This is a genomic window from Flavobacterium sp. LC2016-12, from assembly GCF_015351595.1.
GTDB lineage: Bacteria > Bacteroidota > Bacteroidia > Flavobacteriales > Flavobacteriaceae > Flavobacterium.
Genome location: NZ_JADKPT010000001.1, coordinates 979926 through 1064498 on the forward strand (window position 1 = coordinate 979926; position 84573 = coordinate 1064498).

General features: G+C 32.7%; 76 protein-coding genes and 1 tRNA gene (1 of these 77 cut by a window edge). 56 read left to right on the plus strand and 21 right to left on the minus strand.

Going from position 1 to position 84573, the window contains the following annotated elements:
* The 10 genes from IRZ99_RS04075 to IRZ99_RS04120 all read left to right on the plus strand — a co-directional run.
* On the plus strand, positions 1-640 hold the 3' portion of the coding sequence (locus IRZ99_RS04075) for a FecR family protein (RefSeq protein ID WP_194656042.1). The gene continues 473 nt to the left of window position 1, outside the view; the window shows 640 of its 1113 coding nt (coding positions 474-1113); the start codon falls outside the window, past its left edge; its stop codon occupies positions 638-640.
* Between the two features lie 237 nt (positions 641-877).
* On the plus strand, positions 878-4603 hold the full coding sequence (locus tag IRZ99_RS04080) for a SusC/RagA family TonB-linked outer membrane protein (protein ID WP_194656043.1): 3726 nt from the start codon (positions 878-880) through the stop codon (positions 4601-4603).
* 11 nt (positions 4604-4614) lie between these two features.
* Complete coding sequence (locus tag IRZ99_RS04085; protein WP_194656044.1) at positions 4615-6093, plus strand: RagB/SusD family nutrient uptake outer membrane protein; 1479 nt, start codon at positions 4615-4617, stop codon at positions 6091-6093.
* 16 nt (positions 6094-6109) lie between these two features.
* Positions 6110-6970: a substrate import-associated zinc metallohydrolase lipoprotein gene (locus tag IRZ99_RS04090; RefSeq protein ID WP_194656045.1), complete on the plus strand. Its 861-nt coding sequence runs from the start codon at positions 6110-6112 to the stop codon at positions 6968-6970.
* Positions 6971-6980: 10 nt separating this feature from the next.
* On the plus strand, positions 6981-8327 hold the full coding sequence (locus IRZ99_RS04095; RefSeq protein WP_194656046.1) for a DUF4302 domain-containing protein: 1347 nt from the start codon (positions 6981-6983) through the stop codon (positions 8325-8327).
* A 477-nt stretch (positions 8328-8804) separates the two neighbouring features.
* Positions 8805-9551 carry a 3-oxoacyl-[acyl-carrier-protein] reductase gene (gene fabG, locus IRZ99_RS04100; RefSeq protein WP_194656047.1) on the plus strand — a complete coding sequence of 249 codons (747 nt, stop codon included), beginning with the start codon at positions 8805-8807 and terminating at the stop codon, positions 9549-9551.
* Positions 9552-9637: 86 nt separating this feature from the next.
* Positions 9638-11665 (plus strand): hypothetical protein, encoded by a 2028-nt coding sequence (locus IRZ99_RS04105; protein ID WP_194656048.1) that lies wholly within the window; start codon positions 9638-9640, stop codon positions 11663-11665.
* A 124-nt stretch (positions 11666-11789) separates the two neighbouring features.
* Complete coding sequence (locus IRZ99_RS04110; protein ID WP_194656049.1) at positions 11790-12689, plus strand: LysR family transcriptional regulator; 900 nt, start codon at positions 11790-11792, stop codon at positions 12687-12689.
* Between the two features lie 75 nt (positions 12690-12764).
* Positions 12765-13742, plus strand: a complete 978-nt coding sequence (locus tag IRZ99_RS04115) for a YeiH family protein (protein WP_194656050.1) — start codon at positions 12765-12767, stop codon at positions 13740-13742.
* Positions 13743-13892: 150 nt separating this feature from the next.
* Complete coding sequence (locus IRZ99_RS04120) at positions 13893-14891, plus strand: zinc dependent phospholipase C family protein (RefSeq protein WP_194656051.1); 999 nt, start codon at positions 13893-13895, stop codon at positions 14889-14891.
* Positions 14892-15109: 218 nt separating this feature from the next.
* On the opposite strand, the gene IRZ99_RS04125 is transcribed toward IRZ99_RS04120, so the two are convergent.
* Positions 15110-17200 carry an LTA synthase family protein gene (locus IRZ99_RS04125; protein ID WP_194656052.1) on the minus strand — a complete coding sequence of 697 codons (2091 nt, stop codon included), beginning with the start codon at positions 17198-17200 and terminating at the stop codon, positions 15110-15112.
* 208 nt (positions 17201-17408) lie between these two features.
* On the opposite strand from IRZ99_RS04125, the gene IRZ99_RS04130 reads away from it, so the two are divergent.
* The 10 genes from IRZ99_RS04130 to hisIE all read left to right on the plus strand — a co-directional run bounded on the left by IRZ99_RS04130 (position 17409) and on the right by hisIE (position 27276).
* Complete coding sequence (locus tag IRZ99_RS04130) at positions 17409-18074, plus strand: response regulator transcription factor (RefSeq protein WP_194656053.1); 666 nt, start codon at positions 17409-17411, stop codon at positions 18072-18074.
* Complete coding sequence (locus IRZ99_RS04135; RefSeq protein ID WP_194656054.1) at positions 18075-19454, plus strand: HAMP domain-containing sensor histidine kinase; 1380 nt, start codon at positions 18075-18077, stop codon at positions 19452-19454.
* A 329-nt stretch (positions 19455-19783) separates the two neighbouring features.
* Positions 19784-20641 (plus strand): ATP phosphoribosyltransferase, encoded by an 858-nt coding sequence (gene hisG, locus IRZ99_RS04140; RefSeq protein ID WP_065450122.1) that lies wholly within the window; start codon positions 19784-19786, stop codon positions 20639-20641.
* A 100-nt stretch (positions 20642-20741) separates the two neighbouring features.
* Positions 20742-22025 (plus strand): histidinol dehydrogenase, encoded by a 1284-nt coding sequence (gene hisD / locus IRZ99_RS04145; protein ID WP_194656055.1) that lies wholly within the window; start codon positions 20742-20744, stop codon positions 22023-22025.
* Positions 22026-22116: 91 nt separating this feature from the next.
* Positions 22117-23163, plus strand: a complete 1047-nt coding sequence (gene hisC, locus IRZ99_RS04150) for a histidinol-phosphate transaminase (RefSeq protein WP_194656056.1) — start codon at positions 22117-22119, stop codon at positions 23161-23163.
* A gap of 57 nt (positions 23164-23220) precedes the next feature.
* Positions 23221-24357 (plus strand): bifunctional histidinol-phosphatase/imidazoleglycerol-phosphate dehydratase HisB, encoded by a 1137-nt coding sequence (gene hisB, locus IRZ99_RS04155; RefSeq protein ID WP_194656057.1) that lies wholly within the window; start codon positions 23221-23223, stop codon positions 24355-24357.
* A 76-nt stretch (positions 24358-24433) separates the two neighbouring features.
* Positions 24434-25015 (plus strand): imidazole glycerol phosphate synthase subunit HisH, encoded by a 582-nt coding sequence (gene hisH / locus IRZ99_RS04160; protein ID WP_194656058.1) that lies wholly within the window; start codon positions 24434-24436, stop codon positions 25013-25015.
* Between the two features lie 56 nt (positions 25016-25071).
* Complete coding sequence (hisA, locus tag IRZ99_RS04165) at positions 25072-25794, plus strand: 1-(5-phosphoribosyl)-5-[(5-phosphoribosylamino)methylideneamino]imidazole-4-carboxamide isomerase (RefSeq protein WP_194656059.1); 723 nt, start codon at positions 25072-25074, stop codon at positions 25792-25794.
* An 85-nt stretch (positions 25795-25879) separates the two neighbouring features.
* Positions 25880-26635: an imidazole glycerol phosphate synthase subunit HisF gene (hisF, locus tag IRZ99_RS04170; RefSeq protein ID WP_194656060.1), complete on the plus strand. Its 756-nt coding sequence runs from the start codon at positions 25880-25882 to the stop codon at positions 26633-26635.
* Between the two features lie 44 nt (positions 26636-26679).
* Positions 26680-27276 (plus strand): bifunctional phosphoribosyl-AMP cyclohydrolase/phosphoribosyl-ATP diphosphatase HisIE, encoded by a 597-nt coding sequence (gene hisIE / locus IRZ99_RS04175; protein WP_194656061.1) that lies wholly within the window; start codon positions 26680-26682, stop codon positions 27274-27276.
* Between the two features lie 73 nt (positions 27277-27349).
* On the opposite strand, the gene IRZ99_RS04180 is transcribed toward hisIE, so the two are convergent.
* Complete coding sequence (locus tag IRZ99_RS04180; protein WP_194656062.1) at positions 27350-28048, minus strand: carbohydrate-binding family 9-like protein; 699 nt, start codon at positions 28046-28048, stop codon at positions 27350-27352.
* 169 nt (positions 28049-28217) lie between these two features.
* Between IRZ99_RS04180 and IRZ99_RS04185 the strand changes: the two genes are divergently transcribed.
* The gene (locus tag IRZ99_RS04185) at positions 28218-29873 is read left to right on the plus strand and encodes a M1 family metallopeptidase (protein ID WP_194656063.1); all 1656 of its coding nucleotides are present in this window, start codon (positions 28218-28220) and stop codon (positions 29871-29873) included.
* 289 nt (positions 29874-30162) lie between these two features.
* Here the strand turns inward: IRZ99_RS04185 and IRZ99_RS04190 are convergent, their stop codons facing one another.
* Positions 30163-31707: a hypothetical protein gene (locus tag IRZ99_RS04190; protein ID WP_194656064.1), complete on the minus strand. Its 1545-nt coding sequence runs from the start codon at positions 31705-31707 to the stop codon at positions 30163-30165.
* A gap of 155 nt (positions 31708-31862) precedes the next feature.
* Here IRZ99_RS04190 and IRZ99_RS04195 point away from each other — a divergent pair, with 155 nt between their 5' ends.
* The 7 genes from IRZ99_RS04195 to acs all read left to right on the plus strand — a co-directional run bounded on the left by IRZ99_RS04195 (position 31863) and on the right by acs (position 42549).
* The gene (locus IRZ99_RS04195; protein ID WP_194656065.1) at positions 31863-33038 is read left to right on the plus strand and encodes a 2-isopropylmalate synthase; all 1176 of its coding nucleotides are present in this window, start codon (positions 31863-31865) and stop codon (positions 33036-33038) included.
* A 66-nt stretch (positions 33039-33104) separates the two neighbouring features.
* Complete coding sequence (leuB, locus tag IRZ99_RS04200) at positions 33105-34223, plus strand: 3-isopropylmalate dehydrogenase (protein ID WP_194656066.1); 1119 nt, start codon at positions 33105-33107, stop codon at positions 34221-34223.
* A gap of 270 nt (positions 34224-34493) precedes the next feature.
* Positions 34494-36167 carry a dihydroxy-acid dehydratase gene (gene ilvD / locus IRZ99_RS04205; protein ID WP_072970766.1) on the plus strand — a complete coding sequence of 558 codons (1674 nt, stop codon included), beginning with the start codon at positions 34494-34496 and terminating at the stop codon, positions 36165-36167.
* A 160-nt stretch (positions 36168-36327) separates the two neighbouring features.
* Complete coding sequence (gene ilvB / locus IRZ99_RS04210; RefSeq protein ID WP_194656067.1) at positions 36328-38016, plus strand: biosynthetic-type acetolactate synthase large subunit; 1689 nt, start codon at positions 36328-36330, stop codon at positions 38014-38016.
* Between the two features lie 89 nt (positions 38017-38105).
* Positions 38106-38627 carry an acetolactate synthase small subunit gene (ilvN, locus tag IRZ99_RS04215; protein WP_026985121.1) on the plus strand — a complete coding sequence of 174 codons (522 nt, stop codon included), beginning with the start codon at positions 38106-38108 and terminating at the stop codon, positions 38625-38627.
* A gap of 42 nt (positions 38628-38669) precedes the next feature.
* The gene (gene ilvC, locus IRZ99_RS04220; RefSeq protein WP_194656068.1) at positions 38670-40139 is read left to right on the plus strand and encodes a ketol-acid reductoisomerase; all 1470 of its coding nucleotides are present in this window, start codon (positions 38670-38672) and stop codon (positions 40137-40139) included.
* 499 nt (positions 40140-40638) lie between these two features.
* Positions 40639-42549, plus strand: a complete 1911-nt coding sequence (gene acs / locus IRZ99_RS04225) for an acetate--CoA ligase (RefSeq protein ID WP_194656069.1) — start codon at positions 40639-40641, stop codon at positions 42547-42549.
* Between the two features lie 57 nt (positions 42550-42606).
* On the opposite strand, the gene IRZ99_RS04230 is transcribed toward acs, so the two are convergent.
* From IRZ99_RS04230 to IRZ99_RS04245, 4 genes are all read right to left on the minus strand, one after another.
* On the minus strand, positions 42607-43203 hold the full coding sequence (locus tag IRZ99_RS04230) for a 3'-5' exonuclease (protein WP_194656070.1): 597 nt from the start codon (positions 43201-43203) through the stop codon (positions 42607-42609).
* Positions 43204-43206: 3 nt separating this feature from the next.
* Positions 43207-45123, minus strand: a complete 1917-nt coding sequence (locus IRZ99_RS04235) for a DUF294 nucleotidyltransferase-like domain-containing protein (RefSeq protein ID WP_194656071.1) — start codon at positions 45121-45123, stop codon at positions 43207-43209.
* A gap of 376 nt (positions 45124-45499) precedes the next feature.
* A complete protein-coding gene (locus IRZ99_RS04240) occupies positions 45500-45883 on the minus strand; it encodes a hypothetical protein (protein ID WP_194656072.1) in 384 nt (127 codons plus the stop codon).
* 94 nt (positions 45884-45977) lie between these two features.
* The gene (locus IRZ99_RS04245; protein WP_194656073.1) at positions 45978-46394 is read right to left on the minus strand and encodes a hypothetical protein; all 417 of its coding nucleotides are present in this window, start codon (positions 46392-46394) and stop codon (positions 45978-45980) included.
* Between the two features lie 142 nt (positions 46395-46536).
* On the opposite strand from IRZ99_RS04245, the gene IRZ99_RS04250 reads away from it, so the two are divergent.
* Both IRZ99_RS04250 and IRZ99_RS04255 read left to right on the plus strand, forming a co-directional pair.
* The gene (locus tag IRZ99_RS04250; protein ID WP_194656074.1) at positions 46537-47766 is read left to right on the plus strand and encodes a multidrug effflux MFS transporter; all 1230 of its coding nucleotides are present in this window, start codon (positions 46537-46539) and stop codon (positions 47764-47766) included.
* 157 nt (positions 47767-47923) lie between these two features.
* Positions 47924-48196 carry a DUF4242 domain-containing protein gene (locus tag IRZ99_RS04255; protein WP_194656075.1) on the plus strand — a complete coding sequence of 91 codons (273 nt, stop codon included), beginning with the start codon at positions 47924-47926 and terminating at the stop codon, positions 48194-48196.
* Between the two features lie 52 nt (positions 48197-48248).
* Here the strand turns inward: IRZ99_RS04255 and IRZ99_RS04260 are convergent, their stop codons facing one another.
* The 5 genes from IRZ99_RS04260 to IRZ99_RS04280 form a co-directional block, all read right to left on the minus strand.
* Entirely contained in the window at positions 48249-49517 is a 1269-nt protein-coding gene (locus tag IRZ99_RS04260) for an NAD(P)/FAD-dependent oxidoreductase (RefSeq protein ID WP_194656076.1), read from the minus strand.
* A 123-nt stretch (positions 49518-49640) separates the two neighbouring features.
* Positions 49641-50165 (minus strand): GNAT family N-acetyltransferase, encoded by a 525-nt coding sequence (locus IRZ99_RS04265; protein WP_194656077.1) that lies wholly within the window; start codon positions 50163-50165, stop codon positions 49641-49643.
* 76 nt (positions 50166-50241) lie between these two features.
* A complete protein-coding gene (locus IRZ99_RS04270) occupies positions 50242-51576 on the minus strand; it encodes a DEAD/DEAH box helicase (RefSeq protein ID WP_194656078.1) in 1335 nt (444 codons plus the stop codon).
* Between the two features lie 100 nt (positions 51577-51676).
* Complete coding sequence (locus tag IRZ99_RS04275; RefSeq protein WP_194656079.1) at positions 51677-53215, minus strand: DEAD/DEAH box helicase; 1539 nt, start codon at positions 53213-53215, stop codon at positions 51677-51679.
* 108 nt (positions 53216-53323) lie between these two features.
* Positions 53324-53857 (minus strand): DUF6155 family protein, encoded by a 534-nt coding sequence (locus IRZ99_RS04280; RefSeq protein WP_194656080.1) that lies wholly within the window; start codon positions 53855-53857, stop codon positions 53324-53326.
* A gap of 102 nt (positions 53858-53959) precedes the next feature.
* Here IRZ99_RS04280 and IRZ99_RS04285 point away from each other — a divergent pair, with 102 nt between their 5' ends.
* On the plus strand, positions 53960-54247 hold the full coding sequence (locus IRZ99_RS04285) for a DUF3817 domain-containing protein (protein WP_194656081.1): 288 nt from the start codon (positions 53960-53962) through the stop codon (positions 54245-54247).
* Entirely contained in the window at positions 54240-55496 is a 1257-nt protein-coding gene (locus tag IRZ99_RS04290; protein WP_194656082.1) for a mechanosensitive ion channel family protein, read from the plus strand. Before IRZ99_RS04285 ends, IRZ99_RS04290 begins: the two co-directional genes overlap by 8 nt.
* Positions 55497-55661: 165 nt before the next feature.
* Here the strand turns inward: IRZ99_RS04290 and IRZ99_RS04295 are convergent, their stop codons facing one another.
* Together IRZ99_RS04295 and IRZ99_RS04300 are read right to left on the minus strand one after the other, a co-directional pair.
* On the minus strand, positions 55662-56090 hold the full coding sequence (locus tag IRZ99_RS04295; protein ID WP_194656083.1) for a hypothetical protein: 429 nt from the start codon (positions 56088-56090) through the stop codon (positions 55662-55664).
* Positions 56091-56146: 56 nt separating this feature from the next.
* On the minus strand, positions 56147-56530 hold the full coding sequence (locus IRZ99_RS04300; RefSeq protein WP_194656084.1) for an acyl-CoA thioesterase: 384 nt from the start codon (positions 56528-56530) through the stop codon (positions 56147-56149).
* A 69-nt stretch (positions 56531-56599) separates the two neighbouring features.
* On the opposite strand from IRZ99_RS04300, the gene IRZ99_RS04305 reads away from it, so the two are divergent.
* The 4 genes from IRZ99_RS04305 (at position 56600) to IRZ99_RS04320 (ending at position 59322) form a co-directional block, all read left to right on the plus strand.
* On the plus strand, positions 56600-57007 hold the full coding sequence (locus IRZ99_RS04305) for a hypothetical protein (RefSeq protein WP_026985104.1): 408 nt from the start codon (positions 56600-56602) through the stop codon (positions 57005-57007).
* A gap of 30 nt (positions 57008-57037) precedes the next feature.
* On the plus strand, positions 57038-57631 hold the full coding sequence (locus tag IRZ99_RS04310) for an RDD family protein (RefSeq protein WP_194656085.1): 594 nt from the start codon (positions 57038-57040) through the stop codon (positions 57629-57631).
* Positions 57624-58199, plus strand: coding sequence for a Crp/Fnr family transcriptional regulator (locus IRZ99_RS04315; protein ID WP_194656086.1), 576 nt, complete (start codon positions 57624-57626; stop codon positions 58197-58199). Before IRZ99_RS04310 ends, IRZ99_RS04315 begins: the two co-directional genes overlap by 8 nt.
* 151 nt (positions 58200-58350) lie before the next feature.
* Positions 58351-59322, plus strand: coding sequence for a zinc-binding alcohol dehydrogenase family protein (locus tag IRZ99_RS04320; RefSeq protein ID WP_194656087.1), 972 nt, complete (start codon positions 58351-58353; stop codon positions 59320-59322).
* A 66-nt stretch (positions 59323-59388) separates the two neighbouring features.
* Here IRZ99_RS04320 and IRZ99_RS04325 read toward each other — a convergent pair whose 3' ends face one another.
* Both IRZ99_RS04325 and IRZ99_RS04330 read right to left on the minus strand, forming a co-directional pair.
* Positions 59389-61131 (minus strand): DUF885 domain-containing protein, encoded by a 1743-nt coding sequence (locus IRZ99_RS04325; protein ID WP_194656088.1) that lies wholly within the window; start codon positions 61129-61131, stop codon positions 59389-59391.
* 68 nt (positions 61132-61199) lie between these two features.
* Entirely contained in the window at positions 61200-63176 is a 1977-nt protein-coding gene (locus tag IRZ99_RS04330) for a thiamine pyrophosphate-dependent enzyme (RefSeq protein WP_194656089.1), read from the minus strand.
* A gap of 174 nt (positions 63177-63350) precedes the next feature.
* On the opposite strand from IRZ99_RS04330, the gene IRZ99_RS04335 reads away from it, so the two are divergent.
* From IRZ99_RS04335 to IRZ99_RS04380, 10 genes are all read left to right on the plus strand, one after another.
* Positions 63351-64301, plus strand: a complete 951-nt coding sequence (locus tag IRZ99_RS04335) for an isopenicillin N synthase family oxygenase (RefSeq protein WP_194656090.1) — start codon at positions 63351-63353, stop codon at positions 64299-64301.
* Positions 64302-64413: 112 nt separating this feature from the next.
* Entirely contained in the window at positions 64414-64746 is a 333-nt protein-coding gene (locus IRZ99_RS04340) for a translation initiation factor (protein WP_194656091.1), read from the plus strand.
* Between the two features lie 98 nt (positions 64747-64844).
* Complete coding sequence (locus IRZ99_RS04345) at positions 64845-65714, plus strand: nucleoside phosphorylase (RefSeq protein ID WP_194656092.1); 870 nt, start codon at positions 64845-64847, stop codon at positions 65712-65714.
* An 11-nt stretch (positions 65715-65725) separates the two neighbouring features.
* Positions 65726-66166 carry a DinB family protein gene (locus IRZ99_RS04350; protein WP_194656093.1) on the plus strand — a complete coding sequence of 147 codons (441 nt, stop codon included), beginning with the start codon at positions 65726-65728 and terminating at the stop codon, positions 66164-66166.
* Between the two features lie 3 nt (positions 66167-66169).
* A complete protein-coding gene (locus IRZ99_RS04355; RefSeq protein WP_194656094.1) occupies positions 66170-66562 on the plus strand; it encodes a VOC family protein in 393 nt (130 codons plus the stop codon).
* 100 nt (positions 66563-66662) lie between these two features.
* Positions 66663-67136 (plus strand): DUF4265 domain-containing protein, encoded by a 474-nt coding sequence (locus IRZ99_RS04360; protein WP_194656095.1) that lies wholly within the window; start codon positions 66663-66665, stop codon positions 67134-67136.
* Positions 67137-67185: 49 nt separating this feature from the next.
* Complete coding sequence (locus tag IRZ99_RS04365; protein ID WP_194656096.1) at positions 67186-68037, plus strand: substrate-binding domain-containing protein; 852 nt, start codon at positions 67186-67188, stop codon at positions 68035-68037.
* Positions 68038-68055: 18 nt separating this feature from the next.
* On the plus strand, positions 68056-68988 hold the full coding sequence (locus tag IRZ99_RS04370) for a transglutaminase (RefSeq protein WP_194656097.1): 933 nt from the start codon (positions 68056-68058) through the stop codon (positions 68986-68988).
* 137 nt (positions 68989-69125) lie between these two features.
* A complete protein-coding gene (locus IRZ99_RS04375) occupies positions 69126-69497 on the plus strand; it encodes a hypothetical protein (protein WP_194656098.1) in 372 nt (123 codons plus the stop codon).
* A gap of 148 nt (positions 69498-69645) precedes the next feature.
* Complete coding sequence (locus IRZ99_RS04380; protein ID WP_194656099.1) at positions 69646-70068, plus strand: GNAT family N-acetyltransferase; 423 nt, start codon at positions 69646-69648, stop codon at positions 70066-70068.
* A 63-nt stretch (positions 70069-70131) separates the two neighbouring features.
* Here the strand turns inward: IRZ99_RS04380 and IRZ99_RS04385 are convergent, their stop codons facing one another.
* Together IRZ99_RS04385 and IRZ99_RS04390 are read right to left on the minus strand one after the other, a co-directional pair.
* Positions 70132-71580 (minus strand): glycosyltransferase, encoded by a 1449-nt coding sequence (locus IRZ99_RS04385; protein WP_194656100.1) that lies wholly within the window; start codon positions 71578-71580, stop codon positions 70132-70134.
* A gap of 287 nt (positions 71581-71867) precedes the next feature.
* Positions 71868-72311 carry a PepSY-like domain-containing protein gene (locus IRZ99_RS04390; protein WP_194656101.1) on the minus strand — a complete coding sequence of 148 codons (444 nt, stop codon included), beginning with the start codon at positions 72309-72311 and terminating at the stop codon, positions 71868-71870.
* A 141-nt stretch (positions 72312-72452) separates the two neighbouring features.
* On the opposite strand from IRZ99_RS04390, the gene IRZ99_RS04395 reads away from it, so the two are divergent.
* The 4 genes from IRZ99_RS04395 (at position 72453) to IRZ99_RS04410 (ending at position 74843) form a co-directional block, all read left to right on the plus strand.
* Entirely contained in the window at positions 72453-72911 is a 459-nt protein-coding gene (locus IRZ99_RS04395; RefSeq protein WP_194656102.1) for a GNAT family N-acetyltransferase, read from the plus strand.
* A gap of 21 nt (positions 72912-72932) precedes the next feature.
* The gene (locus IRZ99_RS04400) at positions 72933-73394 is read left to right on the plus strand and encodes an SRPBCC family protein (protein WP_194656103.1); all 462 of its coding nucleotides are present in this window, start codon (positions 72933-72935) and stop codon (positions 73392-73394) included.
* Between the two features lie 63 nt (positions 73395-73457).
* On the plus strand, positions 73458-74027 hold the full coding sequence (locus tag IRZ99_RS04405) for a Crp/Fnr family transcriptional regulator (RefSeq protein ID WP_194656104.1): 570 nt from the start codon (positions 73458-73460) through the stop codon (positions 74025-74027).
* Between the two features lie 78 nt (positions 74028-74105).
* Complete coding sequence (locus IRZ99_RS04410) at positions 74106-74843, plus strand: SDR family oxidoreductase (RefSeq protein ID WP_194656105.1); 738 nt, start codon at positions 74106-74108, stop codon at positions 74841-74843.
* Positions 74844-74934: 91 nt separating this feature from the next.
* Here the strand turns inward: IRZ99_RS04410 and IRZ99_RS04415 are convergent, their stop codons facing one another.
* Positions 74935-75549: a pyridoxamine 5'-phosphate oxidase family protein gene (locus tag IRZ99_RS04415; protein WP_194656106.1), complete on the minus strand. Its 615-nt coding sequence runs from the start codon at positions 75547-75549 to the stop codon at positions 74935-74937.
* A 48-nt stretch (positions 75550-75597) separates the two neighbouring features.
* A complete protein-coding gene (locus tag IRZ99_RS04420; RefSeq protein WP_194656107.1) occupies positions 75598-76581 on the minus strand; it encodes a type I glyceraldehyde-3-phosphate dehydrogenase in 984 nt (327 codons plus the stop codon).
* A 363-nt stretch (positions 76582-76944) separates the two neighbouring features.
* Between IRZ99_RS04420 and IRZ99_RS04425 the strand changes: the two genes are divergently transcribed.
* From IRZ99_RS04425 to IRZ99_RS04450, 6 genes are all read left to right on the plus strand, one after another.
* A complete protein-coding gene (locus tag IRZ99_RS04425) occupies positions 76945-78681 on the plus strand; it encodes an amidohydrolase family protein (protein WP_194656108.1) in 1737 nt (578 codons plus the stop codon).
* A gap of 207 nt (positions 78682-78888) precedes the next feature.
* On the plus strand, positions 78889-79680 hold the full coding sequence (locus IRZ99_RS04430; RefSeq protein ID WP_194656109.1) for a TlpA disulfide reductase family protein: 792 nt from the start codon (positions 78889-78891) through the stop codon (positions 79678-79680).
* Between the two features lie 231 nt (positions 79681-79911).
* Positions 79912-81117 carry an alginate export family protein gene (locus IRZ99_RS04435; RefSeq protein WP_194656110.1) on the plus strand — a complete coding sequence of 402 codons (1206 nt, stop codon included), beginning with the start codon at positions 79912-79914 and terminating at the stop codon, positions 81115-81117.
* A gap of 569 nt (positions 81118-81686) precedes the next feature.
* Complete coding sequence (locus tag IRZ99_RS04440; RefSeq protein WP_194656111.1) at positions 81687-82568, plus strand: AraC family transcriptional regulator; 882 nt, start codon at positions 81687-81689, stop codon at positions 82566-82568.
* Positions 82569-82672: 104 nt separating this feature from the next.
* A complete protein-coding gene (locus IRZ99_RS04445) occupies positions 82673-83803 on the plus strand; it encodes an aldo/keto reductase (RefSeq protein WP_228519009.1) in 1131 nt (376 codons plus the stop codon).
* Positions 83804-83830: 27 nt separating this feature from the next.
* The gene (locus IRZ99_RS04450) at positions 83831-84436 is read left to right on the plus strand and encodes an NAD(P)H-dependent oxidoreductase (RefSeq protein WP_194656112.1); all 606 of its coding nucleotides are present in this window, start codon (positions 83831-83833) and stop codon (positions 84434-84436) included.
* Between the two features lie 63 nt (positions 84437-84499).
* On the opposite strand, the gene IRZ99_RS04455 is transcribed toward IRZ99_RS04450, so the two are convergent.
* Positions 84500-84562, minus strand: a tRNA-Glu gene (locus tag IRZ99_RS04455).
* Positions 84563-84573 lie beyond the last annotated feature (11 nt).

The following is an 84573-nucleotide window of genomic DNA, read 5'->3' on the forward strand; positions in this document are numbered from 1 at the left end:
TGATGGCAGTTCAGTCTTACTGCAACCTAATAGTAAATTAAGTTACCCTAAAATCTTTACCGGAAACGAAAGAAAGGTTTATTTATCCGGCGAAGGTTTCTTTGAAATTAGTAAAAATCCAAAAAAGCCTTTTTATGTTTATGCAAACGAGATCGTTACAAAGGTAGTTGGAACTAGTTTTCGAGTAAAAGCTTATTCTGATCAGCCAGATGTTGAAGTTCTTGTTCGCACCGGTAAAGTGAAGGTTAGATCAAATGATCTGGTGGCTAAATCAGATCAACAGGAAGTCGTTTTGCTTCCTAATCAGGCACTTCGTTTTTTACGTAGTGATTTAAAATTCAATAAAATAACAAATATTACTGAAGATGAAGCATTAGTGCGTAATGTTGGTAATATTGAGCAATTAAGTTTTGAATTTACTGATATCCCCGTATCTCAAATTTTTGAGACAATCGAGCAGGCCTATTTAGTTGATATCGATTATCCGAAGCATAGGCTAAAGGATTGTCATCTTACGACCTCGCTAAGTGATCAGCCGTTAACGGAGAAATTAAAAATTATTTGTAAAAGTATTGGTACAAATACCAATTTCGAAATGAACGGAAACCAAATAACGATAACATCTGAAGGTTGTAATTAATGTCATCTTTATAGCTGTAACTATTTAAAGAGACTTTTAAAGCCTGTATAAAAAGTAAAAATCAACCAAAAACCAAACTAACATTTAATGCCTATGTAAAAACAGTATGCATAAAAAAAGTGCCGAAATGCTGTAACATTATCGACACTTATAAAATTGAATTCCTCTCTGTAAAGAGTAATTCAGTACGTTTCTTAGAATACACGCGAACAGTATTAATCAAAACAAACCAAAATTATGAAAAAACCAGTTGTTAAACAACGATTACTCCATCGAATCATGAAAATAACGCTATTTCAGTTTGTCTTAGCACTTGTGTTTTCAAGTGTTACTATGGCAAACAGTGTAAATGGGCAAAGAAAACTAGATACAAAAGTCACAATTACAGTTGCAAATTTAACTTTAGACAATGCATTATCTAAAATAGAAAAATCGGCACATGTAAAATTTTCGTATAATTCAAGATTGCCACAATTAAATCAAAAGGTTAGTATTCAGGCAAATGAGGAAACTTTATCAAGTGTTCTTAACCGAATTTTAGTGCCTTTCAATATTACTTACTCAGAAGTTAGTAATCAGATTATTTTGCAAAAAAATGCGAGTTCAGATCCATTTTCAAATGCAGCTAATCATGATTCGCTTTTTGAAATATTAACCGGTCCTATTATTAAGGGAAAAATAACAGATGAAACTGGAAGTCCGTTGCCTGGGGCAACAGTTATGGCAAAAGGAACTAAAATTGCGGTTTTGACCGATTTTGATGGTAATTTTTCTATTGAAATGCCGGCTAATAGTACCGTAATTGTGATTTCTTATGTTGGAATGGAAACTAGAGAAGTTGGAATCTCTAACACAAATCCAACAATAGTTTTAAATGAATTAGGTCAAAATTTGAAGGAAGTTGTCGTGACTACTGGTTACGAAAAAACCTCTAAAAGAACATTTACAGGAGCTATCAGTAAAATCTCAGGAACTGAATTGAAGGTTGATGGGGTTGTTGATGTAAGTAGAATGATTGAAGGTAAAGCAGCGGGGGTTACTGTACAAAATGTCACAGGAACTTTTGGTACGGCACCTAAAATTACAGTTCGTGGATCTTCTTCTATTTTTGGCGACACAAAACCTTTATGGGTAATTGATGGAGTTGTGCAGGAAGATATTATCAATATGTCATTTGCAGATTTAGCATCTGGAAACTCAGAAACATTATTGAGTTCATCTGTTGCAGGTTTAAATGCTAATGATATCCAAAGTATTGAAATTCTTAAAGATGCATCGGCTACCTCAATCTATGGTTCAAGATCATTAAATGGAGTTGTAGTTGTAACAACAAAGCAGGGTCGTAGGGATTCACCTTTAAAAATATCATATGGTTTAGAGCAAACTGTTAGAACCGTTCCAAACTACAGCCAGTATGATATTTTAAATTCTCAGGAATCGATGAGTATTTTTAAGGAAATGGAAGCTAAAGGATACCTTGATTTGCCTTCAACTGTAAATGGAAGATATGGTGGAGCATATAACATTTTGGGAAGAGCAATAAACACATATAACCCTGAAACAGGAGGTTATTTAGTAAATAACGATCCTGTAAGCCGCAATAATTTCCTGAGAAAATATGAAATGGCAAATACAGATTGGTTTAGTGTATTATTTAGACCATCAATTACACAGAATCACTCTTTAAGTTTCTCTGGTGGAGGAAAAAACAATACATTTTATGCTTCATTAGGTTATTATACAGATCCGGGATGGACGATTGCCGATGATGTAAAACAAATTTCAAGTAACATCAAAGGTACATTTTATGTAAATGATAAATTGAATATTACCTTATCTACACTAGCGTCTATTCGAGATCAGGGAGCCCCGGGAAGTTATGAAAGCGAGAAAGATGTTGTTTTTGGTAAAGTAACTCGTGATTTTGATATTAATCCATTTAATTATGTATTAAATACAAGTAGAACCTTGCGTCCATACGACGAAAATGGTAACCTGGAATATTACAGAAATAACTGGGCAAAAATGAATATTGTTAACGAATTGGCCAACAATTATATGGAAATTGAGGTAAAAGATATTCGTTTTCAATTGGATTTAGATTACAAAATATCACCGCAATTAACTTATAATTTAACAGGCTCAGCTCGTTATGCAAACACAAGTCGTGAACATAAAATATTAGAAGGTTCAAACGTTGTTGGAGCTTACAAAGCCGGAACACCAGATGGTGAAGATGGAGTTAATACTCTTGTTAGAAATGATAATATCTTTTTGTACCAGGATCCTAACGATTTAAATGCCCCAAAAGTTTCTGTCTTGCCAAACGGAGGTTTCTTAAGAAAATTCACTAACGACATGACATCTTATAACTTAAGAAATAGTATTAACTACAGAAATACATTCAGCGATAAACATGAAGTAGAAGGCTTGTTTGGAACTGAGATGAGAGTAGTTGACAGGTCAAGCGATAATTTTACGGCTGCAGGTCTACAATACGATAGAGGATTGACAGCATTTACAGACCCAAGAATAATTGAAAAAATAATTAATGGGGGAGATTCATATTATGGTTTTAATGAAGAAAAAGAAAGAACGGTTGGTTTCTTCGGGAAAGTAGGTTATACTTACGATCGTCGTTATACAGCTTCTCTTACAGGGCGTTATGATGGATCAAACAGACAAGGAAATAGTGACTCATCAAGATGGCTTCCAACCTATACTTTTAGTGGAAAATGGAATGTAGCTGAAGAAAAATTCATGAAAAACGTGGAGTCTGTAAATACTTTGGCATTAAGAGCTTCTTATGGTTTGACTGCTACAGCAGGTCCTGCAACAAACTCTTTGGCAATCTACAAAAGTGCTGTCACAGATCGTTTCAATCTTGATGACAGAGAAACTGCGATTAGAATTGAAGAATTACAAAACAGTGACCTAACGTGGGAAAAACAGTTCGAAACTAACATCGGAGTTGATCTTGGAATGTTTAACAATAGAGTTCAATTTACTACAGATGTTTATCGTCGTAAGGCATTTGACCTAGTTGACTATGTAATTACTTCAGGAATTGGTGGTCAAAGAATTAGACAAGGAAATAATGCCGATATGGAAACTAAAGGTTTAGAGGTTGCATTTACCACTAAAAACTTTGATAATAAGGACTTTAAATGGTCTACAACACTTAATTTTTCAGTTTATAACCAAGAAATCACAAGACTTGAAAATACACCAACAGCATTTGATTTAGTTGATTCTAATGGAGGAAATACAGTTGGGCATCCTAGAAATTCATTATACTCATACCAATTTACAGGTTTAAATAATCAAGGTCTTCCAACATTTATTTTGCAGGATGGAGCTGAAAATAATATTACAGAGGCTAATTTTCAGGATAATTTAAATGTTACAAAATATTTAAAATATGAGGGATCAATTGAGCCAAATAAATCTATTGGTTTAGCGAATACATTTACTTATAAAAACTGGTCTTTATATGTATTTTTTGTTGGGTCAGGAGGAAACAAAGTTCGTTTAAATCCAATTTACGACAGTACTTATGATGATTTAACTGTATTTACAAAAGATTTTACAAACCGTTGGATCAATCCAGGAGATGAAAATTATACTAACGTCCCAGTTATCGCAGACAAACGTTTAAATGCGAATTATGATGGAGCACGTAACCTTGCAAAAGCGTATAATACCTATAATTATTCTGATGTCCGTATTGCAGATGGGGATTTTATTCGATTGAAAAATATATCATTAAGTTGGGAGTTCCCTAGTGATTTCAAGAGAAAAATAGGAGTAAGTACATTTACTATAAAAGGATCTGCGGTTAATCCATGGTTACTTTATTCTGATAAAAGATTGAATGGTCAGGATCCTGAGTTTCGTAATTCGGGAGGAGTTGCTTTACCAGTAACATCTCAATATACTTTTACTTTAAACCTTTCATTATAATAGTCAAAATCATGAAAAACTTAAAAATAACATTATCCCTTTTAATACTTATATGTATTACTAGCTGCGATGATTTTCTATCAGAAAAACCAGATAACCGAACTGAAATTGACACACCTGCAAAAATTTCAGAACTGCTAGTTGAAGCTTATCCTCAAATGAGTTACTTCGAGATTGCAGAAACAATGTCAGATAACGTTTTTGATAGCGGAATGCAAGAAACATTAGCAAATAACGAGCAGAACTATAACTGGTTGATTCAGACTGAAACGACAAATATTGACACACAGGCTTACTATTGGGATGCATGCTATAAAGCAATCGCCCACGCAAACAAAGCTTTGCAGGCCATCGATGAATTAGGAAATCCATCAAGTCTTAATCCGCAAAAGGGAGAAGCTCTTATCGCGAGAGCTTACTCTCACTTTATGTTGGTTTCACTTTGGTCAAAACGTTACAATCCTGCTACTGCTACATCAGATTTAGGAGTTCCGTACGTAACAAAACCAGAAACAGAATTGTTGACTAAATACAAAAGAAATACAGTTGCCGAAGTTTTTGATTTTATTGAAAAAGATATCGAAGAAGGTTTAAAATATGTAACAAATGATTACAAAGAACCAAGATTTCATTTTAATGTAAATGCATCAAAAGCTTTTGCCAGTAGATTCTATTTAGTAAAAGGAGACTGGGACAAGGTTATCGAATTATCAGATGATTTGGGTTCAAGACCAGAAGGTAAATTAAGAGATTTTTCTACTTATGAGTCTATAGGTGTTGAAGATCAGCAATTAAAATACGCAAGCAGTAATGTTGAAACTAATTTGTTGATTGTTTCTACAAATTCAATTGTGAGTAGAGTGTATTCTTTAAACCGTTTTAATCTGTCAGGTACAGGCCGACCAGAAATTTTTGGAGGAAATACAAACCTTTTTGGAAAAGCATATTACTATAACTTTTATTCATCTAACGGTAGTATCACCTTATTTCTTCCAAAGTTTTATGAATATTTTAAATACTCAAATGTAACAGCTGGAATTGGAGATCCTTATGTAGCCGAAGTTTTACTTAGTAATGATGAGTTTTTCTTAAACAGGATAGAAGCCCATGTTATGAAAGGTCAAATAGATCTGGCAAACGATGAATTAGAATACTTTTTAGCAACAAGAACTCCAACATACGATAGTACAACAGATAAGTTGTCTGAGGCAAGAGTAGTAGAGAAATTTCCTGTTGTTCAAGATGAATACACTCCGTTTTATACAATGACGCCAGTGCAAACCTCATATGTAAAAGCAATTGCAGAAACAAGAAGAAGAGATTTTATACATGAAGGCTTGAGATGGTTTGATATCAAGCGTTTTAATATTGTGGTAAAACATGAAACGTCAAATAAACCGGCAAATATATTAGTAAAGGATGATAACCGTAGAGCGTTGCAAATTCCATTGCATGCATCAAGTACCGGAGTAGAACTAAATCCTAGATAATCTTAAAATTAAAATTATGAAATTATTAAAATATAATAGAATTGCGGTTTTAGCAATAGTTTCGATAGCTCTAATTTCATGTGCTGGAGATGATCAGCTGGGAGAAAGTCAATTAGACTATACACAGCCAGTAAAAACAAATTTAGACAATTGGATCACAACAACTTATTTAAATCCATATAATATTAATGTACAATATAAATGGAATCAAAATACGGTTGATAATAGTCGTTATTTATTTCCTCCAACAATTAATAAAGTAAAGCCTGCACTTGAAATTGTTCAGACAATATGGCTTAAAAGTTATGCAACAATCGGAGGTGCGGATTTCGTAAAAAAAATAGCACCAAGAGAAATTGTTTTGGTTGGCGGAGTAAACTTAAATAGTGTAGGTACTAGAACTTTAGGTTTGGCCGAAGGCGGACAGCGCGTTACACTTTTTGAAACTGATTATATCGATCAATCAAATCGCGCAAACGTATCGGAGTTTATACATACCATTCAGCATGAGTATATTCATATTTTGAACCAGAATAAACCGTTTGATGAAAAAGCGTGGAAGCTCTTGACACCAGGAGGCTATACAGCAGATTGGTATAATTATAAAATTCCGGTATCAAATGAACTTGGGTTTATTACAAGTTATGCAAGATCAAATATCAATGAAGATTTCGCAGAAACGGCTTCAATGATCTTAATCTATTCAAAAGCAGAATATGCTGCATTTTTAGCTGGTATTAAAAGTCCGACCGCTCTTGCTGCGTTAAAAGCAAAAGAAGCACTTGTAGTCAAATATTTCAAGGAAGCTTTTAATATGGATTTCTATGCTTTAAGAGATGAGGCCGAAAAAAACACAACAGCTGTAATAAATAATTAAAAGAACTATTATGAAAATAAAACACCTATATAAGTACTTATTTGCAGCACTTTTAGTTCTGCATTTAAGCAGCTGTAACGATAATACAGATGCTGAACAAAAGTTTAGCCAAACACCAACAGAGCGTTTAAATGCTCAAAAAACTGAATTAAATGAATTATTGCTTTCTTCAGAATTTGGCTGGAAAGCAGTTTATTTTACTGATAATACGGTTTTAGGCGGATATACTCATTTATTTAGGTTTGCCAAAGACGGAACTGTCCAAATGGCTTCCGACTTTGATAGTGATACTAAGACGTATAAAAGTGAATACGAAATTCAGTTAGGCAGTACTGTTAGTGTCGTTTTTACCACTAAAAACAGAATTCACCTTTTATCAGACTCGAATAGTTATCCCATTCCTTCGCTCGAAGCAAAAGGATATTTGGGAGATTTTCAATTTTTGTATTACGGACAAGAAAACGGTGATATTGTTTTTAAAACCAATAGAAATAATCGTGAATTGCGTTTTGTAAAAGCAACAGCTGAAGATTGGACAGATTTGCCAAAAAATCTTGTAATGGAACAAAATGTTATAGGAGGTGCAGACAGGCCGCTTTTTAGACTGCTTGAAACTAATGATGGTACAACTACGCATAAATTTGATTTCTCATTTACGACGGCAACTCGTTTTGCTGAATCAAATTCTATCGAAAGTGGCTATTCTGTTAGCTATAATATGGGAGTTGGATATACTCCAACCGGAATTTTGGTAAGTCCTGCAGTTGAAGTGGGAGGGCAAAAATTAACCGATTTTACTTATAATGATGCTGATGGAAGTTTTACAGCAACTGGAACAAATGGTGTAAGTGCTGTTATAAAATATACAGACAAACCTTTGGCTCTTACTGATGATTATAAATTATTGCTTCCTGGACAACCATTTGGCTGGTTTGGATTCTTTATAGATGATTATACTGTAGAGGCACCAACAAACTCAGCATTGTTTTATTCAGAATTAGAAAAAATTAATGCCGCCTTACCAGAGGGGCAAAGTATTTCAGCGATTGAAATTTACAGTAATACTGGTATTGGTACCGTCATTTATTACAGTTTCGTAGGGAGAGCACCTTTGCAGCATTTCGTTACTGTTGAAGAAGATGAACCTGGTAAAAAAATGATCCTTAAGCATCAGTCCTGGAACGGAAATACAACTGTAGCAACGCCTGCAATCCTTGCAAGTTTTGATAAATACTTGATGGATCCAGAGGGAATTTATGTAAAAAAAGAAAGTTTCAGATTAGTTTATTCTGAACCAGTTTATACCTTCACTAGTGCGTCAAGTCCTTTTAGAATGACCACTTGGAAGCTTAATTAAAAATTTTTTAGTTTTGATTTTAATTTTGGAGGAAGGGCAGCTCATTTTTTTGAGCTGCTTTTTTTATTTCACTAAAGGCTAAAACGCTTTTATCTGCGAAACTGTGAAAGAAATCAATGGTGAATAAGATTTGAACCTGAAAAAACGCCAACTATTTTTAGAATTATTTTCATTTACTGTACAAAAATTTTACTACTCGGTACTCAGACTTTGTTATATTGAATTTTTCTGCCGGAAAGCTTGATTTTATTGATTTGATGAATAATACTTAATGGTTTTTGTTTCTGTTTTTATTTACTATCATAGCCATTTACATTAGTTTTTAGGATAAATGGATTGATATTTTTTTTAACGCATAAAGTGCATTGTTGATAGGTTATTGCGATTGTTATTTTTTTAAAAAGGGAATTATCATATATTTGACGAGTCATTCATAGCAGGAATAGCTACAAATAAATATTAAAATTAATTTTGAATATGAAATTACTAGAAGGAAAAGTTGCCATTATTACGGGCGCTAGTCGTGGAATTGGAAAAGGAATTGCTGAAGTATTTGCTAAACATGGAGCAAATGTTGCTTTTACATATAGTTCGTCTGCAGCTTCTGCAGAAGCATTAGAAGCTGAATTGAACGCTTTAGGAGTTAAAGCGAAAGGATACCAATCGAATGCGGCCGATTTTAATGAAGCGCAAACTTTTGTTGATGCTGTTTTGGCTGATTTTGGAACAGTTGACATTTTAATTAATAACGCCGGAATTACAAAAGATAATTTATTGATGCGTATGTCAGAAGCTGATTTTGATCAGGTTATTGATGTAAACTTAAAGTCAGTATTTAATATGACTAAAGCAATTCAAAGGACTTTCTTAAAACAACGTGCAGGTTCTATTATTAATATTAGTTCAGTAGTTGGAGTTTCCGGAAATGCTGGTCAAACAAATTATGCAGCGTCTAAAGCTGGTGCAATTGGTTTTACAAAATCAGTTGCTTTAGAGTTGGGTTCTCGTAATATTCGATGTAATGCAATCGCTCCGGGATTTATTGAAACTGAAATGACCGCAAAATTACCTGAAGATGTAGTAAAAGGATGGAGAGAAGGAATTCCATTGAAGCGTGGAGGAACTACTGAAGATGTTGCAAATGCATGTCTTTTCTTAGCTTCAGATATGAGTGCCTATGTTACTGGACAAGTACTTAATGTTTGTGGAGGAATGTTAACCTAAGATACTAAGGTTCTAAGTTGCTAAGATTCTAAGGTTTTGTTCTGAGATCTTCGAATTATTAATCTTCCAATCATTAAATTAAATATATGACTACAAATACGATTCTATTATTATTGCTTTCATTAGTAATAGCGGGTGGTTTGTCATATTTTCAATATTATTTTAAAGCCAAAAACAAATCCAATGTGATTGTGTTTTTGGCTTTTTTACGTTTTCTTGCCATTTTCGGATTATTGGTTTTATTAATAAATCCAATCGTTTCTAAAAATTCACTTGAAATAACAAAAACACCGCTGGCAATTACAGTTGATAATTCGAGTTCAATCGTAGCTTTAAAATCAGACAAAAAAGTTGCTGAATTATATCAAAAAATAATTTCAAATCCTGCGCTTCAGGAAAAATTTGACATTCAGTCTTATCAGTTTGATGCAGATTTTAAGCCTTCTTCTACATTTGATTTCAAAGGAAAACAAACTAATCTTGATGAAGTTGCTAAGAACTTAAAAAGCATCAACAAAAACCTGATTTTCCCAACAGTTATAATTACTGATGGAAATCAGACTACAGGAAACGATTATGTATATCGTTTTGATCCTGTTAATAAAGTTTATCCTTTGGTTGTGGGAGATACAACCACGTTTTTTGATTTAAAAATTAATCAGCTTAACGTAAACAAATACGCTTTTCATAAAAATAAATTTCCCGTTGAAGTTTTTCTACAATATGCCGGAGATAAAGCTACAACGGCAGATTTTACAATTTTGCAAGGAAATTCGGTTGTTGCAAAAGAGAAAGTTTCTTTTTCTCCTTCTAAAAAAACAGCTACAATAAATATACTTCTTCCTGCTGATAAAGTAGGATTGCAAATTTTTAAAGCAAGCATTTCATCTAACGCAAAAGAGAAAAACAGCTACAATAATATTAAGAATTTTGCCGTTGAAATAATTGATCAGAAATCTACAATTGCGATTGTTTCGTCTATAAATCATCCAGATATTGCGTCATTAAAACGTTCTATTGAAGTTAATGCACAACGTAAAGTAATATTGGTTAAGCCAAATGAAATCAATTTATTGCAAGAAGTTTCTGTTTTAGTTTTATACCAGCCAACAACAGCTTTCAAAGCAATATTCGACAATAATAAATTAGCAGGAAGAAACACTTTTATCATCACAGGAAACAACACCGATTTCAACTTTTTAAATCAACAGCAAAACAATTTGGTTTTTAAAATGAGCGGACAAAGAGAAGATTATTTATCCGAATTTCAATCTCAGTTTAATTTGTTTGCCATTGAAGATTTTGGTTTTGGAAATTTTCCACCGTTACAAAATTTATTCGGAACAATTTCAACCAATGGAAATGTATCTGTTTTGCTTTCTTCAAAAATTAGAAACGTTGCTACAAATGCACCTTTATTGGCTTTCGCCGAAAATCAGGGAAAAAGAACCGCTTTTTTATTAGGAGAAAACAGTTGGAAATGGCGTTTGCAAAGTCATATTGACAATCAGTCCTTTGAAAAATATGATGTTTTCATAGATAAGATTATTCAATATTTGGCTTCTTCAACTTCTAAAAAATCTTTGGTTGTAACACATGAAAGCTTTTACAATTCAGGAGAGGCAATTGCAATCAACGCGCAATATTTCAATAAAAATTATGAGTTTGATGAAAAAGCGAGACTTACTATTACCGTTACAAACGCTGAAACAAAACAAAGTAAAAATTACGATTTATTAAAAGGAAATAATTCGTTCTCTGTAAATCTGGACGGTTTAACAGCCGGAAAATATAATTTCTCTGTAAAAGAACTAAACTCAAATACATCTTATTCAAGTCATTTTGAAATTTTAGATTTTGATATTGAAAAACAATTTGTAAATCCCGATGTTTTAAAATTGAAACAATTGGCATTACAAACAAATGGAAAAGCCTTCTTTGAGAATCAGGCAGATGATTTAATTAATGCTCTTTTAGAAAACAAAGAATATAAATCGATCGAGAAAAATATTTCGACAAAAACACCGTTAATTGATTGGGTTTGGTTGTTGATTTTAATTGCTGCTTTATTGACTACTGAATGGTTTGTAAGGAAATATAACGGATTGCTTTAAAAGAGGTACAAAGAAGCAAAGGTTCATAGGTTCATAGGTTTTGTAGTTTGTGCTTAACCTGAAACTTTAAACATGACACGAGGCTTTAGTCGAATTGGCGAAGGAAACAAAAAGAACAAATACTATGGATTTCAGGCTAAAAGTATTCTACACCGTTGCACTCCGCTTAAACTTTACTAAAGCGGCAACTGAATTGTATATCTCACAGCCAGCAGTTTCAAAACACATTCAGGAACTCGAGGAAACCTATAAAATCAAACTTTTTGAGCGAAATGGTTCTAAGATTGCTCTAACTCCGGCAGGTGAAATTCTTTTAAAACACACCAAAAGCATTTTTGAAATTTACAGGGAAATCGATTTTGAAATGAGTTCATTTATCAATGAACGCCAGGGATTGCTGAGATTAGGGTCAAGTACTACCATTTCGCAATATATTATTTCTCCTGTTTTGGCACGATTTCATCAAAAACAGCAAGATATCAAGGTTAATCTGCTGAATGGAAATACAGAACAAATTGAAAATGCCTTAATTAATAAAGAAATTGAAATTGGAATTGTTGAAGGACAGTCAAAAAATCAATCAATAAAATATATCCCATTCTTAAAAGACGAATTAGTTTTAGTCTGTAGAAGCGGAAATCCGTTGGTACAGGAAAGTGAAATTGCTGTAGATGATTTAAAGTCAATGCGCTTTATAACCAGAGAACGTGGTTCAGGAACACTTGAAGTTATAGAATATGCTTTAAAACAAATTGGCGTAAAAATGACAACTGATTTACACGTCGAAATGCAATTAGGAAGTACCGAAAGTATAAAATCATATTTACTAAATTCAGATTGTTTTGCTTTTATGTCAATCCACGCAGTTGGTAATGAACTTAAAAATAATGAATTGATTGTTCTGGATGTTGAAAATTTGTCTATTGAAAGATACTTTTACATCATCACTTTAGTCGGAAAATCTGATTCATTATCAGAACTTTTTATTCAAAATTTATCAGATTACTATAATTTAAAGTTATAGTCAATTGTAATTTACGATTGGTGTTTTCAAAATATATGGCAGACCTTTGTACAATAATTATCAATATAGCATATTTTGAAAACACAGCAACATTCTGAAAGCCATTTATTCGAAGTGAATCTTTATTTCCAGCAAGCCGTTTTCGTATTAATAATCGTGTTATGTCTGTTTTCGATTATTTCTCCTCCAATAGCTTTATTATTGGGAGTTTTGACTGTCAATGTTTTCGGAAATCCATTTGTTGAATTTAATAATAAAGTGATAACTTTTTTATTGCAATTTTCAGTTGTTGGTTTAGGTTTCGGAATGAATGCTTCAGCAGCAATCTCAGCTGGAAAAGAAGGTTTTCTACTAACTATTTTCTCTATTTTTAGCACTTTAATTTTTGGAGCACTCTTAGGGAAATGGCTCAAAACAGAGAAAAAAACCTCACATTTAATCTCTTGCGGAACAGCAATTTGTGGTGGAAGTGCTATTGCAGCAATTTCTCCGATAATTAAATCAAATGAAAATCAGACTTCTATTGCTTTGGGTGTTATTTTTATTCTGAATTCTATTGCGTTATTTGTTTTTCCATTTATCGGCCATCAACTTGATTTGTCTCAAAAAGATTTCGGATTGTGGTGTGCTATTGCTGTTCATGATACCAGTTCTGTAGTTGGTGCAGCAAATAAATACGGTGCAGAAGCTTTACAGGTTGCAACAACAGTAAAATTAGCCAGAGCTTTGTGGATTATTCCAATTTCACTCGGAACAGTCTTACTTTTTAAAAAACAATCCGGAAGTGTCGGGACAAAAATCAGGATTCCGTATTTTATTGGTTTGTTTATTTTAGCCATGCTTTTCAATACCTATGTGCCGGAAACAGCCATTGTTGCTCCGCATATTGTGAGTATCGCGAAGATCGGTTTAACTATAACTTTGTTTTTAATTGGGGCAACTTTAAATGTAAATACTTTAAAATCAGTAGGAGTAAAGCCTTTGCTGCAAGGAGTTTTTCTTTGGATATTTATTGCAACTTTAAGCTTGGTGGCAATTTTGTATTTTAGCTGATTCAACTAATTAATAATAATTGAAAAAATGATTTTATTGCAATTATATCTTCAAAAACCTGAAAAAAATTAAATTAATACATTCTTAGTTGGTTTCCTTTTGAATTTCCTTTAAATGAGATAAATTTGCCCCCTCAAACAAATTTAAAAAATGAAAAACATTAAAATGAAACCAGGACTAATTGCTTTTCTTGCGTTAGGAATTGGATTTTTGACCTTATCATGGGGAATCGTTGGTCACGAGCGTATTAATAAAGCAGCAGTAATGGCTTTGCCTCGCCCAGTACAAATATTTTTTTACAATCATATTGATTTTATTACACAGGAAGCTTCTGTTCCGGACATTCGTAAATATGCACTGAATTATAAAGATGAGAATCCAAGACATTATTTTGATATGGAAAATTTTGGTTCTGCTGACAGTTTGCCGAAAACGATGGAAGAAGCTAAGAAAAAATACAATGCTAAATTCTTGAATGACAACGGAATTTTACCTTGGTATATCGAAGATATGATGGTTAAATTAACGAAGGCTTTTAAAGATAAAAACAGAGCAGAGATTTTATTTCTTGCTGCTGATTTGGGTCATTATATTGGTGATGCTCATATGCCACTACATACTTCTGCAAATCATGACGGACAATTAAGCGATCAAAAAGGAATTCATTCCCTTTGGGAAAGCAGATTACCTGAATTGTTTGCTAAGAATTATAAACTAAATGTTCCACAGGCCCAATATTATGAAGATGTTCATAAAGCAGTCTGGGATATGATTAATGATACACATAGTTTAGCTCAGCCGTTATTGGACATAGATAAAAAACTAAGAACTGCAACTCCTGAAAATCAGGTTTTCAAGATGGATGCTGACGGGAAAGTTTTGAAGACTAAGTATAATACTGCTGTTTTCTCAGAAGATTATGCTAAAAAACTACACAAAGAGTTGAACGGAATGGTTGAAAACCAAATGCGAAAAGCTATTACTGCAACAGCTAGTTTTTGGTACACCGCGTGGGTTAATGCAGGAAAACCTGATTTAAGTGATTTAGATTCATCTGCAGTTACGCAAAGAAATAATCAAGCTTTAAAAGATGATCTTGAAATGTATCAAAACGGAAATCTTTTCGGAATGCAGAATCAAAATGATTAAAAAATTTTGTTTCAAGTTTTTTTGTTTCAGGTTTCAAGTTGAAATGAGAAACAATAACTTAAAAGAAAGCCTCAAATTCAATTAGAATTTGAGGCTTTCTTTTTACCAATCATAGCGAACTTTGCGTAAAACCTTTGCGAGCTTTGCGGTTAAACCTAAAACCTAAAACCTAAAACCTGAAACCTGAAACCTGAAACTTGAAACTTGAAACAAAAAAACTACTTTTGATATTTCTTTTTCTTCAGCATACCTGAAGCTGTCTGATAAAACGAGATAGTTTCATTGATCAAATCAGTCCTTTCTGTTTTTAATGGAATTTCGTCATAATAAATTTGATATTCCTGAGCTACTCCAGGCTTTGGATTCAATTTTAACTTATATTGTTTTACGGTTTGTTTTGGGGATAAAATCGTCAAAACATTATCTTTTATAAATCCTAAATCCTGATAAGTTGCAATGAAAGCTCTTGGTTTATAACCTGGTTTTAAAACATCCTGGCCAAAAAACTTACTTTGATAATCAAAATGTAATAATCCAAAAAGCGTTGGCATTAAATCAATTTGAGACATCAACTGATTGTATTTTGATGGTTTTCCGGTTGGATCATAAATAAAAGCAGGAATTCTGTATTTGTCTAAAGGGAGTTGTGTTTTTCCAGCACTAGAGGCACAGTGATCAGCCACAATTACAAATACAGTGTTTTTAAACCATGGTTGTTTACTGGCCATTTCAAAGAATTTTCTCAATGAATAATCGGTATATTTTACACCACCATCTCGAGATTTAATATCTCCAGGAATGTCAATTTTATTATTAGGGTACGTAAATGGCCGGTGGTTGCTTACCGTCATAATATGATTAAAGAAAGGTTTGTTTTCCTTGGCTTCAGCATTCATTAATTTTATAGACTTTCTATACATGTCTTCATCACAGACCCCCCAAACATTTGAAAATGTAATTTCATCAGGAGAAAAACTTGATTTATCTACAATTTGATAACCATTTCCAGAATAGAAATCCTGCATGTTATCAAAAAAAGCATCTCCACCATACATAAATTTTACATTGTAGTCTTTTTGTTTGAAGATAGATCCGGTAGAAAATTTATTTTTATTATCTTCTCTTTTTACCACACTTTCTCCAGCGGTTGGGGGCAGACATAAAGTTACAGCTTCAAGCCCGCGAACAGTTCTGTTTCCTGCAGCATACAAGTTGGTAAATTGAAGACTTCTTTGTGCTAAACTATCTAGAAAAGGTGTGATATTTTGCTCATTTCCATAAGATTTCATGTACTCAGCACTTAAACTTTCGATCGTAATTAAAACGACATTTTTATGATTTTCAAGAGAATCTCCTTTGATATCTCTATTCGTGTCATCTCCCGTTAAATTTGAAAATTGTTGCTTTAAAATTTCAGAAGCTTTCCCATTTGGAAGCGTTTTGTAAAATTTGAAATAATCTAATTTGTTATTCTGAAAAGCTAAATAAAACTTATATAATCCATTAGCTTGTAATTCATTAACAAAAACATTTTTAGAGTTTTCTGTTTTTGCTAAAGTTGGAATAGCAATTAAAGAAATTAAAACCAAAACGATATAAACTCCGGAAAGCTTTAATTTTTGATTCAGATTTGGAATTTCTGCAATAAAGGTTTTAGAATTTTTAAGGATAAAATAAGTCGTAATTCCAGTTACAAGAAATAAACCTGAAAATAAGGGGATTACTGGATAAGACTGCATAATATTTCCAATAACTTCATTTGTGTAAATCAGGTAATTAACGGCAATAAAATTGTATTTTACACCAAATTCATTCCAAAAGAAATATTCGCTAAGACTATTTTGAAGAATTAATAAAACGTACAAGAAGATCACAAAAGCAAATAACCAAAATCTAATCTTATCTCTCCATTTTGGCAGAAAAAGTAGAAGAGCAAAAAGGGCAGTTTTAATTCCGATGAAAATTAAAATAATTCCTGGTAATGCGCCACCGTATTCATCAAAAATACTTTTTCCAGAGGCTACATATAAAAACAGCGCAACAAAAACTCCAAGAATAATATATCCTGAAGGCTTATTGTATTTAGAATTCGAAACAAAAATTAGATATAACCACAAAAAAATACTAGCTATAACAAAGACAAAAAAATCTGAAATAAGGCCTAAACTAAAAATTTTAAGACTCTGAAAAATGGTGAAAGAGCTTTGTGTAATGGGATGAAAAAAGAGAACAATTCGCAATAGAAAACTTATAATAAAATAGAACACTGCAAGATTGTATAAAGGAGAAAGTTTCTTGTAAAAAGTCATGAAATTATTTTTCACAAAATTAATTCCGGTTCATTAATTCGGGATTAAGTTCAGCTTTTACCTTTGTTAGAGTTGACTTAATATTCGCTTAAGATAAATAAGTTTTTGTGGTATTGATATGGTTTTTAGTCATTTCCAAAATTTTAAATTTTTACCTTTGATTAATTAAATTAAAGACGAAGAATATAATTTTAATAAAAAAGAACAAATGCATATTTTAATAGTAGAAGATGAGATAGGAATTGTTCAGTTTTTAAAACAAGGGTTGCAGGAAGAAGGATATGAAGTCACTACAGCGAGTGATGGTTCTAAAGGTTTTGAATTGGTTCATAATCAACAATTTGATTTAATATTATTGGATTGGATGTTGCCTAAAATCAATGGATTAGATTTGTGTAAAGCCATTAGGGTTAAAGACCAGAGGACACCAATTATTTTTCTGACTGCAAAAGATACGGTTCAGGAAACTATAGAAGGTTTAAAAGCCGGGGCCAATGATTATATCAAAAAGCCATTTAGTTTTGAAGAATTGGTAGAACGCATTAAAGTTCATTTTAGAAACAGAAAAGGAACTGAAACGTTAACTTTAGGAACCATTAAAATCGATTTATCAAGGCATATTGTCTTGAAAAATGAGGAAGAAGTAGCTTTGACGCAAAGGGAATTCGAATTATTAACTTATTTAATTCAACATAAAGGAAAGGTTTGTACCCGAAATCAAATACTAAAAGACGTTTGGGAAATCAATTTTGAATATGATACCGGAGTTATTGATGTATTTATGAACGCTATTAGAAAAAAACTCAATTTAAAAATTGAAGAAGATTATATAAAAACAATACGTGGTATAGGTTATATCGCAAACGACTTATAGATGGTACAAATTTCCTTTAAAAACAGAATTGCCTTAAACTATATAATCACAACCGGTTTGTTGATTTTTGTGGTTTTTTCGTTGATTTATTCTATTGTAAAACACACTGCATATAGTCATATTGATGAAAATTTAAAAACTGAAATTAAGAATCATTTAGCAGAAATTAAGGTTGTCGGTGATAAAGTTGTTTTAATTGATGAGGAAGAATGGAATGAGCGGGAACATAATACGGTAGATGTAAATCCGGTTTTTGTAGAATTTTTGGATTTGAACAAAGAGATTATTGAAAAAGCACCCAATTTGAAAACACAAACACTTGAATTTAATGACTTTGTAGGAGATTATGAGTTATTTGACACTAAGATGGGGGATCACGCAATAAGACAGATCCAGGTTCCGATTCATGTTAAAAAGAAACAAATTGGGTATGTTGTTGTTGCCATGTCTTTGGCCGATTCAAAAATGGTATTAAATAATTTGTTCGATATCATGTGTTTGTCTTTTTCGGCAATTTTATTACTGTTATTCTTTATTGCCAGATTCTTTGCCGGACGAAGTATAAAACCGATAAATGCTATCATAAATACGTCAAAAATTATTACGAAAGACAATCTGAAAACGAGAATTCCATTGCCCAAAACGCGTGACGAATTATATACGCTTTCAAAAACCATAAACAATTTATTAAACCGAATTGAAGACGCTATTGAACGTGAAAAGCAGTTTACTTCAGATGCTTCACATGAGTTAAGAACGCCTTTAACAGTGATTAAAGGAACACTTGAGGTTTTAATTCGTAAACCACGTGATAATAGCGAATATGAAGAAAAGATAAATTATTGTATAAATGAAGTGGATCATTTAAATATGCTTGTTGATCAGCTTCTTTTGATGGCGCGTTTCGAGAATCAAAAGCAAAACATAAATACCGAATCTGTTTACTTGAACTCTATAATTTTGGACGTTCTGACATTAAATTCCGGAAAAATAAGTACTAAGAATCTTGATGTAAAATTTGATGCTGAACAGGCTTTTTATATTCAATCTGATAATTTTTTAGTGATAACCATTCTGAGGAATATTATTTCGAATGCAATTAAGTACAGTAAAAATAATGGCGAAGTTTTGATTTTACTTTCGAAAGAAAACGGAAAAACAATCTGTAAAATATCAGATAAAGGAATCGGAATTGCAAAAGGAGATTTAGAAGCAATCTTAAATCCATTTTTTAGATCTAATTCTACCGATCACCCTGAAATAAAAGGAACAGGATTAGGGTTGTCCATTGTAAAAAGAACAACGGAATTACTGGATATTCAATTTAAAATTGAGAGTGAAATAGAAGTAGGAACCACTGTAGTTTTGAGTTTTAACTAAAACGTGAAAACGTTATAGTGAATTGAAAAAACGTAATAAAAACGCTGTCTGAAATATTTTTTAACAATAAACTATCGTTAAGTTAAATTAAAAATTGCTTTTTTATGAAATTAACTAGTATATTTGCAACCGAATCAAAGAATTATAAAACAAACCAAACAATGATTTCAAATCAATTACATCATCATCATTTTCATTATTGCTCTCAGGCGATGTGTTAATGGTATGCATGTAAATCATCATATTTTAAAACCCGTTTGAGTACATCAAGCGGGTTTTTTAATTCCAATTCTTTGTACTCAAACTATTAATAAGCAAACAACTAAAAAATGAGTACTTTAAAAATTGCAATTCAAAAATCAGGTCGTTTAAACGAAGACAGCATCCAAATTCTAAAAGATTGCGGTATTTCGATCAACAATGGAAACGATCAATTAAAAGCAGAAGCTTCCAATTTTCCTTTAGAAGTTTTGTATTTGAGAAATTCAGATATTCCTCAATATCTAATTGATGGAGTAGTAGATTTAGCCATTGTTGGAGATAATTTATTAGTAGAAAAAGGAAAACATATTGAGGTAATTCAAAAACTGGGATTCTCAAAATGCAAGGTTTCAGTAGCTGTCCCTAAAACTTTTGAATATAATTCTATTCAGGATTTAGCAGGTTTACGAATTGCAACATCTTATCCAAACACTGTTAATGAATATTTCAATTCTTTCGGCTTAACAGTTGATATTCACCAAATTTCAGGTTCTGTAGAAATTGCACCAAACATTGGTCTTGCCGACGCTATTGTAGATATTGTTTCTAGTGGAAGTACTTTGTTCAAAAATAATTTAAGAGAAGTTGAAGTGATTCTGAAAAGTGAAGCTGTTTTGGCAGTTTCTCCTAAAGTTTCTCCGGAAATTCAGAAGCACATTGATACTTTAAAATTCAGAATTCAATCGGTTTTAAGAGCGAGAAATTCAAAATATATTTTGATGAATGTACCAAACGATAAAATTGATGAAATCGGAAAAATTCTACCAGTTTTAAGAAGTTTAACTGTTTTGCCATTAGCGCAGGAAGGTTGGAGTAGTGTTCATTCAGTAATTGATAAAGACACTTTTTGGGACGTAATCGACAAACTAAAAGAAGCAGGAGCTGAAGGAATTTTAGTTTGCCCAATTGAGAAAATGGTTCTTTAGGACTTCGTCCGTCTTAGGCTTTAGGTTTTACGCTTTAAGCCAGGAAAACACAAAGTTAAAAAGCTTAAAGCTTACAGCTTATAGCATAAAGCATAAAATAATGAATAAAATAGACAATCCAAAACCAGATACCTGGTCAGAAATATTAAAAAGACCAACCAAAACGATCGATGATATCGAAGTTACGGTTAAAGAAATTTTTAAAGAAGTACAGAAAAAAGGCGATGAAGCCGTTGCAAAATACACTTCTATATTCGACGGAATCACTTTAGATAATTACGAAGTTACTCCTGCAGAAATTGAGGAGGCAATTGCTTCAATTTCAGACGAATTGAAAAAATCAATTCAATTGGCAAAAGAGAATATTTTAAAATTTCACACTGCCCAAAAAACAGATAGAATTTCAGTTGAAACAATTGAAGGTGTAAATTGCTGGCAGGAAAAAAGACCAATTCAAAAAATCGGGTTGTATATTCCGGGAGGAACGGCGCCTTTATTTTCAACCGTTTTAATGTTAGCAGTTCCTGCTGAAATTGCAGGTTGCAAAGAAATCGTTTTGTGTTCACCACCAGACAAAACTGGAAAAATTAATCCGGCAATTTTGTATACAGCCAATTTGTGTGGTGTTACTAAAATATTAAAAGTAGGCGGCATTCAGGCAATTGCCGGTATGACGTTTGGAACACAATCAATCCCGAAAGTGTATAAAATTTTCGGGCCCGGAAATCAATTTGTAACGGTAGCAAAACAATTAGCAACGCAATTTGGAGTAGCCATCGACATGCCGGCGGGACCGTCAGAGTTATTGATTGTTGCTGATGATACAGCGGTTCCGGCATTTGTAGCTTCTGATCTATTATCTCAGGCAGAACACGGAACTGATAGCCAGGTAATTTTAGTTTCAACTTCAAACAAGTTAATCGATGCCGTCGAAGAAGAAATTCAAATTCAGCTTGAAGCACTTCCACGAAAAGAAATCGCTAAAAAAGCAATCGAAAATTCGAAATTGATTTATGTAGAAAATGATCAGATTGCATTGGATCTAATCAATGAATATGGACCGGAACACTTTATAATCTGTTCCGAATATGATGATTTCTATTGCAACGGGATTGTAAATGCAGGTTCCGTTTTTATTGGCAATTATACTCCGGAAAGTGCTGGAGATTATGCTTCAGGAACTAATCATACGTTGCCAACAAACGGTTATGCAAAGAATTACAGCGGAGTGAATTTGGATAGTTTTATGAAATCGATGACGTTTCAGAAAATCTCTAAAACTGGAATTCTAAACATTGGGAAAGCTATTGAAATTATGGCTGAAGCCGAAGGTTTACAAGCGCATAAAAATGCTGTAACACTTCGTTTAAAGAGTATAGAGTAAAGAATATAGAACAAAGAATGTAGAAAAATTTTAGATAAAGCGAGAATTCTATTCTCTATATTCTATACTCTATATTCTAAAATTTAAGACAATGAAATTCGATATAAATACAATAACACGTGAAAACGTTAAGTCATTAAAACCTTATTCTTCAGCACGAGATGAGTTTGAAGACTTTGATACTGCTGAAATGATTTTTTTAGATGCCAATGAAAATCCGTTTCAGAATGGTGTAAATCGTTACCCGGATCCGCAACAAAGCTCAGTTAAATCGATTTTAGCGAAGAACAATAGCGTAAAATCAAGTCAGATTCTTTTAGGGAACGGAAGTGATGAAGTTTTAGATTTACTTTTTAGAGCTTTTTGCGAACCTAAAGTTGATAATATTATTTCGCTACCTCCGACGTATGGAATGTATAGCGTTTTGGCGAACATTAATGCAGTAGAAAACAGGGAAGTTTTACTTTCGATAGATTTTCAGCCACAAGTGGAGAAAATTTTAGAAGCTGTTGATGCCAATACAAAAATCATCTTTTTATGCTCGCCAAATAATCCAACTGGAAATTCTTTTTCTGATGAAAGTGTGGTTAAATTGCTTCAAAACTTTAAAGGTTTGGTTGTGATTGACGAGGCTTATATTGACTTTTCAGACAAGGAAAGCTGGCTTATAGAAATTGACGAATATCCAAATCTGGTTATTACACAAACGCTTTCAAAAGCGTACGGTTTGGCAGGAATTCGTTTAGGGATTTGTTATGCTTCTGAAGCTGTAATTTCGGTTTTAAATAAAATAAAACCTCCTTACAATGTAAACGAATTAACACAGCAAAGGGCGATTGAACGTTTAAAAGATTCTGATAAAATAAAACAGGAAATAGCTTCTATAATTGAACAAAGAGAAGAGTTACTTAAAGTTTTACTAGAAGTGTCTTTTGTTGAGAAAGTTTATCCTACAGAAGCTAATTTCGTTCTGGTAAAAGTAGATGATGCCAACAAAAGATATGACGAATTAATTGCAAAAGGAATTGTAATTCGTAACAGAACAACTCAGCCTTTATGTGAAAATTGTCTTCGATTCACGATTGGAATTCCGGAGGAAAATGCCGTTTTAATTAAAGAATTGAAGTTATTGAAATAGTTAAGTAAAAAGACCTAACAGGTTTTTAAAACCTGTTAGGTCTCGAAAATATAAATTATGAAAAAAGTACTTTTTATCGATCGTGATGGAACGATTGTTTTAGAACCTGAAAATTATCAGTTAGATGCTTTGGAGAAAGTTGAATTTTATCCAAAAGCTTTTCAGTATTTGGCTAAAATTGCAAATGAATTAGATTACGAATTAGCAATGGTAACCAATCAGGACGGTTTAGGAACGGATAGTTTTCCGGAAGATACGTTTTGGCCAACGCAGAATTTCATTTTAAAAGCCTTTGAAAACGAAGGTGTTTTGTTTGATAAGATTTTTGTGGACAGATCGTTTCCAGAGGATAATGCGCCAACACGTAAACCAAGAACCGGAATGCTGACGAAATATTTGAATAATCCAGAATATGATTTAGCAAATTCTTTTGTTCTGGGAGATCGTTTGACGGATGTTGAATTGGCAAAAAATCTAGGTGCAAAAGCAATTTTCATTAATAATAATGATGGAATTGGAAGCAATGAAATTTCGTCGAAACGTGAAGAATTAGATGAAACTATTGTTCTTCAGACAATGAGTTGGAAAGAAATTTATGAGTTTTTGAAATTAGAAGCACGTTCGGCTTCGATTACCCGTAAAACCAATGAAACTGATATTTTTATCAATTTAAACTTAGACGGAACGGGAAAAAGCAAAATCGAAACCGGAATTGCTTTTTTCGATCATATGTTAGACCAAATTTCACGTCACGGTCAAATGGACTTAGAAATCCTTGTAAAAGGCGATTTAGAAGTAGATGAACACCACACGATTGAAGATACTGCCATTGCTTTAGGAGAAGTTTTTGCAAAAGCACTTGGCAATAAATTAGGGATAGAACGTTACGGATTCTGTCTTCCAATGGATGATTGTTTAGCGCAAGTTGCTATAGATTTTGGCGGTAGAAACTGGTTAGTTTGGGAAACCGAATTTAAACGCGAAATGGTAGGCAAAATGCCGACAGAAATGTTTTACCATTTCTTTAAATCGTTCTCTGACGGCGCCAAAGCGAACATCAATATAAAAGCGGAAGGAACAAATGAACACCACAAAATTGAAGCGATTTTTAAAGCTTTCGCAAAAGCAATAAAAGTAGCGGTGAAAAGAGATACAGAGAAAATGATTTTGCCTTCAACCAAGGGGATGCTGTAAAAAGTTTCAGGTTTCAAGTTTCAGGTTGCTCAACAGAACTTGAAACTTGAAACCTGAAACAAAACAAACAAAAAAAATGAAAATAGTAATTATAAATTACGGAGCAGGAAATATTCAGAGCATTATGTTTGCTATTGAAAGGCTTGGTTTTAAAGCTGTTCTAAGTAATGACCCTGAAGAAATTCAACAGGCTGATAAAGTAATTTTTCCTGGCGTTGGTGAAGCAAGCTCGGCAATGAAAAAACTGAAAGAAAGTGGTTTGGATAGTTTGATTCCGAATTTGAAACAGCCGGTTTTGGGAATTTGTTTAGGAATGCAATTGATGTGTAAATCATCTGAAGAAGGCGATACCAAAGGTTTGGCGATTTTTGATGTTGATGTGATTAAGTTCACGTCAAAAGTAAAAGTGCCACAAATGGGATGGAATCAGATTTACAATCTAAAATCGGATTTGTTTAAGGGAATTTCCGAAAATGAATTTATGTATTTGGTGCATAGTTTTTACGCTCCAGATTGCGCTGAAAGTATTGCTACAACGAATTATGAATTAGAATATGCATCGGCATTGCAAAAAGATAATTTTTACGGAACACAATTTCATCCGGAAAAAAGCGGAGCTGTTGGTGAGAAAATATTAGAGAATTTTTTAAAAATGTAGAAAAGGATTTAAAGACTTTATGACTTTAGACTTTCCAACTTTAAGACTTAAATAAAATGAGAATAATACCAGCCATAGATATCATTGACGGAAAATGTGTTCGTTTGTCAAAAGGTGATTACGATACGAAGATAATTTACAATGAAAACCCGCTTGAAGTAGCAAAATCATTTGAAGCACACGGAATCGAATATTTACATTTAGTAGATCTTGATGGTGCTAAATCAAGTAAAATTGTCAATTATAAAATATTAGAACAAATTGCGACACAAACAAGTCTGCAAATTGATTTTGGCGGAGGCTTAAAATCCGATGATGATTTAAGAATCGCTTTTGAAAGCGGTGCAAGTCAGATTACCGGCGGGAGTATTGCAGTAAAAAACAGAGCAATTTTCGAAAAATGGATTTCAGAATACGGTTCAGATAAAATCATTTTAGGCGCTGATGCCAAAGATGAAAAAATAGCTGTTTCAGGCTGGTTGGAAGATTCAGATGAAGATTTGATTCCGTTTATTCAGCAATATCAAATGAAAGGAATTCAATATGTTATTTGCACTGACATTGCCAAAGACGGAATGCTGGAAGGCCCAAGTTTTGATTTGTATGGAAAAATTTTGAAAGAAGCGAATGGCATAAAACTAATTGCTTCCGGTGGAATTTCAACATTTGATGAATTGCCAAAATTAGCTCATTTAGGCTGTGAAGGAACGATTATCGGAAAAGCAATTTATGAAGGCAGAATCAGTTTGAAACAACTAGAAAATTTTATAATTAGATAATGAGAAAATTAGTCAATTAGATAATTTATGCGAAACGTCAAAAATTATCTAATTATCAAATTTTCTAATTGACACATTAAAAAAAATGTTAGCAAAAAGAATCATTCCTTGTTTGGATATAAAAAACGGAAGAACCGTAAAAGGCGTTAACTTTGTTGACTTACGCGATGCGGGCGATCCTGTAGAATTGGCGAAAATTTATTCGGCTGAAGGTGCTGATGAATTGGTTTTTCTGGATATTTCGGCTACTGAAGAACGTCGAAAAACGTTAGTCAATATGGTGCGAAGTGTGGCGGAGAAAATCAATATTCCGTTTACTGTCGGTGGGGGAATTTCATCTGTTGAAGATGTTGAAATTCTACTGAATAACGGTGCTGATAAAGTTTCGATTAATTCATCGGCAGTAAAAAATCCGCAACTGATTAATGATTTGGCACAGAAATTCGGAAGCCAATGTGTTGTTGTGGCTATCGATGCTAAACAAATTGACGGACAATGGATTGTGCATTTAGTTGGCGGAAAAGTCCCAACAGAATTGAATTTATTCGATTGGGCTGTAGAAGTGGCTGAACGCGGAGCAGGAGAAATCTTATTCACATCCATGGATAATGATGGAACTAAAAATGGCTTTGCTAATGAAGCTTTGGCTAAATTATCAGAATTAATTAATATTCCGATTATTGCTTCGGGAGGTGCAGGAAATATTCAGCATTTTGTAGATTCTTTTAAAGTAGGGAAGGCGGATGCAGCATTGGCTGCGAGTGTTTTTCACTTTAAAGAAATTGAAATTAAAGCTTTGAAAAACGAATTAAGAAATAATAATATAGAAGTTCGAATTTAGTTTTGACTTTAAGACTTTCGACTTTACAACTTTAGACTAAAAATATGAACATAGACATCAAAAGCTCACACGGATTGATCCCAGCGATTATTCAGGATTCAGAAACTAAAAATGTTTTGATGCTGGGATATATGAATGAAGAATCAATTCAAAAAACAATAGAAACGCAGAAAGTTACTTTTTTTAGCCGTTCAAAACAAAGGCTTTGGACAAAAGGCGAGGAGAGTGGTAATTTTTTAGAACTTGTAGATATTAAAAATGACTGTGATGGCGATACGCTTTTGATTCAGGCGAAACCAGTTGGACCAACTTGTCACACAGGGGCAGATACATGCTGGCAAGAAGAAAACAAAGAAAATTATGGGTTCATTTCTAGCTTAGAAAAAACAATTGCAATTCGGAGAGAAAATGCTGATTCTGAAAAGAGTTATGTAGCTTCTTTATTTGAAAAAGGAATTAATAAAATTGCTCAAAAAGTAGGTGAAGAAGCTGTTGAAGTAGTTATTGAAGCAAAAGATGATAACGATGATTTATTCTTAAGTGAAAGTGCCGATTTATTGTTTCATTATTTGATTTTATTACAGGCAAAAGGCTTTCAATTGAATGATGTTGTTGATGTTTTGAAGAAGCGTCAGAAGTAAAAGATTTTGTTTCAGGTTTCAAGTTTCAAGTTATGCGCGATAACTTGAAACTTGAAACAAATTAAACCAATAACTACTCCATAAACTCAAAAACCGCAAACTCCACTGGTTGATGAAATCCAAATTTCATACTTTTATAAGGCTGTAACGCTAGATATTCTGTTGTGTTACCATAATCAATTCTAAAAGCACTTCCTTTCCATTTTGTTCCAATTTTTGGCTTTAAGAAATTACCATTCTGAATTTTCTGCAAGCTTGAAAACGGGATCTTAATTTCGGTAGAAAAACCTTCAGTTGTTATTTTACTAACTGCTTCAAGTCCCTCAATGTTAAAATTCATAGAAGTTTTCCATCCACCACAATCAGGAGAAATGCACTTTAAGAGCATATCATAATGGGTTGAAAAGGCATTTACTCCAATTTCAATGTAATTTTGCCCATCGCCATCGGCATCAATAAAAATCTCTACTAAATCATCTGTATTGAAAACAGGGGAATCTTTCTTCTGACTTGATCCGATGATTTTAGAATCCACTGAATTATAAGCTATATATAGATTATCATCATTCCACGAAAGTGAAATCATTGTATTTTGAGTAGCCTTTTGTCCAGAATTATGAATAACTAATGGACCAATGAAAGGAGTTTTCCAATCTGATAAATCGCCATCAACAGTTAGTTTATTTTCTATTTTATGAATTGTTATGTTTTGCGAGAAAACTGCTATAGAGCACATAAAGTATAAAACAGAAACGATGGAAATAACTTTCATAAAACAATAATAAAAAAAATGAATTAGCTAAAGTAAGGAAGAATTGTAAACTTTAACATTAAATTTTTCTAATCGAAATTATAAAATTATTAAAAACTTGATCCGAATGTTTACTTTTGTTGAAGATTAAGTTCGTATAAATACCCTATTTATTTCAAATTTCTAATTTATGAAAAATTACTTTGGAGGCATTTTTATTGCCTTTTTGGTTGGTTTTAATGCCAATGCGCAAGGACTTTTAAACAAGTCTGAAACTGTTTTTACACATCAGGATACTTTACGCGGAAGCATTACAAAAGAAAGAGCGTGGTGGGATTTAAAATATTATCATCTTGATGTAAAAGTAAATCCGGCTGAGAAAACAATTACAGGTTCAAATACTATAAAATATACTGTTTTATCAGAAAACAATAAGATGCAGATTGATTTGCAGGAACCAATGCAAATTTACAAAGTGACGCAAGATGGAAAAGAATTGAAATTTGAAAGAGACGGAAATGCTTTTTTTATTCAATTAACTGCGAAACAAAAAGTAGGAGAGACTAGAGAAATTGTAATTTCTTTTGGTGGAAAACCTAAAGAAGCTGTGCGAGCACCTTGGGATGGTGGATTCTCATGGAAAAAGGATCAAAACGGAAAAGATTTTATTGCTACATCTTGTCAGGGATTGGGAGCAAGCGTGTGGTGGCCATGTAAAGACCATATGTACGATGAAGTAGAAAACATGTTGATCAGTGTGAACGTTCCGGGAGATTTAACAGAAGTTTCTAATGGAAGATTACAAAGCGTTAAAAAAGAAAAGAACGGTACAAAAACCTTTAATTGGTATGTTTCAAACCCAATTAATAACTATGGTGTGAATATCAACATTGGAGATTATGTAAACTTTTCAGAAAAATATAAAGGAGAAAAAGGAGATTTAGATTGTAACTATTATGTTTTGCGTGATAATTTAGCTAAAGCCAAAGAACAGTTTAAAGATGCTCCAAAAATGTTAAAAGCGTTTGAAAATTGGTTTGGACCTTATCCGTTTTATGAAGACAGCTATAAACTAGTTGAAGTTCCGTATTTAGGAATGGAGCACCAAAGTAGTGTAACTTATGGGAATCAATATAAAAACGGATATTTAGGAAAAGATTTAAGTGGAACTGGCTGGGGATTAAAATTTGATTTTATCATTATTCACGAATCTGGACACGAATGGTTTGCAAATAATATTACATATAAAGATATTGCAGACATGTGGATTCACGAGAGCTTTACTAACTACTCTGAAAGTCTTTTTGTTGAGTATTACTACGGGAAAGAAGCCGGAGCTGAATATGTGATTGGATGCAGAAAAAGTATTCAAAACGACACGCCAATTATCGGGCATTATGATGTGAACAGTGAAGGATCGGGTGATATGTATCCAAAGGGAGCAAACATGTTGCATACTATTCGTCAGGTTATAAATGACGATGCAAAGTGGAAATCTATTTTGAGAGGTTTAAATAGTACTTTCTATCATCAAACTGTTACTTCAAAACAAATTGAAGATTACATTAATACACAATCTGGAATTAATTTTAACAGAGTTTTTGCTCAATATTTAACAACAACGCAAATTCCGGTTTTTGAATATATGTTCAAAAATGGAACTTTAGGATATCATTGGACTAATTGTGTAGCAAAATTTGACTTACCGGTAAAAGTAAAAATAAACGGTGTAGAAACCTGGTTGAAACCAACAACAGAATGGCAATCAATAAATACAACCAATGAAAACAGAACTTTAGAAGTTGATAAAAACTTTTATGTGATGAGTTCTAATATTGTGGAATAAACATATTTAAATTCCAAATTTATAAAATTCCAAATTCCAATTGTTGGAGAGGTAAACCCGACAGGTTTTTTTAAAACCTGTCGGGTTTTTTATGGACAATCTTGTCATTTCGACGAAGGAGAAATCCTCGCAAGTAACTCCGCAACGAGAATCTAATCTTTGTCGAGCTTCTCGCGAGGATTTCTCCTTCGTCGAAATGACAAAAAGCCTTTAAAGACTAAGTTTTTAAAGGCTTTTTTTATTGGAATTTGGCCCCGAAGCTTCGGGATAAAAATTAGAATTTAGTTTCTTATCGACTACTCAATTTCGCCTTCTCTTTGATAATATCTGCAATTTTTCGGTTTTCAATTTTGCTTTCCAGCCATGAGATGATATCTAAATAAAGAAACGCCCTTTTTTCATAGGTGTTTTTCTCCAGCTCAATAAAACGTACACGCATTTTAATAAATTCCTTTTTAATATCTGCTGGATAGAAGTTATTCAGGTTTCTTAAAAATTTGATTATTTCCTTTTGAACTTCATGTAAATCATTCATTTTCAGCAAAAACTTGTAGGTACTTTTAAGATGATTTTCTAAATAATAATCCTTTCCTAACTCATAATGTGCAATCAACGATAATAATCTCGCGAAGCACATTAAATCCTCGCGCATTGACAAGTTTTTATTGTTGATGATTTTGTCTAAGTACAAAATGCATTCATTGTACTTTTCGTTTCCAAAATAGATAGAAGCAATTTTATAGTAAAACAACATCTCGTGATGTTCGTCAAGATGTTCACTGTGAATTTTTATTTTCTCAAGAATCTCCGGAATCAAATATTCGCTTTCAGCAAAAGTTCCTTCGAGAATGTGTAAGTTTAGCTTATTGTTATAAATATATAGAAATGATAGTGATGCAATGTTATCGTTTACCGGAAATTTTGGATCTGCAATCGTTTCTTCTAATAAGGTTAAGTATTTCTTGAAATTTGACTGATATTTCAACATATAGAGGGATTCCAAAAAGTAATGGTTTCCTTTTAAGAAAAACACCGGATTCAGATAAATCATATTTGGATTGTCATAAAACAAGGTAACCCATTTATAAGCGTATTTATAACTCGCTAAAAAGTCCTGAACTAAGAAACTACGCCATAAATTGGCATTGTAAAACCAATATTTTTCGCGGAAGCCAAATTTGCTTTCATCTAACTTTGAAATATGTCTGTTGAAATAATCATCAATATATTTATATTCTTCATCACTTTTTACGTAACCTGTTTTTAACATGATTCCGTATAACTGAAGTGATAAATTGGATAATTTGCTGGAGATTGTATTTCGATAATTTAATTCTTTCGCCTGAATTACTAATTCATCAGCTCGCCCCTGAATACTTCGCGTAATATATTGCGATTCGATTAGTTTTTCGAATTCTACAATTTCATACGCCATATATTTTTCATCATTTTCTAAAGCAAGTATTTTAGTCTTGTCAAGAATCTTTAAACTCTGCTTATATAATCCTTTATTATAAAGAATAACAGCAAAATCTATTTGTTCACGTAGTTGATAGCGAATATTTTGGCTAGGAATATTCAAGCGAATACTAACTAGTATTTGCTTGTATAGATATGATTTTAAGTTAGATAGCTGTACTTTTTTAATGATTCCGCTCTTTAAAATCAGCTTTTCGTCGTAGGTTTCGGACTTATCTAAAATATTGAATAATTCAATGAATTTAGTATTAGAACTTGTCTCCAATCGGCTTGCAAAAATTTTAAATTGTCTTTTTTCGGATTTGGAAAGCGATTTAATCAGAACAAATAAGAAATCTTTTTGATGGTTAGCCATTGTAAAATATAATAATGTAACTTATTGATTATTAAATATTTAACTCGTTATAAATTGCGTTATGAACAGTATAATTTCATTAAAATGAATTTCATACTGCGTAAGTACAATATATATTTGTTATCAAGATGTGAAATTACATTAAATAAATGAATATGAATAGAGAGAAAGTTCAAATTTTTGACACCACTTTGCGCGATGGTGAACAGGTTCCAGGATGTAAGTTAGATACTAAACAAAAATTAGTTATCGCAGAACGACTAGACAAAATGGGAGTTGACGTTATCGAAGCAGGTTTTCCTGTGTCAAGTCCGGGCGATTTTTTATCGGTCTCTGAGATTTGTAAAATTGTAGAAAATGCAACCGTCTGCGGACTGACAAGAGCTGTAAAAAACGACATTGATGTTGCTGCAGCTGCCCTCAAGCATGCTAAAAGACCTAGAATCCACACAGGAATCGGAACATCTGAATCTCATATACTCCATAAATTAAATACTACCAGAGAAGATATTATTGCCAGAGCAAAATATGCTGTATCTCATGCAAAATCATATGTAGAAGACGTTGAGTTTTATGCAGAGGATGCAGGTAGAACAGATAACGCTTTCTTAGCACAGGTTTGTGAAGAAGTGATTAAATCTGGAGCAACTGTATTAAATATTCCAGATACAACAGGATATTGTTTGCCAGAAGAATACGGAGCAAAAATTAAATATTTAAGAGAGAACGTAAAAGGAATTGAAAATGTAATCCTTTCATGTCATTGTCATAATGATTTAGGAATGGCAACTGCAAACTCTATTGCAGGAGCAATAAATGGAGCGAGACAAATAGAATGTACTATTAATGGCATCGGAGAAAGAGCAGGAAATACAGCACTTGAAGAAGTGGTAATGATTTTCAAACAACATCCTTACCTTAATTTAGATACCAACATCAATACTAGAGAATTGAATGAAATGAGCCGATTAGTTTCTGAAAGTATGGGAATGATCGTTCAGCCAAATAAAGCTATCGTTGGAGCAAATGCTTTTGCGCATAGTTCAGGAATTCATCAGGATGGTGTGATCAAAAACAGAGCAACTTACGAGATCATGGATCCACTTGATGTGGGAGTAAATGAATCTTCAATTATTTTGACAGCAAGAAGCGGAAGAGCTGCTTTGGCTTACCGTGCTAAAAAAGTAGGTTACGAACTTACAAAAGTGCAATTGGATATTGTATACATTGAGTTTTTGAAATTCGCTGATATTAAAAAAGAAGTTTTAGATGCTGATATTCATCAGATTATTGAGGCTTCTAAAATTCAGGGAGAATTGATCAGAAGCTAGTTAAAAAGAAAATAGAGCAAAGAAAAAAGAATAATAAAGATTTAAATACATAAAGAACGAGACGTTATGAATTTGAAAATAGCAGTTTTACCAGGAGACGGAATTGGACCGGAAGTAATTTTACAAGCCAAAAAAGCTTTATATGCAATTGGCGAAGTGTACAATCATGAATTTGTTTTTGAAGAGGCACTTATGGGTGCGATTGCCATTGACAAAACAGGAAATCCTCTGCCGGAACAAACGCTGAATCTTTGCTTAAATACTGATGCTGTTTTATTTGGAGCAATTGGAGATCCTAAGTATGATAATAATCCAAATGCAAAAGTTCGTCCGGAGCAGGGATTATTGAAATTGCGTAAGGAGCTTGGTTTGTTCGCTAACATTCGTCCAATAAAACCTTACAAATCATTAGTAGATTCTTCTCCTTTAAAAAGAGAAATTATTGAAGGCGCTGATTTTACAATTTTCAGAGAATTAACAGGTGGTGCCTATTTTGGAGCTAAAACATTAAATGAAGAAGGAACACATGCTTCTGATTTATGTGAATATTCAGAAGAAGAAATCACAAGAATAGCACATTTAGCTTTTAAATCGGCACAAAATCGTCGTAAAAAGTTAACAATGGTGGATAAAGCAAATGTTTTAGAAACCTCAAGATTATGGAGAAAAGTAGTTCAGAAAGTGGGCGAAGCTTATCCAGATGTAGCTTTAGACTTTTTATTTGTGGATAACGCAGCAATGCAAATCATCTTAAATCCAAAACAATTTGATGTGATTTTGACAGAGAATTTATTTGGAGATATTTTATCAGACGAAGCAAGTGTTATTACAGGTTCTATCGGTTTATTGGCTTCAGCATCTTTAGGAGAAAAGAATGCTTTGTTTGAACCAATTCACGGTTCTTATCCACAAGCAAAAGGAAAAAATATTGCAAATCCAATTGCTTCAATTTTATCAGCTGCAATGTTATTAGAGCATTTCGGTTTGTTTAAAGAAGCAAACGTGATATATCAGGCAATTGAAAAAGCAATTGAATTTAAAGTTGTTACTGTTGATTTAAAAGCAGATTCAAAATTCGGTACAAATGAAGTAGGGGAGTTTGTTTCAAATTTTATTTTCAGTAAAGACGATTTATTATATTTTAATAATGACAACGTTAGTATTGGACAATCGACAATTGTTTAATATTTTTTGTTAAAAATTGAAAGAAATAACAAGAAGTATCTAAAATGTTGAGATTTTATTTTTTTAGTCACTTAAGTTTTTATACTTTTGTCTCACTAAAAAAATAGCAAGATGCAAATCTCAATTATTATTACTTCTGTCGTTGTTGTCAATGTGATTTTCACATCTGCATCGGGAATGGTATAAATATAATTGAAAAACTATATTATAAACCTTCCAAATACTGGAAGGTTTTTTTTTGAATAAAAATTAAAAATAAATTAATACATAATGGAATTAAATAAGTACAGCAAAACCATCACTCAAGATCAAACACAACCTGCGGCGCAAGCGATGTTGTACGGTATTGGTTTAACTGAAGAAGATTTGAAAAAAGCACAAGTAGGTATTGTGAGCATGGGTTACGATGGTAACACCTGCAACATGCACCTGAATGATTTAGCAAAAGATGTTAAAAAAGGTGTTTGGGACGCAAATCTGGTCGGACTTATTTTTAATACCATTGGTGTTAGTGACGGAATTTCTAACGGTACTGAAGGAATGCGTTTTTCATTGGTTTCTCGTGATGTAATTGCAGATTCTATTGAAACAGTTGTGGGAGCACAATGGTACGATGGTGTGATTGCTATTCCTGGTTGTGATAAAAATATGCCAGGAGCCCTAATCGCAATGGGAAGATTAAACCGCCCGGCGATGATGGTTTATGGTGGATCAATCCATTCAGGAAAATGGAAAGGAGAATCTTTAAATATCGTATCCGCTTTTGAGGCATTAGGAAAAAAGGTTAAAAACGAAATCACTCCTGAAGATTTTAAAGGTGTTATTCAAAATGCATGTCCGGGCGCTGGTGCTTGTGGCGGTATGTATACTGCAAATACAATGTCTTCAGCAATTGAAGCATTAGGTATGAGTTTGCCATACAGCTCTTCAAATCCTGCTTTAAGTCAGGAAAAAAGAGACGAATGTCTGGCTGCAGGAGAAGCAATCAAAATATTATTAGAAAAAGATATTAAGCCGAGAGATATTATGACTCGTAAGGCTTTTGAAAATGCTATTACAATTGTTGCTGTTTTAGGAGGTTCTACAAATGCTGTTATGCACTTAATTGCAATGGCTCACGCTGTTGATATCAAGATTACTTTGGATGATTTTCAGGCAATTAATGACAGAACACCAGTATTGGCTGATATGAAACCAAGTGGTAAATACATGATGGAAGATATTCATGAAGCAGGTGGTATTCCTTCTGTAATGAAATATTTATTGAAAGTAGGATTGATTCATGGAGATTGTTTAACAGTTACAGGAAAAACAGTCGCTGAAAATTTAGCTTCAACGCCTGATTTACAAGACGGACAACAAGTAATCCATGAAATTCAAAAAGCGTTAAAACCAACAGGAAACATTCAGGTTTTATACGGAAATCTTGCCTCTGAAGGTGCTGTTGCAAAAATTAGCGGAAAAGAAGGAGAATATTTTGAAGGACCTGCGGTAGTTTTTGAAGGTGAATTTGAAGTAATTCCAGGTCTTGAGGCCGGAAAAATCAAACCAGGTAATGTAGTCGTCATCAGGTATTGTGGACCAAAAGGTGGTCCGGGGATGCCTGAAATGCTGAAGCCTACATCTGCGATTATTGGTGCAGGACTAGGAAGCAGCTGCGCTCTTATTACAGACGGAAGGTTCTCTGGAGGTTCACATGGCTTTGTCGTAGGACATATTACACCAGAGGCTTATGATGGTGGTGGTATTGCACTAGTAAAAGATGGTGATTTAATTGCTATCGATGCTGTGAAAAATACAATCGACCTGAAGATTTCCGATGAAGAATTTGCAGCTAGAAAAGCGGCTTGGGTACAACCACCGTTAAAAGTTACAAAAGGAGTTTTACTTAAATATGCCAGATCGGTTTCAAGCGCTTCAACAGGATGCGTAACCGATAATTAATTAAATAACAATATCAAAAATCAATTGCAATAACAATATCAAAAAAGCAATAGCAATAAAAATTAAAAATATCAATTTAGGATTTACCATTGAAATTGATTTTTAACATTGCCATTGAACTTTGATTTTTGAAATTGACATTGATAAAACAAAATATACTATGAAAATATCAGGGGCAGAAGCCGTTATAAGATGTTTATTAGCAGAAGGAGTAGACTTGGTTTACGGATATCCTGGAGGTGCCATAATGCCGGTTTATGACGAATTATATAAATTTCAGGATCAATTACACCACGTTTTAGTACGTCACGAACAAGGTGCTACTCATGCGGCTCAGGGATATGCCAGAGCTACAGGAAAAGTTGGAGTAGCAATTGCTACTTCAGGTCCGGGAGCAACAAATTTAGTTACCGGAATTGCAGATGCTCAAATCGATTCAACTCCAATGGTTTGTATTACAGGACAGGTGGGGAGACATTTATTAGGTTCTGATGCTTTTCAGGAAACAGATATTATCGGAATTTCGACTCCGGTAACAAAATGGAATTTTCAGATTACTGAAGCTTCTCAAATTCCTGAAATTATTGCAAAAGCATTTTACATTGCACGTTCTGGACGCCCAGGACCAGTATTGATTGATATTACTAAAAATGCTCAATTTGATGAGTTTGATTTTAGTTATGAAAAATGTACTGCTATCAGAAGTTATGTTCCGGTTCCGAAGTTAAAATTAGATAAAGTCGCAGAAGCTGCTGCTCTAATCAATAGTGCAAAAAAACCTTTCATAGTTTTCGGTCAGGGAATTATTTTGGGTCAGGCTGAAGAACAATTGAAAGCTTTTATTGAAAAATCAGGAATTCCGGCAGGATGGACTATTTTAGGTCTATCAGCTTTACCAACAGATCATCCTTTAAACGTTGGAATGTTAGGAATGCATGGAAATTACGGTCCTAATATGCTGACTAACGAATGCGATGTTTTAATCGCATTGGGAATGCGTTTTGATGACCGTGTTACCGGAAAATTAGCTACTTACGCTAAGCAGGCAAAAGTAATTCACTTTGAAATAGATCCAGCTGAAGTTGATAAAAACGTAAAAACAGAAGTAGCCGTTTTAGGTGATGTTAAAGAAGCATTAACTGCTTTGATTCCATTAATCGACAAAAAGTCACATGATTCATGGCATAATGAATTCAAAGAATTGCATAAAATCGAAGTAGAAACGGTTATTAATGAAGAGTTGAATCCAACAAACGGTAAAGGTATTTCAATGGGAGAAACCATGGAAATGATCAACAAACATTCAAAAGGAGATGCGATTATCGTTTCTGATGTTGGTCAGCACCAAATGTTTGCTTGTCGTTATGCGAAATTTAATTCAACTAAAAGTAATATTACTTCTGGTGGTTTAGGAACAATGGGATTTGCTTTACCAGCAGCTATTGGAGCTAAAATGGGAAGACCAGATCGTGAAGTTGTAGCTATTATTGGTGATGGTGGATTCCAGATGACCATTCAGGAATTGGGGACTATTTTCCAAACGCAAGTGCCGGTAAAAATTGTCATTTTAAATAATGAGTTTTTAGGAATGGTACGTCAATGGCAGGAATTGTTTTTTGATAACCGATATGCTTCAACAAAAATGATTAATCCAAATTTTGTCGCAATTGCAGAAGGATATCATATCAAATCTAAAAAAGTAACACAACGTGAAGATTTAGATGCTGCTGTAGCCGAAATGATGGCTTCAAAAGATTCTTATTTCTTAGAAGTTATGGTAGAAAAGGAAAACAATGTTTTTCCGATGATTCCAACAGGAGCGTGTGTTTCAGAAATTAGATTAAGCTAAAGAAAAAGGTTTCAAGTTTCAGGTTTGTTTTGTTTCAGGTTGTACAACTTGAAACTTGAAACCTGAAACAAAAAAAAACTAAAAACAAAATGGAAGATAAAACATTTACCATATCGGTATATTCAGAAAATAATGTTGGATTGTTGAATAGGATATCTGGGATATTCTTAAAGCGCCACATTAATATATTAAGTCTAAACGTTTCAGAATCAGAAATAGAGAATGTTTCAAGATTTATCATTGTAGTAAACACAACGGAGAAATGGGTTCAGAATATCGTTGGACAAATTGAAAAGCAAATTGAGGTTATCAAAGCATTTTATCACACAGATGAAGAAACAATTTTCTTAGAAAATGCCTTGTTTAAAATACAGTCAAGTTTGTTGTTTGATGAAAAACAAATTCAGAATATCATCAAGGAAAGTCAGTCTACAATTGTGACGGTTTCTCGTGATTTCTTTGTGATTTCAAAATCAGGAAGACGTTCTGAAATTGAAGAATTATATGCAAAATTCAAGCCTTACGGCATAATGCAGTTTGTTCGTTCAGGCAGAATATCAGTTTCTAAAGAAAAAATGGAAATTTCATCATTGTTAGAAACGTTTAACTAGTATCAATTATAAATTACATATCATTAAATATTATTAAAGAAAATGGCAAATTATTTCAACACATTACCACTTAGATTACAATTAGAACAATTAGGAGTTTGTGAATTTATGGAGCAATCTGAATTTGCAGACGGAATCGCAGCATTGGCAGGGAAAAAAGTTGTTATTGTAGGTTGTGGTGCACAAGGTTTGAATCAAGGTTTAAACATGAGAGATTCAGGTTTAGACATTTCTTATGCATTACGTGCAGATGCAATCGCTGAAAAAAGAGCTTCTTATAAAAATGCTACTGAAAACGGTTTTAAAGTAGGTACATATGAAGAATTAATTCCAACTGCAGACTTAGTTTGTAATTTAACTCCGGATAAACAACATACTGCTGTAGTTACTGCTATTATGCCATTAATGAAACAAGGTTCGACTTTAGCATACTCTCACGGGTTTAATATCGTTGAAGAAGGAATGCAGATTCGTAAAGATATCACAGTAATTATGTGTGCTCCAAAATGCCCTGGATCTGAGGTTCGTGAAGAGTACAAAAGAGGATTTGGTGTACCAACACTTATCGCAGTTCACCCTGAGAATGATCCAAATTCTGCTGGTTTAGATCAGGCAAAAGCTTATGCTGTAGCAACTGGAGGTCATAAAGCAGGAGTTTTGAAATCATCATTCGTAGCTGAAGTAAAATCAGATTTAATGGGTGAGCAAACAATTCTTTGTGGATTGTTGCAAACGGGATCTATTTTATGTTTTGATAAAATGGTTGAAAAAGGAATTGACGCTGCATATGCTTCAAAATTAATTCAGTACGGATGGGAAACTATCACTGAAGCTTTGAAACATGGTGGTATTACAAATATGATGGATCGTCTTTCTAATCCTGCAAAAATTGAAGCTTACGAACTTGCTGAAGAATTAAAAGACATTATGCGTCCTTTATTCCAAAAACACCAAGATGATATTATTTCTGGAGAATTCTCAAGAACTATGATGATCGACTGGGCTAATGATGATGTGAATTTATTGAAATGGAGAGCTGCAACAGGAGAAACTAATTTTGAGAAAACAGCACCACAAGAAGCCCCAATCGCTGAACAAGAATATTTCGACAATGGCGTTTTAATGATTGCAATGGTTAAAGCAGGTGTTGAATTAGCTTTCGAAACTATGACTGAAGCCGGAATCATTGAAGAATCTGCTTATTATGAGTCATTACACGAATTGCCATTGATTGCAAATACAATCGCAAGAAAAAAATTGTTTGAAATGAACCGCGTTATTTCGGATACTGCTGAGTACGGATGTTATTTGTTCGATCACGCTTGTAAACCGTTATTGACTGAATTTATGAAAACAGTTGAAACAAATATAATAGGAAAACCATTCTCAACTTCAAATGGAGTAGATAATGCTATTTTAATTGCAGTAAACAAAGAAATTCGTCAACATCCTATCGAAGAAGTAGGAGCATGGTTGAGAGAATCTATGACTGCTATGAAAAAAATTGGATAATAAATTGGGAATTACCACACATTCGACTGTGATGGGATTTGCACTGTATCTCTGTTTTATGTAATATTTTGAATTAGTAAGCACTTATTAAGAAAAAGGATATAGATGCAATATTGCATTCACTTAACTTCTGTGAGCAAGTGAGTTAAGTGAGGTAATCCCGTATAATGGGGTATGTTTAGTGATAAATATACTTGTAGAGATTTCTATTTTAATTAATAAAGCTGCTGCTATTTTCAAAATAGAATTGCGGATTGTAGTAGAGAATTACAAAAAATTAATTGTTATTGAAATTGTTAAAATTAAAAAGGCATGGTATTTATTTATCATGCCTTTTTTACGATAGGTATTTTGACGCAAAAAACCAAAATTTTAAATTATAAATATTAAAAGATAATATTTTTTTTAATATGTGTTTTTTTTTGCCAAAATTTATGAATTAAATAATTTTAAGAATACGCTGATATTTAATACATTTATAAAAAAATTCCAAAAACATATGAGTTATTATAAAATTGAAAATTTAGAACAATATTTTAAACATTACAATAAGTCAATAAGAGAGCCAAGGAAATTCTGGGGAAAAATAGCTGAAGAAAATTTTACTTGGTACCAACAATGGGAAAAAGTGGTGGATTTTAATATGGCTGATGCTGAAGTAAAATGGTTTACTGAAGCTAAAGTTAATATTACAAAAAACTGTATCGATAGACATTTAAGCAAAAGAGGAGAAAAAACGGCTATCATTTTTGAACCGAATGATCCTTCTGAAGAAGCTTTACATATAACATATAACGAACTTTACGAAAGAGTATCAAAAATGGCGAATGTTTTGCGTGAGCAAGGAGTTCGTAAAGGAGATAGAGTTTGTATTTATTTGCCAATGATTCCTGAATTGGCTGTTGCTGTTTTGGCTTGTGCCAGAATAGGTGCAATTCACTCTGTGATTTTTGCAGGATTTTCTGCTTCTGCAGTTTCTGCCAGAATCAATGATTGTGAATGTAAAATGGTAATCACATCCGATGGTGGTTATAGAGGAAATAAAACTATTGACCTTAAAGGAATTGTTGATGAGGCTTTAGATTCTTGCCCTTCAGTTTCTAAAGTTTTAGTGGTTAAAAGAACTCAGACTGAAATTAAAATGAAAGAAGGTCGTGACCAATGGTTACAACCTTTGTTGGATGCAGCTCTGGATAACAGTGTTGCTGAAATTATGGATGCTGAAGATCCTTTGTTTATTTTGTATACTTCTGGCTCTACAGGAAAACCTAAAGGAATGGTTCATACCACAGCAGGATACATGGTTTATACCGCATACACTTTCAAAAATGTTTTCAGTCACGAAGAAAATGATATTTTCTGGTGTACTGCTGATATTGGTTGGATTACAGGTCACTCGTATATATTATACGGTCCATTATTGAACGGAGGAACTACTGTAATTTTTGAAGGAGTTCCATCGTATCCAGATTTTAGCCGTTTTTGGGATATTATCGAAAAACATAAAATTACACAATTCTATACAGCACCAACAGCAATTCGTTCATTAGCGAAAGAAAGTTTAGATTATATTCAAAAATATCCTCTAAAATCGCTAAAAGTTATTGGATCAGTTGGAGAACCAATTAACGAAGAGGCTTGGCACTGGTTCAATGATCACGTTGGAGATAAAAGATGTCCGGTAGTTGATACGTGGTGGCAAACTGAAACTGGTGGAATCATGATTTCGCCAATCGCTTTTGTAACGCCAACAAAACCAACTTATGCGACTTTGCCATTGCCTGGAATTCAGCCGGTTTTAATGGATGAAAAACGTAATGAGATAGAAGGAAACCAAGTAGTTGGAAGTTTATGTATTAAATTTCCATGGCCTGGAATTGCCAGAACTATTTGGGGAGATCACCAACGTTATAAAGATACTTACTTCTCTTCTTTCCCTGGGAAATATTTTACAGGAGACGGTGCGCTTAGAGATGAAGTTGGTTATTACAGAATTACCGGTAGAGTAGATGATGTAGTTATTGTTTCCGGACATAATTTAGGAACAGCTCCTATTGAAGATGCGATTAACGAGCACCAGGCTGTTGCAGAATCTGCAATTGTTGGTTTCCCTCATGATATTAAAGGAAATGCTCTTTATGGTTATGTAATCTTAAAAGAGACAGGAGAAGTTAGAAATAAAGAAAACCTGGTTAAAGAGATTAATCAATATATTGCGGATCATATTGGACCAATCGCTAAATTAGATAAAATACAGTTTGTGTCTGGTTTACCAAAAACAAGATCTGGAAAAATTATGCGTAGAATTTTACGTAAAATAGCGGAAGGAGATTTTTCTAATTTTGGAGACACTTCAACATTATTGAATCCGGAAGTTGTAGAAGAAATTATGAAAGAAAGAATTTCTTAATTCTGAAATAAATCAAAATAAAAATGCCTCTTAAAACTAAGAGGCATTTTTTATGTTTTATTTTATTCCCAATCTCGATTTTAGTTTTAAAAATAAGAGAGCAATTCGATAAGCATCTTCAGCTGATGAATTTCTATCACTTTTTGGGATTTTATATATTTCGCATAAATCATCAAGCGAAAACTGCTTGTCATTGACATCCATCAGTTTTCTATACATCACATCAACATCTAATGCTTCATTTTTTATTCTGCCACAATCGAGACGTTCTAAAGCTGAATTTAGCATTTCGATATCAAAATTAATGTGATGACCTACTAAAATTGCATTTCCTAAAAAATTTATAAAAGCTTCTAATGCATCAGGTTCCGGCATTTTTATCATTTTACTTTCAATGATAAATTCATTTGAAAGTCCATTGTCCTGCAGGTATTTATATTGCAGTAAAACCGATTCAAAATTATCCTTAATCACGATACCGTCATCAATAACTGAAAATGCTCCTAAAGATAAAATAACATCCTTATCAGGATTTAATCCTGAAGTCTCAGTTGACAAAACCACGAATCGATTGGGTTTCGTCTCAAATTTTGTTAAATAGTCTTTCCAGAAATCCGGATATTCTTTATTAATATTTTTCAGCCAGTCTAGCATATTTTATGAGAATTGGGTAAGTTGAAATTTACTCTTAATTAATTCCTCAAGGTCTTTCATTGGTGTCAAAGCATTTTTCAATTTTTCCTTATCTGTTTTAGACATTTCTCTAAGATTGATGTATTGTCCTGAATCGTCATTTTTCAATCCTTCAACAGTTCTAAATTTAGATAAAGTTAAAAAAGCTTCAGCACAACTTAAATATATTTCAGCATTTTTAGAGTCAGTTATTGCTAACTGCTTGAATCTTAAATAAGTGTTTTTTATTCCTTTAATATTGGCATTCAAAATCAATAAACGTGCTCCATCAATCAAAGGCATTAAAGCACGGGTTTTAATGTCAAATTTTGTTTTATTTGGGCCTTCTTCTTCAACTATGAATTTTTTGAAGAAACTTAATGGAGAATTTCGCTTTAATGCATCGTTTCCTAAGAAGTCAAAGAATAAAGTATTGTTTACAGCATTTTTGAAAATAACATTTTCAATTACTTCTTCAATTTTTGGCTCTCCAAAAACAATTTCGTAATCAAAGAAAATACTACTTAAATCATTGCTGTTTTCACCTGGAGTATTCATCCAGCTGTTGTACTGCTTTGTCCAGTCTGTCAATGATTTACACCATAACATATTGCTTCCCATATGGCCATTTGGACAATACTCATAACCAACTTTTTCTAATATAGCTGTAGCTCTTTTTGCCAGTCTTAAAAAATAATCTTTTGTTTCTCTGTATTTATCAGGAGTAACATCTTCAAAAATTAAAATACTATCCTGATCTGTTAATAGAAGCTGTTCTTTACGACCTTGACTACCAATGCTTAACCATGCAAATCGAGCAGGAGGTGAGCCTAAGTCTAAAATTGATAATTCAACGGCACGTTTAATGATAGCCAGGTTAATTTCGCTGGCGATATTACTAATATGTGAAATTGGAATATTTTTCTGAATCGAATTCTGAATCAAATCAGACAGACGATCACGTATTTGTTTTAAGTCTTTAGGAAGCTGAGAACGTTTGATTTCTTTAATCAAAACGCCAGGGTTACTGGCCTGAGCGACAATTAGATCGTGCTCAGAAATAATTCCTTTAACAGCAGATTTATTTGTACCATCTTTAGTAACACACAAATGCGTTACATTATGTTTTAGCATTAATAACTGTGCTTCTGCAAGAGATACGTTTTCAATTACGGTAACGACAGGTGAAGACATAATTTTATCAATTGTCTCTGTAATAGGATAGCGTCCTGTGGCAATTTTTGATGATAAATCTGTAGCAGTAACAATTCCAATTGGTTTGTTTTTCTCGCATACAATGATGTTATCAACCATTGCTTCAGTCATTAAAATAGCAACATCTTTTACAACATGATTGGCTTCAGTTGTTAAAGGCGAGTTATTATAGGTCAGAGATTGAATATATTGCATTTCAGATTGCTGATCTACATAAAAGGAAGTATCAGAAATCACTTTTCCGTTTGTATTTACACTATCTTTTGTGTGTCTTGAATTTATAGCAAAACTTTCCAGTAAAAAATTCAAAACATCTGAATTATTGGCTACAAAAGGTCTGAAAACAGCGATCGGAATAGCATATATAATACTTTCTTCACGTGCTTTCGCAGTCATCATATAGTTATTTTTGGCAAAAAACGGTCTTAACCCAAAAATATCTCCCTCATGACACTTATTGATAATTGTTTCTTCGGCATCAGCGATTGTGGTTAAATTTATGACACCAGATGCCACAACATAAAAACTATCATGAAGTACGTCGTTGTTTTGAAACAAAACAGTATGCTTTTCTAAATTAATGACTCTGATATTGGTTGCAATATCAGATAATTCCTGAAAAGTCAAATTATCAAATGGCGGGTATTCTTTTAAAAAATCGGCAATATGCTCAGCAATTGTATTCATACGTTTGATAATTTTTTTAAAGTATCGAATGTAAAAATAATAAAATAAAGTCTTACAATGAAAGCATCTTTAACAGAATGTAATTATTTTAAAGAAATGTTAAATTTTATGGTTATACAAGCTTTAAAATGATTTTTTATTGATTAATTTCTTTATTCTTTAACTTTCGTTTTGTTTTAAATATTTTAAAAACAACTGATTATTAAATTTCAATAGAAGTGACTGCACTTTAATTTTTTTATTTATCGCATTCTCATAAAACAAGCAGCCATGAAATAGTTTAAGAAGAACCATTATGTGGTAGAAGCAAGTTTCAAAATATTCTATTTTACATAATATAAATTATAGGTCAAAAAAACATAATTCAAAAGTTGCCTTATTCGTACAACTTTGTCATAATTGTTTCATCTGGCACTAAATCAGAACCACCTCCTTTATTGAATTGCATAACATTTTCATTTACATATAGTACGGCGTTTGTTGCTTGACCGTTTGAAGCCTTAATTTTTATCTGAGCTTTCTCGCCAAGTACATATACATATCCGGTAATATCCATAACGCCAGAATTCAATTCTGCGTTGTCACTTGTAACTTCTGCGGTTCCCACAATTTTGTAGTTAGATTGCGCTATAGTCATTTTAAAAATATATTTTTTGCTACAGTCCTTACAATTTTCATTGCTCCAGGTTCCTGTAAAGCGATTTGTTTGTGCATACGTTGTAAAAGAAACAAATACTAAGAATAAAATTAATTTTTTCATTTAAAGAAAATTTGACATTTAAAATTGTGAGTCAAATATAAATAAAAATGCATCCGTTAAAGCGGATGCATTTTTTTATCATTGAAATTATAATTTATAGTTTCTTCAAATAAACTGATTTACCATTTAAGGAAACTTCAATTTCATTGTTTTTATCAGAAAATGTTGTTCTGAGAACATTTCCTTTGAAAAGTTGAACGTCTCCAAAAACTTTTCCGGTTTCATCAGAAACATATTCAAATAGCAATTTTTTATTACCTGGTTCAATACCAATTTTATAACTTGAAAATTTTGTTCCTTTCAAATCAAATTGCTGTTGAGAATCAATAATTTTTCCGTCAGCATAAAAATTTGTGATTGTTTTGTTTAAAGTGATATCCGGATAATACTGATTAACTTTTGTAAGCAAAGCGTATTGTTCTACATTTGCATCTTCTTGTTTAGATGTAATTGTTTGTGCAAATGAAATTGTTGTAAAAATAAGCGCCAATAGTAAAGTGAATTTTTTCATAGTTAAAAATTTATAGTTAAAGTTTCAAAACATTTTTGAAATCTTACATAATAACCACTTTTAGTAAAAAATGGTTGTTGTATTTAACAAGATAGTAAATATTAATTGATATTTTAAATTAAAAAGCAAGTTTTTTAAAAAAATGACAACAAAAAAATACATTCAACTTATACTTATTTTAGGTTCATTAACCGCTCTTGGTCCCTTTTCTATAGATATGTATTTACCTGGTTTTTCAGGTATTGCTAAGGATTTGCACACTACTGTAGCTAAAGTATCGATGACTTTATCAAGTTATTTTATTGGAATTTCAGCCGGACAATTGCTTTACGGGCCTTTATTAGATCGTTTTGGACGAAAAAGACCTTTATTTATTGGTTTAATAGTTTATATTTTAGCTTCTTTTGGCTGTATCTACGTTAATAATATTGATACTTTCATTTTATTGCGTTTTATTCAGGCTATTGGAAGCTGTGCAGCAACTGTAGCATCAGTAGCAATGGTTCGTGATTTGTTCCCTGTAAAAGATATTCCAAAAGTGTTTTCTTTATTAATGTTGGTTCTAGGGCTTTCGCCGATGCTGGCGCCAACAATTGGAGGTTACGTAACAGAAGATTTTGGCTGGCATATTGTATTCCTTATATTAATGTGCATGGGAATTGCAATTTTAATTGCTTCACAAGTTGGTTTACCTAATTCTTATAAGCCGGATACTTCGATTTCACTAAAGCCAAAACCAATTATTTCGAACTTTATGAAAGTGCTAAAAGAGCCTCAGTTTTATACCTATGCATTTACAGGTTCTATAGCATTTTCGGGTTTATTTACCTACGTAGCGGCCTCTCCTATCATTTTTATGGATATTTATCATGTCGATGCCAAAACATACGGATGGATTTTTGCGTTTATGTCAGTGAGTTTTATAGGCTCAAGCCAATTAAACTCAGTTTTATTAAAAAAATTTTCCAGTGAGCAGATGATTATGGCAGCTTTGATTTCACAATCCGTAATTAGTATTGTTTTCCTAATACTTTCAGTGAATAATCTTTTAGGACTGTACGAAACTATTGTAATGTTATTTTTATTTTTAGGTTGTTTGGGAATCTCAAATCCAAATACTGCTGGGCTTACAATGGCACCTTTTGCTAAAAATGCCGGAAGTGCTTCTGCTTTGATGGGTGCAATTCAATTAGGTTTAGGCGCATTGGCTTCTTTTGCTGTTGGAATTTTTGTGAAAGATTCAGTTGCTCCAATGGTTCTTATTATGACTGTAACGACTTTAATTGCACTTGTTGTTTTGCAGATTGGAAAACGTTTTATAAAAGAACAGGTGGCAGTTGATAGCGAGAATGAAATTTCTGTTGGGCATTAATATTTTCGATTGTTTAAAGCGCTGTTTTTAAGTGTTTTAATATTCTTTATTTCGTAATTTTACAAGGCTTAAAATTAAATGGAATCCAGAAACCATTTTGAAAAACGGGGCGAAACCGAAAAGCCACACGAGTAGGAAAAATAAACCGTTAATTATTATGCCTAAATATGTAATTGAAAGGGAAATCCCAAATGCCGGTAAACTTACATCTGATCAATTAAAAGATATTTCACAAACCTCATGTGGGGTACTTAATCAACTGGGAACTCAAATTCAATGGGTAAACAGTTATGTTACAAACGATAAAATCTACTGTGTATACATTGCACCAAATGAAGAAATGGTTTATGAACATGCTAAATTAGGTGGTTTTCCCGCCAATTCAGTTAGTGAGGTTTTTGGTATTATTGATCCAACGACCGCAGAATAAATTAAAAAAGCCAGAATTTAATTCTGGCTTTTTTATGTAATTTAGACTTGTCTTATTCGAGTTGTTGCTTTTTGTCCGGTCTGATAATCATTCTAAGAGATTGATCTCTTGCAAAATAAGCCACCATCCAATTCCAAAAAGTATTTAATCTGTTTCTATAAGTAATCAAAGAAATTAAATGGATAAATAACCAAATTACCCAGGCAATAAAGCCTTTGAAATGCCATTTTGGACTTGGCAGATCAACAACAGCTTGATTTTTTCCTATAATTGCCATGGAGCCTTTGTCTTTGTATGCGAATGGTTTCAAAGGTTTGTTTTGAACCATTGCCTTAAAGTTTTTTGCTAAATTTAATCCTTGCTGAATGGCAACCTGAGCAACCTGCGGGTGTCCATCAGGGAATTTGGTATCTCCAGCTAAAATAGCAGTATCACCAATAGCGTAAATATTCTGAAAACCGTTTACTTTATTATATTGATCAGTTGCCATACGCCTTCCACGACCATAACTTTCTTTTGGAATTCCGTCAAAAAGTTTAGCAGAAACTCCGGCAGCCCAAATTAAATTTTTTGTTTTGATGGTTTCTCCATTTTCAAAAAATACAGTATCGTCGACGTAATCTGTAACGCGGGTATTCAATTTTACTACAACACCTAATTTTGTAAGCGCCTCTAAAGTATCTTTTTGAGAAGCTTCACTCATAGGAGAGAGTAGTGCATCTCCCCCATCGACCAAATAAACATTACTTGCAGAGGTCTCTAATTCAGGATATTCTTTCAATAGAATATTTTTACGCATTTCAGCAAACATCCCGGAAACTTCTACACCTGTTGGTCCTCCACCTGCAACGACAATCGTTAGTAATTTACGGCGTTTGCGTATGTCTTTGGTAATTGCTGCTTTTTCAAGGTTTTTTAGCAATGCATTACGCATTTCGATGGCATCATTTAAGGTTTTCATCGGAATAGCATTCTTCATTACGTTTTCCATTCCAAAATAGCTTGTTTCAGCTCCTGTGGCGAAAACCAAATGATCATAGGTTAATTCACCATTACTAAGAATTATTTTGTTTTCTTCCGGAACAACAGAAAGTAATTCACCCAAACGAAATTGTAGATTTTTTTTACCTGCAAAAAATTTTCTGAAAGGATAACTAATACTAGAGGGTTCAAGGAAAGCCGTTGCAACCTGATATATAAGTGGTGGGAAAAAATTATAATTATTTTTGTCTACAAGTGTTACTTGTATTTGAGGTTGGTTTACAAGTTCTTTTGCAAGATTGATTCCGGCAAAACCACCTCCTATAATGACTATTTTCATATATGTTGTCTATTAAGTAGGATTCATGAATAAAACTATGCTGCTTTAGCAGTTCTATAAATTTAACATTATAATTCTACATATAAAACCCTATTTTGAGTTTTCTTTTAAATTCTTGTAGAATTAATTTGCTAATTTAAGTTTCATCATGATGTCTGTTTGCTCGTCATTTCCTAATTTAAAAATGTGTTTGTCAAATTCAACAAAACCATTCTTTCTATAAAAACTTAATGCTCGCAAATTTTCTTCCCAAACACCCAACCACACATATTCAGTGTTTTTTTGTCTGGCAATCTCTATTGCTTTGTCGTAAAGTAATTGGCCTACTTTTTTACCGTGAAATTCTTTTGAAACATAGATTCGTTCAATTTCCAGGGCTTTGTTGTCTTTTAATTCGGTTTGAGAATCTCCGAAGTTTACTTTTAGATAACCAATTACGTTATTGTCAAGAGTTGCAAAATAAAATTCTGAATCTTTATTATTTAGTTCCGAAGTTAGTTTTTCAGATGAAAACTTTTCCGCCAGATAAGTTTTCATATTTTCCTCAGAATTTGAGTCCGAAAAAGTATCCTGAAAAGTTTGCCTGCCGATTTTTTGCAATTGAACAAGCTCGTGTATTGTTATTCTTTTTACTTCAATATCTGCCATTATAATTTTGCTTTTAAAGAGTGTTACTACTCCATAAAATTACAATATTAATAAGGAAAATGAGTAACTGTGATTGCTACTTTTTGAATTTTTTAACAGGTTTTTCAGCTACTTCAACTTTGTTTTGTAAAACGTAATTAGCCATTAGTTTCTCTATCAATTCATCTTTAGTAAGATGATGAAAAACTGTTTTTACTTTTGTTTTTAAATCAGCTGAAATGTCGTGATTAGGTTTTGTTTTGAAGATTTGTTTTGCCCATAAAAGCGTATTGTTTTCTTCTAAACTGATAACAGATGGTTTTTGGAATTTAATGAATTTAATTCCTAATTCTTTTTCAAATTCCGGAATTTCAATTACTTCTTCCTCTTGCAAAACGGTTAATGAAAGCCCCTTCGCCCCTGCCCTTGCCGTTCTTCCGCTACGGTGAACATAAGTTTCATAAGTATCAGGCAAATGGTAATTGACAACATAAGAGATTTCTTTTACGTCAATTCCTCTGGCTGCCAAATCAGTAGCTACTAAAATATTAATATGTCCTTCACGAAATTGCTCCATAATTCTGTCACGAATTCCTTGTGATAAACTACCATGCAATGCTCCCGAAGAAAAACGATTTATTGCCAGATTTTTGGCTAATTTATTAACTGCAGCTTTGGTTTTGCAGAAGATGATTCCGCGTTCTCCTTCTTTTGAGTTTAGAAAGTGCATTAAAACATCTAATTTTTCAATAGGGTCAACTACAATATATTCGTGATCAATTCCTTGGTTACCAACAGTCTCCATATTGGCACTAACCTGAACTACATTTTTATTTAAGTAATTCTGAATCAATTGTTTGATTGTTCCAGGTAAAGTTGCAGAAAACAATAAAGTGCGGTGTTTTTTAGGAAGTTCAACAACAATTTCGTCCAAACTTTCTTTTAGGATGGAAACCATTTCATCGGCTTCGTCCAGAACTAAATATTCAGTTTGTTTTAGATCAATTGCTTTGCGCTGAATCAGGTCAATTAAACGTCCTGGTGTAGCCACAACAATTTGTGTTGGCTGTGTTAGGCGTTCAATTTGTGGTTTTATTGGGATTCCACCACAAGTTGAAGCTATAGAGATATTTGGAATATGTTTTCCAAAATCTTCTAAATTTCTAAATATTTGTTGTCCAAGTTCTCTGGTTGGAACTAAAATTACAGCCTGAACTGTTGCGATTTCAGTATTAACTAACTGTAATAATGGTAATCCAAAAGCAGCTGTTTTCCCAGTTCCGGTTTTAGCTAAACCAACAACATCATGACTTTCAGATAAAAGCAATGGAATTGTTTTTTGTTGAATTTCTGTTGGTTCAACAATATTTAATTCGCCTAAAGCTTTTAAAATTGGTGCTGAAACTCCTAATGCTGAGAATTGTTTAGACATGTTTTGATTTTTGTTTATTTTTTGTTTCAAGTTTCAGGTTTCAAGTTAAATGCAGATTCCAACAAACTTGAAACCTGAAACTTTTTTAACCTCTTCCAGATCAATCCGGCTCGTTCATGATTTTTTCACGGTATTTTTTACCGATCAATAAGATCATATTCTTTTTATAATCCTCCACCAGCCATTCGCGGTAGTTTTTACTGCATTGGCTCAAACATTTTGCATAGCGTTTGATACGGCATTCGATATCGTCATCCAGTTCTTTTCCGAGTGCTTTTGCTTCCTGTAATGTTTCTGTATTATCTACACACATTGAAGCGTGTTGTTCTAATGATTTGTCTAATACTACTTTAGAACGTAAATTCTGTTTGATGATTAATTTATGTTCTTCATCAACATCAAAAGTAACATCTGCAGTTTTACTGAATTTTGCTCTTAATTCCGGTGGCATACTGTATTTGAAATACAATTCGATTTCAGTATCATCACGTAGATTTTCTAAATAAAATTCAGGTGATTTAAAGATATGCTGCCAGTTTACCGGCTCACTCCATAAACCAAAACGTGCGGCATTATTACCTAGATCGATTACTGTAAACTCGTCTTTACCAGGTAATTTACGAGATCCACGACCAATCATTTGGTAGTATAAAGTTAACGATTTTGTGGCTCTGTTTAAGATAATAGTCTCAACAGTTGGTTCATCAAAACCGGTAGTCAAAATTCCAACAGATGTTAAAATCGCATCCGGAGTCTTTTTGAACCATGCCAAAATATCTTTACGTTCTTCAGAACTACTTGTGTTATCAAGGTGTCTGATATCGTAACCAGCTTCTCTAAACGTTTCATATACATATAATGAAGTATGAATACCGTTATTGAAAATCAAAGTCTTTTTACCTAAAGAACGCTCTGTATAAGCATGCAAAAGTTTCTCCTGCATGATAGTATTGGTATATAAATCATCAGATGATTTTACGGTATAATCTCCGTTGATACCTACTTTTAATGAAGTCAAACCTACATCATAGCTATACGTTGTAGCGCGTGCAAGAAATCCTTTGTCAATTAATGAACTAATAGTGTCACCCACAATAAGTTCATCATAACTCTGGTGCATTGGTAATTTTATATTTGAACTCAAAGGTGTTGCTGTTACTCCAAGAATAAAAGCGTTTTTGAATGAGTTTAATAATTTTCTAAATGAATTGTAATGTGCCTCATCAATAATGACCAAACCAATATTATCAAGATGTAATTTCTCATCATTGATACGGTTTTTTAAAGTTTCAACCATCGCCACAAAACAAGAATAATCGTTTTGATCAGGTAATTCTTTTACTTTACTATTGATTATTTTGTTGCTAACACCAAACCCTTTAAGCATTTTTGAGGTTTGCTTACAAAGTTCGATACGGTGTGTTAAGACAACCACTTTTTTATCGTTATTAGCTAAATAACGACGAACGATTTCGGAAAAAATTACTGTTTTTCCACCACCTGTAGGTAATTGATACAATAAATGATGTTGAGCTGGAGCATTATCTAAACGTTCAAAAATGGCATCAATATCGCCTTTTTGGTATGCATAAAGTTCTTTTTTCTCTTCTCTTTCTATTTCTAAAGTGTTTTGAGACATTGTTTATTTTTGGATTTTTGCAAAAATACACCTAAAAAACAGTTATTCATCTTATTTTAACCTAAAATAAATGATTTTTTTAAATAAGATTTTTTATGAGAAGTGTTTTTATATGTCAATTTTGTCCAAAATTGCCTCAAAATCATACTTGTTTTTCCATTTTTGTTGAATAGTTTGCTGTTGAATTTCTAAAATCCTTGTTTTAAATTCAGATAGAACTCCACTAGAAATTATAAAATTTACAGCTTGCTCAAAAGAATTAAACATGCTTTTGTAAAATAATTCCTGCTTTATAAAATTTCCTGAAGAAAACGTTTGCGCTATTTCGATATTATACAACATCAAATCGGCAATAATAAAAGGATCTACTCCTAACACAATAAAATGTTTGATCATTTTCTGGGCAACAGAACGACGCATTTTGGCTTTCGGACGCCATTTTGCATTCGGTTTTTTGATTGGGAAATATTCATGAGAGATCTTTGTTTTACTTTCCTGTAAAAGTTTGTCTTCTTTTGGATTAAAAACAAAATCATAAAAGGTTTTTACCTGAATAAATTTCTCGTATAATTCGATAATTTGTTCTTCGAGTTGTTCCTTATTTAATTCTGCTAAATATTTTTTTAAATCGCGCTTACTCATTATCAAAGTTTAAGAATACAAAAATAAATAGTTTCCGGATTCATATCGCAAAAACCAACCATAATACTTAATTTTGCTCGTATAAATTCAAAAAATAGATACATGCTCAAGATTTTCAAAGTTACTGCAATTTTAGAAGGAATCTCCTATTTAGTTTTATTCGCAAACATGCTTATTATTAAAAACAACAATCCAGAACTTTATCATACCGTATTGCGTCCGTTAGGAATGACACATGGTGTTTTGTTTATTGGTTATATTATATTGGCATTTTTATTGAAAAAATCTCAAAACTGGGATTTAAAAACCTTTGGGATTATTTTGATAGCCTCTCTTATTCCGTTTGGAACTTTCTACATTGAGAAAAAATATCTAGAAAATAATGCATAAGCCTTTGGATAAAATATTTAACTTTTTATATCCGCTTTTTAGAGATTGGGGAATGAGCCGCAACTTTGCCTCTTACATCAGCCTAATCTTTAATATTGCCATTATGGTGGCATTGGCATACGCCATTTATTATGTTGCAAAATTTGTTTTAGTTACATTGACCGCCATTTTTGCGCAAAAAACTAAAACAAAGTTTGATGATTATTTAATTCACAATAAAACCACAAAATACACGGCGTATTTAATTCCGTTCTTTTTTATTTATAAAGCTGTTCCAATAATTCTGGACCGTTACGAATATTGGGAAACCCTTTTTGGAAAAATAGTGGGTATTTATATAGTTTTGATCAGTTTATGGATTATCAGAACGATTTTTAATGCCTTACGTGATTATCTAAAGCAAAAACCAGAATATAGCGACAAACCAATTGACAGTTTTGTTCAGGTTATTATGATTGTGCTTTGGATTTTTGGGGTTGCGATGATTATTTCGACTTTATTCGGAATCAAAAAAGGCGAATTACTTACTATTTTAGGAACACTTTCCGCTATTATTATCTTGATTTTCAGAGATACTATTTTAGGATTTGTTTCGAGTGTTCAGGTTGCGATTAACGATATGGTTCGTATTGGTGACTGGATTACGATGGATAAATTTGGTGCCGATGGAGATGTAATCGAAATTAATCTAACAACGGTAAAAGTTCGAAATTTTGACAATACGATTACCACGATTCCAACGTATGCCTTGAGTTCAGACTCATTTCAAAACTGGCGCGGTATGCAAAAATCTGATGGAAGACGTATTAAAAGACATGTTTTAATTAAAAGCAGCAGCATTCGTTTTCTGAATGATGAAGATTTGAATCAGATGAAAAAAGTGCAGCTGATTAGTACTTATATTGAAAGCAGACAAGCTGAAATTGAAAAATACAACGATTTACGTGGTGTTGACAAAACGCTGGCGCTAAACGGTCGTAATATGACTAATTTGGGTTTGTTCCGAAAATATATAATACAATATTTGATCACACATCCTGGATTAAATAAAGACATGCATATGATGTGCCGGCAGTTACAATCTACTGCACATGGTGTTCCTTTAGAGATTTATGCGTTTTCAAGTGATAAACGCTGGGCTAACTACGAATATATCATGGCCGATATTTTTGATCATATAATGGCTTCTGTAGAATATTTTGATTTGGAAATATTCGAATTGCCTTCGAAGATTGGAAGATTAGATTAAAGGTTATTTTGTTTCAAGTTTCAGGTTTCAGGTTGTTTGCCTTTGAGCATAACTTAACTGCAAAGTTTGGCTTGCAAACTTTGCAGTTAAGTACATTCCTACAACTTGAAACGTGACACGAGGCTTTAGCCGAATTAGCGAAGCAAACAAAGAAAACTTGAAACTTTATTTCTCCATCTTTTCAAAAACATACTCAGAGTTGTTGTATTCTATAGGAACTTCAGGAAGAAAAAGCGGAAGATTAAAGTAAGTTCCGATGACACCTTTTCCGAGAATCAGTTTGTTATCCTTTTGCAATAAAGCGATTGGAGTTCTTTTCCAGCTTCCTCCATTTGAGATAAAATGAAAATCGCCTCTAAGTGTGTCTCCATGCATATCCCCTCTTACATCGCCTGAATCTTTTCCGATTTTATGATATAGTATTTCATAACGTCCGTAAAATCTTTTATCGTTGATTTTGATGTCTAAAATCGCGGTGTCTTTTCCATTCACGGCACGATACAAAACACGATTGTATTTGTCTTTTTTTTCTTTAGAATTGCAAGAGATTAAAAGGGTAAATAGAATAGAAACGACTATAAAATTTTTAAGCATTCTTATTTTTTTATGTTTAGTTAAAATTAACGTATATCGTATGGTGGAGAAAAAAATTACAAACGATCTTTTACAAATTCAATTTGGGTTTTTCCGTGGGCTTTAGGTTTTCCATCTCCATCTAAATTAACCATTGTTGTGTGGTCAATTGTGATGATGATTTCACGCGTCATCATATTTCTTACTGCGCATTTTAAAACCAGTGATGTATTTCCGAATTTAACCACATCAATTCCAATTTCAACAATGTCACCCTGACGTGCAGAGCTTTTAAAATTGATTTCCGACATGTATTTGGTAACGACTCTGGTATTTTCCAACTGAATGATGGTGTATAATGCCAGTTCTTCATCAATCCACGCTAATAGTTTTCCACCAAATAAAGTTCCGTTTGGATTTAAATCTTCGGGTTTAACCCACTTTCTGGTATGAAATCGCATAATTTTAATTTATAAGAGTAAAAATAGATTTTTTTATATTGGAATTTTTTCTAAATTTAAAGAAAAAACATGGCAGATAGAGACACTTTTTTAAGAGAATTCAGAGGAGAAACTTTAGGAACTGTAAGTGCTCAATCTTCAGCAGATGAGTTGTTTCAAAATCAGACGATTAGGCCTATTTTAAAACTGCAAAATGATTTGTTTATTGCGGTGTTTATCAACTACGTAAATAAAAACAAGGCCGATTTCTATTCCTACACCGTCGAAAAGAAACTCCAGGTCATAGAAAATTCCATTCAAAAAGATATAAAGTTCAGAAATTCTTTAAAAGGAATTGTAATGGCGCTTTTTACAATTGAAGAATATGAAACTTACATTCAGAATTCTTCAAGTTTAAACAAAAGAATGATGAATTTGTTGATTGACCGATTGAAAAGCCAGGTGCAATTGTTTGAATTGGAATCGAATTCGAATTAGATTTATATTGTTTAAATAAATTGATCAAGCATGGAGAACAACTTTACCAAGGTAATGTCTATCAAAACAGAAGAAGAATTAATTAAAATTGTCACAGTAAATCGTACCAAATATCAAGAATTGGCAATTGACGCTGCAGAAAAAGAAATTGAATTAAGGAAAATTGATACTTCTACGTTTGAAACGTTAACTGCAAAAGTTGAAACCGAAGACCAAATCATCAAAAAAATTGAAAACAATACAGTTAAATCGCGAATACGATTTGTAAACTTCACAATTGATTTTGTTGTGGTTTTTATTCTTTATTTCATGATTGAACCAGTCTTAGAAGCCTTTTTACCATTAACAAGCAGAGCGGAATTATCAATCTTCAGAATTGGTTTTTTAATCATTTTTATTTCCCTTTATTATATTCCATTCGAATATAAAACTCAAAAAACTTTGGGGAAAATTATAACAAAAACGAAGGTTGTTACTTTAGAAGGAAATAAACCAGAGCTTATAGATATTGTGAGCAGAACATTTTGCAGACTTATTCCTTTTGATAGATTTTCATTTTTCTATTCGCGAAATGGTTTTCATGATGCTATTTCAAGAACCAAAGTTATAAAAGATAATGTTTGATCAATTCCGAAATAAATTTCCTCTAAAAGATTCTAAATGGATCGAATACACAAACCATTTCAAACGTCTTGAAGTTCCTTCCAAAACGATACTTTTAGAAGAAGGTGAAATTTCAAAAAGGCTTTTTATAATCGAAAAAGGCTGTATACGGGTTTGGTTTAATAATAACGGAAAAGATTTAACGACACAGTTTTTCTTCGAAAATCAAAGCGTGGCTTCTATTGAAAGTTTCATGAAAAAATTACCCAGTCCGGTCGCGATTGAAACCATCGAAGCGTCTGTTATTTGGTGGATTTCTAAAAGTGATCTGGATAAAATTTTAGAAGAAATAAAAGAAATTCCAGAATTAAGAGATCGTTTTATTAATATGCTTTTCGAACGAACATTTGATTATATGAAACATTTTGTTTCTTTTATAAAAGACTCTCCTACCCAGCGTTATCTTAATTTAATTGAAGAAAGACCTCAGGTTCTTCAGCGAGTGCCACAACATTATATTGCTTCCTATCTCGGAGTAAGCACTGTTCATTTAAGCCGAATTAAAAGTCAATCGCTTCACGCAAAATAATTGAATTTTACTAAATAACTTATATGATAAATTATAAGCCAAGTTTAAATGAGCTTATATAACTTATATGGTGGAAAATTTCATTTGATAACAAATGTTATCGTCAGCGCATAAATGGGATTCTAACTTTGCATCATAAAATTAAATAATTATGAAAGCAGCAGTAGTTTATAAAAGAGGCGAATCGCCCAAATATGCAGAATTTGTAGAACCAATTCCACAGAATGAAAATCAAATTTCACTTTCGGTCAAAGCCGTAGCCATTACTAATTTAGATAAAGGTAAAGCAAGCGGAAAGCATTATTCTTCATATAATCACAATGAAAATGGATTTGTTGTTAGCAGTGATGCAGTAGGTTTATTAGAAAACGGAACCAGAGTTTACGCTCGAGGAATTACCGGTACAATGGCTGAAAAAACAATTATTGATAAAAATATTTTGGTGCCATTACCAGAAGGAATTAGCAATACGATAGCGGCCGCAATGCCAAATGCAGTAGCAGGCTCTGCGATGGCGCTTAAATTCAGGGCAGGAATAAGACCAGGAGAAATTGTTTTGATAAACGGAGGAGCTGGTTTTACAGGACAAATGGCGATTCAGATTGCGAAACATTACGGAGCAAAAAAAATAATTGTTACTGCAAGAAATGAAAAGACATTTCAAAGGCTATTAGAATTAGGCGCTGACGAAATTATTTCCTTAAAGCAAGATGAAGAGACCATTATAAATCAGCTAAAAGAAATTCATCAAAATAAACCAATTGATATTGTTTTGGATTATTTGTGGGGAAATACAGCAGAATTAATCCTTTCTGTATTAAAAGGAAATGGTTCTTTTACTCATAAAACTAGATATGTAAATGTTGGAAGTATAGCAGGAGATTCTATCCAATTGTCAGCAGGAATCTTAAGAAGTGTTGATCTTCAATTATCAGGCTCTGGTTTAGGAAGCTGGTCAAAAGAAGAAGTGAAATTATTGTTTTCAGAAATACTTCCGGAAATGTTTCTTTTAGCTACTCAAAACAAAATCAAAGTAAATATCGAAGAAGTTGACTTAAAAGATATTGAACAAATGTGGAATGCAGAAGTTTCGCACGGAAAACGTTTAGTTGTAAAAATTTAGTAAAGAAAAAAGGTTTGATAAGATCGTAATCTTGTCAAACCTTTTCTTTATAATATCTTAGAAAATTTATTCCTTTGAAAGCATCAATTCTTTAATATATTTTACCGGAGCACTTCCAAAACTTAGGAATTTTTCGTGAAATTGTTTCAAATTGAATTTATCTCCTTCTTTTTTCTTAAGCTCTTCTCTTAAGTTGTAAATTTCGGTATATCCTGTAAAATAAGAACACAATTGTACTTGAGATAAAGTTACGCGTTTCCACTTTCCTTCTGCCTCTGCTTGTTGCTGAAAGGCTTCTCTTGTAAGTAATCTCATAGCCTCTTCCTTAGACATCTCTTTTGTGTGTACACTATTATCCAATATAGTGTTGCAGGTTGTTCTTAAATTCCATTTATAATACATCAACCACATTTCATCAGAGTTTTTGTAACCGCTCTCCAACATCATTTTTTCAGCATAAACAGCCCATCCTTCTACCATAGCGCCATTTCCTAAAATAGATTTGATAATACTTGGTGATTGATTGCTGTAAACCAATTGTGTATAATGTCCGGGAATGGCTTCGTGAATGTTTAAAATTTGAAGAATATAATCGTTGTATTCACGTAAGTAACTTTCAGCATTTTCAGCCGTCCAGCCCGACATGCTTCCAACATTGTAATACGTGTTGGCATTTTTATCATAAGGCCCCGGAGCCGAAATCGAAGCACCGGCAACACCTGCCATATAAGCCGGTTCTTTACGAACTACTAACGGTTTAGATGGATCTATGTATAATAAATCTTTGGCTTTAACATATGCTGTTAACTCTGGAATTTGTTTTTCAATTTCTGATTGGAATTTCTCAGGAGTGGTGTGCTGCAATGAAATTTTATCAATTACCTGTATGATTAAATCCAGTTTATCTGCTGGTTTTGGTGCGTTTCCTTTGTACTTTTCCCAAAGTTTATCTGCCAAAACAAACATTTTATCGTGTAAATCATTTTTATGATCAACGGCAATTTTATAGATTTCGTCAGCAGTATAACTAGACTGAATGTCAAAATTAAATTTTTTGGCATACAAATCAGATCCTAATCTAAAAGAACGAGGTGTTTTGTTTGATAAATTTTGCAACCATTCCGCATAATCTTTGATCGCTTTTATTGAAACTTTTGCTTTGTCCTTTATTTCCTTTTTCTCAGTGGCACTCAATTTACTTTGTTCCAAAGCTGAATTTAAATCGGTTTCGAAAACTGTAGAGCCTCCAATGTTTTGTGCAATGGCAAGATCTGTATGTTCAATTGTTGGGTTTTTAATATTCTTTTTTGCAGCTTCATAATAAGCCGGAATATTATTCATTTTGATATTAAAAGCATGAAGACGAACTTCAGGGGTTTCATAATTGCCGTTTAAAATTTCGGCAAAATAACCACAAACATTATAACTGGAAGGATCCCACTCACCTGATTTTAATTCTGTAATACTGAAAATATCACTTTCGAGTTCATTTTTAATCAAATGAAAATCGGTTTTGTTGTTATCTGATAATTCATCAATATTGAATTTTTTTAAAGAATCTAATTGAGCATTGACAAAATCAAGCACTATTTTTTTTTGATTGCCATCCGGTATAGTCAAAACACTATCAAGTTTGTGATAACCAGCACTTGAAGCCCAATTTGGACTAATTTTCCACAGACTGGTAACAAAACCATCTTTGTAACGGTCAAACTTTTGGTCTAAAGCCTTATCCGTGATGTTTTTGTTGCTTTTATTACATGAAAAAAGTAATGAAATAGCAAAAATAGAAACAAACAGTTTTTTCATAAGTTAAGTTATTTATGCTTTAAAGATAAAAAAAATGTTCTTTCTGCAAAGCAATAAGTTTTTTCTAATTAATATTTCAATAAATCAAGTAAAACTTCTTCAAAACGATATTTAGGCAAAAACTGATCTTCCAATGCTTTTGTAAACGGAATTGGTGAATCTAAACTGGCTACTCTTTTTACCGGTGCATCCAGATATTCAAAACATTCCTCCATAATTAATGCAGAAATATCGCTCGCAATTCCACCAAACATAGTATCTTCCTGATAAATAATTACTTTTCCGGTCTTTTTTACTGAAGCAAAAATAGTTTCGGTATCTAAAGGTTGAAGTGTTCTTAAATCAATTAAATCAGCATCGATTTCAGGATTTTTTTCTAAGGTTTCTAATGCCCAGTGCACAGGAGCTCCAAAAGCAATAATAGTTACTTTACTTCCTTCTTTTAAAACAGCTGCTTTTCCTAATGGAATGGTGTAATAATCTGTTGGAACATCCTGATAAACGCTTCTGTATAGTTGCTTATGTTCAAAAAATAAAACCGGATTAGGATCATTTATTGAGCTATTTAATAAGCCTTTTGCGTCGTAAGGAAAAGCCGGATAAACTACTTTTAAGCCTGGAGTTTTGGTGAACCAGGCTTCGTTTGTCTGAGAATGAAAAGGTCCTGCTTGCGTACCACCACCACAAGGCATACGAACCACGACATCAGCTTTTTCGCCCCAACGATAATGTGATTTTGCCAGTAAATTAACAATCGGATTAAAACCTGTTGAAACAAAATCAGCAAACTGCATTTCTACAATTGCTTTGTAACCGTTAATTGATAATCCCATTCCTGCCGAAACTACGGCACTTTCACAAATTGGAGTATTGCGAACTCTGTCCTTTCCAAAAAACTCAACAAAACCATCTGTTATTTTAAACGCACCTCCATATTCGGCAATATCCTGCCCCATAATAATCAGGTTTTTGTGCTTTTGCATGGATTGCTCCAAACTATTTCTTATTGCGTCAATAAATCGAATGTTTTTAGTTTCTGATGAAGGGTTAACTTCTTCATAAATAAAATGTTTGTAGATATCATCTAATTCTCCACTATAAGTTGGTGTAATCTCAGGTTCAGCATTTGAGATAGCTAAATTTTTATCAATTTCCTGCTTGATTTCATCATGAAGCTGCTCATCAAATTCAGCTGTTAAAACCCCAATTTTAGTCAAATAATCGCGGTAATTTGTCACCGGATCTTTTACAGCCCATTCGTCCATTAATTCCTGAGGGACATATTTGGTACCACTTGCTTCTTCATGCCCACGCATTCTAAAAGTTTTAAATTCTAATAAAACAGGATGCGGATCATTTTGCATTTGTTCTTTTAACTCTGAAAGTTTATTATAAACTTCCAGAATATTATTTCCATCAATAATATGACTTTCCATACCATAACCAATTCCTTTATCAGCAAGGTTGGTACAACTATATTGCTCATTTGTTGGCGTTGAAAGACCGTAACCGTTATTTTCAATAATAAACATGACAGGTAATTTCCATACTGCAGCAATATTTAAGGCTTCGTGAAAATCGCCTTCGCTGGTAGCGCCTTCACCCGTAAAAACAGCGGTTATTTTTTTATTATTTTGAAGTTTATTTGCAAGGGCGATTCCGTCTGCGACTCCTAATTGCGGACCCAAATGCGAAATCATTCCTATAATTTTATATTCCTGTGTGCCAAAGTGAAAACTGCGATCCCTTCCTTTTGTAAAACCATCTGCCTTGCCCTGCCATTGAGAAAATAAGCGGTGTAGAGGAATATCTCGTGTAGTGAAAACACCTAAATTCCGGTGCATTGGCAAAACATATTCGGACTCATCTAATACAGACGTCACTCCCACTGCAATTGCTTCCTGTCCTATTCCGGAGAACCATTTAGATACTTTTCCCTGGCGAATAAGGATTAACATCTTTTCTTCGATCAAACGGGGTTTAAGAAGCTTTTTGTATAATTCCAATAATTTTGCGTCGGTAAGGTCTTGTCTGTAAAAGATCATAATTGGGGTTTGTTTTTTAGTCTTTCAAATATAGAAATATATAACAATTTTATTTGTTATTGTTATATATTTTTTATTTTAATACAACTTTTAAAATTCAATTCTAAAATATTCTCTACCTTTGTTATTGAAAGGTTTTATGACACCTTTCTTCTTAAAATAAAAATGTAAAGTATGCAAAACATTCCTAGTGTAGACTTACGTGATTTCCTTTCGGACGACCCGAAACGTAAACAAAAATTTGTAAATGAAATCGGCAGTGCATTTGAAAACATTGGCTTCGTAGCCCTAAAAGGTCATTTTCTTGACGACCAGTTAGTAGACGAGCTTTATAGCGAAATTAGAAAATTTTTCGCTTTGCCAGTAGAAACTAAGCATAATTATGAAATTCCCGGTATTGGCGGACAAAGAGGTTATGTGTCTTTTGGAAAAGAACATGCTAAAGGCCGTAAAGAAGGAGATTTGAAAGAATTTTGGCATTTTGGTCAGTATGTTGACAAAGATTCAAAATATGCTTCGGAATATCCAGAAAATGTTGAAGTAAAAGAATTACCACGTTTTAATGTTGTTGGTAAAGATGCGTATCAAATGCTTGAAAAAACAGGTGTTTACGTATTAAGAGCTTTAGCTTTACATTTAGGTTTAGACGAGTTTTATTTTGATCAATTTGCAAAAGATGGAAACTCAATTTTAAGACCAATTCATTATCCTCCAATTACTTCTGAGCCAGAAAATGCGATTCGCGCGGCTGCTCACGGTGATATTAACCTGATTACACTCTTAATGGGTGCTCAGGGAAAAGGACTTCAGGTTCAAAATCATGATGGAGAATGGATTGACGCGATCGCAGCAGATGACGAATTAGTAATTAATGTTGGAGATATGTTGTCAAGACATACAAACAACAAACTAAAATCAACAATTCACCAGGTTGTAAACCCGCCGAGAGAATTATGGGGAACATCTCGTTTTTCTGTACCATTTTTTATGCATCCTGTGAGTGATATGCGCTTAGATTGTTTAGAAAACTGCATTGATGCTGAAAACCCTAAGAAATTTGAAGATATTACAGCTGGAGATTATTTATACGAACGATTAGTAGATTTAGGTTTAATTAAAAAGTAAACTTATTAAATTTCAATATTAAAATTCCAAATTCCAATTCAACTTGGAGTTTGGAATTTGGTTTTTATGAACTATATTTATTGGAATTTATTTTTTTTTAGAATAAAAATTTATGGACTTACAAGATCAATTAAAAAACTTATTTCCGGATCACATTGAATCTAATGAACCTGAAGAAATTCAGGAACAAGAACATGTTTTATATGTTCAAAAGGAACCAATGATTTGCAAATTTGAGAAAAGAAAAGGAAAAGCAACCACCATAATTGAAGGTTACGAAGGATCTGATGAAGATTTTAAAATCCTGGCCAAAGAAATTAAAACCAAACTAAGTGTTGGTGGAACTTTTAAAGATGATTCAATCATCATTCAAGGAGATTATCGTGACAAAATCATGGCGATTTTAAAAGAAAAAGGCTTTAAAACAAAAAGAGTTGGAGGGTAAAAATGTTTTTTTAGTTTCATGTTTCAAGTTTCAAGTTGTGCGTGAAGTTAGAAAACCTTAGAACCTTAGCCACTCAGAACCTCAGAACCTTAAAAAAAATGATAAAACAATCAGAATTAATACTAAATCCAGACGGAAGTGTTTACCACTTAAACCTTCGTCCTGAACATATTGCAAACGATATAATTTTTGTGGGAGACCAAAATCGAGTAGAAAAAATCACTCAGTTTTTTGATACTATTGAATTTTCAACGCAAAAAAGGGAGTTTAAAACGCAAACAGGAACTTATAAAGGAAAACGAATTTCTGTAATGTCTACCGGAATTGGCCCTGACAATATTGATATTGTTTTAAACGAATTAGATGCTTTGGTTAACATCAATTTAGAAACGCGTCAGCCAAAAGAAAATTTGACTTCACTGAATATCATTAGAATAGGAACTTCAGGTTCTTTGCATGCTGATATTCCCGTAGATAGTTTTGTCATGTCAAAATTCGGATTGGGATTAGACAATATGCTTCGCTCCTATTTAATTGACGATGTTTCTCAGGATGCATTGGAAGATGCTTTTATAATGCATACCAATTGGGATATCCGAAAAGGAAGACCTTACGCTATTCCTTGTTCTGAAACATTAGAAAAAATTATTGAATCTGATAAAATATTTAAAGGAATTACTGCAACTGCCGGCGGATTTTATGGTCCACAAGGACGCGTATTGCGCTTGAATATTCAGGATGAGGAATTAAACAATAAAATGGATAATTTCAATTTTGACGATCAAAGAATTACTAATTTAGAGATGGAAACAGCTGCAATTTATGGACTTTCTGCACTTTTAGGGCATAATGCGCTATCTTTAAATGCTATTATTGCCAATCGTGCTTCAGGAACCTTTAGTGAAGATCCGTACAAAGCGGTAGATGCGCTTATTGCTTATACATTGAATAAACTTGCTCAGAAGTAATTAGATAATTTATGAAAGATTCAATTATTAAATTTGATCAGTTGCTGAATGAAAATTCAGAATATTTCCCAACGATTGATTCTGTTATATTGGAAGAAAGAAAGCCTGGAAAATGGTCCAAAAAAGAAGTTTTGGGACATTTAATCGATTCTGCAATTCATAATTTAGTTCGTTTTACAGAAATCAATTATGTAGCAAAACCTTATCGTCACAGGCCTTATAATCAAATTGATTTAGTAAAGTTAAATCAATATCAGACAAAGGACATTAACGAACTCAATCAATTATGGCTATCGTTAAACAAGCAAATCATTCGAATTATGAAATCTGTTGACGAAAAAGCTTTAGATTATAAAATTATCCTAAGCGATGAATCTGTTATTGATTTAAGATTTCTAATGACAGATTACGTTGAACATTTAGAACATCATATTAATCAAATTAGATCCTAAATTATGTTTTTAAGAGTTGCACGACATACCAATGATTTAGAGAGAATCGAAAATTTTTATGTTGATATTCTCGGTTTTGAACGGTTAGGTGGTTTTCAGAATCACAATAATTACGATGGTGTTTTTATTGGAAAATCAGGTTTGGATTGGCATTTTGAATTTACACAATCAGATTCAAAAGCCAAACATACTTTTGATGAAGAAGATGTAATTGTGCTTTATCCGAAAACTATTTCAGATTATAATGAATTGAAAAATAAACTTGTACGTAATAATATCTCAACTATAGCTGCAATTAATCCTTTTTGGAATGAAAACGGAAAAATGTTTCAGGATCCTGATGGATATCGAATTGTTATATCGCCGTTGAAGGCAATTATTGACGAGATCAATTAGATAAAACTAAATTAGATAATTAGTCAATTTGAAAATTAGATAATTATTATCATCACTCAAAAATATTTAGAGATGAGCTTAAAAAAGTATAACTAAAATAATGGCAGAAACGCATAAAAAAATCCTATTTAGATACTATAGCGATTTATTAGAAGATACGGTTGTAGAAACCATGTGGGGAGAAATAATTGATTTAGAAAAGGGATATTTTAAATTAGATAATATTCCGTTTTTTGGACCTTTGATTGCAACAGATGACATTTTTTTTGCAGAATTTGATGAAGATGAACAGACTTTGGTTTACAGAGAAACTATTGAAATTTCCGGAAACTCAATTGTTCAGGTTGTAATTTTAGAAAAAGGTTTTGACAAGGAAATCATTAGAGAGAAACTCAAAGAAGTTAATTGCGAATCTGAAGGTATGAATGAGACTCTTTTTGCGGTCGAAATAACTCGCGAAGTTGATTATTTTGTTGTAAAAAGTATTTTGAATGAATATGTAGAACTTTCGGTAATAGATTTTGCAGAACCTTGTCTTTCAGAAAAACACAGAGCAGATTTATTAAAAAACTAAACAAACTTAAAATACGCATACCAAACAACTTAACTTAAACTTAAACTAAATGAAAACTGTAAAAATTGTAGGTGTTCCCGAACACTTCAATTTGCCATGGCAACTATGCATTGAAAATGGCGAATTTGAAGCAGAAAATATTGATTTACAATGGAAGAATATCCCTGAAGGTACAGGTAAAATGTGTCAGATGTTGCGTGATGGTGAAGCTGATATTGCCGTTATTTTGACAGAAGGAATTGTAAAAGATATTGTTGCAGGAAACCCAAGTAAAATTGTTCAGATTTATGTACAATCTCCTTTGATTTGGGGGATTCATGTTGCTGAAAAATCAGACTTTCATTCGGTTAAAGATCTTAAAGGCAAAAAAGTAGCGATTTCGAGATTAGGTTCAGGTTCACAACTAATGGCGTATGTAAATGCACATGAACAAGGTTGGGAAACGGATGATTTACAATTTGAAATTATAAATACAATTGATGGTGCCGTTGATGCTTTAACAAACGGAACAGCCGATTATTTTATGTGGGAACGTTTTATGACGAAACCACTTGTTGATAAAGGTGTTTTTAGACGTGTAGGCGACTGCCCTACTCCATGGCCATCATTTGTGATTACCGTTCGCGATGAGTTTTTAAAAAAGAATCCAAAAATCGTGGAGAAAATACTTGAAATCATCAATAAAACAACGCACGATTTTGCGCAGATTCCTGATATTGATAAAACTCTGGCCGATCTTTTCAATCAAAAAGTTGAAGATATTCAGGAATGGCTAAAGTTGACACAATGGTCTCAAAAACATTTAAGTGAAAAAGCATTCGATAAAATTCAAAATCAATTATTTGATCTGGGAATTATTGATAAAAAAAGTACTTTTGTTGAAACGGTAAAAGCGCTGTAAAAACTGCTTTTAATTCTTATGATGAAATTCCCTAAAATCGACTTTCCGCAATTAAAATCCAAATTACAGGTGAAATCACCCTGGGATAGGATTATTATTATGCTGTTGAGTCTTTTAATTACCATTCCGGTTTTCATCATTCTGCATCAAAATTTAATCGATCTAAAATGGGCTTTCAATTTAGATCGTGTTTTTATTTTTATAATCGTTTTCGCGGCTATATTTTTTTCTTTAATGTTGCTGCGAACGATCATTATACTGTGTATTGCCTTGTATTTGTTGATTTTGTTTTACGGAACTGTTATTGGGAATTATGGTTTCAATGAAATTTCGGAAGACTACAATTCGATGATTTATACTATGTCTGATAATCCGTTTCCACAGGATATTATTGCGGCAAAATTGCTTCCTTTTCCAAATAAATCAAAAATTATAAATGCCATAGAATATCAAAATCCGAAAGTTCGAAATTTTGCTATTATGGCCACAACAAAGCATTTTAAGAATGTTAAAGGATATTCAGACTACAGAACCATAATTCAGTGTTTTGCTGTCTTTAAAGAGATTAATAGCCGTTGGAATTATGTAAATGACCCGAAGGAAGGAGACTATATTGCAACTGCCACTGAATCATTGGCTTATTTTTCAGGAGATTGCGACGATCACTCTATCTTAATGGCTGCCGCAGTACGTTCTATTGGGGGAACTCCAAGGCTTATACATACAAAAGGACACATTTATCCTGAAATTCTGATTGGTTCTTTAATTGATTTGGAAAAAGTCAATTATCTTATAAAAAACGTACTTTTTGTAAAGGAAAGTTATGGCAAAAAAATCCATTATCATATAGATGATCGAGGTCAGGTATGGATGAATCTCGACTATACCGCTACTTATCCCGGTGGGCCATTTTTATATGAAGAGATTCTGGGAGCTCTTACCTTAAACTAAGTTTTATCCTTTAAGAGAGAATAGAAAAGCATCTCTTGAATTGGTAAAAGACTAATTATTAGATATTTTCCTAGAAAAATATAAAACGAATATTTTTTTTTTGTAACTTTTCATGTTTAATTTTTAATCTCAAAACCATGAAAAAATCTAAATTATTTGTCCTCGGAATTACATTGTTGACCCTATTAACGATTTCATGCCATAATAAAAGAAATAAATTGGTGAATTCCTGGAAAATAACAGCTGTTGAAAGTAATCACGTAGCACTTACGGATTCAGCAAAACATGTTATTTTAACATCTGGAAACCTAACTTTTACAGAAGATGGGCATGTAACGGGATTCTTATTGCAGCCAATTACAAATGGTACTTATGCCTTAACAAAAAAAGGAAAAAGTTTAGTTATTAAAGACGAAACTGGTACGCCGTTTCCAAGCGAAAGCACTATAACAGATGATGAGCTAATATTAAAATTAAAAGAAGTAAAAATTACACTTAAGAAAATTTAAGAACAAATTCATTTTTCAGCAATTTAAAATAAAAGAATTACATACCACATCAATATAATAAGCTCCTATTAACTTAGTTACTAGGAGCTTATTTATGTTTATAAATATAATATTGTAAATTTGAGTTATTTCAATTTAAATGAAAAAAATGCTTCAAATCGTTGAAAGAAATAAAAACCATATAGCTGATTTACAAAGAATTTTTCTGGAAGTACGGCAAAAAACATTCTACTGGGTAGATACGAAGAATTATAATCTTACCGATTTTGATCATCAAACTGAAGCTGAATTTATTTTAGTTGCTCTTGTTGACGATAAGGTTGTTGGCTTTATTTCGTTTTGGCTTCCGGGAAATTTTATTCATCATTTTTATATTGATGAAGAATATCAACAACGTAAAATTGGAGCAAAACTTCTTGAACAAGCTATTCAGATAATGAAGACTCCTATTACATTAAAATGTTTAGAAAAAAATACCAGAGCTGTTGAATTTTACAAAAATAAAGGTTTTGTTGTAACAGAAAGAGGCGTTTCAGATCATGGCGAGTATCTTTTGTTTACGCTTCATTAAAAGACAATAAAAAGCCCTAAAAACGAAATAGTTCTTAGGGCTCTCTACATTTTTATTTCTAATTTATTTTACTTCAGATAAACCTCTTGTTAACCAACCTCTTTTGTTGGCTGTTGCAATAGCATAAGGTGTAATCCAGAATAAACTAAAAGTATAAAATATGCTGTATGAATATGCCCAGAAAGCTTCTGATAAACTATATCTTTTTGCATAGAATAGAACTGAGAAACTCGAAACTATCAAAATGCTTAAAAGCGTAGAGCTAAAGAATAATATTGGGTGTATCGCTATAAAAAATAGCATAAATAGCAAGAACGGGTAAGCCATAGCGATCTTTAACGATTGATTTAAGAATAAAAGACGGGCACCAAATTTAGATTCCTTTCTAAAATCCTTGAAAACGTATTGTGCCATCATGATATTCTCACGTACATTGCTTCTACCCCATCTGATAAACATTTTGTATAAACCAACGTATTCTTCCGGTACATTAGTAAGAACAACTGCATTTCTTTGGAATAATACATGTAATCCTTGTTTCAGAATCATATTGGTCATGGCACGATCTTCACCAATGTCTGATGGTTGTCCCATAAAGGTTTGATCAATCCATTCCGGCAGACAATTAAGGACAGCATCGCGTCTGTAAGCTGCAGCGGCACCTGGAGTACACAAAACAGAACCCAACATACTCTCAGCAGAACGCATGAATTCAAAACTCATTACAAAACTCACATTTAGCATTTTAGGCAACAGGGCTTTTTTATTATTTAAAACGTGAACATTTCCTGCAACTGCACCGCATTTCTTATCAACTACAAATGGGCTTACAAGATTTCTTAAAGTATCTTTTTTTACAATTGAATCACTATCAACGGTTACAAAAATTTCTCCTGTACCCAATTCAAATCCACGGTATAAAGCATGACGTTTTCCTTTGTTTTCTGGCTGCTGAAAAATCTCCAAACGATCTCCTAATTTTAGTTTAGCTTGTTGCATCCAGTACCAGGTATCATCTTTACTTCCATCATCAATTGCTAGTAATTGTAGTTTTTGTTCCGGAAAATCACTGTCTGCAAGACTTAATAAAGTATCCCATACTAATTTTCCTTCGTTGTATGCCGGGACTATTACAGTACAGGTTGGCAATAGTTCATCTGAAACTGATTCAATCGGTTTGTATTTAAAGTACAAGTATAAATTATAAAGAAATGAACCTGTTTGGAAGAAAAATAAAGCTGCAGTCAGAATTAAAAAAGGCAGACCCCAGGCAGAATTTATTCTGTCTATATGAAACTGATCAAAGTCTGATTGTAATTTATAAACTATAAAAGAGCCCGCAAGCATTAATGCAAATGTACCAAGTAGCACAATAAAACTTAATGGATTTACGTTTTTCTTAAAATCTTTATGAGAATATTGATTGTTTATATTAAAAACTGAGCTGTTTAATGGAAGTTCACTTTTGCTTGAAGTGTAAAATTGTTCCTGAATAATTGTTTCGCTTTTCATAATGGGCAATTGCTGTTTCTTAATGGCTTTTATTAAATTGGCATTCCTTTTGAATATTATTTGATCGTCAAAAAATGATAAAAATTAACTATTCGAAGAAATATGACTATATCCCATTTTACAAGCCTTATGCCATTATCATTTTAAATTGACAATGAGTACTTTAGAGATTTTAAGCTAAAATTGCGTTGTGTAAAGATTACACACTTGTGAAAAGTTTATACTAAAGATTCAAAAAAAAGCCTCCAAATCTCTTGATTTTGGAGGCTTCTCATTTTAGAAAAAGATTACTGGACGTTATTCTTTTTATCTTTTAGAATTTTACCTTCTTTGGTAAATTCAAGGTCAATGTCATTTGTTAAATCAACATCCAAATCCTTGTGGCCATAATCGATATGCGTTATTTTTTCATTTGGATAATTTTTTGAAACATAATCTTTGACAGAGTCTGGAATAAATTCGGTCGGAATGGGTTTATCATCGCCATCAACTTCACGGTACGAACCGTCTTTCCAGAATTCCACTTCAGTTCCGTCTTTTAGTTTCACTTCATATCCTTTTTCACCATGCTCGGCATCTTTTTTAGCAATTTCTACGGAAGTATAACTAAAATGCTTCTTAAGAAATTCCTGTGCCGGTTTAGGCAATTCTGTTGTTTCAATTTTTTTCTGCGCTTTCGCCGATATTACAAAACCTAGTAATAAAACGGCCACTATAATTTTCGTTTTCATGATTTCTATATTTTATTTATCGTATATAGCTAATTTACAACAACTAAAAATACCTTCAAATGAATTTAAGAAAGCTTTAATTTTTTAAAAAGTACTTTTTTATTTATTTTTATTTCTGAAATAATAAATTTAAAATATACAATGACCATAGAAAAAGCCATAAGCAGTGATCATCAAATTTTGACAGATATCACCAAAAAATCAAAGGCTTACTGGGGGTATTCTGATGAACAAATTGAAAAATGGTCCCAATTTTTAACCGTAACTCCCGTTTATATTGATGCAAATGGGGTTTATAAATTGATTATAGAAAAGAAATTGGCAGGCTACTACTCTTTTCTTTACGAGGATGAAAAAACGGTGAAACTGGATAATTTATTTATATTACCGGAATATATCGGGAAAGGGTTTGGGAAAATTTTAATGAGACACTTTTTATTAGAAGTTGAAAAAACAAGCGTTAATAAAATAATCCTTGATTCAGAACCTAATGCAGAATTGTTTTATACAAAATTAGGTTTTGTCAAAACAGGACAAATTGAAACTTCCATTAAAGACAGGTTTATGCCGATAATGGAATTGAATATTAAATCGGAATAATAATTTAAAGAAAAAATTAAAATGGCAACAATAACTTTTCCAACAACTCCTGACTGCGAAATTGTAAGTTCGAGAATTGTAAACTTTTCTCAGGAACTTGTTTTTGAAGCCTGGACAAATCCAGATCATTTAAAAAATTGGTGGGGACCAAAAGGATTTACCAACACATTTGAAGAATTTGACCTTAGACCTGGCGGCAGATGGAAATTTGTAATGCACGCACCGGAGCAAGGAAATTTTCAAAATGAATGTGAGTTTGTGAAAATTGAAAAACCTACGGAAATAGCATGGATTCGCATTTCTAAACCTTTATTCAATATAGTAGCAACATTTGAAAAAGTAGCTAACGAGAAAACACAAATTGTTTTCAGAATGGTTTTTGAAACCGCTGAAGAGTGCTCCAAACTTAGACCATTTGTGGTAGATAAAAATGAAGAAAATTTTGATCGTCTTGAAGTCGAGTTGAGTAAAATGACCTTATAAAATTATTCCTCATTATTTGTCAAATGGCAAATAATAAAAAAACAACTTTGACTAACTTGCAGTATGAAAGAGTTTATAGAATATATACTGCAATTTGGAAACTTAAACCAACAGCAACTTGATTTAATTTCAAAAAAGGCGACAGAAAAAATCCTCCTAAAGGACGAATATTTTTCTGAAGCAGGAAAAATTGCTCAGGAAGTCGGCTTTGTTTTAGAAGGAATCATAAGAGTTTGTTACTACAATAACAAAGGTGAAGAAATTACCAAATATTTTATTGATGAAAACAATCTGGTCGTTGATCTGGAGAGTTTTAACAATGATATTTGTTCCAATGCTTACGTGCAAGCAATCACCGACTGTAAAATGCTGGTTTTTTCTAAAAAAGACTGGAAAGAACTTTTAGATATTATCATTCCGTGGGATGCTATTGTAAATAAAATTACTTCAAGAGCACTGATCCAGAAAATAGAAAGAAGAAGCCCGTTGGTTTCAGAAGATGCTACAACCCGCTATTTGATGTTTCTCAAAATTTATCCCAATGTGGTCAACCGTATTCCACTTTCTTATATCGCTTCTTATTTAGGCATTACGCAATCTTCTTTGAGCCGTATCAGAAAAAATATTCGCTAAAATGCTTTTTGTCATTTGGCAAATGATTTGGTTTTTAAAGGATGCAACTTTGCTTCAATAATTTTAAACAATAAAAAGATGAAGATCGTATTAATTACAGGAGCTAATAGAAGCATTGGATTAGAAATAACTAAACAACTTTCTAAAAAAGGTTTATTCGTTTATTTAGGAGCTCGTGACCTTGAAAAAGGTAATGCAGTCGTGCAGGAATTAAAAAAAGAAGGATTCGAAAACATCAAAGCAATTGAAATTGATGTTACAAAACCAGAATCTATATCGGCTGCAAAAAGTATTGTAGAAAAAGAACAAGGAAAATTAGATATTCTGATAAACAATGCTGGTATCAGCGGAGAATTTCCTCAAAGTGCTTCAACTGCATCAATTACAGCAATTCAGAATGTTTTTGACACTAACTTTTTTGGTGTAATTAGTGTTACGCAGGCATTTTTAGAATTGCTTAAAAAATCAGAAGTGCCAAGAATCACTAATATCACTTCTGGTTTGGGATCTTTGACCTTGCATAGTGACCCAAGTTGGAAATATTATAATTTTAAAGCAACGGGTTACATGACTTCAAAAGCAGCTTTAAACGCTTATACTATTGCATTAGCCTATGAACTTAAAGATTTATCTTTCAAAGTAAATGTTATCGATCCTGGTTATACTGCGACAGATTTCAATCACCACAGCGGCCCTGGAACTGTTGAAAGTGCTGCTGCTTTTATCATCAAACATACAGTAACAGATGAAAATGGACCTAATGGAATGTTTTTTAGTAATGATATTGAAGATGAAAGCGGAGTTAGTCCGTGGTAAAAATTTAGTTAACTTTTATTTGCAAAACCTCCATTACTTTTAATGGAGGTTTTTCTATTGTAAAGCCAAAATATCAATATTCATATCTGTTTTATTTACCTGATAATTTCAATTCGAGTTCCTTTACTTTATTTTCAAGTTCATTGATGTATTTTTTTTGAGGCAATAAAGCTTCCTCTATTTCTTCTGTTGAATAACGTGGCGTAATATGCTGTGGGCAATTCCAGTCATAAGCCTGAATTTCAAAAATCATCATTCTTTCAGGGCGAAATTTGTAATCATCAGGTTTTAAAGTATTGTATAAGGATTCATTATCTTTTAATTCAACAATTTTTGCATGTGCATAAAGTTTTAGACGGGCTCTATGTGGGTATGAAACCATAATAAGTGCTACTTTTTCGTTTTTAGAAATATTACCGGTTGAAATATATTGTCTGTTGCCAGAAAAGTCAACTATCCCAATCGTTTTATTATCTAGTACTTTAATAAATCCCGTAGGGCCGCCACGATGCTGAATGTAGGGGTATTCATTTTCTCCAAAACTCGCCATATAAAAACTATCTCTGTCGCTAATGAATCTAATCTCATTTTCTGTCAATCCATCCACAACTGACATTTTTTCCATTCGATCATAAGAATTCCTGCTTCCGGCTTCTTCCTGAATCTTTTTAATATTATCTGTAAAGGCTAATTGTGCGTAGTTCATAATTGATGTTCTAGATTTTATAACTTATTTTTTAAAAAAAATTCACCTTTATAATTCCTGAATTTGTCTGATCATTTGGTTAGTAAAGCCCCATTCATTGTCATACCACGCCATTACTTTTACGAGATCTCCATCAACTACTCTTGTCATTTCTAAATCGACAGTAGCAGCAAAAGGGCTTTGTATAATATCTGTAGAAACCAGCGGTTCATCAGTCACGGCCACTACTTTATGATAGCGATCCGTTTTTGATTCTTCGATTAAAATGGAATTAATTTCGTCAACAGTGGTTGGTTTTTCGGTTACAAAAGTAATGTCCGATATTGAGCCAACGGGAACTGGAACTCTCACTGCAACACCATCAAATTTACCTAAATATTGCGGTAAAGCTTTTGTTGTTGCTATTGCAGCTCCCGTTGCAGCTGGCGCTAAATTGATTCCTGCTGTTCGTCCCATTCTTGGTTCTTTCTTAGACGGAGCATCAACCAATGTTTGTGATGCTGTGTAAGCATGAGTTGTATTTAAAATGGCTTTTTTAATTCCAATTCTTCGTCCTAAAATTTCAATAATCGGACTTATATTATTCGTGGTACAGCTGGCACATGAAAACACGGCCACTTTTCCATCTTCAGTATTTACACCATGAACCACCGTTGGTGTATCTTTAGTTGGTCCTGAAATGACAACGAATTTAGATCCGGCTGTTAAATGTTTCTCTGCATCTGCTTTATTGGTAAAGAACCCTGTACTTTCGATTACAACATCTACCTGCAACTCTTTCCATGGGAGTTCTGCAGGATCTTTTATTGCGGTATATCTTATTTTATGCTCGTCAACCAATATAAAATCGCCTTCAAAACTTACTTTCTTATTAAACTTACCGTATATGCTATCGTATTTTAATAAGTAAACTGCATTTTCAATTGTCATTAAATCATTAATTCCTACCACTTCTAAATCTGGCGTATCCAAAATTATTTTTAATGATGATCTTCCAATTCTGCCAAAACCATTAATTGCTATTTTTTTCATGTTGTTTGATTTTAATTATATAAGACACTACAAAATTCCATTTATTTCTGTCATTGGGGTTTGACAAATTTTCTCGAAGAGTTGGCTGTTTTTCCTTAAGATGTGGAAGAATTTTCAACTCTTTTTATTACTAAAATGAGAATTAATAAATATACAACTTTAATAATCAAGAAAGTAAATAGTTTTTATTATGAAATATTTAAATCTTGCAGATTGAAAAAGTCAGCCAATTATAGATCATATCACACAATTGACTTAATAATCGAGAATAAAGATATTTCTTATATTCGTTAAATCTAATTGATATAATGTCAGTTTAATTGGCTTTTATTTGAATTAGAGAAACAATTAACAAAGGCCATTATGATAAAGAAATTCCTTTTTACAGCCCTATTTTTAGTTTTGTTTTCTCCACTTTTTGCCCAAACTTACATAACCAATGTAACAGTAGCTGATGTTGAAAAACAAAAACTAATTCCTAACCAGACCGTAATTATTACGAATGATTTAATTTCTAAAATTCAATCCACTAAGATAAAAATTCCTGCGAATGCAACTGTGATTGACGGAAAAGGTAAATATCTCTTTCCGGGACTCACAGATTCCCACGTGCATTTTTTTCAGAATGGCGGTCTGTACACGCGCCCGGATGTTATTAATTTAAGAAATGAAGTTCCTTATGAAAAGGAAATGAAATTAGCACATCAAACTATGGAAGATAAGCTGAAAAGATATCTTCAAAATGGTATTACCAATGTCATTGATGTTGGAGCGTCATACAGTTATCTAAAGCAGAGAGAATTATTCAAAAATAAAGAGTATGCGTCAAGTATCAATATGACAGGACCTTTATTGACAACCTATGAACCTGAGATATATAAAAATCTAAAAGACGAAGCACCATTTAGTTTAGTAAAAACTGTTGATGACGGAATAAAAATGGTTCAGGAACAATTGCCTTATGGCCCTGATTTCATCAAGATTTGGTACATTGTAGGTGCAGATGGTTTAGAAACGGAAGCGAGTGCCAGAAAAAATTTGCCTATTATTAAAGCTATTATTGACGAAGCGCACAAAAACAATTTAAAAGTAGCGGTTCATGCAACAGAGAGAATTACTGCACAATTAGCAGTAGAGAACGGTTGTGATTTTCTGGTACATAGCGTTGATGACGAAATAGTAAAAGACGATTTTGTGCAATTACTAAAGAAGAATAAAACGGTACTCTGCCCTACTTTAGAAGTTTCTAATGGTTACGAAAATACTCTGGGACAAAAATTAAAAATAAGCAATCATGAATTGCAAACTGCAGATCCTTTTCAGTTAGGGACACTTTTAGATCTTAGACATTTATCTGATACTGTACTTGTCAATAAGTATAAAAAACATATGAATTCAGAGAAAGAAATAGCCAGAATGACAAAAGTTAATACAATCAGTTCAGAAAATCTTAAAAAATTAGCTGATGCCGGTGTTTTAATAGCTACGGGAACAGATGCCGGAAACATTGGTACTTTGCATGCGTCTTCTTATTTAAACGAACTAATAGCGATGCAAAAAAGCGGTATGAGTAATTGGAAAATCATTCAGGCTTCGACGATTAACGGAGCCAAAATTTTAAATAAAGAAAACATATTTGGAACCGTCTCTGTTGGGAAAAAAGCAAATCTGATATTACTGAATGCCAATCCTGTTGATACTATTGAAAACTTCTCAAAAATAGATCGTGTTATTAATAATGGAGTCGTTTTTAAACCCGAATCAATTATCGAAGAAACTCCGCTTGCATTGGTACAGAGACAATTAAATGCTTATAATTTAAGAAATATAGATGCTTTTTTAGAACCCTATGCCGAAGATGTTGAAATTTATAATTACCAGGATAAATTAATAGAAAAAGGAAAGGCAGAAATGCGAAAAAATTACGCAGCAATGTTTGAAAAAGTTCCTAATTTACATTGTGAATTACTGGGCCGAATTGTTCAGGGGAATACCGTGATAGATAAAGAACGTGTTCAATTTGGAAAAGAAATTGTAGAAGCGGTTGCTATTTATCATATTGAAAACAATAAGATTAAAAAGGTTTATTTTATTGATTAAAGGGAAGAAAACATCTTAAAATAAAAAAGAGAAATTGTAAAATAATGTTCGGTTAGTAAAACTTCATTACAAAATAATGGAGTTTTTTTATTCGTAAGGAACCCATTTATTGGCAAATTTTTAGGATATTTTTAATAAAGATAATTCCTATATTCACCAAAAAGTAAACTATCATAATAAAAATAACTATCTCAAAACCAAATAAACATGAAAAAACTATTTCTTTTGGCCCTTATAATAATTTCTCAATCCTTTTACGGGCAAAATAAAGATGTCAAAAAACCTGAATATGTAATTATCGCAAACAATGAGATTGTCTCAATGGAAACGGTTGAAAAGTATGGTGCCGAAGGTTATGTTAAATCAATGACTAAAGGGGTTTCTGAAGAGAAAAGAAATGAATTAGCCAGTAAGTTTGGAGATAAAATTGGAGATAAGGAATTCATAATTTTAATTGGAATTTATACGGAACAGGAAAAAATAGAAAATGAGAAAAAAATGAGTTCCCAACCAGTAGAAGGCAAAACTGTAGTTAAAGCAGATGAAAAAGAATATATTTTAAACGTAAATGATAATGCAAAAGATTTTACTTTAAAATTGGTTGATGGTAAGGAGATAAAACTTTCTGATTTAAAAGGGAAAGTTGTTTTAGTGAATTTTTGGGCAACCTGGTGTGCACCTTGCCTAATGGAATTTTATGATATTCCATCAAAAATCATCGAGCCATTTAAAAAAGATGATTTTGTGTTTTTAGCTATATCCAGTGGAGAAACACAGGAAAAAGTATTGAATAAAGTAACCAAACTAAGAAAAGACGGAATTGACTTTAACTATGGCGTTGATTCAGATCGAAAAATTTGGAATGAATATGCCACCGCTTCTATTCCTAAAAACTTTTTAATAGATCAAAACGGCGTTATTAAATTTGTTGCAACAGGAAATGCTCCTGGTAATTTAGAGAATATAGCGACAGAGATTAGAAAATTGTTGGCTAAATAAATAGATCAGGCATTATAGAAAAGAATAGAAAAGACTCCAATTAAACGTTGGAGTTTTTTTATGTCTCAAATATTAAATGAAAATTGATTATTATTGTGTTTCATACTAAATCTATAGAATAAAAGAATTATGATACTAAAAACGTTAATAAAAGCAAACCCGCTATTACTTTTTTTTATCATATTTCAGCTTAATGCGCAGCAAACAGATAGTTTGACACGGCAGTTTATAATGGATATAGAAATAAGGCCTCGAGCCGAATATACTTCAAATTATATACTCCCTCCCAATGATTCCATTGATCCCTATTTCTATATTACACAGAGAAACAGAATTTCGATGCAATACGCAAGAGAAAAATGGCTAATCAAATCCGATGTGCAGGAAATTCATCTTTGGGATCAGAATAATAAAGCTTCTAAAGTAGGAAGTATTAATTTTTATCAGTTGTTTCTTGAAACGAAATTTAAATCGTTCAATTTTAGATTAGGAAGGCAAAGTATCTTATTAGATAATGGGAGACTTTTCTCTGATGCACCATGGGCCCAGCAAGGAAGGGCTCATGAAGGGATACGCGTGATGAAGTATTCGAAACATATTTCAAATGATTTTTTCTTTTTGTTTACTCGCAACTATAATGAAGAATTTGAACCATCTTATTCTCCAGTTGCTTCAAATCGTTACAAATACCTGTTAACGAATAATTTTCATTATAATTCTGATAGATATTTTTCTTTTAATTCACTGAATATTGTTGATTTTTTAAAAAGTACAACCTCAGAAGAAATGTATACTCGTGCAACTACTGGCGGAAGGATTGAGTTTAAAACAAAACAATGGTATTATACACTTAACTCCTATTTACAATTTGGGAAAAACCCGAAAGGTCAAAAATTGTTTGCTTACTATCTTCAGCCCGAAATTCGATTAACTCTTAAAAATTCAATCTGGAGACTGGGTGCTGAAATCATTAGTGGAAGCAACTCTTCATTAGCTACAAACGAATCGGGAGATTTTGATGTTTTATATGGCGTAACATGGAAATTTAATGGAAATATGAATGTATTTACCCGTTTCCCTACTGATGTTGGCGGAAAAGGTCTGGTGAATCCCTATTTATTCGCTACAATACCAATAAATAGTAAATTATCACTTCGTTCCGATTTTCATCTTTTCTATAATCAATACCCTTTAATTAGCAATTTAGGCCAACCAGTGTCAAAGTTTCTCGGATTTGAAAATGACTTTTCAATGAAATATATACCCGTTAGGCAATTAGAAATAAATTATGCTTTTTCATTTTATAAGTCAACTGAATCAATGAAATACTTAGCAAAAATACAAGATCAAAACAAGTTAGCACTGTGGAGTTATCTGATGATATCTTATTCTTTTAATGCTGTAAATACGAAACATTATAAAAATAGCATTAGGTAATTCTAACTTAGAATCATTGCTAAATATTGGTAAAATATAAAAGTATACCACATAATTATTTTTGGCCACAGCGAACACATAGGTTTTTATCTAAGAATGCCTTAGAAAGCACGGAGTTCGCACAGCTAAATTAAAACAAACCTCTGTATCCCGAGACTTTGCAATGCCTTTACTAAAAACTTAGAGTAAAAAAACTTAGCGTTATTTGCGTTATTTTTTTCTCTTCACAGATTTTCTGTTGACTCAAATTTTTACACCCGATACAATAAAATTACTGGAGATTTTGAACAAAAAACTACTTAATTTCTTAAGGAGTTTTTTGGTGGTCCTTACGAACCTGTTTACGAACTATCTTTTGCATGATTTGAAGAAAATTTCGATAAAATAATTTATTTAAACATGTACTTACCTTGAAACATAAGCTAGTTATCGCAAAGATATTTCTTATATTAGCCTAATCAGAATCTAATTTCTGGCTTAAAACATAATAATTGTTTTTCAGTACTGCAATTTAATGATCTACAAACAATTGATCTGAAGTTTTCGTCAGAATCAAAAAACAAACACTAATGAAACTTTTTAGAGACTTCAAATCGTACAATGATTACATTGGTTTGAATAAACCATTGGACAACGATATTGATGTTGGATACTACGACCCGCCAAACATGCTTTTGAAATCAGAAGCGGTTATGGTTGATTTTTACAGAATATCAATCAAAATAAATTTTAAGAGTAAAATTACACCTAAGGAGAAACCAATTAATGCTGTGTTTTTTAATAGTCCTGAGTTAGTTTTGACTACAGGCTGGGATGTTGAACCAACATATACTGGAATGTATTTACAGCTTTCCAAAAAAATAATTGAGGAAAACCGTTTTTTATTCAAAACCTATTTAGACTATGGACAACACGAGGCATTATATTTAACAGAAGAAGAAATACAAGAAATTAGTCTGGTTTTTAAACTAATGATAAAATATTACGAAAGCGATAAAAAACATTTTGCCGTTCTACTTTCCTATGTTAATGTTTTGGTTTCGTTAGTTGAAGCATTTTACAAAAGACAGTTTTCAACGGATCCAAAACAATATAATCACATCATATCTGAATTTCAACAAAGTTTAATTGATTATTACAACCAACCTGTCTCTCAAATTCCGAATGTTCAATATTTTGCCGATAAATTAGGACTAACCGCTAATTATTTGGGCGATATTGTAAAACATTTTACTCAAAAATCTACACTTGAAACTATTCATGAATTTGTTATAAGGAAAGCGAAAGAACTTTTGGAACAAAATCCTCAAATGAAAACTGCAGAAGTAGCTTATGAATTAGGTTTTGAATATCCCAATTATTTTTCAAAGTTTTTCAAAAAACAAGTTAATCTCACACCAAAAGAATACCGATTGCAACTTGTTCAAATCAATAAAAAAACGCCCTTGTAAGATGGCGTTTTTTGTTATCCGTAATTTGTATCCTTTTTATTAGTGATCCGTTTCCTTTGCTTCTCTAGGTTGCACTTAAATTTGTATCATTAAAAAAAATAAAGATGAAAGACGAAGAAAATTCAAGAAGGAAATTTATTCAACAAACGTCACTTGCTGCTGCTGGTTTGCTATTTGCGCCAAATTTATTGTCAGCGACGAATACTTCATTATATACAAAACAAATTAATGATAATAAAAACAACAATATGAAAACAAGAAAACTCGGAACTCTGGAAGTTTCAGAAATTGGTCTTGGATGCATGAATATGGTAGGAAACTACAACCCGCCTGCAAATCATCAACAATCTATTAAAACCATACGTACGGCATTTGAAAATGGAGTACGATTCTTTGATACAGCAGAAGTTTATGGTCCTTACACAGATGAAAAATTGGTTGGTGAAGCGCTGGCGCCTTTTCGTAATGAAGTCAAAATTGCCACAAAATTTGGGTTTGCAATCGATGGTACTATTGGATTAGACAGCAGGCCAGAACGAATCAGGAAAGTTGTTGAAGAATCACTTACGCGTCTGAGCACCGATCATATTGATCTATATTATCAACACCGCGTTGATCCGAACGTGCCAATCGAAGAAGTTGCGGGCACTATTAAAGACCTTATTCAGCAAGGCAAAGTTTTGCATTTTGGACTTTCCGAAGCTAGTGCTAAAACAATTCAACGTGCACATGCCGTTCAAAAAGTATCCGCTGTTCAGTCAGAATATTCATTGTGGACACGTAATGTCGAGTTAAATGGAGTGCTTAAAACATGTGAAGATTTAGGGATCGGATTCGTTCCTTGGTCTCCTCTAGGTGCGGGCTTTTTGACTGGTAAATACGATACAACCACTAAATTCGACAAAGAATCAGATTTCCGAGCGGGCTTTCCTCGTTTTTCAAAAGAATTTTTATCACTGAACATGCCAATGATAGAGTGGCTAAAAGAGTATGCTAAAAAAAAGAATGCAACACCTGCTCAAATTGCCCTAGCGTGGTTACTGGCTAAAAGCCCTAATATTGTTCCAATTCCAGGCACTCGTACTGAGGAACATTTATTGGAAAATCTTGGCGCGTCAAAAATTCATTTAACAAAGGAAGATATTCAAGGTATAGATATCTGTTTTACAAAATTCCCAATATATGGCGATCGTATGGGCGAAGCACATATGAGTTCAATAGATTATACAATTTAATTACAAAATCGAGAAATTATAATAAAGATGAAAAAGGTATTATTAATCAATACACATTTAACGTATCCAAATTGGTCAGAAGGATTATTAAACGATGCTTTCAACCAAAAAGCTAAAGATTTTTTTGAATCAAAAGATTTTGAAATTTTAGAAACGAAAGTAGAAGACGGCTACGACGCAGATGAAGAAGTAGAAAAACATCTCCAAGCTGATATTATCATTCTTCAAACACCTGTCAATTGGTTTGGTGCGCCATGGATTTATAAAAAATATGTAGATGAAGTTTTCAATAGCGGACTACATAGTCAAAAGTTTCTTTCAGGAGATGGCAGAACCAGAGATGATTTAACCAAGCAATACGGAACAGGTGGAAAGATGCAAGGAAAAAAGTTTATGATTTGTGCTACTTTTAATGCACCCACTGAAAGTTTTGACAATCCTTTGCAGTCCCTGATGCAAGGAAAAGGAACTGAAGATTTATTTTTAAATATTACAAGTAATTATCGTTTTTGTGGTGTAGAAATTTTAAAAGGGTATAACTCTTTTGATATTTTTAAAGATGGGGATATTGCTAATGATTTAGCAAATTACCCTAAATATTTAGAAAAAATGTATGGGTTAATAGTGATTTAATCAATTCTGAGGAACAAAACAAACTACTTTTTGGTGGGCGATGATAGCTTGTTCCGATTCATTGGAAGGTTCGAACCCCCGACCACTTCCGATTGAAAATCGGAATGCTCTGAAACCAGCTGAGATAATCTTTAATC

Coding starts and splice junctions, on each gene's coding strand:
- IRZ99_RS04080 (WP_194656043.1), top strand. CDS start 878: ATGAAAAAACCAGTTGTTAAACAACGATTACTCCATCGAATCATGAAA.
- IRZ99_RS04085 (WP_194656044.1), top strand. CDS start 4,615: ATGAAAAACTTAAAAATAACATTATCCCTTTTAATACTTATATGTATT.
- IRZ99_RS04090 (WP_194656045.1), top strand. CDS start 6,110: ATGAAATTATTAAAATATAATAGAATTGCGGTTTTAGCAATAGTTTCG.
- IRZ99_RS04095 (WP_194656046.1), top strand. CDS start 6,981: ATGAAAATAAAACACCTATATAAGTACTTATTTGCAGCACTTTTAGTT.
- fabG (WP_194656047.1), top strand. CDS start 8,805: ATGAAATTACTAGAAGGAAAAGTTGCCATTATTACGGGCGCTAGTCGT.
- IRZ99_RS04105 (WP_194656048.1), top strand. CDS start 9,638: ATGACTACAAATACGATTCTATTATTATTGCTTTCATTAGTAATAGCG.
- IRZ99_RS04110 (WP_194656049.1), top strand. CDS start 11,790: ATGGATTTCAGGCTAAAAGTATTCTACACCGTTGCACTCCGCTTAAAC.
- IRZ99_RS04120 (WP_194656051.1), top strand. CDS start 13,893: ATGAAAAACATTAAAATGAAACCAGGACTAATTGCTTTTCTTGCGTTA.
- IRZ99_RS04125 (WP_194656052.1), bottom strand. CDS start 17,200: ATGACTTTTTACAAGAAACTTTCTCCTTTATACAATCTTGCAGTGTTC.
- IRZ99_RS04130 (WP_194656053.1), top strand. CDS start 17,409: ATGCATATTTTAATAGTAGAAGATGAGATAGGAATTGTTCAGTTTTTA.
- IRZ99_RS04135 (WP_194656054.1), top strand. CDS start 18,075: ATGGTACAAATTTCCTTTAAAAACAGAATTGCCTTAAACTATATAATC.
- hisG (WP_065450122.1), top strand. CDS start 19,784: ATGAGTACTTTAAAAATTGCAATTCAAAAATCAGGTCGTTTAAACGAA.
- hisD (WP_194656055.1), top strand. CDS start 20,742: ATGAATAAAATAGACAATCCAAAACCAGATACCTGGTCAGAAATATTA.
- hisC (WP_194656056.1), top strand. CDS start 22,117: ATGAAATTCGATATAAATACAATAACACGTGAAAACGTTAAGTCATTA.
- hisB (WP_194656057.1), top strand. CDS start 23,221: ATGAAAAAAGTACTTTTTATCGATCGTGATGGAACGATTGTTTTAGAA.
- hisH (WP_194656058.1), top strand. CDS start 24,434: ATGAAAATAGTAATTATAAATTACGGAGCAGGAAATATTCAGAGCATT.
- hisA (WP_194656059.1), top strand. CDS start 25,072: ATGAGAATAATACCAGCCATAGATATCATTGACGGAAAATGTGTTCGT.
- hisF (WP_194656060.1), top strand. CDS start 25,880: ATGTTAGCAAAAAGAATCATTCCTTGTTTGGATATAAAAAACGGAAGA.
- hisIE (WP_194656061.1), top strand. CDS start 26,680: ATGAACATAGACATCAAAAGCTCACACGGATTGATCCCAGCGATTATT.
- IRZ99_RS04180 (WP_194656062.1), bottom strand. CDS start 28,048: ATGAAAGTTATTTCCATCGTTTCTGTTTTATACTTTATGTGCTCTATA.
- IRZ99_RS04185 (WP_194656063.1), top strand. CDS start 28,218: ATGAAAAATTACTTTGGAGGCATTTTTATTGCCTTTTTGGTTGGTTTT.
- IRZ99_RS04190 (WP_194656064.1), bottom strand. CDS start 31,707: ATGGCTAACCATCAAAAAGATTTCTTATTTGTTCTGATTAAATCGCTT.
- IRZ99_RS04195 (WP_194656065.1), top strand. CDS start 31,863: ATGAATAGAGAGAAAGTTCAAATTTTTGACACCACTTTGCGCGATGGT.
- leuB (WP_194656066.1), top strand. CDS start 33,105: ATGAATTTGAAAATAGCAGTTTTACCAGGAGACGGAATTGGACCGGAA.
- ilvD (WP_072970766.1), top strand. CDS start 34,494: ATGGAATTAAATAAGTACAGCAAAACCATCACTCAAGATCAAACACAA.
- ilvB (WP_194656067.1), top strand. CDS start 36,328: ATGAAAATATCAGGGGCAGAAGCCGTTATAAGATGTTTATTAGCAGAA.
- ilvN (WP_026985121.1), top strand. CDS start 38,106: ATGGAAGATAAAACATTTACCATATCGGTATATTCAGAAAATAATGTT.
- ilvC (WP_194656068.1), top strand. CDS start 38,670: ATGGCAAATTATTTCAACACATTACCACTTAGATTACAATTAGAACAA.
- acs (WP_194656069.1), top strand. CDS start 40,639: ATGAGTTATTATAAAATTGAAAATTTAGAACAATATTTTAAACATTAC.
- IRZ99_RS04230 (WP_194656070.1), bottom strand. CDS start 43,203: ATGCTAGACTGGCTGAAAAATATTAATAAAGAATATCCGGATTTCTGG.
- IRZ99_RS04235 (WP_194656071.1), bottom strand. CDS start 45,123: ATGAATACAATTGCTGAGCATATTGCCGATTTTTTAAAAGAATACCCG.
- IRZ99_RS04240 (WP_194656072.1), bottom strand. CDS start 45,883: ATGAAAAAATTAATTTTATTCTTAGTATTTGTTTCTTTTACAACGTAT.
- IRZ99_RS04245 (WP_194656073.1), bottom strand. CDS start 46,394: ATGAAAAAATTCACTTTACTATTGGCGCTTATTTTTACAACAATTTCA.
- IRZ99_RS04250 (WP_194656074.1), top strand. CDS start 46,537: ATGACAACAAAAAAATACATTCAACTTATACTTATTTTAGGTTCATTA.
- IRZ99_RS04255 (WP_194656075.1), top strand. CDS start 47,924: ATGCCTAAATATGTAATTGAAAGGGAAATCCCAAATGCCGGTAAACTT.
- IRZ99_RS04260 (WP_194656076.1), bottom strand. CDS start 49,517: ATGAAAATAGTCATTATAGGAGGTGGTTTTGCCGGAATCAATCTTGCA.
- IRZ99_RS04265 (WP_194656077.1), bottom strand. CDS start 50,165: ATGGCAGATATTGAAGTAAAAAGAATAACAATACACGAGCTTGTTCAA.
- IRZ99_RS04270 (WP_194656078.1), bottom strand. CDS start 51,576: ATGTCTAAACAATTCTCAGCATTAGGAGTTTCAGCACCAATTTTAAAA.
- IRZ99_RS04275 (WP_194656079.1), bottom strand. CDS start 53,215: ATGTCTCAAAACACTTTAGAAATAGAAAGAGAAGAGAAAAAAGAACTT.
- IRZ99_RS04280 (WP_194656080.1), bottom strand. CDS start 53,857: ATGAGTAAGCGCGATTTAAAAAAATATTTAGCAGAATTAAATAAGGAA.
- IRZ99_RS04285 (WP_194656081.1), top strand. CDS start 53,960: ATGCTCAAGATTTTCAAAGTTACTGCAATTTTAGAAGGAATCTCCTAT.
- IRZ99_RS04290 (WP_194656082.1), top strand. CDS start 54,240: ATGCATAAGCCTTTGGATAAAATATTTAACTTTTTATATCCGCTTTTT.
- IRZ99_RS04295 (WP_194656083.1), bottom strand. CDS start 56,090: ATGCTTAAAAATTTTATAGTCGTTTCTATTCTATTTACCCTTTTAATC.
- IRZ99_RS04300 (WP_194656084.1), bottom strand. CDS start 56,530: ATGCGATTTCATACCAGAAAGTGGGTTAAACCCGAAGATTTAAATCCA.
- IRZ99_RS04305 (WP_026985104.1), top strand. CDS start 56,600: ATGGCAGATAGAGACACTTTTTTAAGAGAATTCAGAGGAGAAACTTTA.
- IRZ99_RS04310 (WP_194656085.1), top strand. CDS start 57,038: ATGGAGAACAACTTTACCAAGGTAATGTCTATCAAAACAGAAGAAGAA.
- IRZ99_RS04315 (WP_194656086.1), top strand. CDS start 57,624: ATGTTTGATCAATTCCGAAATAAATTTCCTCTAAAAGATTCTAAATGG.
- IRZ99_RS04320 (WP_194656087.1), top strand. CDS start 58,351: ATGAAAGCAGCAGTAGTTTATAAAAGAGGCGAATCGCCCAAATATGCA.
- IRZ99_RS04325 (WP_194656088.1), bottom strand. CDS start 61,131: ATGAAAAAACTGTTTGTTTCTATTTTTGCTATTTCATTACTTTTTTCA.
- IRZ99_RS04330 (WP_194656089.1), bottom strand. CDS start 63,176: ATGATCTTTTACAGACAAGACCTTACCGACGCAAAATTATTGGAATTA.
- IRZ99_RS04335 (WP_194656090.1), top strand. CDS start 63,351: ATGCAAAACATTCCTAGTGTAGACTTACGTGATTTCCTTTCGGACGAC.
- IRZ99_RS04340 (WP_194656091.1), top strand. CDS start 64,414: ATGGACTTACAAGATCAATTAAAAAACTTATTTCCGGATCACATTGAA.
- IRZ99_RS04345 (WP_194656092.1), top strand. CDS start 64,845: ATGATAAAACAATCAGAATTAATACTAAATCCAGACGGAAGTGTTTAC.
- IRZ99_RS04350 (WP_194656093.1), top strand. CDS start 65,726: ATGAAAGATTCAATTATTAAATTTGATCAGTTGCTGAATGAAAATTCA.
- IRZ99_RS04355 (WP_194656094.1), top strand. CDS start 66,170: ATGTTTTTAAGAGTTGCACGACATACCAATGATTTAGAGAGAATCGAA.
- IRZ99_RS04360 (WP_194656095.1), top strand. CDS start 66,663: ATGGCAGAAACGCATAAAAAAATCCTATTTAGATACTATAGCGATTTA.
- IRZ99_RS04365 (WP_194656096.1), top strand. CDS start 67,186: ATGAAAACTGTAAAAATTGTAGGTGTTCCCGAACACTTCAATTTGCCA.
- IRZ99_RS04370 (WP_194656097.1), top strand. CDS start 68,056: ATGATGAAATTCCCTAAAATCGACTTTCCGCAATTAAAATCCAAATTA.
- IRZ99_RS04375 (WP_194656098.1), top strand. CDS start 69,126: ATGAAAAAATCTAAATTATTTGTCCTCGGAATTACATTGTTGACCCTA.
- IRZ99_RS04380 (WP_194656099.1), top strand. CDS start 69,646: ATGCTTCAAATCGTTGAAAGAAATAAAAACCATATAGCTGATTTACAA.
- IRZ99_RS04385 (WP_194656100.1), bottom strand. CDS start 71,580: ATGAAAAGCGAAACAATTATTCAGGAACAATTTTACACTTCAAGCAAA.
- IRZ99_RS04390 (WP_194656101.1), bottom strand. CDS start 72,311: ATGAAAACGAAAATTATAGTGGCCGTTTTATTACTAGGTTTTGTAATA.
- IRZ99_RS04395 (WP_194656102.1), top strand. CDS start 72,453: ATGACCATAGAAAAAGCCATAAGCAGTGATCATCAAATTTTGACAGAT.
- IRZ99_RS04400 (WP_194656103.1), top strand. CDS start 72,933: ATGGCAACAATAACTTTTCCAACAACTCCTGACTGCGAAATTGTAAGT.
- IRZ99_RS04405 (WP_194656104.1), top strand. CDS start 73,458: ATGAAAGAGTTTATAGAATATATACTGCAATTTGGAAACTTAAACCAA.
- IRZ99_RS04410 (WP_194656105.1), top strand. CDS start 74,106: ATGAAGATCGTATTAATTACAGGAGCTAATAGAAGCATTGGATTAGAA.
- IRZ99_RS04415 (WP_194656106.1), bottom strand. CDS start 75,549: ATGAACTACGCACAATTAGCCTTTACAGATAATATTAAAAAGATTCAG.
- IRZ99_RS04420 (WP_194656107.1), bottom strand. CDS start 76,581: ATGAAAAAAATAGCAATTAATGGTTTTGGCAGAATTGGAAGATCATCA.
- IRZ99_RS04425 (WP_194656108.1), top strand. CDS start 76,945: ATGATAAAGAAATTCCTTTTTACAGCCCTATTTTTAGTTTTGTTTTCT.
- IRZ99_RS04430 (WP_194656109.1), top strand. CDS start 78,889: ATGAAAAAACTATTTCTTTTGGCCCTTATAATAATTTCTCAATCCTTT.
- IRZ99_RS04435 (WP_194656110.1), top strand. CDS start 79,912: ATGGATATAGAAATAAGGCCTCGAGCCGAATATACTTCAAATTATATA.
- IRZ99_RS04440 (WP_194656111.1), top strand. CDS start 81,687: ATGAAACTTTTTAGAGACTTCAAATCGTACAATGATTACATTGGTTTG.
- IRZ99_RS04445 (WP_228519009.1), top strand. CDS start 82,673: ATGAAAGACGAAGAAAATTCAAGAAGGAAATTTATTCAACAAACGTCA.
- IRZ99_RS04450 (WP_194656112.1), top strand. CDS start 83,831: ATGAAAAAGGTATTATTAATCAATACACATTTAACGTATCCAAATTGG.